Origin of the sequence: Sphingomonas sp. NFX23, assembly GCF_049887795.1 — a bacterium.
Lineage (GTDB): Bacteria > Pseudomonadota > Alphaproteobacteria > Sphingomonadales > Sphingomonadaceae > Sphingomonas.
In genome coordinates, this window is the sequence record NZ_JAGEKH010000002.1 from 507423 (window position 1) to 622765 (window position 115343).

97 protein-coding genes, 1 tRNA gene and 2 pseudogenes (2 of these 100 cut by a window edge) are annotated in these 115343 nt (G+C 65.5%); 46 read left to right on the forward strand and 54 right to left on the reverse strand.

The genetic code is table 11. The features are described from left to right. Positions 1–1314, reverse strand: partial view of a murein transglycosylase A gene (gene mltA, locus J4O76_RS06330; protein ID WP_426280900.1) — the 5' portion only. 48 nt of this gene lie to the left of the window's left edge; only the first 1314 of its 1362 coding nucleotides appear in the window; it begins with the start codon at positions 1312–1314; its stop codon lies beyond the left edge, outside the window. 11 nt (positions 1315–1325) lie between these two features. Then, positions 1326–1970, reverse strand: a complete 645-nt coding sequence (locus J4O76_RS06335; RefSeq protein ID WP_426280902.1) for a Tim44/TimA family putative adaptor protein — start codon at positions 1968–1970, stop codon at positions 1326–1328. A gap of 168 nt (positions 1971–2138) precedes the next feature. On the opposite strand from J4O76_RS06335, the gene secB reads away from it, so the two are divergent. Genes secB through trpS form a run of 3 tightly spaced genes read left to right on the forward strand, consistent with a single transcriptional unit; the run spans position 2139 to position 5260 of the window. Continuing rightward, positions 2139–2651, forward strand: coding sequence for a protein-export chaperone SecB (gene secB, locus J4O76_RS06340; RefSeq protein WP_056062172.1), 513 nt, complete (start codon positions 2139–2141; stop codon positions 2649–2651). Between the two features lie 26 nt (positions 2652–2677). Continuing rightward, on the forward strand, positions 2678–4243 hold the full coding sequence (gene murJ / locus J4O76_RS06345; protein WP_426280903.1) for a murein biosynthesis integral membrane protein MurJ: 1566 nt from the start codon (positions 2678–2680) through the stop codon (positions 4241–4243). A gap of 9 nt (positions 4244–4252) precedes the next feature. Next, on the forward strand, positions 4253–5260 hold the full coding sequence (gene trpS / locus J4O76_RS06350; protein ID WP_426280904.1) for a tryptophan--tRNA ligase: 1008 nt from the start codon (positions 4253–4255) through the stop codon (positions 5258–5260). Positions 5261–5469: 209 nt separating this feature from the next. On the opposite strand, the gene dnaA is transcribed toward trpS, so the two are convergent. The 3 genes from dnaA to mutM form a co-directional block, all read right to left on the reverse strand. Next, positions 5470–6984 (reverse strand): chromosomal replication initiator protein DnaA, encoded by a 1515-nt coding sequence (gene dnaA, locus J4O76_RS06355; RefSeq protein ID WP_426280905.1) that lies wholly within the window; start codon positions 6982–6984, stop codon positions 5470–5472. Between the two features lie 438 nt (positions 6985–7422). Then, on the reverse strand, positions 7423–7686 hold the full coding sequence (gene rpsT / locus J4O76_RS06360) for a 30S ribosomal protein S20 (RefSeq protein ID WP_031394736.1): 264 nt from the start codon (positions 7684–7686) through the stop codon (positions 7423–7425). Between the two features lie 94 nt (positions 7687–7780). Beyond that, positions 7781–8596 carry a bifunctional DNA-formamidopyrimidine glycosylase/DNA-(apurinic or apyrimidinic site) lyase gene (gene mutM, locus J4O76_RS06365; RefSeq protein WP_426280906.1) on the reverse strand — a complete coding sequence of 272 codons (816 nt, stop codon included), beginning with the start codon at positions 8594–8596 and terminating at the stop codon, positions 7781–7783. 56 nt (positions 8597–8652) lie between these two features. Between mutM and J4O76_RS06370 the strand changes: the two genes are divergently transcribed. From J4O76_RS06370 to J4O76_RS06405, 8 genes are all read left to right on the forward strand, one after another. Then, complete coding sequence (locus tag J4O76_RS06370) at positions 8653–9417, forward strand: class I SAM-dependent methyltransferase (protein WP_426280908.1); 765 nt, start codon at positions 8653–8655, stop codon at positions 9415–9417. A 7-nt stretch (positions 9418–9424) separates the two neighbouring features. Then, complete coding sequence (ubiB, locus tag J4O76_RS06375; RefSeq protein ID WP_056062157.1) at positions 9425–10957, forward strand: 2-polyprenylphenol 6-hydroxylase; 1533 nt, start codon at positions 9425–9427, stop codon at positions 10955–10957. A 4-nt stretch (positions 10958–10961) separates the two neighbouring features. Further along, complete coding sequence (locus J4O76_RS06380) at positions 10962–12104, forward strand: hypothetical protein (RefSeq protein WP_426280911.1); 1143 nt, start codon at positions 10962–10964, stop codon at positions 12102–12104. A 10-nt stretch (positions 12105–12114) separates the two neighbouring features. Further along, positions 12115–13302 carry a bifunctional phosphopantothenoylcysteine decarboxylase/phosphopantothenate--cysteine ligase CoaBC gene (coaBC, locus tag J4O76_RS06385; protein ID WP_426280912.1) on the forward strand — a complete coding sequence of 396 codons (1188 nt, stop codon included), beginning with the start codon at positions 12115–12117 and terminating at the stop codon, positions 13300–13302. Beyond that, positions 13299–13736, forward strand: a complete 438-nt coding sequence (gene dut / locus J4O76_RS06390; RefSeq protein ID WP_426280914.1) for a dUTP diphosphatase — start codon at positions 13299–13301, stop codon at positions 13734–13736. Before coaBC ends, dut begins: the two co-directional genes overlap by 4 nt. Further along, positions 13733–14158, forward strand: a complete 426-nt coding sequence (locus tag J4O76_RS06395) for a hypothetical protein (RefSeq protein ID WP_426280915.1) — start codon at positions 13733–13735, stop codon at positions 14156–14158. The genes dut and J4O76_RS06395 overlap by 4 nt, the downstream gene beginning before the upstream one ends. Next, the gene (locus tag J4O76_RS06400; protein ID WP_426280916.1) at positions 14155–14922 is read left to right on the forward strand and encodes a HesA/MoeB/ThiF family protein; all 768 of its coding nucleotides are present in this window, start codon (positions 14155–14157) and stop codon (positions 14920–14922) included. The genes J4O76_RS06395 and J4O76_RS06400 overlap by 4 nt, the downstream gene beginning before the upstream one ends. 148 nt (positions 14923–15070) lie before the next feature. Next, on the forward strand, positions 15071–16477 hold the full coding sequence (locus J4O76_RS06405) for an exopolysaccharide biosynthesis polyprenyl glycosylphosphotransferase (protein WP_426280917.1): 1407 nt from the start codon (positions 15071–15073) through the stop codon (positions 16475–16477). Positions 16478–16501: 24 nt separating this feature from the next. Here J4O76_RS06405 and galU read toward each other — a convergent pair whose 3' ends face one another. Continuing rightward, complete coding sequence (galU, locus tag J4O76_RS06410) at positions 16502–17374, reverse strand: UTP--glucose-1-phosphate uridylyltransferase GalU (protein ID WP_426280919.1); 873 nt, start codon at positions 17372–17374, stop codon at positions 16502–16504. 109 nt (positions 17375–17483) lie between these two features. On the opposite strand from galU, the gene wecB reads away from it, so the two are divergent. Together wecB and wecC are read left to right on the forward strand one after the other, a co-directional pair. After that, complete coding sequence (gene wecB, locus J4O76_RS06415; protein ID WP_426280920.1) at positions 17484–18608, forward strand: non-hydrolyzing UDP-N-acetylglucosamine 2-epimerase; 1125 nt, start codon at positions 17484–17486, stop codon at positions 18606–18608. Then, a complete protein-coding gene (gene wecC, locus J4O76_RS06420; protein WP_426280921.1) occupies positions 18592–19911 on the forward strand; it encodes a UDP-N-acetyl-D-mannosamine dehydrogenase in 1320 nt (439 codons plus the stop codon). The genes wecB and wecC overlap by 17 nt, the downstream gene beginning before the upstream one ends. Here wecC and J4O76_RS06425 read toward each other — a convergent pair. Then, on the reverse strand, positions 19868–20887 hold the full coding sequence (locus tag J4O76_RS06425; RefSeq protein ID WP_426280922.1) for a PDZ domain-containing protein: 1020 nt from the start codon (positions 20885–20887) through the stop codon (positions 19868–19870). The two genes, wecC and J4O76_RS06425, sit on opposite strands and share 44 nt — an antisense overlap. Before the next feature lie 205 nt (positions 20888–21092). Here J4O76_RS06425 and J4O76_RS06430 point away from each other — a divergent pair, with 205 nt between their 5' ends. Beyond that, positions 21093–21887 (forward strand): metallophosphoesterase family protein, encoded by a 795-nt coding sequence (locus J4O76_RS06430; protein WP_426280924.1) that lies wholly within the window; start codon positions 21093–21095, stop codon positions 21885–21887. Positions 21888–22086: 199 nt separating this feature from the next. Continuing rightward, complete coding sequence (locus tag J4O76_RS06435; RefSeq protein ID WP_176501462.1) at positions 22087–22320, forward strand: hypothetical protein; 234 nt, start codon at positions 22087–22089, stop codon at positions 22318–22320. 591 nt (positions 22321–22911) lie between these two features. Here J4O76_RS06435 and J4O76_RS06440 read toward each other — a convergent pair. Further along, a complete protein-coding gene (locus J4O76_RS06440; RefSeq protein WP_426280925.1) occupies positions 22912–23508 on the reverse strand; it encodes an FKBP-type peptidyl-prolyl cis-trans isomerase in 597 nt (198 codons plus the stop codon). Between the two features lie 126 nt (positions 23509–23634). Further along, positions 23635–23841, reverse strand: a complete 207-nt coding sequence (rpsU, locus tag J4O76_RS06445; RefSeq protein ID WP_055878578.1) for a 30S ribosomal protein S21 — start codon at positions 23839–23841, stop codon at positions 23635–23637. A gap of 177 nt (positions 23842–24018) precedes the next feature. Here rpsU and cysS point away from each other — a divergent pair, with 177 nt between their 5' ends. Both cysS and J4O76_RS06455 read left to right on the forward strand, forming a co-directional pair. Further along, on the forward strand, positions 24019–25452 hold the full coding sequence (gene cysS, locus J4O76_RS06450; RefSeq protein WP_426280926.1) for a cysteine--tRNA ligase: 1434 nt from the start codon (positions 24019–24021) through the stop codon (positions 25450–25452). 242 nt (positions 25453–25694) lie between these two features. After that, entirely contained in the window at positions 25695–26633 is a 939-nt protein-coding gene (locus J4O76_RS06455) for a D-2-hydroxyacid dehydrogenase (RefSeq protein ID WP_426280927.1), read from the forward strand. Here J4O76_RS06455 and J4O76_RS06460 read toward each other — a convergent pair. Further along, positions 26627–26791, reverse strand: a complete 165-nt coding sequence (locus J4O76_RS06460; protein WP_162236723.1) for a hypothetical protein — start codon at positions 26789–26791, stop codon at positions 26627–26629. The genes J4O76_RS06455 and J4O76_RS06460 overlap by 7 nt on opposite strands. 204 nt (positions 26792–26995) lie before the next feature. Between J4O76_RS06460 and J4O76_RS06465 the strand changes: the two genes are divergently transcribed. Both J4O76_RS06465 and J4O76_RS06470 read left to right on the forward strand, forming a co-directional pair. After that, positions 26996–28369, forward strand: coding sequence for a class II 3-deoxy-7-phosphoheptulonate synthase (locus J4O76_RS06465; RefSeq protein WP_426280929.1), 1374 nt, complete (start codon positions 26996–26998; stop codon positions 28367–28369). 83 nt (positions 28370–28452) lie between these two features. Then, a tRNA-Glu gene (locus J4O76_RS06470) sits at positions 28453–28527 on the forward strand. Positions 28528–28908: 381 nt separating this feature from the next. On the opposite strand, the gene yghU is transcribed toward J4O76_RS06470, so the two are convergent. Then, positions 28909–29802 (reverse strand): glutathione-dependent disulfide-bond oxidoreductase, encoded by an 894-nt coding sequence (gene yghU / locus J4O76_RS06475; protein WP_426280930.1) that lies wholly within the window; start codon positions 29800–29802, stop codon positions 28909–28911. Positions 29803–29990: 188 nt separating this feature from the next. Then, on the reverse strand, positions 29991–33470 hold the full coding sequence (locus tag J4O76_RS06480) for a TonB-dependent receptor (protein ID WP_426280931.1): 3480 nt from the start codon (positions 33468–33470) through the stop codon (positions 29991–29993). 153 nt (positions 33471–33623) lie between these two features. Here J4O76_RS06480 and J4O76_RS06485 point away from each other — a divergent pair, with 153 nt between their 5' ends. From J4O76_RS06485 to J4O76_RS06500, 4 genes are read left to right on the forward strand one after another with little or no spacing between them, the layout of a single operon-like run. Further along, positions 33624–35126 (forward strand): tryptophan halogenase family protein, encoded by a 1503-nt coding sequence (locus tag J4O76_RS06485; protein WP_426280932.1) that lies wholly within the window; start codon positions 33624–33626, stop codon positions 35124–35126. Next, the gene (locus J4O76_RS06490; RefSeq protein ID WP_426280933.1) at positions 35123–36523 is read left to right on the forward strand and encodes a tryptophan 7-halogenase; all 1401 of its coding nucleotides are present in this window, start codon (positions 35123–35125) and stop codon (positions 36521–36523) included. Before J4O76_RS06485 ends, J4O76_RS06490 begins: the two co-directional genes overlap by 4 nt. Continuing rightward, positions 36520–38037: a tryptophan halogenase family protein gene (locus J4O76_RS06495; RefSeq protein ID WP_426280935.1), complete on the forward strand. Its 1518-nt coding sequence runs from the start codon at positions 36520–36522 to the stop codon at positions 38035–38037. Before J4O76_RS06490 ends, J4O76_RS06495 begins: the two co-directional genes overlap by 4 nt. Continuing rightward, entirely contained in the window at positions 38034–39521 is a 1488-nt protein-coding gene (locus J4O76_RS06500; protein WP_426280936.1) for a tryptophan halogenase family protein, read from the forward strand. The genes J4O76_RS06495 and J4O76_RS06500 overlap by 4 nt, the downstream gene beginning before the upstream one ends. An 88-nt stretch (positions 39522–39609) precedes the next feature. Here J4O76_RS06500 and J4O76_RS06505 read toward each other — a convergent pair whose 3' ends face one another. Next, positions 39610–40650, reverse strand: coding sequence for a cupin-like domain-containing protein (locus J4O76_RS06505; RefSeq protein WP_426280937.1), 1041 nt, complete (start codon positions 40648–40650; stop codon positions 39610–39612). Positions 40651–40880: 230 nt separating this feature from the next. Between J4O76_RS06505 and J4O76_RS06510 the strand changes: the two genes are divergently transcribed. Beyond that, entirely contained in the window at positions 40881–41363 is a 483-nt protein-coding gene (locus J4O76_RS06510; protein WP_426280938.1) for a pyridoxamine 5'-phosphate oxidase family protein, read from the forward strand. Between the two features lie 39 nt (positions 41364–41402). Here the strand turns inward: J4O76_RS06510 and J4O76_RS06515 are convergent, their stop codons facing one another. Further along, positions 41403–42635, reverse strand: coding sequence for a polyhydroxyalkanoate depolymerase (locus tag J4O76_RS06515; protein ID WP_426280939.1), 1233 nt, complete (start codon positions 42633–42635; stop codon positions 41403–41405). Between the two features lie 162 nt (positions 42636–42797). On the opposite strand from J4O76_RS06515, the gene J4O76_RS06520 reads away from it, so the two are divergent. Next, positions 42798–44573 carry an ABC transporter transmembrane domain-containing protein gene (locus J4O76_RS06520; protein ID WP_426280940.1) on the forward strand — a complete coding sequence of 592 codons (1776 nt, stop codon included), beginning with the start codon at positions 42798–42800 and terminating at the stop codon, positions 44571–44573. On the opposite strand, the gene J4O76_RS06525 is transcribed toward J4O76_RS06520, so the two are convergent. Continuing rightward, the gene (locus J4O76_RS06525) at positions 44570–44938 is read right to left on the reverse strand and encodes a TfoX/Sxy family protein (RefSeq protein ID WP_426280941.1); all 369 of its coding nucleotides are present in this window, start codon (positions 44936–44938) and stop codon (positions 44570–44572) included. The genes J4O76_RS06520 and J4O76_RS06525 overlap by 4 nt on opposite strands. A 76-nt stretch (positions 44939–45014) precedes the next feature. Between J4O76_RS06525 and J4O76_RS06530 the strand changes: the two genes are divergently transcribed. Further along, positions 45015–46172, forward strand: a complete 1158-nt coding sequence (locus tag J4O76_RS06530) for a saccharopine dehydrogenase family protein (protein WP_426280942.1) — start codon at positions 45015–45017, stop codon at positions 46170–46172. Here the strand turns inward: J4O76_RS06530 and J4O76_RS06535 are convergent, their stop codons facing one another. The 3 genes from J4O76_RS06535 to rnr are packed head-to-tail and all read right to left on the reverse strand — an operon-like array spanning position 46173 to position 49083. Further along, positions 46173–46514 carry a hypothetical protein gene (locus J4O76_RS06535; protein WP_426280943.1) on the reverse strand — a complete coding sequence of 114 codons (342 nt, stop codon included), beginning with the start codon at positions 46512–46514 and terminating at the stop codon, positions 46173–46175. It abuts the gene before it with no gap. Beyond that, positions 46504–46800 carry a hypothetical protein gene (locus tag J4O76_RS06540; RefSeq protein WP_426280944.1) on the reverse strand — a complete coding sequence of 99 codons (297 nt, stop codon included), beginning with the start codon at positions 46798–46800 and terminating at the stop codon, positions 46504–46506. The genes J4O76_RS06535 and J4O76_RS06540 overlap by 11 nt, the downstream gene beginning before the upstream one ends. Positions 46801–46851: 51 nt before the next feature. After that, positions 46852–49083 (reverse strand): ribonuclease R, encoded by a 2232-nt coding sequence (gene rnr, locus J4O76_RS06545; RefSeq protein ID WP_426280945.1) that lies wholly within the window; start codon positions 49081–49083, stop codon positions 46852–46854. Positions 49084–49135: 52 nt separating this feature from the next. Between rnr and glpD the strand changes: the two genes are divergently transcribed. Further along, the gene (glpD, locus tag J4O76_RS06550) at positions 49136–50611 is read left to right on the forward strand and encodes a glycerol-3-phosphate dehydrogenase (protein ID WP_426280946.1); all 1476 of its coding nucleotides are present in this window, start codon (positions 49136–49138) and stop codon (positions 50609–50611) included. 66 nt (positions 50612–50677) lie between these two features. Further along, the gene (locus tag J4O76_RS06555; protein ID WP_426280947.1) at positions 50678–50947 is read left to right on the forward strand and encodes a hypothetical protein; all 270 of its coding nucleotides are present in this window, start codon (positions 50678–50680) and stop codon (positions 50945–50947) included. 662 nt (positions 50948–51609) lie between these two features. Here J4O76_RS06555 and J4O76_RS06560 read toward each other — a convergent pair. From J4O76_RS06560 to J4O76_RS06575, 4 genes are all read right to left on the reverse strand, one after another. Further along, a complete protein-coding gene (locus J4O76_RS06560) occupies positions 51610–52329 on the reverse strand; it encodes an SPOR domain-containing protein (RefSeq protein ID WP_426280948.1) in 720 nt (239 codons plus the stop codon). Continuing rightward, entirely contained in the window at positions 52329–54053 is a 1725-nt protein-coding gene (gene argS / locus J4O76_RS06565; protein ID WP_426280949.1) for an arginine--tRNA ligase, read from the reverse strand. Before argS ends, J4O76_RS06560 begins: the two co-directional genes overlap by 1 nt. Positions 54054–54289: 236 nt before the next feature. Continuing rightward, on the reverse strand, positions 54290–55444 hold the full coding sequence (locus tag J4O76_RS06570; protein ID WP_426280950.1) for a DUF1501 domain-containing protein: 1155 nt from the start codon (positions 55442–55444) through the stop codon (positions 54290–54292). A 2-nt stretch (positions 55445–55446) separates the two neighbouring features. Beyond that, positions 55447–56988: a DUF1800 domain-containing protein gene (locus J4O76_RS06575; protein WP_426280952.1), complete on the reverse strand. Its 1542-nt coding sequence runs from the start codon at positions 56986–56988 to the stop codon at positions 55447–55449. Between the two features lie 217 nt (positions 56989–57205). On the opposite strand from J4O76_RS06575, the gene J4O76_RS06580 reads away from it, so the two are divergent. Continuing rightward, entirely contained in the window at positions 57206–57499 is a 294-nt protein-coding gene (locus tag J4O76_RS06580) for a hypothetical protein (RefSeq protein WP_056486630.1), read from the forward strand. A gap of 214 nt (positions 57500–57713) precedes the next feature. Here the strand turns inward: J4O76_RS06580 and J4O76_RS06585 are convergent, their stop codons facing one another. The 20 genes and pseudogenes from J4O76_RS06585 to J4O76_RS06680 form a co-directional block, all read right to left on the reverse strand. Next, positions 57714–58880 carry a deoxyguanosinetriphosphate triphosphohydrolase gene (locus J4O76_RS06585; RefSeq protein ID WP_426280953.1) on the reverse strand — a complete coding sequence of 389 codons (1167 nt, stop codon included), beginning with the start codon at positions 58878–58880 and terminating at the stop codon, positions 57714–57716. Next, complete coding sequence (locus tag J4O76_RS06590) at positions 58877–61045, reverse strand: SPOR domain-containing protein (protein ID WP_426280955.1); 2169 nt, start codon at positions 61043–61045, stop codon at positions 58877–58879. The genes J4O76_RS06585 and J4O76_RS06590 overlap by 4 nt, the downstream gene beginning before the upstream one ends. A gap of 234 nt (positions 61046–61279) precedes the next feature. Beyond that, the gene (gene ftsZ / locus J4O76_RS06595; RefSeq protein WP_426280956.1) at positions 61280–62857 is read right to left on the reverse strand and encodes a cell division protein FtsZ; all 1578 of its coding nucleotides are present in this window, start codon (positions 62855–62857) and stop codon (positions 61280–61282) included. A gap of 113 nt (positions 62858–62970) precedes the next feature. After that, positions 62971–64233 carry a cell division protein FtsA gene (gene ftsA, locus J4O76_RS06600; RefSeq protein WP_056051322.1) on the reverse strand — a complete coding sequence of 421 codons (1263 nt, stop codon included), beginning with the start codon at positions 64231–64233 and terminating at the stop codon, positions 62971–62973. 1 nt (position 64234) lies between these two features. Next, positions 64235–65209, reverse strand: a complete 975-nt coding sequence (locus tag J4O76_RS06605) for a cell division protein FtsQ/DivIB (RefSeq protein WP_107961708.1) — start codon at positions 65207–65209, stop codon at positions 64235–64237. Then, the gene (locus tag J4O76_RS06610) at positions 65206–66144 is read right to left on the reverse strand and encodes a D-alanine--D-alanine ligase (RefSeq protein ID WP_426280957.1); all 939 of its coding nucleotides are present in this window, start codon (positions 66142–66144) and stop codon (positions 65206–65208) included. The genes J4O76_RS06605 and J4O76_RS06610 overlap by 4 nt, the downstream gene beginning before the upstream one ends. Then, positions 66141–67046 carry a UDP-N-acetylmuramate dehydrogenase gene (gene murB / locus J4O76_RS06615; RefSeq protein ID WP_426280958.1) on the reverse strand — a complete coding sequence of 302 codons (906 nt, stop codon included), beginning with the start codon at positions 67044–67046 and terminating at the stop codon, positions 66141–66143. The genes J4O76_RS06610 and murB overlap by 4 nt, the downstream gene beginning before the upstream one ends. A gap of 77 nt (positions 67047–67123) precedes the next feature. Beyond that, positions 67124–68542 (reverse strand): UDP-N-acetylmuramate--L-alanine ligase, encoded by a 1419-nt coding sequence (murC, locus tag J4O76_RS06620; RefSeq protein WP_426280959.1) that lies wholly within the window; start codon positions 68540–68542, stop codon positions 67124–67126. Then, positions 68539–69681 carry an undecaprenyldiphospho-muramoylpentapeptide beta-N-acetylglucosaminyltransferase gene (gene murG / locus J4O76_RS06625; protein WP_056486645.1) on the reverse strand — a complete coding sequence of 381 codons (1143 nt, stop codon included), beginning with the start codon at positions 69679–69681 and terminating at the stop codon, positions 68539–68541. Before murG ends, murC begins: the two co-directional genes overlap by 4 nt. Further along, on the reverse strand, positions 69678–70859 hold the full coding sequence (locus J4O76_RS06630) for an FtsW/RodA/SpoVE family cell cycle protein (RefSeq protein ID WP_060526809.1): 1182 nt from the start codon (positions 70857–70859) through the stop codon (positions 69678–69680). The genes murG and J4O76_RS06630 overlap by 4 nt, the downstream gene beginning before the upstream one ends. Before the next feature lie 59 nt (positions 70860–70918). Next, a pseudogene (gene murD, locus J4O76_RS06635) lies at positions 70919–72219 on the reverse strand (UDP-N-acetylmuramoyl-L-alanine--D-glutamate ligase). After that, positions 72216–73286 carry a phospho-N-acetylmuramoyl-pentapeptide-transferase gene (mraY, locus tag J4O76_RS06640; RefSeq protein ID WP_056051331.1) on the reverse strand — a complete coding sequence of 357 codons (1071 nt, stop codon included), beginning with the start codon at positions 73284–73286 and terminating at the stop codon, positions 72216–72218. The pseudogene murD and the gene mraY overlap by 4 nt, the downstream one beginning before the upstream one ends. Then, entirely contained in the window at positions 73287–74678 is a 1392-nt protein-coding gene (locus tag J4O76_RS06645; protein ID WP_426280961.1) for a UDP-N-acetylmuramoyl-tripeptide--D-alanyl-D-alanine ligase, read from the reverse strand. A gap of 127 nt (positions 74679–74805) precedes the next feature. Next, positions 74806–76221 carry a UDP-N-acetylmuramoyl-L-alanyl-D-glutamate--2,6-diaminopimelate ligase gene (locus J4O76_RS06650; protein WP_426280962.1) on the reverse strand — a complete coding sequence of 472 codons (1416 nt, stop codon included), beginning with the start codon at positions 76219–76221 and terminating at the stop codon, positions 74806–74808. Between the two features lie 10 nt (positions 76222–76231). Further along, a complete protein-coding gene (locus J4O76_RS06655) occupies positions 76232–77950 on the reverse strand; it encodes a peptidoglycan D,D-transpeptidase FtsI family protein (protein ID WP_056486659.1) in 1719 nt (572 codons plus the stop codon). Beyond that, complete coding sequence (locus J4O76_RS06660; RefSeq protein WP_277982332.1) at positions 77947–78645, reverse strand: hypothetical protein; 699 nt, start codon at positions 78643–78645, stop codon at positions 77947–77949. Before J4O76_RS06660 ends, J4O76_RS06655 begins: the two co-directional genes overlap by 4 nt. After that, positions 78642–79592, reverse strand: coding sequence for a 16S rRNA (cytosine(1402)-N(4))-methyltransferase RsmH (gene rsmH, locus J4O76_RS06665; RefSeq protein WP_426280965.1), 951 nt, complete (start codon positions 79590–79592; stop codon positions 78642–78644). The genes J4O76_RS06660 and rsmH overlap by 4 nt, the downstream gene beginning before the upstream one ends. Then, positions 79589–80116, reverse strand: coding sequence for a division/cell wall cluster transcriptional repressor MraZ (locus J4O76_RS06670; RefSeq protein ID WP_243643328.1), 528 nt, complete (start codon positions 80114–80116; stop codon positions 79589–79591). The genes rsmH and J4O76_RS06670 overlap by 4 nt, the downstream gene beginning before the upstream one ends. A gap of 422 nt (positions 80117–80538) precedes the next feature. After that, entirely contained in the window at positions 80539–80808 is a 270-nt protein-coding gene (locus J4O76_RS06675) for a hypothetical protein (RefSeq protein WP_244655382.1), read from the reverse strand. Positions 80809–80867: 59 nt separating this feature from the next. Continuing rightward, on the reverse strand, positions 80868–81836 hold the full coding sequence (locus J4O76_RS06680; RefSeq protein WP_426280966.1) for a cysteine synthase A: 969 nt from the start codon (positions 81834–81836) through the stop codon (positions 80868–80870). 126 nt (positions 81837–81962) lie between these two features. Here J4O76_RS06680 and J4O76_RS06685 point away from each other — a divergent pair, with 126 nt between their 5' ends. The 4 genes from J4O76_RS06685 (at position 81963) to aat (ending at position 84227) form a co-directional block, all read left to right on the forward strand. Continuing rightward, the gene (locus J4O76_RS06685; RefSeq protein ID WP_426280967.1) at positions 81963–82175 is read left to right on the forward strand and encodes a hypothetical protein; all 213 of its coding nucleotides are present in this window, start codon (positions 81963–81965) and stop codon (positions 82173–82175) included. Between the two features lie 125 nt (positions 82176–82300). Then, a complete protein-coding gene (locus J4O76_RS06690; RefSeq protein WP_426280968.1) occupies positions 82301–82669 on the forward strand; it encodes a hypothetical protein in 369 nt (122 codons plus the stop codon). A gap of 107 nt (positions 82670–82776) precedes the next feature. Continuing rightward, entirely contained in the window at positions 82777–83499 is a 723-nt protein-coding gene (locus J4O76_RS06695; protein ID WP_426280970.1) for a ParA family protein, read from the forward strand. Continuing rightward, positions 83496–84227: a leucyl/phenylalanyl-tRNA--protein transferase gene (gene aat / locus J4O76_RS06700; RefSeq protein ID WP_426280971.1), complete on the forward strand. Its 732-nt coding sequence runs from the start codon at positions 83496–83498 to the stop codon at positions 84225–84227. The genes J4O76_RS06695 and aat overlap by 4 nt, the downstream gene beginning before the upstream one ends. 35 nt (positions 84228–84262) lie before the next feature. Here the strand turns inward: aat and J4O76_RS06705 are convergent. The 5 genes and pseudogenes from J4O76_RS06705 to J4O76_RS06725 form a co-directional block, all read right to left on the reverse strand. Beyond that, positions 84263–84691: pseudogene (locus J4O76_RS06705) on the reverse strand (DUF2155 domain-containing protein); the annotation flags it as partial. A 2-nt stretch (positions 84692–84693) separates the two neighbouring features. Further along, positions 84694–85086, reverse strand: coding sequence for an NADH:ubiquinone oxidoreductase subunit NDUFA12 (locus tag J4O76_RS06710; RefSeq protein ID WP_056060269.1), 393 nt, complete (start codon positions 85084–85086; stop codon positions 84694–84696). Positions 85087–85449: 363 nt separating this feature from the next. Beyond that, positions 85450–85947: a DUF192 domain-containing protein gene (locus J4O76_RS06715; RefSeq protein ID WP_426281112.1), complete on the reverse strand. Its 498-nt coding sequence runs from the start codon at positions 85945–85947 to the stop codon at positions 85450–85452. Further along, the gene (locus J4O76_RS06720) at positions 85947–86534 is read right to left on the reverse strand and encodes a cold-shock protein (RefSeq protein WP_426280973.1); all 588 of its coding nucleotides are present in this window, start codon (positions 86532–86534) and stop codon (positions 85947–85949) included. The genes J4O76_RS06715 and J4O76_RS06720 overlap by 1 nt, the downstream gene beginning before the upstream one ends. A gap of 93 nt (positions 86535–86627) precedes the next feature. Beyond that, a complete protein-coding gene (locus tag J4O76_RS06725) occupies positions 86628–87323 on the reverse strand; it encodes a regulatory protein RecX (RefSeq protein ID WP_426280975.1) in 696 nt (231 codons plus the stop codon). A gap of 94 nt (positions 87324–87417) precedes the next feature. Here J4O76_RS06725 and J4O76_RS06730 point away from each other — a divergent pair, with 94 nt between their 5' ends. Further along, positions 87418–89181, forward strand: coding sequence for a fatty acyl-AMP ligase (locus J4O76_RS06730; protein ID WP_426280976.1), 1764 nt, complete (start codon positions 87418–87420; stop codon positions 89179–89181). Between the two features lie 201 nt (positions 89182–89382). Then, positions 89383–91710: an EAL domain-containing protein gene (locus J4O76_RS06735; protein ID WP_426280977.1), complete on the forward strand. Its 2328-nt coding sequence runs from the start codon at positions 89383–89385 to the stop codon at positions 91708–91710. Positions 91711–91737: 27 nt separating this feature from the next. Here J4O76_RS06735 and J4O76_RS06740 read toward each other — a convergent pair whose 3' ends face one another. Then, positions 91738–93027, reverse strand: a complete 1290-nt coding sequence (locus J4O76_RS06740; RefSeq protein WP_426280978.1) for a M20/M25/M40 family metallo-hydrolase — start codon at positions 93025–93027, stop codon at positions 91738–91740. Between the two features lie 168 nt (positions 93028–93195). On the opposite strand from J4O76_RS06740, the gene J4O76_RS06745 reads away from it, so the two are divergent. Then, positions 93196–93867 carry a PAS domain-containing protein gene (locus tag J4O76_RS06745; RefSeq protein ID WP_136189454.1) on the forward strand — a complete coding sequence of 224 codons (672 nt, stop codon included), beginning with the start codon at positions 93196–93198 and terminating at the stop codon, positions 93865–93867. Positions 93868–93879: 12 nt separating this feature from the next. On the opposite strand, the gene J4O76_RS06750 is transcribed toward J4O76_RS06745, so the two are convergent. Next, on the reverse strand, positions 93880–94335 hold the full coding sequence (locus J4O76_RS06750) for a universal stress protein (protein ID WP_056060288.1): 456 nt from the start codon (positions 94333–94335) through the stop codon (positions 93880–93882). Positions 94336–94457: 122 nt separating this feature from the next. Here J4O76_RS06750 and J4O76_RS06755 point away from each other — a divergent pair, with 122 nt between their 5' ends. From J4O76_RS06755 to J4O76_RS06775, 5 genes are all read left to right on the forward strand, one after another. Further along, positions 94458–95810 (forward strand): pyruvate dehydrogenase complex dihydrolipoamide acetyltransferase, encoded by a 1353-nt coding sequence (locus tag J4O76_RS06755; RefSeq protein ID WP_426280979.1) that lies wholly within the window; start codon positions 94458–94460, stop codon positions 95808–95810. Positions 95811–95820: 10 nt separating this feature from the next. Continuing rightward, positions 95821–96051, forward strand: coding sequence for a hypothetical protein (locus tag J4O76_RS06760; RefSeq protein WP_426280980.1), 231 nt, complete (start codon positions 95821–95823; stop codon positions 96049–96051). A gap of 44 nt (positions 96052–96095) precedes the next feature. Further along, on the forward strand, positions 96096–96437 hold the full coding sequence (locus J4O76_RS06765) for an acyl-CoA thioesterase (RefSeq protein ID WP_426281113.1): 342 nt from the start codon (positions 96096–96098) through the stop codon (positions 96435–96437). 18 nt (positions 96438–96455) lie between these two features. Then, the gene (gene lpdA, locus J4O76_RS06770; protein WP_426280982.1) at positions 96456–97850 is read left to right on the forward strand and encodes a dihydrolipoyl dehydrogenase; all 1395 of its coding nucleotides are present in this window, start codon (positions 96456–96458) and stop codon (positions 97848–97850) included. A gap of 436 nt (positions 97851–98286) precedes the next feature. After that, positions 98287–99711 (forward strand): hypothetical protein, encoded by a 1425-nt coding sequence (locus tag J4O76_RS06775; protein ID WP_426280983.1) that lies wholly within the window; start codon positions 98287–98289, stop codon positions 99709–99711. Positions 99712–99729: 18 nt separating this feature from the next. On the opposite strand, the gene J4O76_RS06780 is transcribed toward J4O76_RS06775, so the two are convergent. The 4 genes from J4O76_RS06780 to J4O76_RS06795 form a co-directional block, all read right to left on the reverse strand. After that, entirely contained in the window at positions 99730–100860 is a 1131-nt protein-coding gene (locus J4O76_RS06780) for an RcnB family protein (RefSeq protein ID WP_426280985.1), read from the reverse strand. Positions 100861–100986: 126 nt separating this feature from the next. Beyond that, positions 100987–101469 (reverse strand): GAF domain-containing protein, encoded by a 483-nt coding sequence (locus J4O76_RS06785; protein ID WP_426280986.1) that lies wholly within the window; start codon positions 101467–101469, stop codon positions 100987–100989. 273 nt (positions 101470–101742) lie between these two features. Next, the gene (gene arfB / locus J4O76_RS06790) at positions 101743–102168 is read right to left on the reverse strand and encodes an alternative ribosome rescue aminoacyl-tRNA hydrolase ArfB (protein ID WP_093399511.1); all 426 of its coding nucleotides are present in this window, start codon (positions 102166–102168) and stop codon (positions 101743–101745) included. A 21-nt stretch (positions 102169–102189) separates the two neighbouring features. After that, positions 102190–102906: an RluA family pseudouridine synthase gene (locus J4O76_RS06795; protein ID WP_426280987.1), complete on the reverse strand. Its 717-nt coding sequence runs from the start codon at positions 102904–102906 to the stop codon at positions 102190–102192. A gap of 48 nt (positions 102907–102954) precedes the next feature. Here J4O76_RS06795 and J4O76_RS06800 point away from each other — a divergent pair, with 48 nt between their 5' ends. Then, the gene (locus J4O76_RS06800; protein ID WP_426280988.1) at positions 102955–103701 is read left to right on the forward strand and encodes a M15 family metallopeptidase; all 747 of its coding nucleotides are present in this window, start codon (positions 102955–102957) and stop codon (positions 103699–103701) included. Between the two features lie 198 nt (positions 103702–103899). Here the strand turns inward: J4O76_RS06800 and J4O76_RS06805 are convergent, their stop codons facing one another. Further along, positions 103900–104382, reverse strand: a complete 483-nt coding sequence (locus J4O76_RS06805) for a hemerythrin domain-containing protein (protein ID WP_056486723.1) — start codon at positions 104380–104382, stop codon at positions 103900–103902. 364 nt (positions 104383–104746) lie between these two features. On the opposite strand from J4O76_RS06805, the gene rpoB reads away from it, so the two are divergent. The 4 genes from rpoB to J4O76_RS06825 form a co-directional block, all read left to right on the forward strand. Continuing rightward, entirely contained in the window at positions 104747–108901 is a 4155-nt protein-coding gene (gene rpoB / locus J4O76_RS06810) for a DNA-directed RNA polymerase subunit beta (RefSeq protein ID WP_060526672.1), read from the forward strand. Between the two features lie 130 nt (positions 108902–109031). Further along, positions 109032–113318, forward strand: a complete 4287-nt coding sequence (gene rpoC / locus J4O76_RS06815; protein ID WP_056060318.1) for a DNA-directed RNA polymerase subunit beta' — start codon at positions 109032–109034, stop codon at positions 113316–113318. Positions 113319–113876: 558 nt separating this feature from the next. Next, on the forward strand, positions 113877–115160 hold the full coding sequence (locus tag J4O76_RS06820) for a glycosyltransferase (RefSeq protein ID WP_426280989.1): 1284 nt from the start codon (positions 113877–113879) through the stop codon (positions 115158–115160). A 92-nt stretch (positions 115161–115252) separates the two neighbouring features. Further along, a protein-coding gene (locus tag J4O76_RS06825; protein WP_426280990.1) for a hypothetical protein crosses the window boundary here: on the forward strand, positions 115253–115343 show its start. It continues 698 nt past the right edge of the window; the window shows 91 of its 789 coding nt (coding positions 1–91); its start codon is at positions 115253–115255; its stop codon lies off the right edge, out of view.

Consider the following 115343-nt stretch of genomic DNA (forward strand, 5'->3'; position numbering starts at 1 on the left):
GTTCAGGCGCGCCACGGTGCCGATCGGGAGCAGCAGATACGCGGTGCCGCGCCCGGCCATGCCGCCGGCGGTCGCTTCGGCCGCCGCGCCCGCACCCCAGAACGTGTCGAAACGATTGCTGCCCTTAATCGCGCCGCCGGTATCCTGCGCGATCCACAGACCGCTCGCGTCCTGCCGGTCGAGCGACAGGAACACAGGCGCGCCGAGCGGCACGAACTTGACGTCGGCGGCGGCGCTCACCTGCCCGGTGACCGGCAGGCCAAGTGCCCCCAGGGGTGCACCCTCGAGTTCACGGAAGAACACGAAGCTCTTGTTCTCGCGCATGATCGCCTGGCCCTCGGCCGGGTGCGCGTGGAGCCATGCGACGATGCCCTGCATCGAGGTCTGACCCGGCTGGAGCAGCCCCCGCGACTTCATCAGCGCGCCGATACCGGTATAGTCGCGGCCGTTCTGCGTCGCATAGCCGATCCGCAGGATCTCGCCGTCGGGCAACCGCAGCCGCCCCGAACCCTGGATTTGGAGGAAGAACAGCTCGACCGGATCACGCGCCCAAGCGAGGATCGGCGCCTTGCCCGATAGCGCGCCCTGCTCGATCGCAGTACGATCGTAATAGGGCACCAGGTTACTGCGATCGACGCGACCGCGAATCTTCTTGCCCTTGAGGCTGGTCGAGAATGCGCCGAGATCGACGTCGATAAGGTCGTTCGGACGCGCATAGATCGGCGCATAGCCATCACGTCGCTCCAGCGAACCGGCGATCTCTGGCTCGTAATAGCCCGTCGCGAACGCCTTGCCGTCACCGATCTGTGCGGCTTCAAACCACTGCGCGAAGAATGTCCGAGCATTACGGCGATCGGTCGATGCCGCTGCGGTACAGGCCGGCTGCCAATCCGCGCCGCGCGTCAGCCCGGACGTGTCGTTACGACGCAACAGCGAAGGACAGCTCGTGACGAACGCCGCGAAAGCCGCTTGCGCCTGTACATCGTCGATCGGAAGGCTCGCGATCGGTGGACCGGAGATTACGCCCGCAGCGGCGGCATTCACAGGTTCGACCGCCGGGACGACCGGTGATGCTAGCATCGGCACCGCGCCGACGATCCGCGCCGGCGACTGGATACCGCGAATGTTCGGGGATGCACCGGTTTCACGCGACGGATGCACGCGAACGGGTTCGTTTGGTCGAGCATCCGACCGATCATCTGTTCGATCGACCGGTGGCGGACCCGACTGTGGCGGTTCGACACCACCGACGCACGCGCTCAACAGCGTCGCCATCAGCATCGGCAGTCCCAGACCGCCGAGCCTTCCCACCATGCCCCGACCCATCAGGCTTCGTCGGTGTCCGCAAGCTTCCAGTTCGGATCGCTGCTTTTCAGCGTCCGAGCGAATGTCCAGACGTCATGCGTCTCGACCGCATCGGTCAGCGACCCCGCAAGGACATTGCCCTCCGCATCGCGCGTGACGGCCGCGATGTCCGCGTCGAACCGGACCGTGATACGCGCCTCTCGCCCCGTAAGGCTGGCGTCTGCGATCAGCGCGCGCTCGATCGACACGAGACGGTTGTCGAGCACCTCGCCGGCTTCGCGCCGCGCTTCGATCGCCTCGACGAACGCCGCACGGACATCGTCGACGGCGAGATCGGCCAGCGCGTCCTCGTCACCCTTCCAGAAGGCTTCGAGCACCATGCGGTACGCGGCCTGCGCGCCTTCGAGAAAGCGCGCGACATCGAAGCCGGGCTCGCCGGCAACGATCGCCCGCAGACCGGGCTCGGCCTTAGGCTCCAGGTTGCGACTGGCGACCTCGCGCGCATCGGAAACCGCCTCGACGGTTCTCGGCACGGCGGCGAGCGCAGGACGGTCCTCGGCCGCACGCGGCAAGGGCTGCTCATGCCCCGTCCGCTTGCCGAGCACGCTGTAGAGTCGCATCGCCAAGAAGCCTGCAACCATCGCGAGAAGAACTACGTAAAACAACCGTGCCTCCGATCTTCGCTTCAACATAGGGCAAACCCGCAGCTATTCAAACCCGCGCCCGTTGAAACGCCCCTTCGGCACTGCTACTCGCACCACCTCGATCGAACAGAACGCGCAAGCGGTCCGCTTCGGTCCCAATTTTCCGCTTATTCTCTAAGGACACGACGAATGGATGATCAGGACAACGGCTTCACCATGCCCGACCAGGCTCTCGCGAACGGTGAAGACACGGTCCCCGCTGCCGGGCTGATCTCGCAATACGTCAAGGACCTGTCGTTCGAGAACCCGAACGCACCGGCCGTCTACCAGAACCAGACCCCGCCGGCGATCGACGTGCAGTTCAATATCGGCGCGGCGCAGGTCGGCGACGAGGTGCATGAGGTCGTGCTGAAGATCGACGTCCGCGCCGAGAGCGAGGGCCAGGTCGCGTTCATCGTCGATCTTTCGTACGCGGGCCTGTTCGGGCTGCGCAACATCCCGGCCGAGCATGTCCAGCCGTTCCTGCTGGGCGAAGCACCACGCCTGCTGTTCCCGTTCGCCCGCCGCGTGCTGTCGGATGCGGTGCGTGACGGTGGCTTCCCACCGCTGCTGCTCGAGCCGATCGATTTCTCGCAGCTGTATCTCCAGCAGTCCGAGCAGCAGGGTATCCAGCCCAACGTTGGCGATTTCGGGCAGGCCTGATCGAACCGGGGGCGGAGCGCGCTTAGATGAATCTGACCAAGGCGCTGGGATCGGTCGGCGGGCTGACGCTTGCCAGCCGTATCCTGGGTCTCGTGCGCGACTCGCTGTTCGCGCGGTTCGTCGGCGCCGGCTTCGCGTCGGACGCGTTCCTGATCGCGTTCCGCCTCCCGAACATGTTCCGCGCCCTCTTCGCGGAGGGCGCGTTCTCCGCTGCGTTCATCCCGATGTTCAATCGGAAGGTCGGTGACAAAAACGGTCGTGGATTGCCGGACGGGATCGCGTTCGCCGAGGACGCGCTGTCCGTGCTGTTACCGACGCTGATCCTGATGACGGTGCTGTTCGAGCTCGCGGCGTGGCCGATGACGTGGCTGCTGACCTTCGGGTTCAATGGCGCGAGCGCTGAGCGGTTCGACTATGTCGTCCACCTGTCACGGATCATGCTGCCCTATCTGCCCCTGATCAGTCTTGTCTCGCTGCTCGGCGGCATCCTCAATTCGCTGCACAAGTTCTGGATCAACGCGGCCGCGCCGATCCTGCTGAACGCGACTCTGATCGCCGCGCTGCTGCTGTTCCACGAACACCAGCCGCTGCTCACCGCGCGCAACCAGGCGATTGCGGTGACGATATCGGGGGCGTTGCAGCTCGGATGGCTGATTTGGGCGTGCCGGGCGTCGGGCGTGAAGCTCCGGCTCAAGCGTCCGCAGCTCAACCCCGACGTGAAGAAGCTCATGTCGCTGATCTGGCCAGCCGCCGCGGGTGCCGGCGCGGTGCAGATCAACCTCGTTGTTTCGACCGCGCTTGCCGCTGCGCTGCTACCGGCCGGCTCCGTCTCGTACATCTATTTCGCTGATCGGCTGAATCAGCTCCCGCTGGGCCTGATCGGCATCGGCCTCGGCACCGTCCTGCTCCCTACCATTTCGCGTCAGCTCGGTCGCGGCGAGGACGCCGAGGCAATGGCGACGCAGAACCGCGGCATGGAACTCGCGCTGTTCCTGACGCTGCCCGCGACGGTCGCGCTGATCGTCTGCGGCACGCCGATCGTCGGCGCGCTGTTCCAGCACGGCAAGTTCGCGCTGCACGACAGCGTGCTGACCGCGCAGGCGCTCGCCGCCTTCTCGATCGGGCTGCCGTCGTACATCCTTGTGAAGGTTCTCACGCCCGGCTATTACGCGCGCTCCGACACCCGCACGCCGGTGCGGTATGCGACGATGTCGATGGTCGTGAACCTCGTCCTCAACCTCGCCTTCATCAAGCCGCTGGGCCATATGGGCCCGCCGCTCGCCACCGCGATCGCCAGCACGGTGAACGTCGCGATGCTGTACCGAACGCTGGTCCGGCGCGGGCACTTCACCCCCGACGCACGACTGCGGCGGCGGACCTGGCGGCTGCTCGTCGCGGCGCTGATCATGGGCGTCGTGATGTATTTCCTGAACGACCTGTTCCAGCCGTTCGTGACGGGTGCCAGCGTCGAGCGCTGGGGGGCGATGCTCGTGCTGGTCGCGACCGGCGGCGTCGTCTATGCGATCGCGACATTGCTCACCGGCGCGTTCCGGCTGGGCGACATCTCCACGCTTCTGCGTCGTTCCAAGTAAGGTTTTTCCATGCGCGTCGTCTCCGGCATCAAGCCCACCGGTAATCTCCATCTCGGCAATTACCTGGGGGCGGTGAAGCAGTGGGTGACGCTGCAGGACGACGTCGCCGCACAGGGCGGCGAGTCGATGTTCTTCATCGCCGATCTCCACGCGCCGACCGAATGGATCGCGCCGGCGGAGTTGTCGGCGCACACGATCGAGGTCGCAGCCAGTATGATCGCAGCCGGGATCGATCCGGCGAAGTCGATCTTGTTCAACCAGGCGCGCGTGCCCGCGCATAGCGAGATGGCGTGGCTGCTCAACACGGTCGCCCGCGTCGGCTGGTTGAACCGGATGACGCAGTTCAAGGACAAGGCGGGCAAGAACCGCGAGGGCGCGAGCGTCGGGCTGTACGATTACCCGGTGCTGATGGCCGCCGACGTGCTGCTCTACAATGCGACGCACGTACCGGTCGGCGAGGACCAGAAGCAGCACCTCGAACTCGCGCGCGACATCGCCACCAAGTTCAACGGCGACTACGGTGTCGACCTGTTCACGCTCCCCGCGCCGCTGATCAGCAAGGCCGCGCCGCGGATCATGTCTCTGCGCGATGCTAGCGCGAAGATGTCGAAGTCGAACCCGTCCGAGCAGTCGGTGGTCAAGCTGATCGACAGCGACGACACAATCGCGGACAAGTTCCGTAAGGCGAAGACCGACCCGGACGTGTTGCCCGCGACGGTCGAGGAGCTCGGCGACCGGGCCGAAGCGCGCAACCTGCTGACGATCTACGCGGCGCTGGCGGATAGCGACGTGGCGACCGTGCTCGGCGAGTTCGGCGGCAAGGGCTTCGGCGCGTTCAAGCCTGCGCTTGCGGATCTGGCGGTGGCTAAGCTCGGGCCAATCCGCGACGAGATGGTGCGGTTGCTCGACGATCGCAGCGCGGTGACGGCGGTGTTGCAGGCGGGCGCGGAGAAGGCACGTGTGCTGGCGGCTCCGGTGTTGAAGGCGACTCAGGACGCGATGGGGTTGCAGGTTTAATCCCTATTCCGTCATCCTGACGAAAGTCAGGACCCAGAGTTACGGACGCCGCATTTTGTGGCTCTGGATCCTGACTATCGTCAGGATGACGGGGAAATCCGGGCATACGGCTACGTGTCGGAATACCGCATGCAGCTTGTTCCCTCGCGAAGGCGGGGGTCCAGACTGGTCTCCCGCCTTCGCGGGAGACCATGAAAGCGTAGGCTGGCTTAGCCTTCGAGCTCGCGCATAAGCACGCGCACCGCGGCGTCTATATCGCGATCCGAATCCCGCAGTTCCTCGATCTTCCGCACCGCATGGATCACCGTCGAGTGATCGCGTCCGCCGAACTTCCGCCCGATCTCCGGCAGCGACCGCGTCGTCAGCCGCTTCGCCAGGTACATCGCGATCTGCCGCGGCCGCGCCACCGCCCGCGCGCGCCGCGCCGAAATCAGGTCGAGCGGCTTCAGTTCGAAATGCGCCGACACGAGCTTCTGGATTTCATCGATCGTCACGCGCTTCTGCGCGCCGCGGAGAACCTCGCCGAGCGTCGCGACCGCAAAGTCGAGGTCGATCGTGTCGCCGGTCAGCTGCGCATACGCCACGACTCGGTTCAGCGCGCCTTCCAGCTCGCGGATGTTCGCATGAATGCGGGCCGCCAGCAGGTCGAGCACGTCGGTCGGCACGCGCATGTCGGGCAGGTCGACCAGCTTGCGGTCCAGGATCGTCCGGCGCAGCGTCAGGTCGGGCGCCTTGATGTCTGCGACGAGGCCGACCGACATGCGGCTGACGATCCGCGCCTCGACGCCTTCCAGCGCCTGCGGGCAGCGATCGGCGGAAATCACCAACCGCTTGCCCGCCGCCATGATCTCGTTGACCGTATGGAAGAATTCTTCCTGCGTCGCGTCCTTGCCGGCAATGAACTGGAGGTCGTCGATCAGCAGCAGGTCGGCACCGCGCAGCCGCTGCTTGAACGCATGCGTATCGCGCGCGCGCATCGACGCGACGAAGTCGTACATGAACCGCTCGGCGGACATGCACAGCACGATCGCGTGCGGATTATGCTCGAGGAACGCGTGACCGATCGCGTGCATGAGGTGGGTCTTGCCCTGCCCCGTACCGCTGTGGAGGAACAACGGGCTGAATCGAACCGGGCCAGGCTCGGCGAGCACCTTGGCCGCGTTGAACGCGACCTTGTTGGACGGATCGACGACGAATCGCGCGAAGGTGTAGCGCGGGTCGAGCGGCGGACGTTCAGCGGGCACGCCGACCGGGGCCAACGTCACGACGGGCGCCGGCGCCGGCTGCAGCGACGGATCGACGCCGAACTTCATCGTTGCCTGCACAGGGTCGGCGACCGGCTTGGGAGCCGGCTTGGCTTCGACCGGTAGCGGATCGGCAACGGGCTTCGCGGGAATGGCGTCAGCGACCGGTTCGATCGCCAGCACGACGGCTGCGCGACCCGGTGCCCGGGTCTCGATCTGGACGGTACGGATGTTGGGCAGGATCTGCTTGAATTCGAGCACCAGCCGGTCGGCATAGTGATTGCGGACCCAGTTGGTCATGAACGCAGACGGCAGCGCGAGCCGGATCGTGTCGCGATCCTCGCCGGGGATCAGCTCGATCGGCTTCAGCCACTGCTCGAACAGCCGCACGCCGGCCGACTCACGCAAGGACGTACGAACGCGGGCCCAGGCCTTTTCAGCCTCGCTCGCATGCGTCACAGATCCTTGCCACTTCGTCACGCGCGCACTTCTCCGACCCCGCGAGATTGCTCGCGCGGGTGATATAGTCCCGACAGAAAATGGTCCCCCTGACGACCCCAAGGGTCATCCGGCATCTTCGCCCTGTTTGTTGATGCAGCGGTGGAAACCACCGTCGCTGTGAGCCCCGTTATGAAGCGATCGACGATCCTAGCAAGGCCCCGACGCGTCACATTTTCGAAATAAAGCGGGTTGACTTGACCAAGCCGCGGAAATGCGTCGATATTTTTATAAGTCGCTGTCTTTACGCATTTTTTGCAATTTCCGCGATTGCGTGACGTGATTCTCGATCACACGAATCGTGGCGAATCCTAGGGTTATGCGGACTCCCCGCCGGTTCCCTTCGCAGACGCAAAAAACCCGCCGGGAAGGTCCCGACGGGTGATCAGCTTCGCCAATGATCTGGCAATGATCGGTCGCTCAGGCGAGCCCGGTCACGGCCTTGGTCAGACGCGCGAACTTGCGGCTCGCGGTGTTCTTGTGCAGCACGCCCTTGGCGACGCCACGCTGGAGCTCAGGCTGTGCGGCCGCGAGTGCGGTGGTCGCTGCGCCCTTGTCGCCCGATGCCAGTGCGGCCTCGACCTTCTTGATGAAGGTACGGATACGGCCAACGCGGTTGCCGTTCACTTCCGCGCGACGGTCGTTGCGACGGATACGCTTTTTCGCCTGCGGCGTGTTCGCCATGAAGCCCTCTAGATGTTCGAATGAATAAAAAGGGGCGCCGGATTGCTCCTACGCCCTCTCGAAGCCGCGGCCCTACCCACTTTGTTCTAGATCGTCAACCGCGTTGGCACTTCGGACACCAGAACGTCGAGCGCCCGCCTTCGGTGCGGCGCTTGACGGTAGCGCCGCATTCGCACGGCTCGCCCTCGCGCCCATAGACGCGCCATTGCTTGGAGAAATAGCCGAGTTCGCCGTCCGGCCGGACGTAATCACGCAGCGATGAGCCGCCCGCGAGGATCGCGGCCGTCAGCACCGTCCGAATCGCCTCGACGAGTCGCTCGAGTCGAAACAGTGAGATACGCCCCGCCGCGCGTGACGGCGCGATCTTCGCCATGTGCAGCGCCTCGCACACATAGATGTTGCCGAGACCCGCGACGATTCGCTGGTCGAGCAGCATCGCCTTGATCGACGCCCCCCGCCCTTCGAGCGCCTCCAGTAGGTAGGCCGCGGTCAGGTCGGGGCCGAGCGGCTCCGGCCCCATGCTGAGGAACGGCGGATAATTGGCGATGTCATCGGTGGCCCACAGATCGAGAAAGCCGAATCGCCGCGGATCGTTTAGCGCGACCGTCCGCCCCGCCTCGGTGCCGATCAGCAGGTGATCGTGCGCAAGCAGTTCGCTCGGATCAACTCGCCAGCGCCCCGACATGCCGAGATGGAAGACGAGTGTGTCGCCGCGATCGGTATCGATCAGCCCGTATTTGGCGCGGCGGCCCAAGTGCGTCACGGTCGCGCCCGTCATCCGCTGGCGCAGGTCGATCGGGATCGCTTTGCGCAGGTCGGCGCGGCGCGGCTCGACCGAGGTCAGGCGCTGGCCCTTCAGCACGGGCTCCAGCCCGCGCACGGTGGTTTCGACTTCTGGTAATTCTGGCACGGTTTGCAGCTAGGTTGCGTTTGCTCGCGCCACAAGGCGCGGCTAGAGCGCAGGATATGAACGACTTGATCGCGCCCGCGCCCGCACTCACGCCCGATACCGTCTCCTTCGGCTACGAAGACATCCCCGCCACCGAGAAGACCGCCCGCGTCGGCGGCGTCTTCTCGAACGTCGCAGGGAAATACGATTTGATGAACGATGCGATGTCGGGCGGCATGCACCGGCTGTGGAAAGACCGCTTCGTCCGCCGCGTTAAACCGCGCGAAGGCGAGCAGATCCTCGACATGGCCGGCGGCACGGGCGACATCGCGTTCCGCATGGAGCCGTCGGGCGCGTCGATCACGGTCGCCGACATCAACCCGCAGATGCTCGAAGTCGGCATGCAGCGCGCGCACAAGCGCGGCATCGACGGCCTCGTCTGGACCGAAGCCAACGCGGAGACGCTGACCTTCCCGGACAAGTTCTTTGACGCCTACACGATCGCGTTCGGCATCCGGAACGTGACCGACATCCCCAAGGCCCTGCGCGAAGCCCACCGCGTCCTGCGCCGTGGCGGACGCTTCTACTGCCTCGAATTCTCGACCACCGTGTGGCCCGGGTTCGCCGAGGTATATGACGCGTACTCGCACAAGATGGTCCCGAAGCTCGGCCAGCTTCTGGCGCAGGACGCCGACAGCTACCGCTACCTGATCGAATCGATCCGCCGCTTCCCGGACATGCCCAAGTTCAAGGGCATGATCGCGGATGCCGGCTTCGTGCAGACGAAGGTCGAGCCTCTTCTGGGTGGGCTCGTTGCGATCCACAGCGGCTGGAAGATTTGATCCAACTGTGACGGCTTCAACCACGCACGTCTGGCGCCTCCTGAAATGGGGTCGCATTCTCGCACGCCACGGCGCGCTGCGCGGGATCGAGCGCGACCCGAACACGCCCGCGCCTGTCCGCCGCCTCGCACGGATCGCGCGGTTCGGCGCGCGCGTCCCCGCCGTGCCGCGCTATGCGGATGCATTCCAGGCAATCGGGCCTGCGGCGATCAAGCTGGGGCAGACGCTCGCCACGCGGCCGGATCTCGTCGGCGAGGACGCCGCACATGACCTGCTCAGGCTCCAGGACCAGCTCTCCCCCGTCCCCTACGAGACGATCGAGGCGGCGATGCTGGCGAGCTTCGGCAAACCGCTGGAGACGCTGTTCTCGCGGATCGAGCCGATCCCGGTCGGCGCCGCTTCGATCGCCCAGGTCCACCGCGCGGTCACCACCGACGGCCGCCAGGTCGCGGTGAAAGTCCTCCGCCCCGGCGTCGAGGACGATTTCGCGCGCGCGATCGACACCTACAGCTGGGCCGCCGCACAACTCGAGGCGCTCAGCCCCGAGGCGATGCGCCTCCGCCCCCGCCTCACGATCGAGACGTTCAAGCGCTGGACGCTCAGGGAACTGAATTTCCGCCGCGAGGCAGCGTCGGCGTCGGAACTCGCGGAGGGCATGACCGCCGAGCCCGATTTCGTCATCCCCGCGATCGACTGGGCGCGCTCGACCGCGAAGGTCATGACGATCGAGTGGATCGACGGCATCAAGCTGTCGGACCGCCCCGCGCTGGTCGCCGCCGGCTACGACCTCCCCGCGCTCGCCCAGACCCTAGTCCGCGCGTTTCTGCGCCAGGCGATCGCCGACGGGTTCTTTCACGCCGACATGCACCAGGGCAACCTGTTCGCGCTGCCCGGCAACCGCATCGCCGCGATCGACTTCGGCATCATGGGCCGGATAGACCGCCGCGCGCGCGTCTGGCTCGCCGAGATCCTCTACGGCCTGATCACCGGCAATTATAAGCGCGTCGCCGAGATCCACTTCGAGGCGGGCTACGTCCCCGCGCACCACGACGTCGCCGAGTTCGCTACCGCCTTGCGGGCGGTCGGCGAGCCGATGCGGGGGCTGCCGGTCAAGGACATGTCGATCGGCATGATGCTCGACAGCCTGTTCTCAATCACGCGCGATTTCGACATGGTGACGCAGCCTCATCTGCTGCTGCTCCAGAAGACGATGGTGATGGTCGAGGGCGTCGCGACCAGCCTCAACCCCGACATCAACTTGTGGGAAGCCGCCGAGCCGTTCGTCCGCGACTGGATCCGCGGCGAGCTAGGGCCCGAGGCGATGATCGCCGACCGCCTGATCGAGGATTTCCGCACCCTCACGCGACTCCCAGAACTGGTCCGCAGGATCGAGGCGCATTACCCCGCCCCCGGTGGGGCTCCGCCGACGATGCCGTTGCGCGAGATCGAAGTGATTCGGATCGGTGGGGGGTGGCGTTACGGCCTGGTCGCGGTGCTCGCGGCCGCCGCCGGGGTCGTGACGACGCTGCTGTTTGGTTGAGGGCATGAAAACGCGTCGCGGCGCTCCGTTATGGACGACCCGCGCGACCCGGTTCGCGGGCATGCCGTCGGCGCAGGCTCGGATCGGCCTCGTGCTGTTCCTGGTATTCCTGGCGGCCTGCCTCAGCGCGATCGTCTCGCCCGGCCCGCGACCGAGCGTCGACGCGGACGCCTCGGCCTCCATTGCATACGATGCCCCGCCACCCGGACGGACCGACCTGCTGCTCTACGATACGATCGTCGCCGGGGTGCGTGGCGGCTCGCCCTATTACGCCGTCGCCGCCGAAACGCAGCGCATGGGACATTATCCGCTGAAGCCGTTCTTCGCGGTTCGGCTGCCAACCTTGGCGGTCGTTCAAGCAGCGTTGCCCTCGATACTGGTGAACCTGTTGCTGTTGGCGTTGTGCGTCGGAACGATCCTCGCCTGGGTCGCGCGACTTCGTCCGGAAATGACTGGCCTAGTGCCGCTCGGTGTGGCTGGCTTGCTGGTCGTTGCCGGACTTTCGGTGAACCTCGATCCCAGCTTCGTGGTGTTCCACGAGGTTTGGGCGGGGCCGCTTATCGCGCTGTCGCTGGCGCTTCGCCGCCCCGGCCAGTGGCTGCCCGCAGTTGCGTTCGGGCTATCGGCGATGCTGATCCGCGAGACGGCATTGCTGTACGTCGCGATCATGGCGGTGTTCGCGTGGGTCGAGGGCGAGCGGCGCGAGACGCTGGGGTGGCTCGGGGCGATCGGGGTCTTCGCCGTGGTGCTTGCCGCCCATGCGCACGCGGTGTCGCTGGTCAGCAGTCCGCTCGACCGCGTGTCGCAGGGGTGGAGCGGGCTCGAGGGGTTCGGGTTCTACGTCAGGCTTGCGACGATCTCGTCGGGCCTCGACATCCTGCCGCAGTGGCTCGCCTCGCTCGTTCTTGGCACCGCGCTGTTCGGCTGGCTCGCGTGGCGCGATGCGGTCGCGACGCGCGCGCTGGTCGTGTTCGCCGCCTATGCCGCGCTGATCTCGCTGTTCGCACGGAGCGACAATTTCTACTGGGCGCTGATGACCACGCCGGTGCTGCTGGTCGGCCTGGTGTTCGCGGTCGACGGCCTGCGCGACATGATCGCTGCCGCCAGCGATACGCGGCGCATTACGGTTACGCGCGTTATCCGCTAGAGCTGCGAGCATGAAACGCATCCTCCTGATCGTCGGTGGCGGGATCGCCGCCTACAAGGCCGCCGAACTGATCCGCCTACTGAAGACGCGCGGGTACGCGGTGCGGTGCGTGATGACCGAGGCCGCGCATCATTTCGTGACGCCGATGACGCTCGCAGCGCTCAGCGAGGACAAGGTCTATACGACGCTCTGGGACCTCAAGGACGAGGCCGAGATGGGCCATATCCAGCTTAGTCGCGAAGCCGACCTGATCGTCGTCGCGCCCGCCACCGCGGACCTGATGGCGCGGATGACGGCAGGTCTCGCGAACGATCTCGCGACGACGCTGCTGCTGGCGACCGATAAGCCGGTCCTGGTAGCACCCGCGATGAACGTTCGCATGTGGGGCCATGCGGCAACCATCCGCAACGTCGCGCAGCTCCGTACCGATGGCGTGACGGTGATGACGCCGGACGAGGGGATCATGGCGTGCGGTGAATATGGTCCCGGCCGCCTGCCTGAACCGCCGGCGATCGTCGCCGCGATCGAAGCAATGCTCGTCCCTGCCCCGCCGAAGCGGCTGGCAGGACGTCACATCCTCGTCACCGCCGGCCCGACGCACGAGCCGATCGATCCGGTGCGTTACATCGCCAACCGCTCGTCGGGCAAACAGGGCTTCGCGATCGCCGCGGCACTGGCACGGCTCGGCGCGCGCGTGACGCTGGTCGCTGGCCCCGTGACGCTGCCGACCCCGCACGGCGTCGACCGGATCGACGTCGAGACGGCGCGGGAGATGGCCGACGCAGTCGACCGCGCGCTGCCGGCCGACGCCGCCGTCATGGTCGCCGCGGTGGCGGACTGGCACGTCGAGTCCGTCCCGCAAAAGATCAAGAAAGGCGATGCAACGCCGACGCTGACGCTAGCGGAGAACCCCGATATTCTGGCGACCCTGGCGCGCAGCCCGCACCGGCCTCACCTGCTGGTCGGCTTCGCGGCCGAGACCGAGCGGGTCATCGAGCATGCCACCGCCAAGCGTATTCGCAAGACCACGGACTGGATCGTCGCCAACGACGTCTCGGGCGACGTGATGGGCGGCGCGGACAACAGCGTCCACCTTGTCACCGAAGCCGGCGTCGAGCGCTGGGAGCGCCTGCCCAAGGACGCGGTCGCCGCACGACTGGCGGACCGCATCGCCGATGCGCTACAAGCCGTGTCATGATCCGTATCGAACTGAAGCGCCTGCCGCACGGCGAGGGCCTGCCGTTGCCTGCCTACGCGACCGAGGGTGCCGCCGGGATGGACGTCGTCTCCGCCGAAGCACTCACGCTCGCCCCCGGCGCGCGCGCCGCCGTCGCGACCGGCTTTGCGATCGCCATTCCCGCTGGCCATGAGGTCCAGGTCCGACCGCGCTCCGGCCTCGCGCTCAAGCACGGCGTCACCTGCCTCAACACGCCGGGCACGATCGACAGCGACTATCGCGGCGAAGTGAAGGTGATCCTCGCCAACCTCGGCCAGGAACCGTTCGCGATCGCGCGTGGCGACCGGATCGCGCAACTCGTCCCCGCAGTCGTGCTCCGCGCGACGCTCGACGAAGTCGCGACGCTCGACGACACCTCGCGCGGCGCAGGCGGCTTCGGATCGACCGGCCGATGATCGCCGCTCTTCTCCTCCTGCTCCAGACCGCTGCGCCGCCACCCCCGGTTCCCACCGCGCCGACGCCGCCGGTGGCCAGCACGCTGCCGCCACAGGACTGGAGCACGCTTCCGGTACTCCGCATCCGGGGGCAGGCTACCACGCTCGCCAACACCTCAGCCTATGTCCACGGCGAGGTCGTCGCCGGTCGCTGCGCCCACGTCGTACGCACAACGCAGGGTTGGGCGCTGACCGTCGATCTCGCCGTGCTGATCACCCCCGACGGTCGGGTCCGCCGGGTGACGCCCCGCGCGATCGACTGCCCGACGGTCGAGCAATACGCAGCCGGGGTAATTCTGGGCGCGCGCGATTCGATCGATGTCGCCGATGCGGACGCCGACACTTGGTACCGTACCAGCCTGACGTTCGCCTGGGGCGCATGATCCTCTCCGACGACGAACTCACCCGGTATGCGCGGCATATCGTCCTCAAGGAATTCGGCGGCACGGGACAGGCGCGGTTGAAGGCGGCTACCGTCGCGATCGTCGGCGCCGGTGGAATCGGCTCGCCCGCGATCCAGTATCTCGGTGCAGCCGGCGTCGGTCGGATGATCCTGATCGACGACGACAGCGTCGAACCGTCCAATCTTCAGCGCCAGACAATCTTCACGACCGCGGATACCGGTATCGCCAAGGTCGACGCAGCGGCAGCCGCCGTAAACCGGATCAATCCGCACGTTTTGGTCGATACGTACCGCCAACGCATCGATGCCGACAACGTCGCCGCGCTGCTAGCCGGAGCGGACGTGGTGCTCGATGGCTGCGACAATTTCACGACGCGCTTTCGGGTCGCGGATGCCGCGCATGCCATGAAAGTTCCGCTCGTGTCGGCTGCGGTCGGGCAGTTCGAGGGACAGCTCGCAACCTATCGCGGCTGGGAAGCGGACAAGCCGTGCTACCGCTGCTTCGTCGGCGAAGACCCCGAGCGCGCAGAGACCAGTTGCGCGGAGGACGGCGTCCTCGGCCCTGTCACCGGCGTGATCGGCAGCTTGGCTGCACTCGAGGTACTCCGGGCGATCGCGCCGTTCGGCGACGACCCTGCCGGCAAATTGCTGCTGATCGACCTGCTCGAGCTACGTTTTCGTACGATTCGCCTGCCCAAGGATCCGGGGTGTACGGCGTGCGGCAAAAGCGGGGCTTCGCGGTGAGTTAGTAGCAGTTCTGCTTTTCGACGCTGACCAAATTGGAAAAATAACAACTAAAGGTTTGTGCCCGGCGAACAGTAGTTCTTTTGCATTGCGGCATTTCGCGGTATCGCTTTGCGCAGGGGGGACTGCGCGTGCGTCCGACAAGTTCATGAATGTAGAGGGCGGCGTTCTGAGCCGTGCTGTGGCGCCGTCGCGCGGCAAGAAGCCTGCCCGGACTTGGCGCCCGAGCGCGTCCTCGCTACGCGTTCGCCTGATCCTCGGCATGCTGACGGTAGATACCGGCTGCATTATTGCGAGTTATCTGGCGGCGGCTGGTCTGCGCGGGGTATTCGCGAACGACACGGCCTGGATCGTAATCCTGGCGATGTTGATCCCGGTCTTCGTTATTACGACGCTAAATAACGACAGCTATGCAGCCGCAAATCTTCGCGACCCCTTCCGCTCGATAGCTCGAGGATTGCAGGCCTATGCGCTCGCGATCTCCGCAGTCATCTTCATCGCGTTCTGTCTGAAGGCCAGCGATACCTTCCCGCGTCTTGTCGTCGCGATGGGTTCGGCATTTGCCATTGTTTCCTTGGCATTAGGACGGTTCCTGTTCGTCCGGCACATGCCTGCGATCATCGGCGGGAATCCGTTCAGCATCGTCCTGCTGTACGATTCCGGTCAGCCGATTCCGCGCGGGGACTTCTCGGTCGTTATCGCCGCGGACTCCTATTTCGATCCCGATCATCATGATCCCGTGATGTATGACCGCCTCGCGCAATCGCTGTCGGGCGCCGACCGAGTGATCGTCGCGTGCAGCCCGGAGCGTCGGATCGCCTGGGCGCAGGCTTTGAAGGGCGCGAACATCCAGAGCGAGATCTTCATGCCGGAACTGAACGTGCTGGCGCCGCTCGGCATCAGCGCGCACGGCGACACGCCGACCGTAATCATCGCCAATGGTCCGTTAGTCCTGTTCGACCGCTTCGTAAAACGCAGCTTCGACGTGATACTCGCTAGCTGCGCGCTGGTGACGCTGATGCCGATCTGGATCCTGATCGCGCTGTCGGTGAAGGTCGATTCGCGCGGGCCGATCTTCTTCAGCCAGATCCGGATCGGTCGCAGCAACCAGATGTTCCGCCTGATGAAGTTCCGCAGCATGCGCGTCGACCACAGCGACGGCGCAGGTGCGCGCTCGACGTCGCGCGACGACGATCGGATCACGCGCGTCGGCAAGATCATCCGCAGTACCAGCATCGACGAACTACCGCAGTTGCTGAACGTCCTGAAGGGCGACATGAGCATCGTCGGCCCGCGCCCGCACGCACTCGGCTCGCGCGCGGCGGACAAATTATTCTGGGAAGTCGACCAGCGATACTGGCATCGCCATGCCGCCAAGCCCGGCCTGACCGGCCTTGCACAGGTTCGCGGCTATCGCGGTGCGACGTTGTACGAGGACGATCTGCGCAACCGGCTCCAGGCGGATCTCGAGTATCTCGAGCATTGGTCGATCTGGCGCGACATCAAGATCATCCTCCTGACCTTCCGCGTCCTGCTACACCGGAACGCCTTCTGACGTTCCGGTGAGCGGGCTGATCGTTCAGCCTGCCAGCAGACCCTTGGCGAACTCACGAACCACCGGTCCGATGTCGTCGCGGGCCAGTGCGATCGCCAGGTTGGCCTGGATGTAGCCAGCCTTGTCGCCGCAGTCATATCGCTGGCCATCGAAGGTGAAGCCGTGGAACGGCTGGTTTCCAATCAACTGCGCCATCGCGTCGGTCAGCTGGATCTCGTCGCCCGCGCCCTTTTCCTGCGTCTCCAGGATCCGCATCACCTCGGGCTGCAGGATGTAACGCCCCGGGATCATCAGGTTCGACGGTGCGGTGCCCCGCTTGGGTTTTTCGACGAGCGCGGTCACTTCGGTCAGCCGACCATCGATCGCCCCCGGCGAAATGATGCCGTATTTGTCGGTTTCCGAATCGGGCACTTCGAGCGCGCCGATCACATTGCCGCCGACCTGGTTATACGCCTCGACCATTTGTTTCATGAAGCCGGGCTTGCCGACCATCAACTCGTCGGGGAGCAGGACCGCGAACGGCTCGTCGCCGACGATCTCGCGCGCACACCAGACCGCATGGCCCAAGCCGAGCGGCTCCTGTTGGCGGACATAGACCGGCGAACCGGGCTTCATCCGGATATTGCTGATCGCGTCCAGCGACTTGCCGCGCGACCGCATCGTATCCTCGAGCTCGTACGAGATGTCGAAATGATCCTCGAGCGCGCCCTTGCCGCGCCCGGTCACGAAGATGATCTGCTCGATCCCGGCCTCGAGTGCTTCCTCGACCGCATATTGAATCAGCGGCTTGTCGACGACGGTGAGCATTTCCTTCGGCATGGCCTTGGTGGCCGGAAGGAAGCGCGTACCCAGTCCTGCGACCGGAAACACGGCCTTGCGCAGCGGCTTTATGGTCATTCGATGCTCCCTTTGATCTCGCGGGACCGTCTACCGATCGTTACGCCTGCGCGCAAATTGTCGCATTGAATTAGCGCGTCGTTAAAGACGTTGATCTAGGGACTGCATCATGCCCAAAGTTCTCGTCATCTTCGGCACGCGTCCCGAAGCGATCAAACTCTTCCCGGTGATCCGGGCGCTGGCTGCGATCCCCGGCCTGACCGTCCGCACCTGCGTCACCGCGCAGCACCGCGGACTGCTCGATCAGGTCCTCGCGATCGCCGATCTCGCGCCGGATATCGATCTCGACCTGATGGAGCCGGGGCAGACGCTCGATCGCCTCACCGCGCGGCTGCTGGTCGGGCTCGGCGACGTGATGGATGCGGAGCAGCCCGACCTCGTCATCGTGCAGGGCGATACCGCCACCGCGATGACGGGGGCGCTTGCCGCCTATTACCGCAAGGTCCCGGTCGCGCATGTCGAGGCGGGGCTGCGGTCGGGCGACATCTACCATCCTTGGCCCGAAGAGGTGAACCGCCGCATCGTCGCGCCGATCGCCATGCTGCATTTCGCGCCGACCGACACCGCCGCGGAGGCACTGCGGCGCGAGACGATCGCCGAGGACACGATCCACGTCACCGGCAACACCGTGATCGACGCTCTGCACTGGACCGCGGACCGCGTCGCGTCGGACCCGTCGCTGGCGGCCGGGCTCAACGCTATCGCCGCGCGCTTTGCCGGCAAGCGGATCATCCTCGTCACGACGCATCGGCGCGAGAATTTCGGCGACGGCATGACCGCGATCGCGCGGGCGATCGGCCGGATCGCGGAGCGCGACGACGTCGCGGTGCTGTTCCCGGTCCACCCCAACCCGAACGTCGTATCGGTGATGGACGACATCCTCGGTACCCGCGCCAACGTCGCGCGGATCGAGCCGCTCGATTACCCGCACTTCGTCCGCGCGCTCGGCATGGCGGACATCGTCCTGACCGACTCAGGCGGCGTGCAGGAGGAGGCACCCGCGCTCGGCAAGCCGGTCCTGGTGATGCGGGAGACCACCGAGCGTCCGGAAGGCGTCGCGGCCGGCACCGCCAAGCTGATCGGCACTGACGAGGACCGCATCGTTTCCGAAATCTTCACCCTGCTCGACGACACGTCGCGCTACTCCGCGATGGCCCGCGCCCATAACCCGTTCGGGGATGGCCATGCCGCCGCCAAAATCGCAAAGGTCGTTGCGCATGCTGTCGGACTCTAACCTCAATGTCGTCGTCCTCGGGCTCGGCTATATCGGCCTTCCCACCGCGGCGATCATCGCCCGGACGGGGGCGCAGGTGCTTGGCGTCGACGTGACCGAATCGGTCGTGGAGACGGTCAATTCCGGCCGCGTGCACATCGAGGAGGTCGATTTGGACGGCCTCGTCTCGGGAGTGGTCGCGCGCGGCACGTTGCGCGCCTCGACCGCGATCGAGCCCGCTGACGTTTTCGTGATCGCGGTACCAACCCCGTTCGACGCCGATCACGCACCCAATATCCGCTATGTCCTCGACGCCGCGACGACGATCGCGAGCGTGCTGAAGGCGGGCGATACGATCATCCTCGAATCGACCTCGCCGGTGGGCACCACCGAGAAGGTTCGCGACCTGCTGGCAAGCCTGCGCCCCGACCTGCGCGTACCGGGGAAGACCGGCGACCAGGCGGATATCGCGATCGCCTATTGCCCGGAGCGCGTGCTGCCGGGCCGCATCTTGGTCGAGTTGATCGACAACGACCGAGTCATTGGCGGGATCACGCCGCGGTGTGCGCGTAAGGCCCTCACTTTCTACCGTCGCTTCGTCCGCGGCGCCTGCGTGACCACGACCGCGCGCGCGGCGGAGATGACGAAGCTCACCGAGAACGCGTTTCGCGACGTGAACATCGCGTTCGCCAACGAACTGTCGCTGATCGCCGACACGATGGGCGTTGACGTATGGGAAGTGATCCGCCTCGCCAACCGTCACCCGCGCGTCAACATCCTGCAGCCCGGCCCCGGCGTCGGCGGGCATTGCATCGCGGTCGATCCGTGGTTCCTGGTCCACGCCGCCCCGGATCAGACTCCGCTGATCCGGACCGCGCGCGAGGTCAACGACGGCAAGACCGACCACGTCATCGCGCAGGTCGCCGCTCTCGTCGAGGCGTCACCCGACGCTACGGTCGCGTGCCTGGGTCTGGCGTTCAAGGCGAACATCGACGACTTCCGCGAGAGCCCTGCCCTCAAGGTCGCCGAAGCCGTGGCGCGCCAGTTCGGCGACCGGGTGCGGATCGTCGAGCCTTATGCGCAGACGCTGCCGGCCGTGCTGGCGGACACCGGCGCGACGCTGATCGACGTCGATACCGCGATCGAGACGTGTTCGATCATGATCGTGCTGGTCGACCACGACGTGTTCAAATCGATCCCGCTCGAGGAGCGCGCCGACAAAGCGGTGCTCGACACGCGCGGTATCTGGCCGGACCAGCCACGCGCGTCGCTGCCCGCGGTCAGCGCAACGGCACGTTTCGAGTCGCAACGACTGGCGGGATGATCGGTCGCGTCGAGGTCGCCGCGATGTCGCGCGCGGCGGCTTCCAGCGCTTCGGCGCGCGCCTTGGAAGAGGCGTGCGTGCGGCTGCGGAACAGCCCGCCGTCGATTGCGCCGCCCTTGCTTCGCCAGAATTTAGGGGCCGACATCGGATCGTAACCGGCGTTCGCGAGCAGATAAATGCCGAGCAGATCCGCCTGATCCTCGGTCTCGCGGATCAGGCGGCCGTTGCGACCGAGTTCCGCCAGCAGGCCGCGATTGATCTTCGCCGCATCGAGCCGCGCACGATGACGCAGGATGTTGTGCGAGAGCTCGTGCGCGACGACGACGGCGATCTCCTCGTCGGTATAGCCTTCGAAGAACCGCTCACCGAGTTGCACGATCGCCCCGTCCGCGCTGGCATCGAGGCCACTGCCCAGCAGGATCTCGAATCGCGACCGGCATCCGGTCACCGGCGTGATCGTGATCGGCACGCGCTTGCCGTCGCGCAGCACCGTCAGTCGCAACGGCTTTCCGACCGGCGCCTCGGTGATGACCGCTTCCGCAGCATCGCGCACTGCCGCGCTTTCCGGCGTATCGGCGGACGGCAGGCCGGGTTGCGGGCGATCGTCGATCGCGACGATCGAATCGTTGGGACGAACTCCCGCGCGGTCAGCTGGACCGCCAGCGACGACCGCCTCGACACCGATCGTTGATTCGAACCCGAAGGTGGCCGCTGCAGCCTTGCGCGCGCCGGGGCCATATTGCGTCAGCGCATGGATCGGCATGCCGATCTGCGGCTGGAGGCGGTCGCACAATGCGGCGTTCGCGGTGGTCAGCCGATACGCGATCGTCGCCAGCCGGAGATCGGCGGCGCGCAACGTGTCGAAGAACGCAGCCGTTGGTGCCGCATCCGCCACGGGCATCGGTGCGGCAGGCAAAGCCGTGGGCGTGGCGGCCGTGAGCATCAGGAACGGCGCGAGGCGGGAAATCATCGACATGGCGTTCCCATAGCCGTCGTGCGCCCCTGCGTCATGCTGCACGACCGCAAGCCCCGCGCGCCCTGTCGCCGCAATGCGTCACACCCCGTCGCGGCGATGCGTTGCGACGCCCGCCGGAACATCCTATGCGATCGCACGCGCCCGCGCGTTCGAGTGACGCGTTCGATCAGGTGCCGTACATCTTCCTCCCCACATCGATTGCAGCATGATTTCAAAGCTTTTCAAGTCCCGTAGCGTTGCCAAGCCGACTCAACCGCAGGTTCCTTCCGGTCGCCGCGTTTATGCCGTCGGCGACATTCACGGCCGCGCCGACCTGCTCGACGAACTGATCGGGTTGATCGAGGCGGATGAACGCGAACGCGGTGCAGCGGAAACGACCTTGATATTCCTCGGCGACATCGTCGACCGGGGCCCCGCCTCGGCGGCAGTGATCGATCGGTTGCGCGGGCTGGCCCATGCTCGCCCCGACCGCCCCGACGTCCGCTTCCTGCTCGGCAATCACGAGGAAATCTTCCTCGGTGCACTCGACGGCGAACCCAAGGCGCTCCGGTTGTTCTGCCGCATCGGCGGGCGCGAGACCGTGCTGAGCTACGGCATGGAGGCCGCGGAATATGAGCGGCTCGACTATGAAGAGCTGGTGCAACGCCTCGAAACGCTCGTTCCAGACGAACACCGCGAGTTCTTGCGCAAGTTCGAGGACATGATCGTGATCGGCGACTACGCGTTCGTCCATGCTGGCGTACGCCCTGACACGCCGCTCGATCTGCAGCGCACGTCGGACCTGCGGTGGATTCGCGATCCCTTCCTCGATCATCGCTCGACGTTGGAAAAGACGATCGTCCACGGCCACACCATGACCGACGAGATCGAACGACGCGGACACCGAATCGGCATCGACACCGGCGCCTATGCATCGGGCCGGCTGACCGCGCTGGGCATGGAAGGCGCGGAAACTTGGGCGCTCCAGACCGGCACCGCGATCGGACCGAAGACGAACTGACGCGTCTCACCGCGAATATCATGTGGTTTGCACGCGAACGCTTTCTTCGTGGCGCGCCTCCGCTATAGAGAAACAGCGGAAGTGTGTGTTGCACTGCCGCAACAGTGCGATCCTCTTCGCGTTGTTACAAAGGGCCTTAGTTGCGTTGGGTAAGGTTATATGCCATTGCCTGCCGCGACGAGCACAAAGGGAGTTCATCATGCGTCTTGGGAAGTATCTCCTGACCGCAGCAGCAGCCACGATGGCAGTTGCTCCGGCCATGGCAGCACCGGCAAATCTGTCGGTTGCACATTCGGTCCGTTCGGGTTCGGTTTCGGCTGACAAGAACGAGCTCGCTGGCGGCGGCATCATCGTTGCGGTTCTCGCAGCAGCTGCAGTTATCGCCGGTATCGTTATCGTTGCAGACAACGACGACGATTCGGACAGCAACTAAGTCTTACGACTTTAGTTCGAGAAATAGCGGTCTTCGGGCCGCTATTTTTTTGCCTGCCGTTCTGAGGACAGGCGGGCCAACGCGTGCCGAAGCACAATGCGTTGCCGTCTCATGCTTAGAACTCAGCCCCCGATCTGCTCCAGACCGTCGATGGCCAAAGGCGTGCGGTAGGCTCCAGCTACGCTATTCCGTGCAAGGCGGACTAGAACCGCACTTTCTCCGGGCGGCTGAGCATGAGGCCCTAGCGTCGGGCGCCTAAACAATACCTGCAATAGCGTATCGCCGCGCAAGTTATCCGAAGGACGGCTGAACTCACCGACCTTGTAACACGCGACTGCCGGGCTCATCAGCCCGAGGCCCTCTGCGCCCCCTCCCCTGCGGAAGCCTCGCACCCCTAGAGAAGCCGATCCTCTACGGAATCAGGCCAGCCATCTTGTCGGCAGACGGATTGTCCCGCTGGCCGACCGAGTAAGCTAACGCATAATCGGCGCGACGCATCGCCTCAACGCAAAACGCGCCCCACAATTAAGCGAGACGCGTTGCAAATCCGATATTCTATCGCGGTACGGGTTCGCCCATACCCCGCATCGCTTACTGAGACGGCGGCGTCTGCGCGCCACCGGGCATGCCGCCCGGCGCACCGCCTGGCATACCACCAGGAGCGCCGCGACCCATCTGCGCCTGCGCCTGCATCTGCTGGACCACGCTCTGTGGCAAAAAGTCGAGCAACTCGACGTCGAACACCAGCGTCGAATTCGCCGGGATCGGACCGTTCGCCTTGTCGCCATAGCCAAGCGCTGGCTTCATCCAGAAGCGGTACTTTGACCCCTTCGGCATCAGCTTCAGCGCCTCGGAGAAACCGGGGACCACGCCGGTGACGGGCATCGGCGTCGGCTGCTGCGACTTGTCGAAGGTGGTGCCGTTGAGCAGCTTACCCTCGTAATTCACCAGCGCGACGTCGGCGTCGGTAGGCTTGGCCGCACCGGGCTTGCCGGGGGCGACCACCTTGTATTGCAGGCCCGATGCGGTAACGACCACGCCCCGCGCGCGCGCATTGCGCGCCAGGGGATCATCACCCTGACGCGCCAGCGCGACTGCGGCGATCAGCGCGAGCGCGATACCGACCCATAGATAGACGAGGTAGCTGCGCTTGGTTGGCTGCAGCGGCACTGCGGTGACGGTCGACATCGGATCAGGCCCCGGTCATCTGGTCACGCCGGAGCGCCGCGCGTGCCGTTGGAAAGCAATTGGGGTGCCGATCACGACACCCCGAACTATCGACCCACCCGCTCGCCGGGTACGGCCGACAAAATCTTAGCGTGCGCCGTCGCGCTCTGCGCGCTTGCGGTCGAGCTTTCGCGAGCGACGGATCGCTGCTGCACGCTCACGTGCGCGCTTCTCGGACGGCTTTTCGTAATGCCGGCGCAGCTTCATCTCGCGATACACGCCCTCGCGCTGCAGCTTCTTCTTAAGCGCGCGAAGGGCCTGGTCGACGTTGTTGTCGCGTACGATGATCTGCATAAACCCGATAAGCTCCGGACGAATAGATTTTTGCCGTCGCGAACAGGTCCGCGCCGCATGAACTGGGCCCCCTATCAGCGGAGCGCCGTCGTTTCAAGCCAAACCACGTATTCCGGCGGGTCTGCCCGACATGTGAGCGCCTTTGCGGGAGGGCGCATGCAGCGCTAAGAGCAGGCCATGACCCGTATCCCCCTGACACTGTATAACAGCCTCTCGCGCCAGCTCGAGACGTTCCAGCCGATCGATCCGACCGATGTCGGGCTCTACACCTGCGGGCCGACCGTCTATAATTACCAGCATATCGGCAACATGCGCGCGTTCCTGTTCGCTGATACGCTGGGTCGCGTGCTCCGGTGGAAGGGGTGGCCGACGACCCACATCATCAACATCACCGATGTCGGCCACCTGACCTCCGACGCCGATGTCGGTGACGACAAGATGGAGAAGGCCGCCGCCGCGCAAGGGCGCTCGATCTGGGAGATCGCTGCCTATTACACCGACGTGTTCAAGCGCGACGTCGCGCGTCTCAACATCGCACCGCCGGCACGTTGGGCGGTTGCGACGGATCATATCGCCGAGATGATCGCGTTCGCCGAGCAGATCGCACCGAAGCATTGCTACACGCTCGACAGCGGGCTGTATTTCGACGTAGCGACGGTGCCGGACTATGGCCGCCTCGCGCGGGCCGGCAACGATGATATCGAGAGCCGGATCGAGCCGGTCGAGGGCAAGCGCAACCCGCAGGACTTCGCGATCTGGCGTACCTCCGCGCCCGGCGAGAACCGCCAGATGGAATGGGATTCGCCCTGGGGTCGCGGGGCGCCCGGCTGGCATCTCGAATGCTCGGTGATGAGCAAACATTACCTAGGCGCGCATTTCGACATCCACACCGGCGGGATCGACCACCGCGAGATCCACCACCCCAACGAGATCGCGCAGAACCAGGCGCATTGCGATTGCGCGGATACCGGCGCGAGCGTCTGGATGCACAACAACTTCCTGGTCGAGCGCGCGGGCAAGATGTCGAAGTCGACCGGCCAGTTCACGACGATGCAGACGATCGTCGACCGCGGCTTCCACCCCCTCGCCTACCGGCTGATGTGTCTCCAGGCGCATTATCGGAGCGAGCTGGAATTTTCGTGGGAGAACCTCGCCGCGGCGGCGATCCGCCTGAAGCGCATGGTGCAAGCGGTCGAGACGTTGCGCGCTCGCGAGCCCGGCGGCCCGTCGGGTAGCGCGCATGCCTATGCCGACCGACTGGAGGAGGCGGTCTCGGACGATCTCGCCACGCCGCGCGCGCTGCCGATTCTCGACGAACTGCTTGCGGACAAGCGGGTCGCGCCTGCGGACCGTGTCGCTGCGCTGGACGATTTCGACGCGGTACTGGGGCTGGACCTGGCGACGATCAGCCGCGAGGACCTGCGGATCCGGCCGATCACGGCGACGATCGACGAGGATGCGATCGCCGCACGGCTGGAGGATCGCCGCGATGCGCGCGCTGCGAAGGACTTCGGGCGATCGGATGCGATCCGCGACGAACTCGCCGCCGCAGGTGTCGAGGTGATGGATGGCGATTCGCTAGGTTGGGACTGGAAGATCGCGGTGGTGTGAACACTCCGTACAGGTCCAAGAACTAAGGCCGCAGGGAAAATCTGATCGTCATTCCCGCGGAGGCGGGAACCCATACTGGCAAGCCTCACGGTTAAGTCGCGAGCCTTTGAGCATATGGAACCTCGCCTGCGCGGGGATGACGAGACCATTGTGGCACCGTGTTACTGCAGGGAACGCGGAACCGATCCGTCGCTGACCCCGGCACAACTTGACATGCCTCGCGGTACGCCGATGTTCTCCGGATGAAAGCCGTTCTCCCAGCCGCCGCTCGCCCGATCCTCGAACCGCATTTGCCTGGGGACCTAGACGTCGCCTGGTTCGCCAAGCCGAACGAAGCCAACGCGATGATCGCAGACGCGGATATCGCCTGGGTGGACATGCAGCCGACCGAACTCGTCGCCGACGCGATCCGCCACGCCGGGCCGAACCTCAAATGGGTCTCGACGATCTATGCCGGGCTCGACGCGTTCCCGCTCGACACTCTGCGGGAGAACGCCGTTACTTTGACCAATGGTGCCGGCATCAACGCCGTTGCGGTCGCGGAATATGCGGTGATGGCGGTGCTCGTCGCCGCCAAGCGCTTCGATACCGTCGTCCGCGCGCAGGACCGTCATGAGTGGCTGAAGGACGCGCCCGGCAAGATCGAACTCGCCGGAACCAAGGCACTTGTCATTGGCTATGGCACGATCGGCAAGATGATCGGCGATCGCTTGACCGCGTTCGGGGTCGAGGTCACCGGCGTAACGCGCACCGGCCGCGATGGCACGGTCACGCCCGACGCTTGGCGGGATCGGCTCGACGCGTTCGACTGGGTAGTTCTCGCCGCGCCCTCGACCGACGCGACGCACGCGATGATCGGCCGCGAAGAGTTGCACCGGATGAAGCCGTCCGCCTGGCTGATCAACATCGCGCGCGGCGACATGATCGACGACGATGCGCTGATCGCGGCATTGACCGACGGGACGATTGCCGGCGCCGTACTCGATCCGACCAGCCCGGAGCCCCTGCCCGCGGATCATCCGCTTTGGTCGACGCCTAACGCGATCGTCACGATGCACCTGTCGGGCCGTAGCCAGACGACGATGTTCGCTCGCGGGGCGACGCTGTTCCTCGACAACCTCGCGGCATTCATCGCCGGTCGCCCGATGAAGAACGTTGCCGATCTCGACGTGGGTTACTGACCGGTCTGGGTCGTGGCCGGGCGGGGGCTGCGATTGTAGCTCTTGATTCCGCGGCGACGAAGTTTGTCGGCGCGACGACGACGCGAGTACATGATCAGGATCGGTACGCCGACCAAGATGCCCCCGCCGATAATCGAAAGTGCGATGATGATACGCATTGGCATGTCCATGTGGGGACCATGCCGATTGGACAGCGAAGACGCCATATATTTTTTAATCCAGGATGAATGGATTTAGCGCCCACATCCGGTTGAACTGGCCTGCGCAGCATTTCGCCGCTGCCGGCCAAGCTTTACTTCGTTGCGCAAAAAGGCGTTTTCGCGCATTGCCATCGTCACAATTCACCAATCGGACGACATGATATGGCCGCGAACTGGGCCCCCGACAGCTGGACGCGTCACGAGGCACGACAGCTCCCCACCTATCCCGACGCCGCAGCGCTGACCGCCGCGACCGATCAGCTGGCGACCTTCCCGCCGCTGGTCTTCGCCGGTGAAGCCCGCAACCTGACCGCGTCGCTCGCCGAAGTCGCGGCCGGCAGGGCGTTCCTGCTGCAGGGCGGCGACTGCGCCGAGTCCTTTGCCGAGCATAGCGCAAACAACATTCGCGACACCTTCCGCGTCATCCTGCAGATGGCGGTCGTCCTGACCTTCGCGTCGAAGCTCCCGGTCGTGAAGCTCGGTCGCATGGCGGGGCAGTTCGCTAAGCCGCGCTCGACCGATACCGAGACGATCGGCGGCGTAGAGCTGCCCTCGTACCGCGGCGACAACGTCAACGACATCGCCTTCACCGCGGAATCGCGCGCGCCCGATCCGCAGCGGATGATCCGCGCCTATTCGCAGTCGGCCGCCACGCTCAACCTGCTCCGTGCGTTCGCGCAAGGTGGCTATGCGAACCTGCACCAGGTCCATCGCTGGACGCACGACTTCATGGGCCGCAGCCCGTGGTCGAAGAAATACGCCGAGACGGCGGACCGGATCGGCGAGGCGCTCGAGTTCATGGCAGCCTGCGGGATCGACCCCGAGACCGTGCCGCAACTCGCGCAGACGCATTTCTACACCAGCCACGAGGCGCTGCTGCTTCAGTACGAGCAGGCACTGACGCGGCAGGATTCGCTGACCGGCGACTGGTACGACACCAGCGCGCATTTCCTGTGGATCGGCGATCGCACGCGCTTCGAGGGCTCCAGCCATGTCGAATACCTCCGCGGCATCGGTAACCCGATCGGCATCAAGTGCGGCCCGAGCCTCGAACCCGATGCGCTCTTGCGAATGCTGGATACGCTCAACCCCGGCCGTATCCCCGGCCGGATGACGCTGATCACGCGCTATGGCTATGACAAGATCGAGGCGAACCTGCCCCGCCTGGTCCGTGCCGTCACGCGCGAGGGCCACCCGGTGGTCTGGAGCTGCGACCCGATGCACGGCAACGTCGTCAAGGCCGCCAACGGCTACAAGACGCGGCCGTTCGATCGCATCCTCGCCGAAGTCCGCGGCTTCTTCGCGGTCCACCGCGCGGAAGGCACGCACGCCGGCGGTATCCACGCCGAGATGACCGGTCAGAACGTAACGGAGTGCACCGGCGGCGCGGTCGACGTGACCGAGCAATCGCTGGCGGATCGCTACCACACGCACTGCGATCCCCGCCTCAACGCCAGCCAGAGCCTGGAGCTCGCCTTTCTGCTGGCGGAGATGCTCAACGAGGAAATGGCCGAGCGCAAGAAGGTCGCCGCCTGATAAAATGCGTGGGCGTCGCAGGAAAAGTCGGCAGGTGTCTTGACGCCTGCCACCCCATTCCGTAGACGCCCGCTTCTGCTAACGGCCCCTTCGTCTAGCGGTTAGGACGACGCCCTCTCACGGCGTAAGCACGAGTTCGATTCTCGTAGGGGTCACCAGCTTCCGCTTCGTGACGGAAGCGATCAGCGACATTCATTCTCCGCGCGAGCATCAGGGTTTTCCCCTTTCCCGTCGATACTTGTCGACGCGCATTTCCAAACGAAACGTTTTTGTGTCGAGTGGGGAAACCGATCGATCGATGGCCTGCGTCTCACCGCTGCAACAATCCAGACCGGCCGCCTGCGCGCCATCATTGAACGCTACACCGCCGCGGCGATCGAGGGCGACGTCTGACCCGCGCGGCACGTCGTTCAGGGCACGGCAGACGGCTAAGCAAGCCGACCCGAATCGATGCCGGGGGAGGCATCGATTCGGGTCGAGCTGAGTGCGTCTCATAGGCGGTGACCTCGTATCGACCGCTCAGCGCCTCTGTGGAAGCGTTACCTCGCCGCGTTGTCAGCCGCTGCGGCGTCGAGCTTGTCCTGCGTCCGCGCATCGAAATCGCCAGCGTCATGGCGCTCGGGTAGCTGACTGGAAGGATCACCCATTACGCGGTTGACCATCCTCCCACGCGCCACTGCGGGCCGTGCGGCGATCAGGTCGGTCCAGCGGATGACGTTCTTGTAGTCGTTTACCTGAAGGAACTCCGCGGCCTCGTAGACCAGCCCCTTCACCAGAGCACCGTACCAAGGCCACACCGCCATGTCGGCGATCGAATACTCGTCGCCGCCAAGATACTCGCTCTCGCCCAAGCGCCGGTCGAGAACGTCGAGCTGCCGCTTCACCTCCATCGCGAAGCGGTCGATCGCATATTCGATCTTTACCGGCGCGTACGCGTAGAAATGCCCGAACCCGCCGCCGAGCATCGGCCCCGCCCCCATCTGCCAGAACAGCCACGAGAGCACCTCCGCGCGCTTGGCGACATCGGTGGGCAGGAACGCACCGAATTTCTCGGCGAGATAGACGAGGATCGAGCCGGACTCGAAGACCCGGATCAAGCTTTCACCACTGCGATCGACGAGTGCCGGAATTTTCGAGTTCGGGTTGGCCTCGACGAAGCCGCTGCCGAACTGGTCACCGTCCATGATCTTGATGAGCCAGGCGTCATATTCGGCACCCGTATGGCCAGCAGCGAGAAGCTCCTCGAGCATCACCGTCACCTTCACCCCGTTGGGCGTCGCCAGCGAATATAGCTGCAGCGGATGCTTACCCACCGGCAGCTCCTTGTCGTGCGTGGCGCCGGCGATCGGCCGGTTGATGCTGGCGAACCGACCCCCGCTCTCCTTGTTCCAAGTCCAGATCTTCGGCGGCGTGTAATCGGCGGTCTCGGTCATTAGGATTCTCCGCGTGGGGGTTATTCCTTGTCGGCGCCGTGAGCCGTTGCGGAATATGACGCAAGTGCGGAGTACGCCTATCGAGTTGCTTTGCGCTCCGCCGCTGACGCAACAAGGGACGCCCCGTAAGACCGGGGCACCCCAAGGAAGTATATTAGGCCCACCAGATAGTCGGCCGGTTTTTCGCCTTACTTGATCGCGACGCGGATCGAGAAGGTGAAGCGGCGATCGTTGATGAACCAGTTGCGAGGCCGCGTCAGCAGGTCGTCGTTGATCACGTACGAAGTCCGCGTGATCGAGTTCGTCAGGTTCACGCCCTGGAAGCCCATACGTACCGAGGGTGTCACCGAGTAGAAGATCGAGGCATCGACCTGACCATAGGCTTCTGCGAACACCGGTGAGTTCGGCACGATCACGTCACGAATGGTGAGCAAATTCCTCGAACGCCAATTATAGGCGGCGCGTATTTCCAATCCATTGCGCTGATAGAACGGCCCGGCGTTGACTTGGTATTTCGACAGACCTTGCAACGGCAGACCGGCGGTATCGATATTGGAAATTATGCCTGCGGTAACGTTCGGATCATTCGGGTCGAGGGTCTGCTGTGGCACGCCGGACGATTCGATGTACGTAAAGTTTCCGGAGAAGCCGAACCCGGCCAGAAACCCGGGCAGGAAATCGTACGTCTGCTGGTACCCGAGTTCGAGTCCCTTCAAGCGACCGGTATCGGTGGAGTTGAGCGGCGTTGTCACGATACCGTCGAAGCTTACACCGTTGTTTGTGAAGGCCTGACGCTGCAAACTGTTGGTCTGCACGCCAAACAGATTCTTCTTGAACAGCGACAGCGTCAGCTGGCCAACGTTCGAGAAATACCATTCGGCGGTCAGATCATAATTGTCGGCACGCACGGGCTTTAGATACGGATTGCCCACGGTAAAGTTCGCTATCGGCCCGCCGTTGAACAGAATGTTCTGGTCGCTTGTGTTAAGGCCGACGTTGTAGAACGCCCGGGTCTGGTCGAAGTTCGGTGGCGCGACGCTCTTGGTGAAGGCCGCACGGAACTGAAGACCACTGCCGACCGCCAGCTTGACGTTGAAGCTTGGCAGAAAATAGTCATAGCTCAGCTTGGCGGCGATTGGCGACAACGCACCATTCTGGAATGCGGCCGCAGCCGCTTGTGTGGCGCCGGGCAAGGCGCAGAAACGGGATACCGTCGCACCGGTTGCGATCTGCTCCGGCGTCAAGGTCGGACAGCTGAAGGACTGTTGCGGGAACGAGTAGAAGCCAGACGAGATTCGGCGTGTCTTCGTGTAGCGCACGCCGACATTGCCACTCAGGTTCCACCCGTTCGACAGGTCATTGCCGAATCGCACGGAAAGATACGCCGCATTGTTGCGCTCGCTGACCGGGTTGATCTCGCCGGGCAGGAACGGCGTTCCAGCGACTGCGCCAGCCCGCCCAGCCAGCGGGACCCAGCCATTGGCACCCGACAGATTGCTCGTGAAAGTCCGCCATTCCTGGGCAATCTGCGTGATCGCCTGGGTCGCTGCGCCGTAATCCTGGAGGAAACCTCCCGGTACGAACACGCGCCCGCCATTGGACGCATCGTTCGCCTGACCCCGGAAGAAGTTGTCGTAGAGGAACGCTTGCTGCGGGCCGAGTTGGCCCGCGTCGCGGGTCGCCGGATTGCCATCGATCGGCCGATCGAACCAGACCGGGCCGCCCGGACCGACCGATGCCGTCGCGGCAGGATCGGCGGCGGTCGGCGCCGGGACGGTACCGCCGCCCCAGATTTCGCTGAGCACGCCCCAGTTGTACGCCGTCGAACGCGCATCGTTCTGACGGTCGGAGAATCGATAGCCACCCCGGATCGAGGTTAGCCAGCTGTCCTCAGGAAACGAGTAATCCAGGTCGATACGCGCCGAATCCTCATTACCCTTGCTGTCCTCGATGTGATCCATCGCAGCACGGTAGAAGTTGTTATAGGGGTCCGTGTAGCTGGGGTGCGCGGCGTTTTGGTAGTTATTAGGTCCATTGGCGACCGGCACGAAGTTCACATAGGCAGGATCGCTACCATTCAGACGTATGTCCGCGTTCTGATAGCTCGTGCCCCACACAGTCAGGTCGGTTACCTTCACCTGCGACCAGACATGCTGATAGTCTACGTTGACGCCGAGCCGGCTTGTCGCCTGCCATTTGAAGTTGAAGCTCGCGTCGTTGGTGCGGAACCGCGATTCGTTGCCGCGCGCGATATTGTTGCTCTGCAGACCATTCGTCGGCGTACGCATATCGGCAGGCGCGCTCTGGTCGGCGCGGTAGCCGTTGGGGCCAGTGATCAGGCCGCCGGTAAAGACGTTGTCGTCGTCAAAGGTAAAGCTCGTGCCCGGGAAAGGCTGCGTATCGCCCGCCGCCAGCACGTTGTCCGTCGCCACTTCGATTGAATTCTCGGTCCAGGCCTCGCGCGAGTCCGTGCGGAGAAACTGTGCCGTCGCGGTCATCGACCTGTCGGGGCTCCGCCACTGACCGGCGGCCGAATAGCCATAGCGCGTGCGATCGAATTCCTGGCTCCGGATCGCGGCACCCCGCGGGAGATAGGTCGTGCGGGCGAACGGCACCGTCACCGCCGCCGACGTCGCCGTTGCGGGAGTCGCGATGATCGAGTTGGGATTGTTCGGATCTATGTTGCTTGGCTGATAAAAGACGCCGTTCGTACCCTCCGGACGCTCGCCCCAATTCGAGATCTGCACGCTGTCAGCGCGGCTGCGGACCTGCGAGCGGACGAAGCTGCCGAGCAGACCGAAATCGCCTATGCCGGTTTCCCAGCGGTCGCTGGCGAGGACCGAGACGGTCGGCGCCGACTTCTTAACGAAGTCACCGTAGTTGTTCTCCAGCGTGCCACCAATGGCAAACCCGACGGAGTCGAACGGCAGACGCGTCCGCAGATTGACCGTGCCGCCGATACCGCCTTCGATCATGTCGGCCGATGGGCTCTTGAACACATCGACCCCGCCCAGAAGCTCGGACGGCACGTCGGCAAACGACAAGCCGCGACCGTTGTTCGCGCTGAACGAGTCGCGTCCGTTGATCTCCGAGCGCGTATAGCTCAGGCCGCGAACCGTGACGCCCGATCCTTCGGTCGAGAAATGGTCTGGGTCGACGCCGGCCGAGAAGTGGCTGATCGACACGCCCGGAACGCGCTGCAATGCTTCGGTGACCGAACGGTCCGGCAGTGCACCGATATCCTCGGCCGAAATCGAGTCTACGACGACTTCTGAATTCTTCTTGATCGCCTGCGCGCTCTGCAGGCTGCGACGAATGCCGGTGACCACGATGTCCTGGTTGGCGGCCTCGTCCTGCGGGGTCGCAGTCGACTGCTCGGCCTGCGTCGGCACGGCGCCACCCGACGGAACCTGCGCGTTTGCGGAGGGCTGTGCCTGCCCGGACGAGGAGGCGTCGACGCTCGCCGCTGCAGCCCGATCTGAAGGTGCGGTACGGCCAAGCGCCGCCGGGGTCGGCGTGCTCTGCGAAGGAAGTGTATCTGCTTGCTGGGCATGCAGCATCTGCGGCGACGCGGCCAGGCACAGCGCGATCAACGATGCCCCGCCCTTCAGCGCACCAATACGAGTCGACGCAACTAAGATATTCGCAGTGACCATGACGTTCTGCATCCCCTTTATAGATAGCGCTATCATTCTTTGGCGCGCTTTATCTGTCTGGCGAGGTAGCGTCACACGAATGTAACAGCTACATAAAAGGTTAAGAACGCTCGGAAATGAGTGGGTAGTTGCCAAGATGCAACACAGAGAGGATGACGATTGGCCATGGGCGCCCGGATACAAGTCGTGATCGTTGGTGGCGGTACCGCTGGTTGGATGACCGCGGCAACATTGGCCATGAGCTTTGCCGGCCGGCTTGCCGACGTAACCCTGATCGAGTCAGAGGAGATCGGCACAGTCGGCGTCGGCGAAGCGACGGTTCCTCACATCCGATTCTTTAATCAAAGATTGGGTATCGACGAAGCCGACTTTATTCGTCGTACAAATGCGACGTTCAAGCTTGGCATCGAATTTCGCGATTGGGGCCGTATCGGCGACAGCTACATCCATCCCTTTGGCGATTTCGGGCACGACATCGATGGCCTGCCTTTCCACCAGTATTGGGCCCACGCGTCGCGTGGTGGCGCTGACGGCTTACCGACGCTGGAAGACTGCTCGCTGCCGATCGTCGCCGCACGGGACAATCGTTTTACGCCGCCACTCGAGGACCCGCGCTCGATCCGGTCGACCTATTCCTACGCCTATCAGTTCGATGCGACGCTCTACGCGGCCTATCTGCGCGACTATGCCGAAGCGCGCGGCGTCCTCCGGATCGAAGGACGCGTCGATGCGGTCGAGCAAAGCGCGGGTGGTATAGATGCCGTTCGCCTTGCCGATGGTCGGAGGATCGCGGGTGACCTTTTCATCGACTGTTCCGGCTTTCGCGCTCTCCTGATCGATGGCGCACTCAAGGTTAAATATGAGGATTGGTCGCACTGGTTGCCGTGCGATGCCGCATGGGCCGTTCCCACCGCCAATACCGGCGCATTGACACCGTACACCCGGGCAACCGCGCGTGAAGCAGGATGGCAATGGCGCATCCCGCTGCAGCATCGAACGGGGAACGGCCATGTCTTCTCGACACGGTTCACCGACCCGGAAACCGCACGCGCGGTGTTGATGGATAACCTGGAGGCCGAGGCGCTTGCCGAACCGCGCATGCTGCGCTTTCGTACGGGCCGGCGAGATCGGCAATGGGTTGGGAATTGCGTCGCGATCGGCCTGTCCGCGGGGTTTCTCGAACCACTCGAATCGACCAGCATCCACCTGATCCAGCTCGCGATCGGCAAGCTCATCGAACTGTTTCCATCCGGTGGCGTATTCGACCCAGCCGATGAGGCGGAGTTCAACCGCGCGATGGCATTGGAATATGACCGGGTCCGTGACTTCCTGGTGCTGCACTACTGTGCCACGGAACGCGACGATACGCCGTTCTGGCGCTACATGCGAACCATGACCCTGCCCTCGTCGCTGACCGAGAAGATCGCCGAATTCCGCGAGCGGGGCATCGTCGCATCCTATCGAGAGGGCATGTTCCTGCCGGCGAGTTGGCTTGCCGTCTATTACGGCCAGCGCATCATGCCGGACCGCGTGAATCCGCTGATTGCCGGTATTCCGTCAGCGACTTCGCGCGCTCACGTCGCCAGGGTCGCCGCCGCCTGTGCGAGTGCAGCCAAAGTGATGCCCTTGCACGAGGACTATATTGCGCGGATCAAGGCCGCGGCATGAGCCGGGTCGTCGCAATCCTCGGCGCGAACCTGTGCGGCTGGATGGCCGCAGCCGCGCTCGCCCGTCGCCTGCCTCGTGACGCCTATCGTGTCGTCGTGATCGACGATGGCACGAGTGGCGATGGACTGGGGGATTTCGCGCCGGTGATCGCGGTGCCGCCGGCGCTCGGCGGGTTTCATGCCGATCTCGGCATCGAGCCGACGGCGCTTGTCCGCGCAACCGGCGGAGGCCATGCGCTCGGGGTCGCGTTCGGGGGCTGGCGCAACGACGGTGCCGCGGCGTTCCTGTCCTACGGCGGAACGGGCGCGCCGCTTCAGGGTATCGCGTTCCACCAGCTTGCCGGGTGGCTGCGCAAGGACGGGATGCATGTCCGTCTGGCCGACTATGCCTTGTCGGCGGTTGCCGCACAGGCCGGCCGGTTCGCTCTCGAAGCCCCGATTGCGCATGCGTTGCATCTGCCGGTCGAACCCTACACCGCGGTGCTGCGCGCGGCCGCGATGAACTTCGGTGCTTCGTGCGCGAACGCACCGTTGGCCGACGCTCGGATCGACGCAGGCGGCATCGTCGAGATGCTGAAATTGACGGACGGCACCGAAATTGTTCCGCTGCTCGTGCTGGACTGTTCCGGCAGCAGCGCGCGCATCGCGAGCTGGACGGCGCCGGCATTCGAAGATTGGTCGGCATGGCTGCCGTGTGACCGGACGCATACGCAAACGCTGTCAGCAGCGGGCACACCGCCACCCTATACGCAAGTCGACGCGCAGGGTTCGGGTTGGACCGCAACCTGGCCGCTCGGTGGCGCCGACGTGCGCTTGACCTGCGCCGCGGGTGGCGAGGGCACGCCGTTCCGCGCCGGTCGCCGCGTCGAGGCCTGGCGCGGCAACTGCATTGCCCTAGGCGCCGCCGCAGGGCTTATCGAGCCACTGCATCCAACCGCGCTGACCGTACTGCTGCGGTCGCTTGCGCAACTCATCCAGCTTTGGCCCACTGAACGCCGCGCACCCATCGAAGCCAGGGCATTCAATCGATTTACGGCAAACGCCATGACGGGCGCCCGCAACTTCGTCGTCGCGCAGAAGGCCGCAGGCCTTGGCACCGGTGCATTCGGAGACGAGCCCGGCGACACGATGCTTCCCGATGCCGTCAAGGCGAAACGCACCCTGTTTACCGCTCGCGGACGTCTGCCGATGTTCGACGACGAACCGTTCGAAGAGGAGGACTGGGCCGCGATGTTCGACGCGATGGGTCTCGTGCCACGGCGGTACGACGCGCGTGCCGATGCGCTGCCCCTGGCAACGATCCAACAGCATTTCGCCGATCATCGCGCGCGGATCATCGCGCAGGTCCGTGCGCTTCCGCCTTACGCGCACGCCATGGCCGAACTGGCTGCCGCATGACGCTGGGTTCACCTGTCCGTCGCATCGTCATCGTCGGCGGCGGCACCGCGGGCTGGATGGCGGCCGCGGCGCTAGCACGACTGATCCCGACGGGGGCCAGCGTGACGCTGATCGAGTCCGATACGATCGGCACCGTCGGTGTCGGCGAAGCGACTATCCCACCGATCCGGGCCTTCAACGCGATGCTCGGCATCGACGAAGCGGCGTTTCTGGCGGCGACGGCAGGCAGCTTCAAGCTCGGCATCGAGTTTGTCGACTGGGGTGCGATCGGCGAACGCTATCTCCACCCGTTTGGCGGGTTCGGCTTCGATATCGAGGGCGTCCGCTTCCACCAACATTGGCGACGTCGCCGAGCCGCAGGCGTGGTCGAGGACATCGACGCCTACTCGCTGTGCGCGGTCGCCGCGCGGGCCGGGCGGTTCGCCCCCCCCTCGCCCGACCCGGCATCCATATTGTCACAGATGGCGCATGCCTATCATTTCGACGCCGGCCTTTACGCCCGATTCCTGCGAAGTCGTGCAGAACGCGACGGCGTCACGAGGATCGAGGGCGAGATCGGCGATGTCGTTCTCGACGGCGATACCGGGCACGTCCGTCATGTCACGCTCGCCGGCGACCGCCGGATCGAAGGCGACCTGTTCCTCGACTGCTCGGGCTTCCGCGGTTTGCTGATCGAGCAGGCGCTCGGTGCCGGTTACGAAGACTGGACGCGCTGGTTGCCCTGCGACCGCGCCGTTGCGATGCCGACCGCCAATACCGGCACAGCGATCACGCCCTACACCCGCTCGACCGCGCAAGCGAGCGGCTGGCAATGGCGCATCCCGCTGCAACATCGCACCGGTAACGGCTATGTCTACAGCAGCGCGCATTGCTCGGACGACGAGGCCGCCGCGACCTTGCTCGATGGCGTCGATGGACCGCCGCTTGCCGACCCTCGAGTCCTGCGTTTCACAGCAGGGAAACGTCGAAAACAGTGGATAGGCAACGTCGTCGCGCTTGGCCTAGCCTCCGGCTTCACCGAGCCGCTCGAATCGACCAGTATCCATATGGTGCAGACCGGCATCTCGAAGCTGCTGGCGTTGTTCCCCGACCAGGGTTTCTCGCCGGTCGAGATCGATACCTATAATCGTCTTGCCGAGACCCAGTTCGACCAGGTTCGCGACTTCCTGGTGCTTCACTATCACGCAACCCGCCGGACCGACTCCCCCTTCTGGCGCGAAGCGGGTGCGCGGGCGATCCCCGATAGTCTGGCCGAGAAGATCGCCCTGTGGCGACGTCGCGGACGACTGTTCCGATGGGAGGACGATCTGTTCGCCGAAGCAAGCTGGGTCGCAGTGTTGCTTGGGCAAGGCATCGTTCCCGAGGGCTGGGATCGCCTCGCCGATGCGGTCGATCCACGCGACGTAGACGCACGGTTTGATCGTTTGCGCGCGATGTTCGCCGACGCCGCAGCGCGGATGCCGCGCCACGAAGACTATCTCGCCCGCACCAGCCCGACGCGTATGCGCGCATGACCGACGCGCTACGATCTGTAACGATCGTCGGTGGCGGCACCGCGGGTTGGATGGCCGCGGTCGCGTTAGGGCGACTGCTCGGCCCCGCCGGCACGCGCGTGACGCTGATCGAGTCCGACGACATCCCCACGGTCGGCGTGGGCGAAGCAACGATCCCGCCGATTCGTACCTTCCACGCGATGCTCGGGATCGACGAGGTCGCCTTCCTCCGCGCGACCGGCGGTAGCTATAAGCTCGGCATCCGCTTCGAAGGCTGGACGCGTCCAGGCGAGTCCTATGTCCATCCGTTTGGCCAGATCGGTACCGACATCGCCGGCGTGCCGTTCGCCGCGCAATGGCTGCGTGCGCGCCAGGCAGGCGCGGCAGAACCACTGGGCGCCTATTCGCTTGAGGCATGCGCAGCGGAGGCCGGCCGTTTCTCGCGGCCGATCGCGAATGGAAACTCACCCCTGTCGCGGATCGGCTATGCCTATCATTTCGACGCCGGGCGCTACGCCGCGTTCTTGCGCGTGCAGGCCGAGGCATACGGCGTCGTCCGCCATGAAGGGCTGGTCAAACGCGTCGAGCGCGGCCCAGCGGGTATCGCGGCTGTACATCTCGCCGATGGCAGCCGCATCGCCGGCGACCTGTTCCTCGACTGCTCCGGCTTTCGCGCACTTTTGATCGAAGGCGCAATGGAGGCAGGATGGACCGACTGGTCCGAATGGCTGCCCTGCGACCGTGCCGTCGCAGTGGCTTCGGTTGCCGACGCCGCACCGCTGCCGCTCACTCGGGCGATCGCCGAACGCGCCGGCTGGCGCTGGCGTATCCCGCTGCAGCACCGCACCGGCAACGGCCATGTCTTTTCCAGCCGCCACATGAGCGAGGACGAGGCGACCGCAACGTTGCTGGCCGGGGTGGAAGGAGAGACCCTTGCCGAACCTCGCGTGATCCGCTTCGCAACGGGCCACCGCAACTGCTTCTGGGTCGGTAATTGCATCGCTCTTGGTCTGGCGGCGGGGTTCATGGAGCCGCTTGAATCCACCAGCATTCATCTGGTGCAAAGCGGATTGCAGCATCTGCTCAGGATGTTGCCGACGGGCGCCCCTCCCGCCCCGGCAGTGGTCGAGCGCTACAACCGCATCATGACCGCGGAATATACTCGCATCCGAGACTTCCTCGTCGCACATTACCATTTGAATGCGCGCGCAGAACCGTTTTGGCGCGACCGCGCAGCTGCAGCGATCCCTGAAGGCCTGGCCGAAAAGCTCGCATTGTTTCGCGCCGGCGGCCGCATCTTTCGAGAGGCCGACGAACTGTTTAATGAAACTAGCTGGCTTGCTGTGTTGACCGGACAGAACGCCCCCGTCTCAGGCTACGATCCGATCTGCGACGGCATACCGATCGAGACCGCCGCCAATCGGTTGGCTCAGGTCGAACGCGTAGTCGCTACTTCACTGACGCATATGCCATCCCATGCCCATGCAGTCGCCAGATTGGCGTAAACCAGCATCGGCTAATACTCGTGCCGCTCACCGTGGTTGCGGCCGCGGCCCGCCGCCTGCCTGGGCCGCCTTCATCGACGGCACTCGGTCAGCGTCGCTGGAGCGCTTTCAACAGATAGTTGCGGATCCGCTCGGTACGATCTGGCGAGGCTGGGCCGAGCACGCCCCGCGCTGCCATGGGGAGATGATCGCCGGCTGCCGCAGCATCGTCGCCGAACACATAATGCTCGAACCAGGCCCGCCACCCTGCCTTCTCCGCCGGCGGGCGATCGCGCACCGCCATCATGGCATGAACCATCGCGTGAAACGCCGAGACCGTCGGGTCGAACGCCCACCAGTAATTGCACAATACGTTGAGCGTCCCGAACGCCTGGACGTGATGCCACCAGATCGCTGGGATGAACAACGCATCGCCCGGCCCTAGATCGGCGACCAGTGCATGACGCAGCGCCTCGGCATATCGCGGAAACTGGTGCAGGTCCGGCGCCAACGGATCGACCATGCTGGACGGCGGGCCGGCCAGCGTCCGGTCGAGTGGTCCGATATACAGATTGCCGACCTGGTCCGGCGGGAACAGCGTGAAGCGGCGTCGGCCGGCAACTACGCATGCGAGGTTCGTCGAGCCGTCATAATGTGTCGCGGTCTGCGATCCGTTGCCGATCCACAGCCTTGGCGTCGCTCCGCCCAGCGGAAGGTTGATCGGATTGGCTGCCAACCATCCCGGCAAATGCTCAGGCGCGGTTGCCGCGTTGGCGTAGAGGAAATGCCGCTTTTCCTCGGGCACGCCGGACAGCCGCAACAATTCGCTCAGCAAGACCGCCAACGGGGCCTTCTCGCGGTGAAAGTTGAAACCTTCTAGATTATCGCCGCGATAGAAGAAGCGGCCACCGAATTCGGGACCGCCGATCAGCACGTCCATCGGCTTGCCGCCATCACCGAGGCCGGCCAGATACGTTGCGGTCGCGTCGTCGCCACCTTCCGCCGCCCGCACGCTGGCCCAGTGGGCAACCTGCCCTCGCAACACCACCGGGGTAGAGCGTCCCGCTACTTCGGTAGCAAAGGTCTGAGCGTCGACAACGGCGCGCTCTTCGACGCGAACGTCCGTTACGGCGGAATGAATACTCTCCATAGTCCTGCAATAGCAGTAAGATGCGCCTCACCAAATCCTGTTTGAGGCACGGATCGGCAAAACGCATTCACCGTATTTTTCGTGCTGCCGCAGAACCGCAGCGGTCGTCGACATGGCCCGTTGGTCGCGGTTTTATCCAGAAGCAGCGCGTGTGCCTACCAGAGATCCCGCGCAACCAACCCCCGCCCCACCCGTTCTCAGTGGCAATCCAAGCCAATAGGAGAATGACGATGGCCGACAAGGATACCCCGCAGGAAGTCGCAGCGAAGTTCATCGAGAAGCTGAAGGCCAGCCCGTTCGTGATGATCGGCCTCAACGACGGTCAGCATTCCGAGCCTATGACTGCGCAGATCGACGACGATCAGCCCAACACGCTGTTCTTCTTCGCCGGTCGCGACAACCGTATCGCCAAGGGCGGAGCGGCGATGGCGCAGTTCGTCGGCAAGGGCCATGATTTCTTCGCTTGCATGTCGGGCGACGTCTCGACTTCGAACGACCGCATGCAGATCGACAAGCTCTGGAACAACCAGGTCGAGGCATGGTTTCCGGGCGGCAAGGAAGATCCCAACCTGACGCTGCTGCGCTTCGACATCGATAGCGCCGAGCTGTGGGAAACCGATATCTCGGTCGGCGGCCGCCTCAAGATGCTGTTCGGCGGCACGATCCGTTCGGACGAGTCGAGCAGCCATGCGGTGGTAAACTCGATCGCCTGAACCAAATATGGGCGGCCGGTAAAAGGCCGCCCATTTCTCTTACCCGTGCGCGGTGATGAACTCTTCCACCACCGGCGCGATCTTGTCCCGCCAGCGCGACCCGTTGAAAATGCCGTAATGACCGGCCCCTTCCGCCATCAGATAGCGCTTCTTCTCGTCGGGTAGCGCGGTTGCCAACGTCAACGCAGCCTTGGTCTGGCCCAGCCCCGAAATATCGTCGCGCTCACCCTCGACCGCGAGCAGGCCGATGTCGGTGATCGCCGCAGGATCGACCAGCCGACCACGATGCGTCATGATCCCCCGCGGCAGGGCGTGGTTCTGGAATACGACGTCGATCGTCTGGAGATAGAACTCCGCGGTCATGTCGCAGACCGACCGGTATTCCTCGTAGAAATCCTGGCTCTGCGACGCGCTTTCTCCATCGCCCTGGACGAGATGCTTATACATCTCCCAATGCGAGACCATGTGGTTGCCCAGGTTCATTGACATGAACCCGGCGAGTTGCAGGAAGCCGGGATATACCTTCCGCCCCGCACCCGGATAATTCCCCGGGACGGTCGCGATCACGTTCTGCTCGAACCACGCATGCGGCCGCTCGGTCGCTAGCGTGTTCACTGCGGTCGGTGCCTCGCGCGTGTCGACGGGACCACCCATCATCGTCAGCGTCTTCGGACGGCACGGGTTCTTGTCCGCGCTCATCAGCGCGACGGCCGCATAACACGGCACCGAGGGCTGGCAGACGGCCAGCATATGCGTGCCCCCCTGCCCCTCATTCGCGCCGATCGTCTCCAGATATTCGATCAGATAATCGATGTAGTCGTCGAGATCGAACCGCCCTGCCGACAGCGGCACGCTGCGCGCGTCGCGCCAATCGGTGATGTAGACGTCGGCGAACGGCAGCATCCGCTCGACGGTGCCGCGCAGCAGCGTCGCGTAATGGCCGGACATCGGCGCGACGATCAGCAGCTTCGGACCGCCCTCGACGCCCTCGCGCACGAAGCGCTTTAACTGCCCGAAGTCCTTCCGGAGCACGATCTCCTCGCGCACCGCGACCTCGCGACCGTCGATCGTCGTCGTATCGAGGCCGAAGGCAGGCTTTCCCCGCGTTGCATTCGCGTGTGCGAACACTTCGAGTGCCGACGCGACCACCGTGCCGCCGCCCAAATAGGCGAACGGGTTTGCCGGATTGTTGAGCATATCCGCGCCGAAGCTCGCCATCTTGCTGGCGCCGGCCATCATCGAACGCTGGAATTCATAGGCATCGTAGAGCATGCGGTATCCTCTCGCCTCATCGGGCTTTGCACGGTGGTAACGCAATTTTGCCGCAGTGCAACGCGCGATCGACCGCCGCTCCGTCCCGCGCGACCGGATCACCGCTTTCGGCGACGCCCGGTTCTCGTTGAGCGCCACCCCCGCCACTGCTAGGCACCGCGCATGGCCAAGCCGATACCCGAAGAGAAGACGTCCCGCCGGATCGGCGATCTCGCGATGGTGTGGCGTCACGCCTCCCAATACCCCCGCCAGATCGCATTCGCGGGGCTCGCGCTGATGATGACGTCGGCGGCGACGATCGGCATTCCGTACGGGTTCAAGCGCGTCATCGACCGCGGCTTCGGCCCCGGCGCGGGCGGGTCGGTCGCGAACTCGTTCCACTATTTGCTGATGATCGTCGTGGTGCTCGCGCTCGCAACCGCAGTGCGCTTCTACTACGTGTCGTGGCTAGGCGAGCGCGTCGTCGCGGATATTCGCACCAACGTGCAGCGCCACCTCCTCCGGCTGACGCCGCGCTTCTTCGAGGAGAACCGCCCGTCAGAGATCGCCTCGCGTCTCACATCGGATACGGCGCTGATCGAACAGGTCGTCGGCAGCACGGTGTCGATCGCGCTGCGCAACACGTTCACCGGCATCGGCGGGCTGATCTACCTGTTCGCGATCTCGCCGAAGCTAGCGGGCATGCTGATGATCGGCATCCCGCTGATCATCCTGCCGATCGCGCTGCTCGGCAAACGCGTGCGTAATTACTCGCGCACGTCGCAGGACCGCGTCGCCGACGTCGGCTCGATCGCCACCGAGACGCTCGGCGCGATGAAGGTCGTGCAGGCATTCGGGCAGGAAGACCGCGAGGCGATCCGCTTCTCCGACGCGGTCAGCGCGACCTTCGCCGCGGCTCGCGCCCGGATCATGCTCCGCGCGGTGATGACGGCAATCGTCATCGGCCTCGTCTTCGGATCGATCACATTGGTCCTGTGGGAAGGCGCAATCGACGTCGCCGCCGGCCGCATCAGCGGTGGCGCGATCGCTGCGTTCGTGCTGACCGGAGGGATCGTCGCCGGCGCGTTCGGCGCGTTGACCGAAGTTTACGGCGACCTGTTGCGCGGCGCCGGTGCGGCCGGACGCCTGTCCGAGTTGCTCCGCGAAAAGCCCGAGATCGCCGCGCCCGCCAACCCGGTCGCCCTGCCCCAACCGCCACGCGGCGCGCTCGCGTTCGAGGGCGTGCAGTTCCACTACCCGACGCGGCGCGATGTCGCCGCGCTCAACGGCTTCTCGCTCGACGTGAAGCCGGGCGAGACGGTCGCCGTCGTCGGCCCCTCCGGCGCAGGCAAGACGACCCTCTTCCAGCTGGTCCAGCGCTTCTACGATCCCGACGCCGGCCGCGTGACGCTGGACGGCATAGACCTGCGCGACGCCGACCCGGCGGAAGTCCGCGCCCGCATCGCTATGGTCCCGCAGGAGACGATCATCTTCGGGGCCTCGGCGCGCGACAACCTCCGCTACGGCGACTGGACCGCGACCGACGACCAGCTCTGGGCCGCCGCCGAAGCCGCCAACGCCGCCGAATTCCTCCGCAAACTACCCGAGGGCCTCGACACGTTCCTAGGCGAAGGCGGCGCACGGCTGTCGGGCGGCCAGCGCCAGCGCGTGACGATCGCCCGCGCGCTCCTCCGCGATGCGCCGATCCTGCTGCTCGACGAGGCCACCAGTGCGCTCGATGCCGAAAGCGAGCGGCTCGTGCAGGAAGCGCTAGAGCGGCTCATGGCGAACCGTACCACACTGGTCATCGCGCACCGCCTAGCGACCGTACGCGCGGCAGAGCGGATCATCGTGATGAGCGACGGTCAGATCGTCGAGGAAGGCTCGCACGCGTCGCTGATGACCAACAGCGGACTCTACGCGCGGCTCGCCAGCCTGCAGTTCAACGAGGCCGCCTAGACTTTCTTGGGCTTGGGCTTTTTCGGTTTCGGCATTGGCAGTTCCGCGGTCGAGATGCGGACGAGTTCGGCCAACCAGTCGGCATCGTCCCAGCGATCGGCATCGACCAGCAGGCACGGTTTCGCGCCGGGATAGGGCGGCGCTTCGTCGATCGCCCCAACGAACGCGCGGCCGCCCGGTGTCGGTTTGACGAAGAGCTGCTCGTCACAGATCAGCGCGACCATCCTGCCGTCGCAATAGACGCCGTATTCGCCGAACATGGGCTTTGCGGAGACATCCCCAGCCGCGGCGAGCTGTTCGACGATAAACGCGACGGTTTTTGGATCGCATGCCATCGGGCGATACTCGCAGATCGATGCGCGCATGGCGAGCCGCGCAACGGCGTTTCTCTTGCGACGGCGCGCACACACGCGCAGAACTGCCGTCAAACAGGAGATGGATATGCGCGACTTCGACATCATCATCTACGGCGCGACCGGGTTCACCGGCCGGCTTGTGGCGGAGTATCTCGTCCAGACCTACCCGACCGGCGTTCGCTGGGCGATGGCCGGGCGATCGCTCGCCAAACTGCAGGAGGTCCGCGACCTGATCGGTGCCCCCGCCGACACGCCGCTGATCACCGCCGACTCGGACGATCCCGCCAGCCTCCGCGCGATGGCCGAACGCGCCACCGTCGTCATCTCTACGGTCGGACCGTACCAGCTGTACGGCTCCAACCTCGTCGCCGCGTGCGCCGCGACCGGCACCGGGTATGTCGACCTATGCGGCGAGCCAGCCTGGATGCGCCACATGATCGACGCGCATGAGGGCGAAGCGACGCGGACCGGCGCACGGATCGTGTTCTCCTGCGGGTTCGACTCGATCCCTTTCGATCTCGGCGTGCTCACCTTGCAGGAAGCGGCGAAGGCGAAATACGGCATCCCAGCGCCTCGCGTAAAAGGCCGCGTGCGCAAAATGCAAGGCACTTTCTCCGGCGGCACCGCAGCCAGCCTCAAGGCAACGCTTGCTGCCGCCGCGCGCGATCCCGGCATCGTCAAGCTGCTGACCAGTCCGTTCGCACTGACCCCCGGCTTCCAGGGGCCGCATCAGCCGACCGGGTTGCTCCCCGAATACGATACGACCATCTCGGCCTGGGTCGCGCCGTTCGTGATGGCGCCGATCAACACCAAGAACGTCCACCGCACCAATTTTCTGCTCGGCGAGGCCTATGGTGCGGACTTCGTCTATGACGAGATGATGGTCGCGGGACTGGGCGATCTCGGCAAGGTCGCTGCCGAGGCGATCGCCAAGTTCAATCCCTTCTCGGGCGACAAGGGGCCGAAACCGGGCGAAGGCCCGTCGAAGGAAGAGCGCGATGCCGGCCATTACGACCTGCTGTTCGCGGGCATCATGCCCGATGGCGAGCGGATCGACGCGGTCGTCACCGGCGACCGCGATCCGGGCTATGGCTCGACCAGCAAGATGATCGCCGAGGCGGCACTGTGCCTAGTCCAGGACGTGCAGGGCGATGGCGGCATCTGGACGCCGGGTGCGCTGATGGGCACGAAACTGCGCGACCGGTTGGTAGCGAAGGCAGGGCTGACCTTCACGGTCGGGTGATCAACCGCGAAAGAACCGCGTGGCGATCCAGGCGATCAGCACCGACACGATGATGGCGATCGGCACAGCGAGACGTCGGCGTCGCTCGACGGCAGCATAATGCGCGTCGAGATCGAAATAGAAGCGACCTGGCGCGGTTTCGCGGACGATGCCGTTGGTGCGCAGCCGATCGAACGTCGCCTGCTCCGGAGCGTCACGAGGTTGGAATGCGATCGCATCGTCGGGTCCGATTGCGTGTCGTGCCAGAAACAGTGCCGGGATGACTCCGCGAATCCGATGCGGACGCGACGCCATCGGCATGCCGGATGGGCTCGGATTTACCGGCGAGAGCTTATTCGGCAAGCGTGAAGACCGTCGCCGCCGCCGCAACGCTTGCAGCCACGCCCGACACCCCGACGATCGCTGCTGCACGTAGTCGTACCGAAGCGCGAAATGCGCCGAGCTTTCGCGCATCGAGATGATAGCGCCCGGCCCCGTCTTCGACGATCGCGCCAAAGACCCGAAGTTGGCGGAACATCCGCGCGTCCTTCGCTACATAGGCGATCGCACGATCAGCCGACGTGGCCCGTGCCGCGACGAAATCCTTGACGATCCGTCGGCGCGATCGGCCTAGAATAAGTCCCCGCATACTTCTTCCCCCCGCGCCGATCTCGCATAGCGCGAGGGGTTTGCGCAAATTCTAACGCCGCTTGCCCTGATGGCGGATGTTCGTTGGGCGACCGCGTCGCTTGATCTCGCGCACAGGCTTGCGCCCACCACGCGGAGGTTGCGCCGCGCCTTTCCCCTCGGGCATCTCGAAGCGTAGCGCGCCCGACACCGGGTTCGCTTCCGCAAGCCGTAGCTCCAGCGTCTGGCCCTGCGCAAAGACGTCGCCACTATGCTCGCCGGTCAGCGTCCGCGCGCCCTCGTCGAAGCGGAAATATTCGCCGCCCAGATCGCGCACCGGCATCAGGCCGTCTCCACCGATTCCCTCGACTGTCGCGAAGAAGCCGAAGTTGGTGACGCCGGTGATCCGCACGTCCATCACCTGCCCGACGCGCTCCGACAGGAACGCCGCGACATAGCGATCGGTGGTGTCGCGCTCGGCCTCCATCGCACGACGTTCAAGCCGGCTGATGATCTCGCCGACTGACTCCATGTTGGCCGCATCGTCCGCTGGCAACCCGCCCTCGCCAAGCCCATAGGCGGACACCAGCGAGCGGTGGACGAGCAGATCGGCATAGCGCCGGATCGGCGATGTAAAATGCGCATAGCTGCCGAGGCTAAGGCCGAAATGCCCGTGATTGCCGGGCGCGTAATAGGCCTGGGTCTGGGTACGCAGGATCTGCTCCATTACCTGCGGACGGAAATCAGCGTCACCGATCCGCTCGATGATATGGTTGAACGTTGCTGGCCGCACGACCTGCCCGAGCGCGAACGGCACGTCGAACGTCTCGAGATACTCCTTGAGCGCCGCCAGCTTCTCACGGCTGGGCGGTTCGTGAATGCGGTACATCACCGGCGCCTTCTTCGCTTCCAGCGCCTTGGCGGCGGCGACGTTGGCGGCGATCATGTAATCTTCGATCAGCCGGTGCGAGTCGAGGCGCTCACGTGGGGAAACGGACATGATCCGCCCCTGCTCGTCGAGCACCACGCGACGCTCCGGCAAATCGAGATCGAGCGGCGCCCGCGCATCCCGCGCCTTGGCCAGCGCATGCCAGCAAGCCCAGAGCGGCTGCAATACGCTCAGCATATCGCCGCGCTCGTCCTCCATCGGCGATGCGGCGTCGATGATCGCCTGCGCTTCCTCATACGCAAGGTTCGCCGCGATCCGCACCACCGCGCGCGTAAAGCGCCACGACTTGAGCGAGCCATCCTTGCCGATCCGCAAATGGCACGCGAGCGCGGCACGGTCGGCACCCTCCTTCAGCGAACACACCTCCGCCGACAGGATTTCCGGCAGCATCGGCACGACGCGGTCGGGAAAATACACCGAGTTGCCGCGCCGCCGAGCCTCGCGGTCGACCTCGGACTTCGGTCGAACGTAGAAGCTGACGTCCGCGATTGCGACGATCGCCTTCCACCCGCCGGCATTCGCGGGATCGTCGTCCGCTTCCGCCCAGACGGCGTCGTCGTGATCGCGCGCATCTTCTGGGTCTATCGCGACGATCGGCAGGTTGCGCAGATCTTCACGCCCCTCCCCCAACGGCAGCTTCGAGACCCGCTCCGCTTCGTCGAGCGCTTCCTGCGAGAAAACATCGGGAATACCGAGCTTGTGGATTGCGATCAGCGAGAAACTACGTGCTGCGAACGGATCGCCGAGCTTCTGCACGACACGGGCGGCGATCTTGGGCGGCTTGCCCGCAAGTTCCGCCAGCACGAGATCGCCCGGCGCCGCACCGCCCGCATCCGCCACCGCGAACTCACGCCGTTCGCGCTTGTCGACACCCGTCAGCCAGAGGCGTCCGGCCTCTTCGCGCAACACGCCGAGCACCTGCTCGGATGCCGGCGCAAGCACCTTCATCGGATGCGCGATCCAGCCGTTCCCAGCCTCCTCCGTTCGCGCAAGAATTCGCTCACCGACCCCAAGCGCACCACGCTTGCGTTCGCGCACGCGCAACCGCGGCGGTGGCACACCTTCCGCCTCCCAGCGCTCGGGAACCGCCCAGACGTTGCCGCCGTCGTCGACGTCCGCGATCCGCAGCACCGTCACCTTCGGGATGCCGCCCATCTTGTGGAACGCGCGGCCAGGCGCGCTGTCGATCAGCCCCTCATCGGCCATGTCCTTGAGCAAAGCCTTGAGCCCGATCTTGTCCTGCGCGCTGAGCCCGAAGCCCTTGGCGATCTCGCGCTTGCCTGCGGGCACGTCGGAAGTGGCGATGAAGTCGAGGATCTGCTCGCGCGTCGGAAGACCGGCTTTTGGTTTGTACATGGTACAGAGATAGTCGGTAGGCCCGCCATTACCAAACGGCTAAGCTACGGGCATGACGCAAAGTTACGACATCCTCATCGTCGGCGGCGGCATCAACGGCGCCGCGATCGCCCGCGAGGCGGCACTGAACGGCTTGTCGGTCCTGCTCGTCGAGAAGGGCGACCTCGCCGGCGCGACCTCGTCGGCCTCGACCAAGCTGATCCACGGCGGACTGCGCTATCTCGAATATTACGACTTCAAGCTCGTCGCCGAGGCGCTGCGGGAGCGCGAACGCCTGGTGAAGGCCGCGCCGCACATCATCCGCCCGATGCGCTTCGTCCTGCCGCACGAGAATGCGGTACGGCCCTGGTGGATGGTCCGTCTCGGCCTGTACCTCTACGATTGGCTTGGCGGCCGGATGACATTGAAACGCTCTCGCGGCCTGCGCAGGAGCGACGCCGCCTACACCGCACCGCTAAAGAACGGCGCGCGCGGCTTTGTCTATTCCGACGCATTCGTCGATGATTCCCGCCTTACCGTGCTGAACGCGATGGACGCGCACGCCAACGGCGCGGAGATCGCGGTTCGCACCGAACTCGTCACCGCTCGCCGTGACGGCGCACTATGGCGCGCAACCCTATCGGACAGCCGCGACGTCACCGCGCGCGCACTCGTCAACGCTGCCGGCCCGTGGGTCGCCGAATTGCTGGGCCGGCTCGGCATCAATGCCAGCGCCGGCGTCCGGTTGGTCAAGGGCAGCCACATCGTCGTGCCCCGACTGTACGAAGGCGACCACGCCTATATCCTGCAACTCGCCGACCGCCGCATCGTCTTCGCGATCCCGTATCAGGGCCAGACCGAGATCGGCACGACCGACATTCCCGTCGACCGGCCCGAAGACGCGGTAATCGACGCGGGCGAGATCGCGTATCTCTGCGACGCCGCGAACCAGCACTTCACGCGTCAGATCACCCCTGCCGACGTCACCTCGACGTGGTCCGGCGTGCGCCCGCTCTACGACGACGGCGCCAGCGAGGCGAAGGCGGTCACGCGCGACTATGTCCTCGAATTCGACACGCTCGGCGATACGGGCGCGGCGCCTCTGTTGTCCGTGTTCGGCGGCAAGATCACGACTGCGCGCCATCTCGCCGAGGAAGCGCTCGCAAAGATTGCCCCCGCGCTGGGTACGACCGTCCGCCAGATCACTCGCGACCGTGCTTTCCCTGGGGGCGCCATCCCACCTTTTGCCACCTATCTCGCGCAGGTCCGCGCGCGATGGCCGTTTCTCGGCAATGCCCGAAGCGAACGGATGGCGCATGCTTACGGGGCTTTACTCGACGGCATGCTCGCGGGTGTCACCGACGCAGCAGGCCTCGGCGCGGACCTTGGCGGTGGCCTGACCGAGATCGAAGCACGCTGGATGCACGATCGCGAATGGGCGAGGATACCCGAAGATGCATTGATGCGTCGTAGCAAGATCGGACTGACCTTGGATCAGGCGGAGACGGACGCATTCGGGACATGGTGGACCACGACATTCCCCTCGTGAGCGTAGGGACTTGCATGTTTTAGGATTGAGCATATCCTCGCGGCATATCCATCGAGGAAACCTCCAATGGCCACATACCCGGACCTCCAAACCGATCCCGAAGACAAGAACCTGGTGATCCTGCAAAGCCTGATCTGTCTGTTGCGCGAGAAGAATATCCTGTCGCGCGCGGACATCGAGGAGCTTTGCGACACGGTGAAACGCCGCGCGAGCGATCATGCGAGCGATCCGCTTCCCTGCCAGATGAACGGCGCACAAGCAGCCGCTACCGAAGTTGCGCAGATTGGCGATTATATCGGCCGCAAGTACGGCGGAAAGCACCGCCGCTCGATCTGAGTCCATGCGCGAGTTGGACGGCGAAATGGTCGTATTGCGCGGTTTGCGTTGAAGGAAGTGTGGATCTGACGAACCAAGCTGGAACGTTAGCCTCGCAATGCCGAGGGCAGCACGGCTTGGTCTGTAACCCTCGGCGTTGACCTCTGATGGAGAGCGACCCGCGAGATGCAGCGACGCGATAGTCTGCTGTTCTCGATTCTAGTACCCGAAGGGCCGTAGGATGAGAGCGGTTGCTGAAGAACCGTTCGACGCCGTGGTTGTAGGGGTCGCTACGTCACTTCACCAAAAGTGCTGATTGCCGCCGCCGTTACTACCGTTACGCGCGCATTTCCAAGAAGCAGTCGGTGCAGCCACCATCGTCGCTCTCTATCCCGGTGTCGGCCACCGCCGTCCCGGTAAGTCTGCGATAGCTAACTGTCGACGTGATAGGCTCCATGAACTGGCCCCCGTCTCACGCCAAAATTGTGGCCTTACTCCTAGTAGCGCTCCCTCTCTCGAGGGCGCTGTTCGTCGGAGTTAATCGCCCCGCGCCATTCAAGGTCGCGAGGCGCGTAGGCCACCGACCGGTGCACTAACAAACGAAGTATCAACGAGGCGCAAAGCAGGCGAGCAGTCCCTAGCGCGATTGCTGCGTGCCTCGCCCTCGCTCTACCGCTTCGCGATCAGCTCGCGACGAAGCACGTCTCGCCGGCTACGCGCAACCGACCGCAGATATCCGCCGCCTGATTCGCGCTGCCCGCGTTCACGCGGAGACGATACAGGGTACGGCCACCGGCTGCGACCGGCTGGACCGACTTCCCTAGCGCGCCGACATACGCGAACCGCTTCGAGAAGTTCGCCCAGGCGGCGTTGGCGACGGCCTCGCTGGGATAGGCACCAAGCTGAACCAGCGACCCACCGGTAGCCGTGCCAGTACCATTGGGCTTCGATGGCGCCAGGGGTGCCGCAGCAACCAGTCGACCACCCGAGGCCGGAACCTGCGCGACCGCATTGCGACCCGCGGCGTCATCGGGCTTAGCCGCAACCGCACGCTTGCCTGCAACCGGTGCTTCCGGCACGCCGCGCAGGTCGATCGCGCCGTTGCCCGATTTGCCCGCGCTGGTCGCGATCGCCGAGTCGCCCTCGCCCTTGACCTTCAGGCCACCGGCGTCGTCGGGCTTGACCTTGTAGTCGCCCTCCTGCGCGGCGATCATCTGGCCGTCGCCGGTCGGCGCGCGCTGCTGCAGCTTGTAGATACCGAAGATGATCGCGGCGAGCACCGCCAGGCCGAGCACGACCAGCGCGATGACGCGGCCGATGCCGACCGTATCCTGCTCGTCCGGCTCGACGGTTTCGAGCCAGGGGAGCCGGTCTTCCTCACGCAGATCCATGTCTTCGGCCATTACTTCATCTCCGAAACCGCTTCGACACCCATGATGGCGAGGCCATTATGAATAATCTGCCCTATAGCGGACGCCAAGAAAAGCCGTGCCGCGGTGGCCTGCGGATCCTCGACGACCAGGAAGCGACGATCGGGGCGATCGTTGCCGACATTCCACAGCGCATGGAAGGCCGCGGCCAAGTCGTAGAGATAGAACGCAATTCTATGCGGCTCGCGCGCCGTCGACGCGATCTCGACAAGCCGCGGGAACTGCGCCGCGAGCTGTACGAGCGCCAGTTCGTCCGTATCAAGCCGGGACAAATCGGCAGACATCGGCGTAATTCCCGCCTCTGCCGCGCGCCGATGCAGCGATGCGATCCGCGCATGCGCGTACTGGACGTAGAAAACCGGGTTGTCCTTCGACGCCTCGACCACCTTGGCGAAGTCGAAATCCATCTGCGCATCCGACCGCCGCGTCAGCATCGTGAAGCGCACGACATCCTTGCCGACCTCGCGCACGACGTCGGCCAGCGTGACGAAATTGCCCGACCGCTTCGACATCTTGACCGGCTCGCCGTTGCGCAACAGCCGAACCATCTGGACGAGCTTGACGTCGAACCGCGTCTTGCCGCCGGTCAGCGCCGCCACTGCCGCGACGATCCGCTTGACCGTGCCGCCATGATCCGCCCCCCAGATGTCGATCAGCTGGTCGGCGCTCTGGCTCTTCTGGAAATGATAGGCGAGATCGGCGCCGAAATAGGTCCAGGACCCGTTCGACTTCTTGATCGGGCGATCCTGGTCGTCGCCGAACTGCGACGAGCGGAACAGCGGCAGCTCGACCGGCTCCCAATCGTCGGGCGTCTCGCCCTTCGGCGCCTCGAGCACGCCGTCATAGACCAGGTCGCGCGCACGCAGTTCCGCCTCGGCCGCTTCCGGCTTCTTCGCAGCCTGAAGTTCGGCCTCGGATGCGAACACCTCGTGCTCGATCCCAAGCAGCGCAAGGTCGGCGCGGATCATCACCATCATCGCCGCGACCGCCTGCGTCCGGAAGATCGCCAGCCACTCGCTCTCGGGCGCGCCGACATAGCGGTCGCCGAACTCCTTCGCGAGCGACTGGCCGACGGGGACGAGATAGTCGCCCGGATACAGGCCCTCGGGGATCTCGACGGTCTCGCCGAGCGCTTCGCGGTAACGGAGGTGGACGGACCGCGCGAGCACGTCGACCTGCCCGCCGGCATCGTTGACGTAATATTCGCGGATCACCTTGTGACCGGCGAACTCCAGCAGGCTGGCGAGCGCATCGCCGACCACCGCGCCGCGGCAATGGCCCATGTGCATCGGGCCCGTCGGGTTGGCCGACACATACTCGATGTTGACCGTGATCCCGTCGCCCTGCTTCGACCGGCCATAGTCGGCACCAGCCTCGGGGATCGCGGCCAGTTCGGCGCGCCAGGCGTCGTCGGTCAGCTTCATGTTGATGAAGCCAGGGCCCGCCACGCTCGCCGAAGCGACGTCCTCGAGCTTCGACAGTTCGGCGACCAGCGCATCGGCGAGAACGCGCGGATTGGTCTTGGCAGGCTTGGCGAGGACCATCGCGGCGTTGGTTGCGAGATCGCCGTGGCTGGTGTCGCGCGGCGGTTCGACCGTGACGTTCTTGCGATCGAGACCAGCCGGCAGCGTTCCCGCTTCGGTCAGGGTGTCGAGCGCCGCATCAATATGCGCGGCGAAACGGGTGTAGAGCGTCATGGCAGTCCCGGTACGTCAAGGAAACGCGCGCTCTAGACCATCGCGGCGCGGCGCTCAATTTTAATCCCGTCGGAGGGGCGGCCGCCAGCACCGCCCGGCTAGATCCGCCACATCGGAAAGCCATCCCCGTTCCCCCGCGGACGCGGGGCCCCAGCTAAACCACGATCACCGCCCGAGATCCTGTGCCCCCGCGTTCGCGAGGGAACAGAAGTGGCGTCAGGCAGTAGGAAAGGATCTCAGACCCGCACCAACCCCTCGATCGCCGCGGTCTTCGCGCTCGCAGGAAACAGCGCGGCCATCGCCCGCTCCGGCTCGACGCCAAAATGCGACGAGACCGCTCCGCCGATAAACGCATCGAGCTGCATCGTCGGCTTCAAATCGCGTGCCTCGTACAGCGCAGCAGGGGCGAGGCTCGGCCAATCCGACACCACCCTGCCCCCCTTCACGGCGCCGCCAAACAGCATCGCAGACGTGCCCGTCCCGTGATCCGTCCCCCCGGTGCCATTGACCGCGACGGTCCGTCCGAACTCGGTCGCGACCAGCACCATCGTGTCTGCCCATAATGGCCCGAGCCCCGCCTGCAACGACGCGACCATCGCATCGAGGCCCTTCAACTGCGCGGTGAGGCGGCCACGCTGGCCGGTGTGCGTGTCCCAGCCGCCGGTCTCGATCATCGCGATCCGCGCGCCGGTGTCGGGCTTGAGCAACCGCGCGGCGAGCGCACCGGTCGCGGCGGCATTACGCCCGCCGTCCTGCGCGAGATCGCTGGTGAGTTGCCGTGTCGCCATCGCCTCGTTCCACAAGCCGTGGAGTTGCTGGTCGCCCTCGTACAGCATCGCCACGCGTTGCAGCAGGTCGTCGGACGCGTCGGGCAAGCTCGACGGCGCATAAGACGCCACCTCGCGCCGCCCTCGCAACGCCATCGGCACGGTCGCCGCGACCGCAATCGCACGTGCCTCGTCCGCAGGCAGCACGCCAAGCAGCCGGTTCAGCCAGCCGTCGCGGACCTGATACGCACTCGCGCCCCCCGTCTCGAGCACGTTCTGGCCGTCAAAATGCGAGCGATCCCGGTAGGGCGAGGCGATCGCGTGCGCGAACAACGCCTGGCCTTGCGTGTAGAGCCCGGCACTCGCGGTCATCGCCGGATGCAGCGTGAACATGCCGTCGAGCTTGGCGCCCGTCGCAAAGTCCGCCGCGAGATCGCCACGCACGCCTGCAAACGCCGGGTCGCCGACCGCCCCGATCGTCCCGAGACCATCGGCCGCGCCGCGCTGGATGATGAACACGAACCTTTTGTCGGTCGCCGCACGCGCGAAGGCGATGCGCGGTGCAAAGGCCGACGCCAGCACGCCGAGCGTACCGGTCGAGAGGAAGGAACGACGGTCAAGCATGACTATCTCCGCAGCGATTCTGGAGCGACGAGCAACAGCGCGAGCGCCTGTGCCGGGCTTTCCGCGCGCGACAGACCCTGCGCGGTAGTGGGGCTGAGCGAGGCAGGAAACAGCCTCGGCGCCAACGCTCGCGCATCGACCGGTCCGGCGCGCGCCGCGAACCGCTCCGCCGCCTCGACCCGTCGCATGATCGCATCGGGCCCGGCCCAGGCTGCGGCGACGTCGTCATACCCGATCGGCTGCCCCGGCTGCCAGATCGGCTGGCCGAGCTGGTTCATCATCCCCACCGTGACGCCGGGCTGGACCGTCGTCGTGCCGAGCGCGCGCTGGGTCGAGACATACCATTCCCAGGGCGACTTGAACTTCACCGGCCGGGTCACCCAAGCCTCGGGCGACGCAACCAGCGCGCGGTACACCGTCGGCAGGTCACCGCCCGATTTCAGGAACGCCGTCTTTAGCCGTGCGACCATCGCCGGGGGCGGCGCATCGCCGGCAAAATGCCGCGCGAGCTTGGTCGCCATGTGCGTCGCGGTCGCCGGGTGGACGGCCAGGTCGGAGAGCACCGCCTGCGCCTGCGCCTCCCCCGCCGCGGGATAGAGCTTGCCCATCACGGTGCGATCGCCGGGCTGATGAACGTCGTCGAGAAACAGGAACGCGCCCGCGCGCGAGTCGTCCTGCATGCGCGCGCCGGGACCACGACCGATCCCCGCGACCGTCCAGCCGGTCATCGCGCGCGCGAACTCGGTGACGTCGGCCTGACTGTAACCGCTGCGGACGCCGAGCGTGTGCAACTCCATGATCTCGCGCGCGAGATTTTCGTTCAGCCCGGTGCGGCGTCTGGTCTTCCGAACGGCGAACGCACTGTCCGGGCCGATCGACACCGCCTGATCGAGATACAGCAGCATCGCCGGATGGCGCTCGACCGCGTTCAGCATGTCGGCGAACTTGCCGAGCACATGCGGGCGGATCGCCTCGAACTCCATCGGCCCGGCAAGCGCCATCACCTCGAACTTCTCCGTCGAGACCGCGAAATGGTTCGCCCAGAAATGCACGAGACGCTCGACGAACGGTACGTCGCCGGTCAGCGCCGCCATCGTCCGCGCCGCGACCGCCGCGCCATAATCGTTGCGGCTCTGCTTGCCGATGACTTGTCGCGCTTCCTGTCGTGCGGCCGCGCCTGGATCGATCGCCCCCGGCGCCATGGGGGCCTGAGCCATGCTTGAGGGTGCAACGCCCGGCGACACGGGTGCGGGGCTCATCGCGCCGGACATCGTTGGAGCGGCGACCACGGGTTTCCCGTCCATGCCGATCGCGGCTTTCGGCGTGCGCGGACCGAATTGCGCCCTGATCGCCTTTTCCTGCGCATAATAAGCGACGAGACCTGTTGAGATGCCCGCCGTCGTAGGCGCGCTCGAGATGACAGGTGGCCGCGGCTCGAACCGTTCGCACTGCGCTAGCACCCACTTCGCCGGATCGCCGACGATAGCATCACCCGGCCTCGCGCCGAGGCCGAACCGATTGAGCGCGATACTGGAAGCAGACACGACATTTCTCCTTCGCGTTCGAGTGTACGCGGCAATTGTCGTGGAAGTATGTCACCCGCCGCGCTGGTCGCATGCAGGGGGCCGTTCATCGTTGCAGTTGATGCAATCGCGACGGATCGGTTTGCAATTGCAACTCATGCTGCACCGCAATATTTCACTGACTCGAGAGTTGGGTGAAAGACCTGATCCGGCTCGACGCACTTCGGGAGATACGATCATGCGCACGACCATCAAGATCATCGCAGCAGCAGCGGCCGCCCTCACCTCGACGATCGGCATGGCCGCCGACGGCAAGCAGAGCTTCGTCCATGAGGGCAGCACGTACGTCTATACCTCGACGCAGGACCATGGCCGCCAGGTCATCGACGGCCGTCGCTATCCGTCGGGCCAGAAGTTCCACCTGATCGTTCGCGGTGACCGCGTATCGGGTGTCTCGGCCGGCGTCCCGGTCGCGTTCAAGACCAACGAAGCCAACGGCGCGGCTGGCGGGATCGCTTCGGTCACGCGCTGAGCCGACTGGGTTTTAGTGATTGCAGCGGCGGTCGGACTTCGGTCCGGCCGCCGTTTTGCGTTTGGTGCGATTTACTGTTTCGATCCTCCCCCGCCAGGGGGAGGTGGCTGGCACTTGCCGGACGGAGGGGGAGGTAAGCGCCGACATCGGTTGCGCGTCCTCCCCCTCCGTCACCTTCGGCGCCACCTCCCCCTGGCGGGGGAGGATCAGTCGCTCAGAACCCCTCGGGCAAGTCGATCGGGCCGACCAGTTCGCGGTAGCGCGATACCGCATACCGATCCGTCATCCCTGCGATGAAGTCCGCGATATGCCGGCTGCGATGGGGGTCTTCGGTCGGCAGCCGTTCGCGCCATTCCTCGGGGATCGTCGCCGGATCGTCACGGTACACCGCGATCAGCCCCGACACGATCCCATGCGCCGCATCCGCCGCCGCGAGCTGGCGCGGGTGGTGATAGAGGTTGGCGTACATGAACCGCTTCAGGTCGCGCTCCGCCTCGCGCATTTCGGGCGAGAAGCCCACCAGGCACTGCCCCGCATCGCGGACGTCGTCGACGCTGGTGACGCCGCTCGCCGCGATCCGCTGGCGCGTCTCGGCGATCAGGTCGTTGACCATCGTCCCGATCTGCGTGCGGACGAGCTCGCCGACCAGGCGCTTCGGGTCGATATCTGGGAAGCGCCGCCGCACGTCGTCCCAGCCGCGCGTGACCAGCGGTACGGCGAGCATCTGGTCGAGCGTCAGCAGCCCTGCGCGCAGGCCATCGTCGATGTCGTGATTGTCGTAGGCGATATCGTCGGCGATCGCCGCGACCTGCGCTTCGAGGCTCGAGAAACTGGTCAGAGCGAGTGGGTATTCCGCGTCCGCCGTCGCCAGCGCCCAGCCCGGATGCCGCACCGGGCCGTTATGCTTGGCGAGGCCTTCGAGCGTTTCCCATGTCAGGTTCAGCCCGTTCCACAACGGGTAAGGCCGCTCGATCGTCATCAACGTGCGCAGCGTGTGGCCGTTGTGATCGAAGCCGCCTTGGCCGGTCAGCGCCGCCTTCAGCGCATCCTCGCCGGCATGGCCGAACGGCGGATGGCCGATGTCGTGTGCTAGACAGAGCGCCTCGGTCAGGTCCTCGTTCAGCGCCAGCGTCCGCGCGATCGTACGGCCGATCTGCGCGACCTCAAGGCTGTGCGTCAGGCGGACGCGGAAATGATCGCCATCGGGCGCCATGAACACCTGCGTCTTGTGGCGCAGACGACGGAAGCTGATCGAGTGGATGATGCGGTCGCGGTCGCGCTGGAAGGCGTCGCGCGGCCCGCGCGTGGACCCGTTCTGTTCCTCGTGAAGCCGTCCTTTGCTGCGCGCCGGGTCCGATGCCCAGGGCGCGCGGTAGCTCACTTGGCCGGCAGCTTCGTGATGATTTCGCCCGGATCGCTGGTGAAGGTGAACGTCGGGACGCCTTCCTTGGCGAGCTGATTGACGAACGTGCGTGCCTCGGCATCGGTCTTGAACGGGCCGGCGAGCACGCGGTTGGTCGCCTTCCACGGCGCAGTCCAGCCGCCGCGAGCGCCGAACACGGTCGGGGCCTTGGCCTTCGCCTTCTTCCACGCCTTGGGCAGATCGCCCTCGGTCGCGCCGGTCGACACCTGAACCCAGGTCCGCGCAGGATTGGCACGCGCAATCCGCTTTTCCTCGGCCGCAGCCTTGTCGGCGGCAAGCTTCTCGGCGGCGGCGGCCTTCTTCTCGGCAAGCGCCTTCTTGTCGGCGATCGCCTTTTTCGCCGCGGCCTTCTTGTCGAGCGCCGCCTTCTTGTCGGCGGCGAGCTTGTCCGCAGCCAGCGTCTTCGCCGCGATCGCCTTGGCTGCAGCGTCGCGCTCGGTCTTGGCCTTTGCCTCGGCGAGCACACGCTCGGAGTCATCGGAGACCGGGATAGCGGCGGGGGTCACGACCGGCGCGGGATGCATCGGCGCGACGTCGAGCTCGGACGCGGGGATCGACAGGCCCGCGACGATCCGCGCGAGGATCGAGTCCTCGCTCGCGGCGACCGCGTGGGTGCGTGGCGACGATGTGGCGGCTACCGGCGCGGGCGTGGACGAACTGGTGAAACCGGGCGCCGGCGTCTCGGCGCTGGCACTCTGCGTTGGGGCGACCTGCTGAACAGGTGCCTGCTGTATCGGAGTCGGTAGCGGCGAAACCGACGGCGCCGCTGCTGCCGACGCTGCGAGCGCATTCGCCGCGCGGGTCGGATCGAGTTTTGCCTGTCCCAGCGGGATCGCCGCCATCTGCGTGGCTACGCTCTGCGGAAGCGTTCCCGTCGTCGATGGCGCCGGGACGGTACGAGCGACAGACGATGGGCTAGGCTGGATAGTGGCCGAGACTACCGAGTTCGTTTCCGCAGCCGGATTGGTACGAATGCCCTGAGCCACAACGTTCGGTGCTGAATAGCTTGGTTGCGAAGGCTGAACGGTCCGCGCCGGAAGCGGCTGGACCGTCTGCATCGGCGCTGCTGCGAGCTGGACGGGGGCGGCGTCCGGGGTCCGAGCTGGAACCGTGGTGAGCGTACGCGGCGCGGTGATCGTCGGCGGGACCGGTGCCGACGTCGTCACGGGTACTGGTGTTGACGACGGTCGAGTCACCGCTGCCATCTGGACTCGATCGCGGCTCGACCGGCGATCGCGTTTGTCCTTCTTGCCGGTGCTTGCCGTGACCACCGGCTGTGGCGTTACGGCTGCCATCATTACCGGCGCGGTCGGATCTGCGGCTAGAATGCCCAACGGTGGCGCCATCCGTGCATCCGCGAGGCGGGCTGGCGTCGCATGGACCTCACCGAAATGGACCGCGAAGGCGCGGTCGCTTGCCGGTAGGTTGGGCAGGCGTTGAAAGAAGGGTTGCAGGCCTTGCGCGGTGCCCGATGGCATCATCGTGGTCGCGATCTTCTCGGCCCCGGCGACATCCCCGTTCATCGCGAGGATGAAGGCGCGGGATCGCCATGCGCCGCGATCGCTCTTCAGCAGAAGCGGATTGAGCTGCTGGACCGCCAGTTCGGGCTTGCCCGAGATACCGAGCGACAACGCATAGCGCCGCGTCGTCTCGTCGTCGGGGGCATCGCGGAGTGCCACGCGGTAGTCGCGCTGTGCCCGATCCTGCTGGCCGATCAGGTCGTAGGCGAGGCCGCGGTCGGCGGCGAAGTTGCGCGGATCGAGGCCGAGGCCCTCCGCCTGCGCATAATAGCGAAGCGCTTCGCCCGGACGCTCGGACCGGACGAGGATCGACGCCATTCCCGCCTTCGCTCGACCGTCGCGCGGGTTCACTTTTTCGGCGCGCGCGAACAATGCCGCGGCACCGCTGAGATCGCCAAGGCCCATCGACAGATCGCCCGCCTTGATCAGCGCGTCGATGTTGCGCGGGTTGCTCGCGAGCTGGCGCATCACGTCGCCAAGCTTGTCCGCGTCGGTGGTGCCGGGGATCGCCTGCACGACGGCTTGCGCGGACGCGACAGCTGGCACGGCCGCGAGCACGAGGGCCAGCGCAGCGGTCAGGAGATGATGGGAGGACCGGGTCATGAGGATCATCTGTCTAGACGCCAGCCCGACCGAACCGGCAATGTCTTGCACGCATGCGCGCGGCGAACTGGGCTGGAGCGACGACGAATGCAGGGTTTTGCGTACGCAAGCGCGGTAGCCCTGGTTGGCATGCCCTCACCCTTCGCCGCCTCTGGCGTGTCCCCCTCTCCCGATGGGAGAGGGGAGGTCAGGGCTGGATCGTGCAAGATATTGATAAGTCGAGATGTTCCCGACTTACTGGTTGTTCTGACGATGCAGGAAGCGGGGGATGTCGAGCGGGTCCTGGGGAGCCGCTTCGCCGTCTTCCTTCGCAGCACCGCGTGCCGCATTCGACATGCGCTCGAACAACGTACCGCCAAGCTTCACGCGCGGTGCAGCCGGAACCGCCTCGGGGGCAGCCTCAGCGCCTGGAGCTAGCCAGCGGCGACGTGCACCACCTTCGTCCGCAGCCGGCGTCGGCACCGGAACAGCCGGCGCGACCGGCGCGCGAGCCGCCGGTACGGACGATGCCGACGCCGGACGCGCGATCGGACCGCGGCCGTAGGGCTCTTCGCCGTAGGTGCGCGGGGCGGGTGCCGGCTGCGGCGCAGGAGCAACCGGCGCAGGCGCGGCCTGCGGCACGATCGTCTCGGTACCGAGCACGAGTTCGTCATTCGACTTGGACGACGACGGCTCGACTTCCGACGACGCGTTCAGGTCGAGCGGCTCTTCGTCGGCGGACGACGCGGCGGGTGCAGCCGACGACGCGGCAGGCTCGCTCGGACGGAACGAGGTGTTCTCGTCGGTCTTGCGCGATCCGAAGCTGAACGAGCGGGTCGGCTCGGGCGCAACTTCCGGAGGGCGCGCATCGGCGTCGATCCCGGTCGCGACGACCGAGACGCGAATCTTGCCTTCGAGCTCCTGGTTGAACGCCGAACCCCAGATGATGTTGGCATCGGGATCGACCAGGTCGCGGATATGATTCGCGGCTTCGTCGACTTCGAGCAGACGCATGTCGTCGCCGCCGGTGATCGAGATGATGACGCCCTTCGCGCCGCGCATGCTGACGCCTTCAAGCAACGGGTTCGAGATCGCCTTCTGAGCAGCCTCAAGCGCGCGGTTGTCGCCGCTAGCCTCGCCGGTGCCCATCATCGCCTTGCCCATCTCTTGCATCACCGAGCGGACGTCGGCGAAATCGAGGTTGATGAGGCCCGGCATCACCATCAGGTCGGTGATGCTGCGGACGCCCTGCTGGAGCACCTCGTCCGCCATCGTGAACGCTTCCTTGAAGGTCGTGTTCGCGTTGGCGATGAGGAACAGATTCTGGTTCGGGATGACGATCAGCGTGTCGACATACTTCTGCAGCTCGTCGATGCCGCCCTCGGCCGACTTGGCGCGACGGTTGCCCTCGAACGCGAACGGCTTGGTCACCACGCCCACGGTCAGGATGCCCATGTCGCGCGCCGCCTTGGCGATGACCGGTGCCGCGCCCGTACCCGTACCGCCGCCCATGCCGGCGGTGATGAAGCACATGTGCGCGCCTTCGAGCATCTTGGCGAGCTGATCGATCGTCTCTTCGGCGGCTGCGCGACCGATCTCGGGACGCGAGCCGGCGCCGAGACCCTGTGTGATCTTGGTGCCGAGCTGGATCCGCTGCGGTGCGGTCGACTGCTTCAACGCCTGCGCGTCGGTGTTCGCCACAAGGAAGTCGACGCCCTGGACGTCGGCCCGCATCATGTTGGCGATCGCGTTGCCGCCCGCGCCGCCGACGCCGATCACCGCGATGCGGGGGGCCAGATCGTCCACTTCGGGACTAAGGAATTCGATGCTCATCGCCGTTCTCCGCACAACCCGGTAGATACGCTACGGCCGGGCCCCTGATTAATCTGTGTGCACCAACGTCACGGCCTGTTCCAGCCGAAATAACGCCAGCGCCCTCGAAACTCTTAATAATTCGCGCGTGCCGCCTGAATCAACTTGCGCATCATGCCCATACCCTTTGGCCGATGCACCGTCGTCCGCTGCGGCGCGAGCCCGCGAAGGTCGATCGGGTTGGTCGCCGCATAGAAGGCCAACCCCGCTAGCGTCGCGAACGCCGGTCCGCCATGCGCTTCCGGCAGCGCGGTCAGGCCACGCGGTCGACCGATCCGCACCGACCGCCCGAGCGCCTGTTGCGCATAGTCGGCGATGCCCTTCAGCTCGGCACCACCGCCGGTCAGCACGACCTGACGCCCGACCGGCCCCTCGAACTTCAGCTTGGTGAGCGCGTTTCGCACTTCGCCCATCTGATGCTCGAGCCGCTGGCGGATCACGCCGATCAACTGCGCCTTGGTGATCTGAGCCCCCTCGCCCGCGCCGTCCTCGGCGGATATCGGCATGACCGGGATCATGTCGTGATTATCGCGAGGGCTGGCGTTGGCCGATCCGTGGAAGCACTTCATCCGCTCGGCATTCTGCCGCCGTGTGCCGAATGCGCTGGCGATATCGTCGGTAATGTCCTGCGCGCCGATGGGGATCGAGGTCAGCCCGACCAGCATGCCGCCGGCGAACAGCGACACGTTGGTGATCCCCGCCCCCATCTCGACCAGCGCGACGCCAAGCTCGCGCTCCTCGTCGCTGAGACACGCGAGCCCGGTCGCGACCGGCGAGGCGATGATCGACTTCACTTCGAGATGCGCCGATCGCACGCACAGATCGAGGTTGCGCACCGGCGAACCGTCCGCCGCGACGACATGGATATGCACACCAAGCCGATCCGCGTGCAGACCGAGCGGCGTCTTCACCCCCGTCAGCCCGTCGAGCGTATAGAGTGCCGGCTGCGCGTGCAGCACCATGCGGCCCTGCGGATCGATCGAGTTGCGCCCCGCAGCGAGCAACGCATCGATATCCTGCTGTTCGACGCGGTGGCCGCCAAGCTCGAACTCGACCTCGGCGACGTCGGACACGAGCCCGCCGGCCGAGAAACCGACCCAGACATTCTCGATGTTGATCCCCGCGATCCGCTCGGCCTGCTCGACCGCCTCGCGCACTGCCGCTTCGGTCGTCGCCATGTCGGCGATATAGCCGCGCTTGACGCCACGGCTCTCGCGCTGGCCGGTGCCGAGCACGATCAGCTCGCCGCCGTCCCCCTTCTGCGCGATCATCGCCGAAACCTTCGACGACCCGATATCGAGCGCCGTGATCAGCCCTTCCGGTGCCACCTTCGCCATATCATCCCTCCCCGCCCGTTACGTTCGCGCCCGCCGTTTGCGACGGAGTATTCGTAGTCTCGCCCGTTGCCGGCACGCTTGCCCCCGCGCTGGCAGGTGCCGGCACGTCGACGCTGTGCGCCAGGCTCGCACCCGGTTTGCGCGCGACCAGCTTGGTCGGATCGCGCATGTCGAACCGGATCCATCCGCGCCCGAGCAGCGGCCGCGCGCCGTCCAGTTCGGCGAACTTCACCAGCGCGCGCGGCGCACCGTCTTCCGGCAGCGCCAACGTCTCGCCGCTCTCGAACGTCAAATCCCAGCGTCGATTGCCGACCCAGGTCGCTGCCTTCACGCGCGGCTTGAGCGCAGGCGCGGCGGCGAGCAGCGTCTGGTACGACGCCTCCTGCCGATCCGCGCCGGGCCCGATCACCAACGGCAAATTCGGGATCGCGTCGGGCTGGACCGGCTCCAGCAGCACGCCCGAAGAATCGATCAGCGTGAGCTGGCCGTTGTCCTGCCACACCGCGGCGGGGGTCCGCTCGACGATATCGACCAGCATCGTGTTCGGCAGCCGCCGCGACACATGCGCGTCCGCGATCCAGCCATAGCGCAGCAGCTTCTGCCGCACCGCCTCCAGGTCGACCGACAGCATCGACGTCTGGTTCTGCTTGTCCTCCAGCGCGACCGCATAGACCGACATTCGGTCCATCCGCTTGAGGCCGGTGACCTCGATCTGCTCGACCTTGAAGCCCGCGCGCCCGGCGCCCTCGGCCACCGCCGCGCCGATCATGCCGGGAATGCCGACCCACGTCGCCGCCGCGATCGCGACCGCACCACCCGCGCCGAGGATCGACCACGTCGCGATCTTGCGCAGCGTGTCCTCGCTGACCGGGAGCATCCCGACCAGCCGGTCCATCACCGACACCTTCTTGACCGCGACCTTCCGGCGCGGGGCGGGCCGCTTGGGCGGCGGACCTCGCTTGATCGTGCGGCTCATGGGGAGGGGTGATCCGCGATCGCCTCGTCGACGATCGCCTGGACCAGTTCGGCATAGCTCATGCCGATGTGCCGCGCCTGTTCGGGGACTAGGCTCAGCGGGGTCATGCCCGGCTGCGTGTTCACTTCGAGCAGGAACAGCCCGTCGACCCCGCGCTCGTCATCCCAGCGGAAGTCCGACCGCGACGCGCCCTTGCAGCCAAGCAAACGGTGCGCTTCGAGCGCGAGGCTCTTGCAGGCGTCGGTGATCTCGTCGGGAATCTCCGCCGGGCAGACGTGCACCGTCATCCCGTCGGTGTATTTCGCGTCGTAGTCGTACCAGCCGCTCTTGGGCTTCAACTCGGTCACGCCGAGCGCCTTGCCGCCGAGCACCGCGGTCGTCAGTTCGCGCCCACGGATATACGGCTCAGCGAGCAGTTCCTCGAACTCGCCCCACGGCCCAACGCTATCGCGCGCGATCGGATTGCCGTAATTGCCACTGTCGGTGACGATCGCCACCCCGACCGACGAGCCCTCGTTGACCGGCTTCAAAACATAAGGCCGAGCCATCGGATCGCCCTCGAACAGGTCCGCCGACTTGACGATCCGCCCACCTGGCATCGGCACGCCCGCGGGGACCAGCAACAGCTTGGTTAGCACCTTGTCGATCGCGATCACCGACGTCGCGAGCCCCGAATGCGTGTACCGCAGGCCCATCAGGTCGAGCAGACCCTGCACCGAACCGTCCTCGCCGGGAGTGCCGTGGAGCGCGTTGAACACGAGATCGGGCTTTGCCTCGGCGAGCTTGGCGGCAACATCCCGCCCCATATCGATGCGCGTGACCCGGTGGCCGAGCGACTCAAGCGCATCCGCACAGCCATTGCCCGACATCAGCGAAACCTCACGCTCCGCCGACCACCCGCCCATGAGCACCGCGATATGAAGAGCCGCACTCACTTCGCGACCCCTACCCGCTGGATTTCCCATTCCAACGTCACCCCCGAATGCACCTTCACTCTGTTCCGTACCTCTTCACCCAGCGCCTCGATCTCGGCGCTCGACGCGGACCCGAGGTTCAGCAGGAAATTGCAATGCTTCTCGCTGACCTGCGCATCACCGCGAGTCAGCCCCCGACACCCGGCCGCGTCGATCAACGCCCACGCCTTGTGCCCCGCGGGATTCTTGAACGTCGACCCGCCCGTCCGCGAACGGAGAGGCTGCGAAGCCTCACGCTCGGCGGCGATCCGGTCCATCTCCGCACCGATCACGGCTGGTTCGCCGGGCGTGCCGGAGAATACGGCTTCGACCACGACGGCTCCCGCGGGCAGGTCCGAATGACGATAGGTGAACCCGAGTTTCTCAGCGGACCAAGTCTCGACCGAACCGTCGCGCGTGACCACGGTAGCCTCAACCAGGATATCGCTGACATCCCGTCCATAAGCGCCCGCATTCATCCGCACAGCGCCACCAACAGTCCCCGGGATTCCGCGAAGAAACTCAAGCCCGGCAATTCCAGAATCGCGCGCGGCGCTGGCGACGGTGATGCCCATCGCACCAGCCCCAGCCCGAACGCGCCCGTCCTGCAAAGAAACCTTCGCCATCGCCTTGGGAAGACGCACCACGACCCCCGGCACGCCGCCATCGCGCACGATCAGGTTTGAGCCGACCCCGACCGGCAGCACGGGCATGGAGGGATCGAGATCGCGCAAATATGCCGCTAGATCGGCCGCCGTATCGGGTCGCACCAGGGTCTCTGCTGGCCCACCAGTCCGAAACCAAATGAAGGCCGCCAGCGAAGCCCCAGCCTCGACCTTGATTCCCCTCCCGCTTGCGGGAGGGGTTAGGGGAGGGAGTGACATAGCCGAGCCCGGGCCGTCGGAGGAGGCCGAAGCCCCTCCCCCGCCCCCTCCCGCAAGCGGAGCAGAAGCGCGAGCACTCACGCCAGCACCTTCGCACGTTCGGCAGCGATCGCGTCGGCGAGGCCAGCCGCCCACTTCGTGATGTCGCCAGCGCCGAGGCACACGACCATGTCATCCGCCTCGATCGTCGCCGCCAGTTCCACCGCCAGCGCGTCAGCGTCAGCAACCACACCCGCGAACCGGTGCCCGCGCCGCTTCAACCCCTCGACCAGAGCCGCCGCATCGACACCCTCCACAGGCGCCTCGCCCGCCGCGTAGACCGGCGTCACCAGCACCCGATCCGCGTCGTTGAACGCAGTCTGGAAGTCCTCCATCAGATTGCCAAGTCGCGAATACCGATGCGGCTGCACGACCGCGATCACACGACCCTTCACGCCCTCGCGAGCCGCCGCCAGCACGGCGCGAATCTCGACCGGATGATGCCCGTAATCGTCGATGATCGTGACACCAGCCACTTCGCCGACCTTGGTGAACCGCCGCTTCACGCCGCCGAACTTGGCAAACCCCTGCTGGATCGTCGCATCCGCAATTCCCAGTTCCAGAGCCACCCCGATCGCCGCCAGCGCGTTCTGCACGTTATGACGACCCGGCATCGGCATCTCGATTCCCATGATCGTCCGCGTCGCCCCATCACGCTCGCGCACCACGCAATCGAAGCGGTTGCCGCCCGGGACCGGCGTAACCTCGACGCCGCGGACATCCGCCTGCGCCGAGAAACCGTACGTCACCACGCGACGATCGCGCACCCGCGGCAGGATCCCCTGCACCTCCGGATGATCGAGACACAGCAACGCCGCGCCATAGAACGGCACGTTCTCGACGAACTCGACGAACGCATCCTTCACTGCGTCGAACGAGCCGTAATGATCGAGATGCTCCGGATCGATGTTGGTAACGACCGCGATCGTGCCGTCGAGCCGCAGGAAGCTGCCATCGCTCTCGTCCGCCTCGACGACCATCCAGTCGCTCGCGCCCAGCCGCGCGTTCGAGCCGTACGAGTTGATGATCCCGCCATTGATGACCGTCGGATCGACCCCGCCCGCATCGAGCAATGCTGCAACCATGCTGGTCGTCGTCGTCTTGCCATGTGTGCCCGCGACCGCGACGGTCGACTTCAACCGCATCAATTCGGCCAGCATTTCAGCGCGCCGCACCACTGGTACGCGCGCGTTCAATGCCGCCTCGACCTCGGGGTTCGAGCGCACGATCGCGGTCGAGACGACCACCACCGCGGCATCGCCGATGTTAGACGCGGCATGGCCGATCGCCACCGGAATGCCCTTGTCGCGCAACCCCTGCACGACATAGCCCTCGGCCACGTCCGACCCCTGCACGCGGTAGCCGAGGTTCTTCATCACCTCGGCGATGCCCGACATGCCGATCCCACCGATGCCGACGAAGTGGATCGTGCCGATATCCGTTGCGACACCCTTCATGCGAACTGCGCCTTGGGCTTCGAGGGCGCGCCGACCGGAATCCGCGACAACGGTGCATCCAGGCTCTCGACCAGATCGGCCAGATCGCTCGCCGCATTCGGCCGCCCGCAACTCCGCGCGCGGCCCGCCGCATTCTGCAACGCCGCTGGATCGAGCCCGAGTTTCTGCATCTGCTTGGCCAGTTCCACTGCGGTAAAGTCTCCCTGCGCGATCGTCCGCGCGCCGCCCGCCCGCGTGATCTCGCGCGCGTTCACGGTCTGATGATCGTCGGTCGCACCTGGCAGAGGCACCAGGATCGCCGGACGCCCCGCCGCGGTCAGTTCCGAAATCGTCGAAGCGCCTGCACGCGCAATCACTAGATGCGCCCAGGCCAGTTGCTCGGGCATATCGGGTAGATACGTTGCCAGCTCGGCCGGAATATGATGCTCGGCATACTTGGCGCGGACCGCGTCGATATCCTCGATCCGCGCCTGATGCGTCACCTGCAACCGCCGCCGAAACGTCACCGGCAGCATCGCCAGACCGTCGGGCACGACTTGGCTCAGGATGCTCGCACCCTGGCTGCCACCCGTCACGAGCACGCGAAAAATCCCGTCTTCCTCCAGCAACGGATACGGCCGCGAGCGCAGCGCCAGCACTGCCTCGCGCACCGGGTTGCCGACCAGATGCGCCTTGCCCAGCAGCTTCGGCGCGAGGCGCTCGGTCGGCTCGGACGAGGTCGCGATCGCATCGACGCGCCCCGCGACGAAACGGTTCACGCGACCCAGCACCGCGTTCTGCTCATGCACCGCGGTCGGAATCTTGTCCGCGAACGCCGCCAGCAACGCCGGCAACGCAGGATAGCCGCCAAAGCCGATCACCGCGGCGGGCTTGAAGGTCCGGTACAGCTCGCGCGCCATTGCCCGCCCGCGCCACATCTCCCGCGTGGCCCGGGCCCAACCGAGCGGCCCGCCGGTAAAGCGCCCAGCCGGCAGGACATGCGTCTGGATGTCCTCGAACAGCCCCGGAAAGCGCACGCCGCGCGCATCGCTGACCAGCGCGACGCGGTGGCCGCGCTTGGTCAGCTCGGCCGCGAGCGCCGCAGCCGGGACCATGTGTCCGCCGGTGCCACCGGCTGCTAGGACATAATGCTTACTCATTCACCACTCCAGCGGACGACATAGGGGCTCCGCGTGAGAAACGGATTGCGTCGGGTAAACGCCAGCAGCAACCCCATGCCGACCGACAACGCGATCATCGACGACCCGCCATAGCTGATGAACGGTAGCGTCATACCCTTCGAGGGCGCGAGACCGGTGTTCACCGCCATGCTCACCAGCGCCTGCGCACCGAACTGTGTCGCCAACCCGGCGGAGGCGAGCAGCTTGAATTCGTCTTGCTCGTCCAGCAGCTTGACGAACACGCGCACGACGATCGCGAGGAAGATCACGGCGATCACCGAGCACGCGATCAGCCCGAACTCCTCGCCGATCACCGAGAAGATATAGTCGGTATGCGCCTCGGGCAGCCCAAATTTCGCCGCACCCGCGCCGGGGCCTGTGCCGGTCCAGCCGCCCGCGGTCAGCGTATTATGCGCCGCATTCGTCTGAAAATGGTCGCCCGCGCCCTCGCCCTCGACACCCGGAAACAGGAACGCATCGATCCGCGACCGCGCCACGCCGTAGAAGACATAGGCGGCAATCAGCCCCGCCGGCGCCATCGCGACAAGGCCGAGCATAACCTTGGCCGGCGTCCCCGCGATCATCAGCAGCGCCATCCACACCGAGCAGAAGATAATCGTCTGGCCGAAATCGGGTTGCAACATCAACAGCACCGCGACGCCCGCGGTCATCGCGCCGGTGATCAGCACAGTCGGCAGCTCGGCATCCTTCGCGCGCAGCGACAACAGCCACGCGACCGTGACGATGAACAGCGGCTTCAGGAACTCGGAAGGCTGGAACTGCGCGAAACCGACGCCGAGCCAGCGCCGTGCGCCATTCGCCTCGACCCCGATAAACGGCGTCACCATCAGCATCAGCACGAACAGCGCGCACCCGCCGATCGCCATCCGCCGCGCCATCGAGACGGGCATCATCGACACGCCGAACAGCACGGGCAAGGACACGCCGACCCACATCAACTGCCGCCAGAAATAGTAGAGCGGCGCGATCTTGTGATGCTCGCCCGAATAGCGAACCGCGCTCGCCGGCGATGCGGCGGCGACCGCAATCAGGCCGATCGCGATCAGGAACAGCGTCAGCAGCAGGAGCATCCGGTCGATATCCCAGAACCACGTGCCGAGCGGCGACTGATCGCCCCGCCCGCCGCGCCGCTTCATCTTGGCGACGATGCTGGTCTTCGGTGTGCCCATGTCAATGGTTCCAGCGCGGATATCGGTCATGCCAGCGACTCCACCGCGGCGCGGAACGCGGCCCCGCGCGCTTCGTAATCGCGAAACTGGTCGAAGCTAGCACAGGCGGGGGATAACAAAACAGTGTCGCCGGGCTTGGCGTTTGCGGCGGCAGTGCGGACCGCTGCGTCGAGCGTACCGACGTTCTCGACGGGCATGGAATCTTTCAGGATTTCGGCGAACTTCGGGCCAGCCTCGCCGATCGTGTAGGCGTGGACGACGTGGCCGAAGGCGGGCTTGCAGGCGTCGAGGTCGTCGCCCTTCGCGCGCCCACCGACGATCCAGTGAACCCGGTCGAACGCGGCAAGTGCAGGCGCGGTACTCTCGGGATTGGTCGCCTTGCTGTCGTCGACATAGGCAACGCCGTCATATGAGGCGATCTGCTCCATGCGGTGGGGAAGGCCGGTGAAGCTCGTGAGGCCACGGTCGATATCGACTTCGCTTACACCCAGCGCCTTGACCACGGCGATCGCGGCGAGTGCGTTCTGAGCGTTGTGCGGGCCCTGGAGCGTCGGCCAGTTGCCCTGATCCATGCACACGCCCGGGGCGATCTTGGTCAGGTGCTCGCCCTTCGACGACAGCCCACGCGCGATCTCGGCGGACGGCGCATCGGCGATGCCGATGACCGCGTCATGCTCGGCAGACTGCATCGCGAACAGCCTCGCCTTGGAGGCCGCATAACCCTCGAAGCCGTCATAGCGGTCGAGATGGTCCGGCGTGATGTTCAGCAGCACCGCGACGTCGCAATCGAGCGTCTGCGTCAGGTCGATCTGGTAGCTCGACAGTTCGAGCACATAGACGCCGCCCTCCGGGAGCGCTTCCTGTTCGAGGATCGGCAGGCCGATGTTGCCGCCCATCAGCGTGGGGATGCCGGCGGTCTTGAGGATGTGGTGGACGAGCGCGGTGGTGGTCGACTTGCCGTTGGTGCCGGTGATGCCGACGACCTTGTGCGGGGGGAGGTCTGCGCGGGCCTGCGCGAAGAGCTCGATGTCGCCGATTACGGGGACGCCTGCCGCGCGCGCCGCGGCGGCAAGCGGATGCGTGTTCAACGGCACTCCCGGCGACACGACCAAAGCGTCGAATCCCGAAAGATCATCGAGCGGCGCGACTTCTAAGAGCCCTCTCCCCGCAGGGGAGAGGGAGCAAAGACGGCACGCTTCGACTCGTCCGAGTCCCACGCGACGACCTGCGCCCCACCAGCCACCAACGCCCGCACAGTCGCAGCCCCGGACCGCGCCAGCCCCAGCACCGCATAGCGTTTCCCGCGCCAGGCCTGCGCAACAATCACCGCAGCTTCAACGTCGAAAGGCCGACCAGCGCCAGCACCAGCGCGATGATCCAGAAGCGGATCACGACGGTCGCCTCGGCCCAGCCGAGCTGTTCGAAATGATGGTGGATCGGCGCCATCCGGAACACACGCTTGCCGGTGCGCTTGTAGAAGAACACCTGGATGATCACCGACAGCGCCTCGATCACGAACAGGCCGCCGATGATCCCCAGCACGATCTCATGGTGCGCGACGACCGCGATCGTCCCCAGCGCACCTCCCAGAGCCAGCGACCCGGTATCGCCCATGAACACCGCGGCCGGCGGCGCATTGAACCACAGGAACGCCAAGCCAGCCCCAACGATTGCCCCACAGAAGATCGCCAGTTCACCCGCGCGAGGCACATGCGGAATGCCGAGGTAATCGGCGAACTTCACGTTTCCGACGAGGTACACGATCACCATGAACGCGACGCTGGCGATGATCACCGGCATCGTCGCCAGCCCGTCGAGCCCGTCCGTCAGGTTCACCGCATTACCGAACGACACGATCGTGAACGCCGCGAACACCGGGAAGAACCAGCCCAGATCCAGATACATGCGCGAGGTGAACGGCAGATACAGATGCGGACCGTTCTGCGACATGATGATCGTCGCGGCGACACCGGCGATGATGAACTCGAGCAATAGACGCGTGCGCCCGCTAATCCCCGCGGTGCTCGCCTTGCGCACCTTGTCATAGTCGTCGAGGAACCCGATCGTCCCGAAGCCGAGCGTCACGAACAGGCAAGCCCAGACATACGGGTTGCTCAGGTCCATCCACAGGAAGATGGCGAGGCACATCGAGGTCAGGATCATCAGCCCGCCCATCGTCGGCGTGCCGCGCTTCGACAGGTGCGACTGCGGGCCGTCGGCGCGGATCGGCTGGCCCTTGCCCTGCCGCACGCGCAACCAGCCGATGAACTTCGGCCCGATGATCAGGCCGATGATCAACGCGGTCGCGACCGCACCCCCGGTCCGCACCGTCTGATAGCGGATGAGGTTCAGCAGGCCGGGAAACCCCAGATGCTCGGCGAGCCAGTACAACATTCAGTTAATCCCGCCTTTGAGGCCAGCCTGGAGACCCGCTACGACGCGCGCGAGGCCAACCCCGTTCGATCCCTTGACGAGCACGACATCGCCCGGCGCCAGGATCGTCCGTAACGACGCGAGCGCGGCCGCAGCGTCGCCCACATGGACGGTTTCGATCTGTCCCTCAAGCACCTGTGCTAGCGGCGCCATCGCTTCACCGGCGAGCAGCGCCATTTCGACGCGCGCGGCGAGGATCGGCTCGGCCAGAGCCGCGTGATAGTCATCGGAGCTCTCGCCCAGTTCGCGCATCTCGCCGAGCACCGCGATGTGGCGGCCGAGTTCATGCCCGAGGACGCTGAGCGTCGCGCGCATCGAGGCTGGGTTGGCGTTGTAGCTTTCGTCGATCACAAGCGCCTGGCCTTCGCCAACGGTAACCAGCGACCGCGCGCCACGGCCTTGCAGCCCACCGAGTTCGGCAAGTGCCAGCCCGGCCAATCCAAGATCACTGCCGGCCGCCTGCACGCACGCCAGCACGCCGAGCGCGTTCGATACCCAATGCGCGCCGGGCTGCGCGATCGTGAAGCTCAGCTCGTGCTCCGCCCCCTGCCCCATCCGCGCGGTGACGAACGTCCCCCCGGTCGGCAGCCGCATCGCCTCGATCGCGCGGACATCGGCGCCCTTTTCGCTGCCGAACGTCACGATGTGCGCGGCGTGTGGTGCGGCGTGTCCGAGCAGTCGGTCGCGGTGCGGGCTGTCATAGGGCACGATCGCAGTCCCGCCCGGTTCGAGCCCGGCAAAGATCTCCCCCTTGGCATCAGCGATCGCACTTTCGTCTGGGAAGAACGCGGTATGCGCGGGCGCAATCGCGGTGATCATAGCGATGTGTGGCCGGACGAGCTGCGTCAGTTCGGCGAGTTCGCCGGCATGGTTCATCCCCATCTCGAACACGCCGAACTTCGCGTCGCGCGGCATGCGCGCGAGGCTGAGCGGGACGCCGGTGTGGTTGTTGTAGCTTTTGACCGAGCGGTGCACGTCGCCGGGTGCGGCGCGGTCGAGGCAGGCGAACAGCGCTTCCTTGGCGCTGGTCTTGCCGACGGAGCCGGTGACGCCGATGATCTTCGCTCCGCTCCGAGCCCGGCTCGCCCGCCCAAGCGCCTGGAGGGCGACGAAGCTGTCGGCGACTAGAACGTGCGGATGGTCGCAGGGTTCGGACACGATCGCCCCAGCTGCGCCTTGGATAAAGGCTTGGTCGAGGAAGCGGTGGCCATCGCTGGCCTCGCCCTTCATCGCGATGAAGAGGTCGCCCGGGCCAACCTCGCGCGAGTCGAACGCAACGCCGCTGACGGAGAAGTCGCCTGACGCCATGCCACCGGTAGCGGTCGCGATCTCGAGTGAAGTCCAAAGACTCACTGCTCCCCTCCCGCCTGCGGGAGGGGTCGGGGGAGGGGCTGACCAAACAGACCGGACGCCAGTACATACGTGGCGCCCTCCCCTAGCCCCTCCCGCAGGCGGGAGGGGAATGCCGATGTCGTGCCCTTCACGCCGCGCACTCCCGTACCACGGTCACGTCGTCGAACGGCAGGACCATGTCGCCGACGATCTGTCCCTGCTCGTGGCCCTTCCCCGCGATCAGCACGATGTCCTCCGGGCCAGCGTCGCACACCGCAGCGCCAATCGCCGCCCGCCGGTCGCCAATTTCCTCAGCCCCGCGCGCACCCTTCAGCACATCGCACCGGATCGCTCGAGCGTCCTCGGTCCGCGGATTATCGTCGGTCACGATGACACGGTCCGCATGCTGCACCGCGACCTGCCCCATCGTCTCGCGCTTGCCCGTATCCCGGTCGCCACCTGCCCCGAACACCACGATCAGTTTCCCGCCAGCATGCGGCTTGAGCGCAGCGATCGCAGCTTCCAGCGCATCGGGAGTATGCGCGTAATCCACGTACACCGGCGCACCCGACTTCGCGATCACTGCGCGTTCGAGCCGCCCGCGCACGGGCTGCAACCGCGCGAGATTGGCGATCGTCGCGGCCACTTCGCCGCCGGTCGCGATTACCAGCCCAGCTGAGACCAAGGCATTCGCTGCCTGATAGGCTCCGATCAGCGGCAAGGTGACCTTGTACGTCTGACCCTCCGCCTCGATCGTCAGCCCCTGCCCCAGCAAGGTCGGATCGCGCCCGACCAGCCGCAACGTCTCGCCCTGCGTACCGACCGTGACCAGCCGGTTGCCACGCTCGCGTGCTAGGTCGATCACCCGCGCCGACTGCGGATCGTCCGCCCACACCACCGCCGCACCGTCCGTCGAAAGCACTTCGGAGAACAACCGGATCTTGGCCGTAAAATACGCCGCCATGTCGCCGTGATAATCGAGATGATCGCGGCTGAGGTTCGTGAACGCCGCAGCGGCCACCTTCAGCCCCTCGGTCCGATACTGTGTCAGCCCGTGGCTAGATGCCTCGAACGCCAGATGCGTCACGCCCTCACGTGCAAGCCCAGCCACGTTCGACAGGAACGTCACAACATCCGGCGTGGTCAGCCCGGTCGTAACCCGCTCGTCGGCCGTCGTCACGCCAAGCGTGCCGATCGAAGCCGCATGAAAACCGGCCATCCGCCACAACTGCCGCGTCATCTCGACGCACGACGTCTTCCCGTTCGTGCCGGTAATCGCCACCGACGTCTCAGGGAACGGCGCGAAGAACTTCGCGGCCAGTTGCGCGAACCGCTCGCGCGGGTTGTCGTCGGTGATGTAGGTGGCACCCTCGACCGTCAGCCCATGTCGCGCCACCACCGCGATCGCGCCCGAGCGGATCGCGTCGTCGATATAGTCCTCGCCATTCACGCGCGCGCCTTCGAACGCGCCGAACACCGTGCCCGGCGCGACCTTGCGGTGATCGATCGCGAACCCCGTCACCTGCGCCTCTTCCGTCCCGTCGGTCAGCGCTGCGAGTTTCATGCAATAGTCCTCATTGCCCGGTCGGCTGTGTACGCGACGGGTCCTGCCACAAAGTCGGCAGGATGTCAGACACGTCGATGTCGCGGTGCGCGTCGGGCACCACGCCCAGAATTGCCCCGACACGCGAGATCGTGCGGCCGACCACCGGCGCGGTATTCCACGCCGCGGTCTTCCATCCGGCGGTTTCCTTGGTCCCGAGCGGCGAATCGAGCATCGCCAGCACGACATAGCGCGGCGCATCCATCGGGAACGCCGCGGCAAACGTCGCCACGTTGCGCGAATGATCGTAGCCGCCGGACACCGCCGCCTCGGCCGTCCCGGTCTTGCCGCCGACGCGGTAGCCCGGCGCATCGCCCTTGCGACCCGTCCCGCGCTGCACGATCAGCCGCAGCATCTGCCGCATCCGCGCGCTGGTCTGCTCGCTGATGACGCGACGACCCGCAACCGCATGACCCGGCGCGACCTTCAGCAGCGTCGCCGGCCGCCAGATCCCACCGTTGACCAACGCGGCATAGGCGCTTGCCAGATGCAGCGGGGTCACCGCGATGCCGTGGCCGTAGGCGGTGGTCATCGTCGTCGTGCGCGCCCAGTATTTCGGCCACAACGGACGGCCCTTCTCGCGCAGTTCGATATCGGGCTTGGTATCGAAGCCCAATTTCTTGAACATCGCCTGCATCTTCGCGGGCCCGACCTCGTCGGCCACGCGTGCGGTGGCGATGTTGGACGAGTAGATCAGCGTCTCGGCCATGTTCAGCCACCGCTTCGGATCGCCGCGCTCGTCGTGGATCGTGAAGCGGCCGACCTGAAGCGGATGCGTCGCGTCGAACCGCCGCGCGAACGATGTGACGACACCCGTATCCATCGCCGTCGCCATCGTGATCGGCTTGAACGTCGAGCCAAGCTCGAACACGCTCTGCGTCGTGATGTTGCGGAGCTGTTCGCTGCCCGACATGCCGACGCGGTTGGGGTTGAACGTCGGCAGCGAGACCATCGCGATCACTTCGCCGGTCGCGACGTCGAGGACGATGCCGCCAGCGCCGCGGGCGGAAAACGTCGTCATCGCGCGGCCGAGTTCGCTTTCCATCGCCGCCTGGACGCGGTTGTCGAGCGACAGCGCGACGGGCGTACCGTTGAGCGCAGGATTGGTCAGCCGCTCGTCGAGCACGCGCTCCATCCCGCTCATGCCGTGACCCGCGGTCGACAGGAAGCCGAGTGCGTGCGCCGCCATCGTCGACTGTGGGTACAGTCGTTGCGTATCGCGGTCGAACACGATCGCGGGCTCACCGATCGCGTTGACCTGCTCGACCAGCGCCGGCGACGCGCGCCGCTGAAGATAGATGAAGCTCTTCCCCGACGTCAGCAGCGCATAATAATGCGCCTGGTCACCCGCTTCGGGCATCAGCGCGGCGAGCTTGCTGGCGATCTCGGTCGGATCGCCGATCAGCTTCTTCGGGTGGACCGCGATCGTCCACGCATCGATCGTCCGCGCGAGCGGCGCGCCGTTGCGATCGACGATGTCGCCGCGCGCCGCGATCGCCGCCGAGCGCGCCTGCGGATCGGCGAGCGACGCCTGCACCGCCAGCATTCCGAGCCGACCGACCACCACCAGCACCGCTGCTCCGAACAGGAACATCAGCATCATCAGGCGCGTGTGCGCCGTCGCCACCAGTGCATGACGCTGGTTGGCGCTACGTTGCTGCGAGACGGGCCGGGCGACCAAGGCGGTCACCGCCGCTTACGGCTCTCGGAGCGGGCGCCGCTCATGATGTCACCCAGCGTCGTGTCGGACAACAGCTTCCGGTCGAGCATCGCCACTGCCTGCGGACGGACCTTCGCGACGGCGGCGAGGCGTTCGGTCTTGGCGGCACGGACAAGTGCGGCCTCGGCGGAGCGCGGCGTCGATACCGACGCGCGGATCACGACCGGCTTCAGCGCGGTCTTGGACGCAGCCTGGATCGCGACGTTCATCGCACGCGGCGCGGTAACCTGCGCCATCTGGACCGGGGCGACGGGCGCAAGCTTCACGACGGGCGGAGCAGCGGTAACCGGGACGATCGAGGTGGAAACGACGGACCCCGCCCCCGACGGCACCAGCAGCGCGGCGGTCTGGACCCCGTCCGCGCGCAGGCTGTTGACGTCGAGCGCCGCAAGCGCGGCCTCGCTCACGACGAACTGCCCCGCGGTCGGGGCCGACAGCGCCAGCGTGTCACCGTTCCAGCGCTCAAGCTGGGCCAGATTGCCCCGCGTGTCGAACTCGGTTTCCAGCGCGCGGATGTCGCGCTGCGCGGAGCGGATCTGACCATTGACCGCCTCCAGCTTCTTGCGCTCGGCGGCGACCTGCAGCGACACGAGGTAGAAACCGAGCACGACGGCCACGCAGCCCCCGAACCAGCCCACACCCTTCATCCGATACGCCGCCGTCATGTCGTCACCTCTTCCGTCCAGGGTTGCGCGGAGGTCCGCCGCGCCGTCCGTAATGTCGCCGAGCGCGCGCGCGGGTTGCGTGCGATCTCGGCCTCGCCGGCGCGAACACCGCGGCCGACATGAGAAAAACTAGGTTCCGCAACGGCTTTCACCTGCGGAAGATGACGCGAACCTGAAGGAGAGCCCCCGGAACGCGTGCGCAGGAAGCGCTTCACCATCCGGTCCTCGAGGCTGTGGAACGTCACGATGGCCAGGCGTCCGCCGGGCTTCAGCACGCGTTCGGCCGCCAGCAATCCGTCGGCTAGCTCGCCCAGTTCACGGTTCACGTGGATCCGGATCGCCTGGAACGCGCGCGTCGCGGGGTCCTTCTTGTCGTGCGCCTTGTAGCCGAGCGCGCGGCGGACGATGTGCGCCAGCTCGCCGGTCCGCGTCAGCGGGCGCGCCGCGACGATCGCGCGGGCGACACGCCGCGACTTGGGCTCGTCGCCATATTGATACAGCACGTCGGCGATCTCGTTCTCGTCCGCCTCGTTGACGAAGTCCGCCGCCGACATGCCGGCCTGCGCCATCCGCATGTCGAGCGGGCCATCCGACTGGAACGAGAAGCCGCGCTCGGCTTGGTCGAGCTGCATCGACGACACGCCGATATCGAGCGTCACGCCGTCCACCGGCGCGAGGCCGCGCGCTTCGAGTTCGGACGCCATTGCCGAGAAGTCCGCGGCGATCAGCGTCAGGCCTTCTTCGGCCTCTTCCATCGCGCGACCATTGGCGATCGCGTCTGGATCGCGGTCGAACGCGACGATCCGCGCGCCCGACTTGAGCAACGCCAGCGTATAGCCGCCCGCACCGAACGTGCCGTCGACCATCGTCTCGCCGAGCTCAGGGGAAAGCGCGGCAAGGACTTCGTCGAGCAGGACGGGAATATGCGGAGCGTCGGGGGAACTCACAGCTGCACCCCCTTCTCGGCCATGTAGAAGCGCGCCATCTCCTTGACGACGGGGGGCATGCCGTCGGTGGCGATCAGCGTCGCGGGGTCCCAGATCTCGATGTAATCGAGCACGCCATAGAAGAACGCATGGCCCTTGATGCCCGCATAGAAGCGCGGGAACGCGGGCATGATGAAGCGACCGGAGCCGTCGAACGGCACCGCTTCGCCGGACGCGGCGGCGCGCTTGATGTTGTAGTCGTACTCGCCGTTCTCGGACGTGTTCTCGGATTCGCGGCGATCGAGGCGCTCGGCGAGAATGTCGACGTAACCGGGATCGTACGCGACCAGGCAGCGATTCTTCTGATGCGCGCCGATGATGATGGTCCCGCCGTCCTTGCCGTTCGCCTTGGGCGCATTTGCCGAGAGCATCGTGCGGAGTGCCGAGGGGATGGCTACCCGGCCCTTGTCGTCGACAAGGCCGATACCGTCTCCTTGATAGCGACCCCGTACCGACACGCCAAAACCCTTCGAACTGGCGCGCACGCTTCACCGCTTCGAAAAGCAGCCATCGCTACGTTTCGAACGCGTTTTCAGCGAACGATGAAAATGCCCCTGTATTAACCTCCATCTACCATAGCGCTTCGGGGACGCAACGGGATTTTTGGGGATTGGACGGATTTCACCGCAATTGCGATGCTCAGTCTGGGGGAATATGCGGGTAGACCGGATGTGAAAGTGCTGACGACTGTTTTGACTACTGGGGATATCCGGGGATGAAGTGCGGAAGCTCCTCAGATGGTCGAAGCCAACGCACGCCAGACGTTACCAAGGGGTAACGCTCTCCCCTCCCTGGAAGAGAGGGGTCGGGGGTGGGTCGGCCCGATCGAGCCACTCGCGTTCAGGTATGCGGAAACCAACCCACCCCCAGCCCCTCCCTTCCAGGGAGGGGAGCAAGAAGGCAGCAATTACTGCGCGGGCGCCTGCGCGTTGGCGCTCGGCGCCACGCCCATTTCCGCGAGCGGCTCGCCCGCTCCGGCGGCTTCGGTAACGTTCGAAACGCCCATGTTCGCCACCACGTCGGCTTGCGCGGTCCCCGCGGTCGCGACCGGCCGCTCGCGATTCGTCGAACCGATAATCGCGCTCGCGAGACCGATCAGCAGCACGACCGCGGCGAGGCCGATCATGCCGACCTTGATGCGCTGCATGGTCTGGGAAGGTTCGTGGGGTAACTTCATCTTGCCCTACCTCGATACCCGACTACCGCGCTTCTGTCGATTCTCGGGAACCATCCCGCTCAGACCAGACCCTTCGCCTGACGCCATTCAGGGTCGTACAGCGTCGAAAGATAGCGGAATCCGGTGTCGCACAGGATCGTCGCGATCCGCTTGCCGGGTCCCAGGTGCTTCGCCAGCGCCACCGCACCGGCGACGTTAATCCCCGACGACAGCCCGAGGCAGAGCCCTTCCTCGTCGAGTAACCGTCGGACCCACGCATACCCCTCCTGATCGGAAATCCGGAACTGCGTATCGATCGGTGCCCCCTCCAGATTGGCGGTGATGCGCCCCTGCCCGATACCCTCCGCGACCGAAGAGCCCTCTGCCCTCAACTCGCCGTGTGCGTAGTAGTTATATAGCGCAGCGCCATGCGGATCGCTGAGCGCGATGCAGACACTTTCGTCCTTCGCCTTGAGCCCGAGCCCGACCCCGGCGATCGTCCCACCGGTGCCCGCCGCGCAGGTGAAGCCGTCGATCCGCCCGTCCATCTGTGCCCAGATCTCCTCTGCGGTCCCGACAATATGCGCACGGCGATTGGCTGTGTTGTCGAACTGGTTCGCCCAGATCGCGCCCGGCGTCTCGTCGGCGATCCGGCGCGAGGTATGGACGAAATGGCATGGCGACGAAAATGCCGCGGCGGGGACCAATACCAGTTCGGCACCTAGAGCCCGCAACGTGTCCATCTTCTCGCGGCTCTGTGTCTCGGGCATGACGATGATCGTCTTGTAGCCTTTGGCGTTCGCTACCAGCGCGAGGCCGATCCCGGTATTGCCCGCGGTGCCCTCGACGATCGTCCCGCCGGGCTGGAGCAGTCCGCGCTGCTCCGCATCCTCGACGATGAACAGCGCTGCGCGATCTTTCACCGACGCGCCGGGGTTCGTGTATTCGCACTTGCCGAAGATATCGCAGCCGGTGGCCTCGCTGGGACCTCTCAGACGAACAAGCGGCGTGTTGCCAATCAGGGCGAGCGTGTCGGGTGTCGTATGCATGCGCGCTATGTGGCGTGGTGCCCCGCCTAGAGCAAGCGAGCGAAAGTTTGCAGGATTAAACGCCGCCAACGCGAACATCCCAAGCGGATGACATGCTTTTCATGTCGTGTTCATTACAACCAATATATGATCTATGTTAGTAAGTTCGAAACTGGCGGGAGCGGGATGATGGAACAGTATCGGCAAGCTCTGGCCTTGTTGTCGAAAGCGTCAGACCTGATGGAAGCGCTCGGCGACACCTTGATCGCCGCGCATATCGCGACTCCGTTGGCAATGGTCGAAGAACGACTTCAGTCGCAGGATGACGTAGCCAAGCAGGACCGTCCGCTGCACGACTGAGCGCGGACATCTTACCCGTCATACATACTGCCCTATTCGCCGCTATGCGATGGTACCGCAAACCATAGCCCTTGACGCTCCATGCTGCATGCGCGAAGCGAGGTCCCGCTATGAAAATCCTCCCCATGACCGCCGTCGCCGCGCTGCTCGTGCTGGCAGCCTGCAACTCCAAGCCCGCCTCGCCAGAGGTGCTGGACAGCAATCCCGATCCGATGGCGAACACGCTCGCCAACGCCGCGCCGGTCGAACTGCCGCCCGCGATCAAGTCCGAGAAGACGCTGCGCTGCAAGGACAACAGCCTGCTCTACGTGACGTTCTTCCAGGGCGACAAGCAAGCCGTGGTCAAGACTAAGAAGGACGGCCCCGCGACGACGTTGAAGTCGGACGTTGCCGGTTCGCCGAAGACCGCCGAGGGCGGCTGGTCGATGACCGGCGACGAATCGAGCGTCACGCTGACCGCACCGGGCAAGTCGGCGCAGATTTGCCACGCGTAAGTTTCTACGTTTACGAATGACGAAACGGCCGGCGGATCATCCGCCGGCCGTTTTTCTTTGCGCTGCACACCCTTGCCCTCACCGCCTTGGACCGGCACGCTAGTCTGATGGCAACCGTTGCGATCTACAGCCTCAAGGGCGGCGTCGGGAAGACGACGCTTTCGGTGAACCTGGCGTGGTGCGCCGCGACATTGTCGGCGCGCCGGACGCTCCTTTGGGATCTGGATCCGCAGGCGGCGTCGACCTGGGTGCTCGGGGGACCCCATGGAGCCGGGGGTAAAGTCGATCAAGCGCAGGCGATGTTTTCGAAGGACGTCGCGGTCGCCAAGCAGGCGCGGCCGACCGCCTACCCGCATCTCGACCTGATCGCGGCGGACGCATCGCTACGCGGGCTCGACCAGCTATTCCACGTGATGGACAAGAAGAAGCGGCTCGCCAGGCTGCTGGCCGAACTCGCCGGCTATGACCGCGTGATCCTCGACTGTCCGCCGGGGCTGACCGAAACCGCGGACCAGGTGATGCGCGCGGCCGATCTTATCGTCATTCCCGTCATTCCCTCGCCGCTGTCGACCCGCGCATACGACGCGGTGGTCCAGCACCTGGGCGGCCGCACGCCGCTGCTGCCGGTCCACGTGATGGTCGACAAGCGTCGTGCGCTGCATGCGGAGGCGCTGGCCCGCCACCCCGACTGGCCGGTCATCCCGATGGCGAGCAACATCGAGTCGATGGCGGTCAAGCGCGCGCCGGTCGGCGTGTTCGCACCGAAGTCCGCCGCGGCGCAGGCGTTTGCGGACCTCTGGCGCCGGATCGAACACCGGCTCACCGCATGAGCGACGTTTTAGACCCTCAACTCGTGCTTGGGGCCTATTCGGTCGGCGTGTTCCCGATGGCGGACAGCCGCGACGCCGCCAGCGTGTACTGGGTCGAGCCGCGCCGTCGCGCGGTCCTGCCGCTCGACGGGTTCCAGCTCTCGCGCTCGCTGAGAAAGACGATCGCCGCGGACCGGTTCCAGGTCACCGTCGACACCGCGTTCGAACGCGTCGTGCAGCTCTGCGCCGAGAGCGTCGAAGGTCGCCCCGAGACGTGGATCAACGACGGCATAGAGCGGGTCTTCCAGACGCTGCATGCGATGGGGTTCGCGCATTCGGTCGAATGCTGGGACGGCGGCAAGCTGGTCGGTGGGCTCTACGGCCTGTCGCTCGGCCGCGCATTCTTCGGCGAAAGCATGGTCAGCCGCGCCACCGACGCCTCGAAGGTCGCGCTCGCGCACCTCGTCGCGCGGCTGCGGACCGGCGGGTTCACGCTGCTCGACTGCCAGTTCCAGACCTCGCATCTCGCCTCGCTCGGCGCGATCGAGATCGAGCGCGCGGATTACGTCGCGTTGCTAGGCGCGGCACTCGAGGGTGCGCTCAAGCCATCCTCCGGCGCCGGGGCATCCTTCGCAGCCGGCGATTTCCGCGCGCTCGATCGCTTGGCCGGCAAGGCTTCGGCGGGCGGCGCGGTATCGGGGCCGGTCTCCGGGAAGGTCATCGCGCAGCTCTTGGTCCAGACGTCGTAGACCGGATGCTGGACCGCGTTCAGCGCGGGGCGTTCCTTGTACAGCCATCCGGAGAAGGTCCGGCGCCAATGCGCGTCTACGCCGCGCACCAGCACCTGTACGAACGCGCCGGTCAGTTGCTCCTGCTCCCACGGCGCAGTCTGTTCGCACGCACGCAATCGCAGCACGACGTCGCCCATGCGCGTCGCCTGGCCGGGCTTGAGGCGCACTTCGCGGGTTTCGCCATTACGCTTGTTGAGCAGGCCTAGCACCGCGACACGCTGCGCCATCGGTGTGCCGCCATTGGCGATCGCCGCAGCACCGGTATCGATCGTCTCGATCGAGGAATTGCCTTGCTCGTCAGCGCCCGGCAGGTCCTGCTGGACCGCGGTAACTTTCGTCGCGGGCGTGGTGAGGGCGCGATATCCGAACCAGCCGCCGACCGCCAACGCCACGACCAACCCGGCCGCGGCGAGCCAGCGCATGATCACCCTTCGGGCGTCCAGGCTTCGTAATCGCCCGTCGCGGCGGCGCGGTGGCCACCCTTTTCGAGCGCACCGGCAGGACGATAGGCGAGCGCGGTACCGGTCATGTTCGGCACGGCGGGCTTCTGCCAGGCACGGATCGGCGGCAATGCGCGATCGGGTACGTCGTCGACCTGGTGATGCAGCCAGCTGAACCACGCCGGCGGCACGCGGCTCGCGTCGGTCGCGCCCTGGTAGATCACCCAGCGGCGCGGGTTGCCGGCGGTGTCCTTGCCGCCTTCGTAATAGACGTTGCCGAGCGCGTCCTCGCCCTTCTTCGCCATGCTGCGCAAGCCGAATTTGGTGCCGAGGGTGGCGCCGTTCCACCACGTGAAAGTCGATGCGAGAAAGCCCATGACTGGCGCTTACCGCGAGTGGGGGCGGGCTTCAACCTTGATGATGGGGAAGGCGTCGCGCGACCCTTTAAACGATCCTTACCCTGGCGGGGGACGATCGTGGAGTTCGCCGTTTTTACGCTTCTGCCTACAACGGTTCCGCTTCCTTGTTCTCCCGCGAAGGCGGGAGCTCAGTCTGGGTCCCCGCCTTCGCGGGGAAACACGTGGCTGGAATCGTCGCCTAGTCAGATGTCCCACCCCGGCGGAGGCCGGGGCCCAATTGGGTAACGTCGCTAACGAAGCGCTGTCCGACATTACAGCGACCTTCCCAATTGGGCCCCGGCCTTCGCCGGGGTGGTGCCATTGGTCGAACGGTTCGCGCGCCTACTTCGCGCTCTTGTCCCACGTCACCAGATCACCCTCGGCAATCCCCAGTTCCGAAGCGCGGCCGCCCAACAGCTCCAGCACGGCCCCCACCGGCTCCCCTGACGGGATCGGCGCTTCGGAAAACGGCACCGCATTCTCGGCGATCCTCGCGATCGTCCCGTCCGCACGGATGTAGATGATATCCAGTGAGCTCGGCGTGTTCTTCATCCAGAAGTTCGCCACCACCGGCTCGCCACCCTTGGCGGGATACGGCCAGAACAGCATACCGCCGTCGGGCTTCAGGTCGGTGCGGAACATAAGGCCCCGCGCCTGGTCGGCCTCCGTCTTCGCGCTCTCGACCTTGAACGCATGCGTCCCGTTCGCACTCTTGATCGTCAGCGGCAGCATAGCGACCGCGGCCACGTCCGAGTCCGCGCGGCTATTCATGTACGCGACACCCCCGGCGCCGACGCCCAGCGCCAGCACCGCGGCCAACACGGCCTTCGTAACGAACATCATCCCAGATCCTCTTCGACCGCGACGGCAAGCGGCCCCTTACGTCCTTCGACCACGCGCGCGCGGAGCGGCTGGTCGGGCTCGACCGTCTCGATCCCGGCGCGGCGCAGCGTTTCCATGTGGATGAAGATGTCGCTGCCATCGGCACCCCGTACCAGAAAGCCATAGCCCTTCAACCGGTTGAACCACTTCACCGACGCTGCCTCGAACGGCCCCGCCGCGTCGATCATCGCGATCGGATCGATTCGATCGGGCGAAATCGGCGCCCGAACCTGCTCCTCGACCGCGTTGGTCAGATCGATCGAGAGGATCTCACGCGCCTGGAACCCGCGACCGCGTTGGACCGACAGCGTCTCGACGCGCGCACCCTCGGGGAGGCTACGGCGGCCATGCGCCTGCAGGACGGAAAAGTGCACGAGGATATCGCCGACGGTCTCGTCGTCCGCCACCGCGAAGCCAAAACCGCGCGTGACGTCGAACCATTTGATGACGCCGCCGATCGCGCGCGTTTCGGCCGCGCCGACACCCTCGCCGACACCCCCGAGCGTCGTCGTTCCCGCTTCCACTGGCCCCACCTCTACCGGCATGTCAGCACCTGCTGCGTGTCGTTACGCATTGTTACACCCCTGGACGCCTTGCTAGCACGGTTCGTCGCAGTCGCAATGAATCCGTTGCGACGGTCAGTCGAAATCCATCGATTCGGGGCTGTCGGACGGCGGTGCAGCAACAATTTTGCGTGCAAGATCGAACCGGTGCCCCGCCCGCAGCATCGCCGCGAGCTGTTTTTCATGAAGTTTGCGGTCGCCGTCCCCCGTGCCGTAGGGGCCGATTCGCTTGCGTCGTGCGAAGGCAAGTGCCGATTCGACGGCGCGGTCGGCGATCGCGGGCGCGACCGACTCCGCATCGCCCTCATCGATACCGGCCTCGCGGAACGCGCCCGCGACTCGGCGAGCGCCCAGCCCGCGTCGCTGCATCGCAGCAGCGCGTTGCTCGGCAAAGGCCCGGTCATCGACATAGCCGAGATCGGCCATCCGCTGCGCCAGTTCGCCAGGCTCGGCCAGCGCCGCGCTGGTGCCCCCGTCCCAGCCGCGTTCACGGATTTTCCGCATCAGGTAATCGGTCAGGCGGCCCCGCGTGGTCGCGAACCGCTCGACATAGCGGAGGGCCATCTGTTCCAGCGCCGCGGCATCGAGCGGTTTCGGCGCAGGACGCTCGCGCGCCCGCTCCTTGCCGCCGCCCTTCCCGCCGCCTCTGCCCCAGCTCTTGCCGCCGCGCCGCTTCGTGCCGCCGCTATCGTCGAACGCGCCGTTTTCCTGGTCGCCGGCATCCAGCGACGGGGGAAACGCGTTGCTTTCGCTGTGGCTATCATTGGTCACGCCATCATTGTGCCACACTGGCACCCGAAGTTGAACGGCTAGACTGAAGATAGGCGGGGTGTGTTCGAGCGCCGCGACGAACCAAGGAACTGCGATGACGACCGACACGGCTAACAAGGACGGCATGACCGTAGCGTCAATCGTTGCGACGCCGACCCAAGACGCCCTGCCGCGCCGTTTCGCCGATTTCGGTACCTTGGGCGAAGCGCTCGATTACGCAGCCAGCGGTAACCGCGGGCTTAACTTCCACGACGCTCGCGGCACTTTGTCCCAGCCCTACCCCTATTCGCAACTCCGGGACGACGCGCGTGCGATGGCGGACCGCCTGATCGCCGCCGGCGTCGCGCCTGCCGATCGCATCGCGCTGGTCGCGGAGACCGGCCCCGAGTTCGCGGCGCTGTTCTTCGGCGTCGTCTATGCCGGCGCATGGCCCGTGCCGCTACCGCTGCCGACCTCGTTCGGCGGTCGGGATTCGTACATCGAACAGCTCCGCGTCCAGCTTGCGAGCTGCGACCCGAAGATGCTGATCTTCCCGCCCGAGCTCGCGCAGATGGCGGGCGAGGCTGCCCGCCTGTCGGGTACCGTCGGCATCGACTGGTCCGAGTTCGCGACGCGCGAGGCACCGGTCGCGACGCTGCCCGAGGCAAAACCCGACGACATCGCGTATCTGCAATATTCGAGCGGCTCGACGCGCTTCCCGCATGGTGTCGTCATCACGCATGCCGCGCTTCTGAACAACCTCGCAGCGCATAGCCACGGCATGGAAGTCTGCGACACCGATCGCTGCGCTTCCTGGCTGCCCTGGTATCACGACATGGGGCTGGTCGGCTGCTTCCTGTCGCCGATCGCCAACCAGGTCTCGACCGACTACCTCAAGACCGAGGATTTCGCGCGCCGTCCGCTCGCGTGGCTCGATCTCATCAGCCGGAACGAAGGCACGACGCTCAGCTATTCGCCGACCTTCGGCTACGATATCTGCGCTCGCCGCATGTCGAGCCAGACCAAGGCGAGCGATCGGTTTGACCTGTCGCGCTGGCGCGTGGCGGGCAATGGCGCCGACATGATCCGTCCCGACGTGATGCAGTCGTTCGTCGACGCGTTCGCCGATGCCGGCTTCAAGGCGAGTGCGTTCCTGCCGAGCTACGGCTTGGCCGAGGCGACGCTCGCGGTCTCGCTGATGCCGCCGGGCGAAGGCATCCGCGTCGAACTGGTCGAGGAAACGCAGCTTTCGGGTGGCTCGCGCGGCGGTGACCGTCCCCAGCGCTACCGGGCGATCGTCAACTGCGGCAAGCCGGTCCGCGACATGCGAATCGAAATCCGCGAAGAGGACGGCACGCCCCTCCCCGATCGCGCGATCGGCAAGGTCTGGTGCAGCGGCAAGTCGGTGATGGTCGGCTATTTCCGCGACGATGCGGCGACCGAGGCGTGCATGGCCGACGGTTGGCTCGATACCGGCGACATGGGCTATATGTCGGACGGCTACATCTACATCGTCGGCCGCGCCAAGGACATGATCATCGTCAACGGCAAGAACCATTGGCCGCAGGACATCGAGTGGGCGGTGGAGCAGCTCCCCGGCTTCAAGGCCGGCGACATCGCCGCGTTCGCGATCACGACGCCCGGCGGCGAGGAAACCCCCGCCGTGCTGGTCCAGTGCCGGAGCTCGGACGAAGCCGAACGCCTGCGCCTGCGCGACGAGATCCGCGAGCGCGTGCGGTCGGTGACGGGCATGAACTGCCTGATCGAACTGATCCCGCCGCGCACCCTGCCGCGCACCTCGTCGGGCAAGCTCAGCCGGGCCAAGGCGCGCAACCTGTACCTCAGCGGCGATATCAAGCCGTACGACATCGCAGCCTGAGACCGCCCTGCCTGAGACCGGCGGCGGGTCACGCGGCCACCGCTGACACGCGAATGAAACTATGCAAGGACGTCCACGACGGCGTGGATTGATCCAGATCGAACTAAATTACAGTCACGCTGGTCGATAAGAACGATCTGATAACCAAGCGGACCTATGACCGACGCCGTGAGCCCTGCACCGCCTTCTCCGTCACGCCGCGTGGCCGTCGATCTCTTCAGATTGATGGGGCTTCGCGGTGGCGGGGCGGACCATGTCGAATGGAGCCGCATCCGTGCCGCGCAGTTGTTCGCCGGGCGCAAGATGGCACTGGTCCTGCTCTCGACCAATCTGGCGGCGGTACTGGCGACCGGGTTCCTGGTCAGCGCGACCGTCCCTGCGTGGCAGGTCACGACATGGTCCGCGTTGCTCGTCGCGATCGCCGTCGCGGTCGCGTTCCGGCGTCTCGCCGTTCCGCACACTGGTGAAAGCCAGGCGAGCGTCCACGACCTGCGCAAGACCGGGTGGGAGGGCCTGGCGCTTGGCCTCGGCTGGTCGTGCGTACCGATCCTGTTCTGTACGCATGCTCCCTCGGGCACGACCGCCGGGCTTGGCATCACGCTGACGCTATTGATGACGGCCGCGGCATTCGTGATGGCGCCGCTGACGCTCGCGACGCTGATCTTCCTTGGATATCTCGGCGCGTCGATGGTCATCCAGTTGCTGATCGCCGGGACGACGTCGGCAGCGATCGGGATCCTGGGCTTCACGCTGGTGCTGATGGCGGGATGCGTCAGCCGTGCCCGCGCCCTCGTCCTGATCCGCGCCAACGAGATCGCTTTGAACGAACGCGACGAGACCGTGAGTCTGCTCCTTCGCGAGTTCGAGGATACCGGCGCTGACTGGCTGTGGGAGACCGACGCGATGCGGCGAATCGTTCGCGCGTCGTCGCGGTTCGCGGTCGCGTGCGGGCTCGATCCCGGTGAGATCGACGGGATGCCGTTGCTGCAATTGCTGGCCGGCCCGAGCTGGGACAGTGGGGAGTTCGCACCAGAACTGCGGACGCTTGCCGAGAAATTGCGCCGTCGCGACAGCTTTCGCGATGTCCGCCTGCCGGTGACGATCAACGGTGACCTGCGATGGTGGGAAATCGCCGCCTCCCCCCGGTTCGGAGACGATGGCGAATTCTACGGATTTCGCGGCGTCACGTCGGACATCACCGAGCTGCGCGCGTCGGAAGACCGTATCAACCGGATGGCGCGGTTCGACGTACTGACCGGGCTGCCCAACCGGCTGATGATCAACGAGACACTCGTCAGGACGATGGCCGAAGCCGACAGCTGGGGTGGCCGCTACGCGTTCATGATGCTCGATCTCGATCGGTTCAAGGCGGTCAACGATACGCTCGGCCATCCGATCGGCGATCGCCTGCTCGGCTGCGTGTCCGAACGGCTCGAGGGCTTGATGGGGGACGGCAGCCTGTGCGGGCGGCTCGGCGGCGACGAGTTCGCGGTCATCGTGCGGGGCGCGAGCGACGCTGGAGCGATCGACGACCTTGCGCGACAGATCATTGAGACGCTGTCGCGACCCTATGAGATCGACGCGCACACGCTGTATATCGGTGCCAGCGTCGGCATCGCGATCGGCCCGCGCGACGGCCGCACCGCGGAAATGCTCGTCCGCTCCGCCGACCTCGCGCTCTACCGTGCCAAGGACGCCGGCCGCGGGGTGTACCGCACCTACGAGCCGGAGCTGCACGTGAAGGCGGAGGAGCGGCGTGTCCTCGAAATGGCGCTTCGCACCGCGCTCGAGAATGGCGAAATGCACCTCGACTACCAGCCGGTCGTCGATGCTCGCGGCGAGACGCTGGTCGCGTTCGAAGCCCTGCTGCGCTGGACCAGTCCACGCTTCGGTATCATCGCGCCCGAAAAGTTCATTCCGCTTGCCGAGGACGCGCGCCTGATCGCGCCGATCGGGGCGTGGGCGCTGAGGACGGCGTGCGAAGAGGTTGCGAAATGGCCGTCCGACATTCGCGTTGCGGTCAACGTGTCCGCCGACCAGCTCCAGAATCCCAATTTCGTGACGACGGTCACCTCCGCGCTGGCGAACACCGGCCTGTCCGCGGATCGCCTCGAACTCGAGGTTACCGAGAGCGTATTCCTGACCGAGGCGTTGGGCGCGACCAAGGTCCTGGAGCGACTGCTCGACATGGGCGTGCGGCTTAGTCTCGATGATTTTGGCGTCGGCCATTCCTCGCTCGGTTATCTCAGCCGTACGCGGTTCTCGTCTATCAAGATCGACCGAAGCTTCGTCCGCGACGCCGCCGCCGGGACGCGGGAAGCGGTTGCGATCGTCCACGCTGTGATCGCGCTCGCCCGGAGCCTCGACATCGACACGACCGCGGAGGGCGTCGAAACCGAAGCCGAGCACCGCATGGCGCAGGCGTTCGGTTGCACCAACGTCCAGGGTTTCTATTTCGGCCGCCCGATGCCCGTCGAACAGGCGCGCGCGCTGGCACATGGTCGCTGGAAAGCATCGGCCGCCGCCTAGGCAACCGATGTGCGCCTCGACGGGCAGTTACCGGGTCGGTCGGCGGTCGCGTCCGGCGAAGCTGACGAGGCTTTCCGCGCCCGTCGCCGACAAAGCGGACACGCCGACGAAATTGTCGTCCACCGGCACCTGCGTCAGGACCGTGCCAGTCCCGGTAACGTCGCGTGTCTCCGCCCAGCTCTGCGCATCGTTGCGACGCCACCGCACGCGGTAGCCCGCAGCGCCCGGTACCGCAGTCCACTTTACCGTCGTATCGCGGGACAATGCCCCGGCGATCGACACGTCTTCAGGGGCCGCGGGGGCGCTGGCAATCCGCGACAACGTCGCGACGTTGATCGCGGTCACCTTGGCGAGATACGGAAAGTCCATGCCCTCGATCGTGTCGCCGTAGACCACGCCCTTTTCGGTGCGCAGGTCCTGATGCTGGCGATCCCAGTTCTCGGCTGCGACCGAGAACCGCACCGCGGGGTAGCCGAGCTTCAGGAACGGCTCGTGATCGCCGCCACGGCCGAACCGGTCCGGCCGGCGATCGATCATCACGTCGAGGCCGCCGGGAATGTCGCGCGCGATACCGTCGATCGCCTTGGCTAGCGCACGGCTGGGGCCGTCATCCTCGCCGCCCTCGGCGCGGCGGCCCTGCTGGGCGACCAGATCCTCGGATGCGCGAATGCCTTCGGAGAACACCCGGACCTTGTCGGCGACGCGTACGCCGCCCTGCCCGACCGTGTTGCCGACGATATCGTTGTTGAGCATCGCCGAGACCTGCCAGCCGCGCGCCTTGGCGGTATCGGCGAGCAGTTCGGCGCCCCACAGGCCCTGCTCCTCTCCCGAAAACACAGCGTAGACGATCGTCGCGTCGAACTGGCGTTGCGACAACAGCCGTGCGGCCTCCAGCACCAGTGCGACGCCCGACGCATTGTCGTTCGCGCCGGGCGCGTCGGAGGTGACGTTCATCACGTCAGTCACGCGGCTATCGATATGCGCGCCGACGATCACCACTCGGTTCGGATCGCGGCCCTTCTGAATCCCGAGCACATCCTCGACCACCACGCCGGTCGGTGCGCGTGGTCCGGTGAAGCGGCGCGAGATGCGATCGACAGTGATGCAACCGCCACACGTCGCCGCAATTTCCTGGAACCGGCTCGCGGCCCAGTTTCGGGCGGCACCGATACCGCGTTTCGGGTCGGTGGTGATCGACGCAGTGTGACGCGTACCGAAGCCAACCATCGCGGTGACGTCCGCCTTCAGGCGAACCGAAGACGGAGCAGGGTAAGGGGCGGCGGCGGCAAGTAGCAGCGGGACGGCAAAAATAGGCATGAGCCGATCGTGGCCCGATCTCGCGCCACGCTCAAGAGGGTAGCGTCACAATCGTTCCCGGCGGGCAATTTTGTGTGCCGACAAGATGTTATGCAAAATGGACCGATCAAATGTTTGAGACTTTTTAAGCCAACCGCTATTATATGATCAAGAGCGCGAGGACCTAAGATGATCATTGGCCATTCTGTTTCAGACGGCGACGGCGTTATCCTCGCGATAGACGAACCGGTCGCGGCGGTGCTGCAACGCACGCAGAAACAGCTTGTGGGCCTTTCCTACCTTTCGATAACGCACCCCGACGACGTCGCGCGTAACCTGAGCCACGTTGCGGCATTGCAACCCAATGGCAATTCAGCCCGAATCCGGAAACGTTACATCGGCGGCGAAGGCGATATCATCACGCTGGAAGTCCAGGTTTCGCGACTGGGCAACGGCAAGCCGGGTAGACTAATCGGCACCCTGTGCACCGCTCCTACGCTCGCCGACACAATCAGTGGCGATGCCATGCCGCATCATCTTTGGCGCCGGGCCAAGGACTTGCTGGGAATTATCCGTGCGCGCGACGCGGTACTCGGGTCCGATCTTTTCGCCGATCATGCGTGGACGACGCTGCTGATCGTGTACGTCGCAGAAGCCGAGAGCCGAATCGCAAGCGTCGACATGGTTGCCGACCAGCTACGCCTGTCACGGTCGACGCTCGGTCGCTGGATTCGCGTGCTCCAGGCAAAGTCGCTCATTGAACCGCCAGACAGCAATCTCGATGCGTTGCAACTCACGCAGACTGGCATCAACAGCGTGGAGCGCCTGCTGGCCACGCATTCGGCAATGGCTGTCAGTTGAGGTACGCCCCACTCAACTGAGCCGGTCGATTGCCTCGCGCGTGAGCGATCCGGGAATGATCATGACCGGCACCGGCAGCGAACCCGCGTCGGTCCCCGCGAAATGCGCGATCAGTTCGCCTGGAGCACCAGTCGCCGCGGCGCCGAGGACCAGCGCCGCGATATCGGGATTTGCCGCGATCATTTCGCGGATGATCTTGGCGCTTTCCCCCTCGCGCACCGTGATCGACGGACGCAAGCCGGACTCCTCAAGCAACGTACCCGCAGCCCCCGCTACCAACCCCTCGGCATGCAGGCGCGCTTCTTCCTCGATCGTCGCTTGGACGCCGCCGAACGCGATGAACTCCTGCGGCGGGATCACCGTGAGGATCTCGACCCCACCGCCGGTCTTCACCGCACGCCGGGCCGCGAAACGCAACGCGATCCCAGCTTCCGGACTGTCGTCGATAACCACCAGATAAATGCGCATTTTTGCCCCCGTTATCGCCGGTAATTGGGCCGCAGCGGGTCGATACGCAAGTGCGTCGGGGTTGACCCGAGCGGACGAGGGCGCGAGTAGGCATGCCGTTACGTCACGCCCTGGGGAAATCCATGTCGATCGAGATCAAGATGCCTGCGCTGTCCCCGACCATGGAGGAGGGTACCCTCGCCAAATGGTTGATCAAGGAGGGCGACGTCGTGAAATCCGGCGACCTGATGGCCGAGATCGAGACCGACAAGGCGACGATGGAGTTCGAAGCCGTCGACGAAGGCACTGTGGTCAAGATCCTCGTCGCCGAGGGTACCGACAATGTGAAGGTCGGCACGGTCATCGCGATCATCGCCGAAGAGGGCGAGGATGCATCTTCGGTCTCATCTGCGCCGATCAAGAGCGAGACACCCGAGCCTGCCGCGAAGGAATCGGAAGCCAAGCCCGATCCGACGGACCCGAACAAGACCGGCACCGAGGCCAAGCCGGTCGAGCGGACCGAGGCTTCGGCCGAGGATCACGGTCGGCCGGATGACGCCGGTGCAGCCCAGCCTGCCGCCAGCGGCGTCCGCGTGAAGGCGAGCCCGCTCGCGCGCCGTCTCGCCGCCGACAAGGGGATCGATCTCGGCGCCGTATCCGGCTCCGGCCCCAAGGGTCGTATTGTCAAGGCCGACGTCGAGAGCGCAAAGCCGGGTGCCGCACCCGCTGCTGCGAAAACCGAAGCTGCTGCGCCAACTGCCGCTGCGGCTCCAGCGCCCGCCGCAAAGCCTGCGACCGTGCCGGATATCCCGCACGAGGCGACAAAGCTCAGCAACGTGCGGAAAACGATCGCGCGTCGCCTGACAGAGTCGAAGCAGACCGTCCCGCACATCTACCTGACCGTGAACATCCGTCTCGACGCGCTGCTCAAGCTGCGCGGCGAGTTGAACAAGAGCCTCGAATCGCGCAGCGTGAAGCTGTCGGTCAACGATCTGTTGATCAAGGCGCAGGCCGTCGCGCTCATGCAGGTGCCGAGCTGCAACGTGATGTTCACGCCGGACCAGCTGATCACCTTCCAGCGCGCCGACATCTCGGTCGCGGTGAGCACGCCGTCGGGGCTGATCACGCCGATCATCGTCGGTGCGGACACCGCATCGCTGTCGTCGATCTCGACGCAGATGAAGGATCTTGCGGGACGTGCGCGCGACGGCAAGCTGAAGCCCGAGGAATACCAGGGCGGCACCGCCTCGATCAGCAACATGGGCATGTTCGGCATCACGCAGTTCGATGCGGTCATCAATCCGCCGCAGGCGATGATCCTCGCGGTCGGCGCGGGCGAGAAGCGCCCGGTCGTGATCGGTGACGAACTGGCGGTCGCGACGGTCATGTCGGCCACCGGCAGCTTCGATCACCGCGCGATCGACGGGGCCGACGGCGCGCAGTTCATGAAGGCGTTCAAGCACCTCGTCGAGAACCCGCTGGGCATGCTCGCCTGAGATGGGTCTGGTGTCATCGTTCAGGTCGCTTTCGGGCACCACCATCGAGATCCTGCACATCCTCGGCGGGCTCGTGGCGGCGGTGGCGATGACCTGGGCGGCGGCATGGTCCTACCCGCTTGGGCAGGACGTGATCTGGTCTTGCGGGGCCGCGGCGATGCTCGCGACCGTGCTGATGGGCGTGGGCCCGTTGCGGCGCGCCCGCCGGCTCGACCGAACGACCCGCAGGAGTGAAGCGTGACCGACCTGCCCCCCAACAAAGCGCCGACGATCCGCGTCACTGCCATGCCCGCCGATGCCAATCCGTATGGCGACATTTTCGGCGGCTGGCTGATGGGCCAGATGGATTTGGCCGCCGGTTCGGTCGCCTCGCGGCGTAGCGGCGGCCGTGCCGTCACGATTGCGGCGGACGCGATGAAGTTCCACATGCCGGTCGTCGTCGGTGACGAAGTGTCGGTCTATGCCGAGCTGATCGCGGTCGGTCGCACCTCGATGACGATCGAAATCGAGGCTTGGCGCCGTGCGCGTCACAGCAACGACAGCTGCAAGGTGACCCAGGCTCGCTTCATCTTCGTGGCGGTCGGCGACGATCGCAAACCGCGGCCCGTGCCGCCCGAAACCAACTGATTTTCAAAGGACTCTACCGTGGCTGATACCTATGATCTCGTCATCCTCGGCTCGGGCCCCGGCGGCTACGTCGCCGCGATCCGTGCGTCGCAGCTCGGCCTGAAGGTCGCGATCGTCGAGCGCGAGCGCTTGGGCGGCATCTGCCTCAACTGGGGCTGCATCCCGACCAAGGCGCTGCTCCGCACGTCGGAAATCTATCACTACATGCAGAACGCAGAGAGCTACGGGCTCAAGGCGGACAATGTCGGTTTCGATCTCGCCAAGATCGTCGACCGCTCGCGGAAAGTGGCGGGTCAGCTGAACGCGGGCGTGAAGGGCCTGATGAAGAAGAACAAGGTGACCGTGGTCGAGGGCGTCGGCACGGTAACTGCGAAGGGCAAGCTCAGCGTCAAGCAGGGCGACAAGACGGTCGAGCTCGAAGCTAAGAACATCATCGTCGCGACCGGCGCGCGCGCGCGCGACCTGCCGTTCGCCAAGGCCGACGGCGAGCGGATCTGGACCTATCGCCATGCGATGGTGCCGACCGAGATGCCGACCAAGCTGCTCGTCATCGGATCGGGCGCGATCGGCGTCGAGTTCGCCAGCTTCTACAATGACATGGGCGCCGACGTGACGATCGTCGAGATGCTCCCGCGAATCCTCCCCGTCGAGGACGAGGAAGTCTCCGCGTTCATGGACAAGGCGCTGTCGAAGCAGGGCATCAAGCTGCTGACCCAGACCGGTCTCGAAGGGCTCGTCCCCTCGGCGAACGGCGTCACCGCCAAGATCAAGGCGAAGGACGGTAAGGTTTCGGAAGAGACCTTCAGCCACGCGATCACCGCGATCGGCATCGTCCCCAACACCGAGAACATCGGGCTCGAGGCGCTCGGCGTCGAGACCGATCGCGGCCACATCAAGACCGACGGTTACGGCCGCACCAACGTCGACGGCATCTGGGCGATCGGCGACGTCACCGGCGCGCCGTGGCTCGCGCACAAGGCCAGCCATGAGGGCATCATCGCGGTCGAGAAGATCGCCGGCGGTTCGCCGCACCAGATGGACAAGGCCAACATCCCCGGCTGCACCTATTCGCGCCCGCAGGTGGCGAGCGTCGGCATGACCGAGGCGAAGGCGAAGGAAGCGGGCTACGAGCTGAAGGTCGGCAAATTCCCCTTCATCGGCAACGGCAAGGCGATCGCGCTGGGCGAGGCCGAGGGCTTCGTGAAGACGGTGTTCGACGCGAAGACCGGCGAACTGCTCGGCGCGCACATGGTCGGCGCGGAAGTCACCGAGCTGATCCAGGGGTATGTGGTCGCGCGCCAGCTCGAGACGACCGAGGCCGAACTTATGGAGACGGTGTTCGCGCATCCGACGCTGAGCGAGATGATGCACGAGAGCGTGCTGGCGGCCTATGGTCGCGCAATCCACTACTAAAAGTGATCGATCCTCCCCCGCCAGGGGGAGGTGGCGCCGAAGGTGACGGAGGGGGAGGATACGAAGCAGGCGTGGTCGCTTACCTCCCCCTCCGTCTGGCAAGCGCCAGCCACCTCCCCCTGGCGGGGGAGGATTCTGGTTAGGTGTCGCATCCCGCAGTTACCCGTCATCATGACGAAAGTCAGGATCCAGGATACCGCCCGCAGCCCGTTGTGACTCTGGATCCTGACTGTCGTCAGGATGACGAGGTATGATGGCAGGCGTGCTAGCGGCCCTGTACCAGCGATATCCAGCCGACCGACCGATCCGGGCAAACCATCCCGTTTCGGCCCTATCTCTCTTGACCGCCGCGCATAACGCACCGAAAGGTCGCGCCAGCCATCAGGTCCGGCTGGAAGGATCTCGCGGCTAAAACCTCAACGTGCAGGACCCGCGAATGTCGATCGAACCTGCCGCTCGCCCCCAACAGCGCTACATCGCCATAGCCGCCGCGGCGCTGTGCATCGCCTCGCTAGCACTATTCTGGCCGGGTACCGCGATGTACGACACCGTCGCGCAATACCGGCAGGTCCTGTCGGGCGTGTACGACGACTGGCACCCGCCGGCGATGGCGCGCGTCTGGGCGCTGCTCGCGGCGTTCGGCCCCGGTGCGACGCCGATGCTGGTCCTGCAACTCGTCACCTATTGGCTGGGCCTTGGCATGATCGCGGCCGCGTTAGGCCGAGTCGGGCGTTCGCGTAGCGCTGTCGCCATCCTCGCGATCGGCTTGCTGCCGCCCTTCCTCGGTTGGCAGGGCGTCGTTCTCAAGGACGCGCAACTCGCCGGGGCACTCCTCGCTGCGGTCGGGATTATCGGCTGGTGGCAGCTCGCGGGTCGTCCGCTGCCCGGCGCGACGTGGGTTCCTCTCGCGCTGCTGCTCGCCTACGCCGTGCTCGTCCGCGCGAACGCCGTCTTCATCGTCGTCCCCCTGCTCGTGACTCTCGCCCCGCGCCCAATCTACCCTGTAGCAAAGCTTGCAACCGGCCTCATTGCGGTGGTGCTCGTGCTCGGCATCGCGCCTGTCGTGAACCACCGTCTGCTCCGCGCACAACCGAGCGGCGTCGAGGCGACCCAGGCGCTCTACGACCTCGCCGGCATTGCCGCGCGCGTCCCGACCAGCGACACCACCGGCCTCACGCAGTCAGAGGTGGCGACCGTGATCGCCCGGGGTTGTGCGAAACCGTTCTTTTGGGATCCGCTCGGCGACGAGGCGCATTGCGGGACGACGATGGCGCGGCTGCGCGCGTTGCCGACGGCGACGCTGTACGTCACGCTGGCGTCGGCGGCGCTGCATCATCCGATCGCCTATGCCGGACACCGCCTTGCGCACCTGAACTCGACCGACCGCTGGCTGGTCCCGTTCCACTGGCCGAGCGCTGCGCCACCTGCCGCGTCCGAGCCGAACACGCTCGGGCTCGCCAATCCCGGTGCCGGCGCGCGCGCGTGGGAGGCGCTGACCGCGGTCGTCGTCGAGACGCCGCTCGGCTGGCCAATCGCCTGGATCGTCGTCGCGCTCATCGGGCTTGCCATGAGCGTGTCACGAGCGCGCGATTCGGTCCGCGATCTTGCCACTGCGCTGCTCGTGTCCGCGCTGGCGCTCGAGGCGAGCTTCGCGGTGCTGAGCATCGCGTCCGACCTGCGCTATCACCTGTGGCCGATGATCGCGACCGCGGTGGCGGCCGTGCTGCTCGCCGATCGCGCGCCGCCGAGAAAGATACTCGCGGTCGGCCTGAGCGTACTCGTTCTAGTCGTCGCCAGCGGCACTGCCGCACGCGTCATACTGCCCCAGCCGCCGCAGACTTATGCAGGCATGCTCGGCTGAGGCCTCTCAAGCCGCAGGTCAGCGCCGCCGGCGCACCGTGCTGCGCGGACGGGACACGGTGTCGTAATATTCGGTCGTGGTAGTCGTCGTGGTCACCGGCACGGACTGCACGATCACGGTCGTCGAACCGGCAGGATACGCCTGGCCACTGGTCGTCGTCACCGTCGTAACGCCGTCGGGCGATGTCCAGATGCCGCCCGGTGCCACGGTATCGCGACCGGGTTGCCGGTATTCGGGGGCATAGGAAGGCTGTCGCGGTGGGTAGTCGGCCGCATAGGACGGCGGTGCATACTCACGGGCATAGTCGGGGGCATAATCGACCGCATCCGCTGCATAGGCAGGCGGTTGTGCATAGCCGGCGCCATAATCACGGACCGGCGGCGGCGGTGCTCGGCGACCGCGATCCTCAGCCTTGTCGATCGCATAGCCGGTCGCAGCACCGACTCCTGTACCGATCAACGTCCCGCCAAGCCGATTGCCGCGACCACCGATGACGTTGCCGGCGACGCCGCCCGCGACTGCGCCAATGGCGGCGCCACCCACACCGGTATCACGGCGGGGCGCCGGGCGATTTGCGTAGGGCTGGACGTAGCCGCGGTCGCTCGGGCTGGCATAGACGGTGTCGTTGCGCGCATAGGCGCGTGGGTCTGCTGCGACATAGCCGCCACCGCCGGCACGATCCCAGTCGATGTCGCTTGTCGTATCGTAGACCGACCCGCGCGCGTCGATTAGCACCGCATCGTCGTAGTAGCGCGTCCAGTTATAGCCCTGCGGCGGCTGCGCGAGGCCGTAGTTCGACCAGTCGCCGACGTAGAAACGCGGTGCGTTCCAATAGGCGGGCACGGCCCAACCCCGATGCGGGCGGCGATAGCCCGCCCAGCCACCGGGGGCGTTGGCACCTGCCCACCAGCGCCCGCCGATCTTGCTGCCCCAGCGCGAGGACCGCGGCGCAGCGACCGGCCGTGTCGGCGCCTGCACCACGGGCATCTGCGCGGCGATCGGACCGGGGCGTTTTGGACGGGCCATCGGCGCCTGCATCGCAGTGTCAGGGGCGGTCCCAGGCGCGGGATAGCTTGCGCCGGGACGTTGCGCGTCCGCGACACCGCTTGCCAACACCAGCCCCGCGCTCGCGATCAAAAGCCTCCGCATGTCCGTCTCCCTGGTTTGCCACCCGATCCAGCGCAAACGCCGGATTTCTTAACGCGTTGCTTACCAAGTGTGCGGGGGAGTCGCCAGAAGGCGTGCTGTCCCGAAACGGGGCGCGTCGGGCGCGTGCTAGCCTAGCCGATCGGCGAGCAATGCCGCCAGCGCCTCGCACCCTGCCGCGTCCTCGGCATCGAACCGCGCGGGTTCGGGGCTGTCGAGGTCGAGCACGGCGATCAGCATGCCGTCCTTGGTCACCGGCACCACCAGTTCGGAGCGGCTGGCGGCATCGCACGCGATGTGGCCGGGGAAGGCGTGGACGTCATCGACCAGTTGCGTCTTCAGCGTCGCGGCGGCGGCTCCGCAGACGCCCTTGCCGACCGGGATGCGGATGCAGGCGACCTTGCCCTGGAACGGGCCGAGCACGAGTTCGCCTTCCACCAGCCGGTAGAACCCCGCCCAGTTCAGGTCAGGGAGATATTCCCACACGAGCGCCGCCGCATTCGCCATGTTGGCGATCGGATCGGTCTCGTCCTTCGTCAGAGCATCAAGCGCGGCAAGCAGGTCGCGGTAGAGATCGGCCTTGGTGCCGGCGGAGATATCGAACTTGTACATGGTGTCTTCCTTGATTGAGAGGCAGCTAACGCTCCCCCAAATCCGTCACCCAGCAAAAGCTGGGGTGACGCTGCGGCAATGTAGCGATCCTCCCCCGCCAGGGGGAGGTGGCGCCGCAGGCGACGGAGGGGGAGGACACGGAACATCCGACATCGCGGGCCTCCCCCTCCGTCTGGCTAGCGCCAGCCACCTCCCCCTGGCGGGGGAGGATTGCGAGGTCGTGCGCTTGGCTGGCCGACGGACGTTAGCGAGATGCCCATAGGCATGGCCCGCTCAATCGTCGCGAACCTTGCCGCGGCCCGCCTTGACGCCGCTCCGCACCTTCTTCGTGTCGACCCGCCGCGCCTTCGCCGCCTTGGACGGCTTGGTCGCGCGGCGTGCTTTCGGGACGATCGTCGCTTCCTTGATCAGTGCGACTAGGCGTTCGCGGACTTCCTGGCGGTTGAGCAGTTGCGACCGCGAGCCCTCGCTGCGTAGTACCAGCACGCCGTCGCGCGTGAGGCGCGATCCGGCGAGCACGGCGATGCGGTTCTTCACCGCCAGTGGCAGCCCGGGCGAGAGGCCGACGTCGAAGCGCAGGATGACCGCGCTGTCGGTGGTGTTGACATGCTGACCGCCGGGGCCGCCCGAGCGCGTCGTGCTTTCGATCAGCTCGCTGTCGTCGATCGAGATCGATCGGGTGATCGGGATCGCGACCATAAGCCCCTGCCCTCAGCCCGCTCAGTCGTCGGTGGAGTCGGGCGTCGTAACTTCGGCAACCGGTGTGGCATTGGCAACCGGAGCCGCCTCATCGGCGAACCCAGCCTTGGCGAACCGCTCGGGCAGCGGCGCTTCGGCGAGCACGTCGGGCTTGCCCGGGCGCGGCACGATCAGCCGTTGCGCATGGAGCATCATGCCAAGCCCATCCGCCTTGCCGTAGACGCCGTCGCCGACCACCGGCGCACCGAGGCCGCTCGCGGCGTGGACGCGGATCTGGTGCGTGCGGCCGGTCTCGGGCAGGAACTCGACGAGCGAACGCCCGTCCTTGATCTCCAGTACGCGCCAGTTGGTCCGCGACTTCTTGCCGTCGGGATCCTCGACCATCCGCCAGCCGGTTTCGGCGGTGCTGACCTTGCCGAGCGCCATCTCGATCAGCCCCGACGTGCCCTCGACAACGCCGTCGAGCAGCGCGACGTAGCGTTTCGAGACGAGGCCCTGCTCGAACGCCTGCTGCAACCGGGCATGCGCCTTCGGGTTGCGCGACAACAAGAGGCAGCCGCTCGTGTCGCGGTCAAGCCGGTGCACCGCCTTCGGCCAGCGCTGGAAGCCGAACTTCAGGCTTTCGAGATGATTTTCGAGGCTCAGCGAGCCATCGCGGGGCGGATCGACCGGCAGCCCTGCGGGCTTGTCGATCACCAGGGCCTCGCCGTCGAGGAAGAGTACGCGTTCACCATGCATGGCGCCGCCCTTGCCATCATTAGCGCCTGCGTGCCAGAGCCCGCGTCGATGTTGCACCGCACGCTGGCCCTCGCGCTCCTGTTCGCCCCGACCGTCGCGGAAGCACAATTGTGCGAGGGGCAGAGCGCGGTGATCGCGCCCGACGGTCGCGCGTTCGGGCATTTGCCGTATGGCGATGCGCCCGAGAGCGAGCTGGTGACGCTGCCGTCGGCGTATTCGGTCGGCAATCCGTGCGTGGTGCGCGCCGACATATTGCCCGACCTGTTGCGGCTGTTCGCGGCGGCGCAGGGCGATCCTTCGGTGATGGGTCAGCTCCGCGCGCTGTCGTGCCAGCGGTCGATCGCTCGGCAACGCAACGTCTTCTGTCGCGGCGAGACGAGCAGTCCGGCGGATCGCGCGATTTCGGTCGCGCCGCCGGGGTATAGCGAGCATTCGACCGGCTATGCGCTGGACTTCGCGGTGCGTCCGGCGAACGGGTGTCCCGATGCGGAGGCTTGCATGGCCGCTACGCCTGCGGCGCGCTGGCTGCGGATGAACGCGCCGCGGTTCGGGTTCGAGCAGAGCTTTCCCGGTGGGAACAAGCAGCATGTGAAGTGGGAGCCGTGGCACTGGCGCTGGGTCGGCGCGAGCGAGAGTGCGCCTGGGGCAGCAAAGGCCCGGTTCGTATTTGCGCGGGCTCGGCGGGAGTATCCGGCGGATCCGGGGGTGTTGCCGCTGGTAGTGAAGGTTACGGTGCAACCGCCGGTGCCGGTGGCGCCGGTGGTGGTCGTGCCTTCGAAGAAGAAGCGGCGGTAGTTAGCGCCAACGCCTTTTAAGCAATTTACTTTCCCAGCGACGGCACCACCCCGGCGAAGGCCGGGGCCCAATTGGGGGACCCCGGTGATGTAGCGCGGCGCTTCGTTTCCACCACCTCACCAATTGGGCCCCGGCCTTCGCCGGGGTGGTGCTATCTGGTAGACTTGCCCTGCTAAGCAGTGCCGGTCCCATGATCAATTAGTGCAGCACCAGCCCACCCGGGCGTACCACACCATCACGCAACGCGTGATCGTACAGCAACTCAGTCTCCAGCTTCACCTGATGCGACAACCGATCGAGCATCGACTCCGCCTGCACCCCGAACGCGGCCCAGTCCTTCGGCGAGATCGTCGGCAGCCAACGGCCGATGAACGCCTTCCAATCCGAACGGAGGATGTCGAGGTCCTCCTCCATCATCGCGATCGTATCGGCCGAGCAATGCGCCTCCATCGCCACGACGGTGCGATCGATGACCTCGTCCTCGACGCCGAGATGATCGGCGACCGTGACGGCAAGTTCGATCAGCTTGCGCGAGGCGAGCGCGCTCTGGGTGCTAGGCTGCCGCGCGAGCAGGACGAGGTCGGCGCACTGCCCGGCGATCTTCTCGTGATCGTCGATCAGCCGTGTCCAGTTCGCGCGATCCTGGTCGGATACTGTCCGCACTGCGATCCTGTCGTTCATGACGCCGCCTACTCCTTGCGAGGGCCACCCGGTGATACTGGAAATACGCATTACATCGTGTCAGGGATGCAGATAGCGTCGCCCAGCACCTGGTATCTATAGTATTTCCGGCAGTGCGACCGTGTCGAAACGACCGTTTGATGCGGGCCCCTTTGACATCACGCCGTGCCACGCCTATATCCGCCTCTCACCACAGCATCCGGGAAATGACATGCCGTCGCGCAGCGTGTCGATCGTATTGGATACCGAGGTTTCATACGCTGAGAGCCGCCGCACCTGATGCGCGCGGCCTTTTTGCGTGAACGTGCGTCTCGCTCGGGGGTTCCCGAGCACGAATTTTCGGCTGACGAGGCAAAATAAACCTATGGCATCCAAGGCGATCGAACACGGCACTGCAAAGCGCCGTATCCGCAAGGTTTTCGGCAACATCCACGAAGTCGTGCAGATGCCGAACCTGATCGAAGTCCAGCGCGAGAGCTACGAGCAGTTCCTCCGCTCCGACAAGTCGATCGGCCACGTCTCGGGTCTCGAGAAGACGCTGCGCAGCGTGTTCCCGATCCAGGATTTCGCCGGCACCGCCTATCTCGATTTCGACGACTACGTCCTTGAGCCGCCGAAGTTCGACGTCGAGGAATGCCGCCAGCGCGGGATCACTTACGCCGCGCCGATGCGCGTCACCCTCCGTTTGACCGCATTCGAGGTCGATCCCGATACCGAGGCCAAGTCGGTTATCGATATCAAGGAGCAGGACGTGTACATGGGCGACATGCCGCTCATGACCGAGAACGGCACGTTCTTCATCAACGGCACCGAGCGCGTCATCGTCAGCCAGATGCACCGTTCGCCGGGTGTCCTGTTCGATCATGATCGCGGCAAGACGCACGCATCGGGCAAGTACCTCTTCGCAGCGCGCGTGATCCCGTATCGCGGTTCGTGGCTCGATTTCGAGTTCGACGCGAAGGACATCGTCAACGTCCGCATCGATCGCAAGCGCAAGCTGCCCGTCACGGCGCTGCTCTACGCGCTCGGCATGACGTCGGAAGAGATCCTCAACTATTTCTACAACCGCGTGACGTTCGTCCGCGGCCAGGGTGGCTGGATCGTTCCGTTCCAGGTCGAGAACTGGCGTGGCCAGAAGCCGATGTTCGACATCGTCGATGCGAAGACCGGCGAAGTCGTGTTCCCGAACGGCCAGAAGATCAGCCCGCGCGCTGCCAATAAGGCGTTCAAAGACGGCCTGACCGACCTGCTGATTCCGACCGAGGAAATCTTCGGCCGCTATTCGGCATACGATCTGATCGACGAGTCGACGGGCCGTATCTACATCGAAGCCGGTGACGAAGTTACGTCCGAGAACCTCGAACTGCTCGACCAGGCAGGCATCGAGCGTCTCGACCTGCTCGACATCGATCACGTCGCGACCGGTCCGTGGATCCGCAACACGCTCAAGGTCGACAAGGCCGAGGAGCGTGAGCAGGCACTGTCCGACATCTACCGCGTGATGCGCCCTGGCGAGCCGCCGACGCTGGAGACCGCCGAGGCATTGTTCTCGGGTCTGTTCTTCGATCCGGATCGCTACGACCTGTCGGCCGTCGGCCGCGTCAAGCTCAACATGCGTCTCGACCTCGACGTCGAGGACACCGTGACGACGCTGCGCACCGAGGACATTCTCGAGGTCATCAAGACGCTCGTGAACCTCAAGGACGGCAAGGGCGAAATCGACGATATCGACAACCTCGGCAACCGTCGTGTCCGTTCGGTCGGCGAGCTGCTCGAGAACCAGTACCGCGTCGGCCTGCTCCGCATGGAGCGCGCCGTGAAGGAGCGCATGTCGTCGGTCGACGTCTCGACCGTCATGCCGAACGACCTGATCAACGCGAAGCCTGCGGTTGCCGCGGTCCGCGAATTCTTCGGCTCGTCGCAGCTGTCGCAGTTCATGGATCAGACCAACCCGCTGTCGGAAGTCACCCACAAGCGCCGCGTGTCGGCACTTGGACCAGGTGGTCTGACGCGTGAGCGCGCTGGCTTCGAAGTCCGCGACGTTCATCCGACGCATTACGGCCGCATCTGCCCGATCGAGACGCCGGAAGGCCCGAACATCGGTCTGATCAACTCGCTCGCCAGCTTCTCGCGAGTGAACAAGTACGGCTTCATCGAGACTCCGTACCGCAAGGTCGTTGACCACAAGGTCACCGACGACGTCGTCTACCTGTCGGCAATGGAAGAGGCCAAGCACACGATCGCGCAGGCCAACGCCGAGCTCGATTCGTCGAACGGCTTCGTCGAGGAGCTGGTGTCGTCGCGTCAGGCTGGCGAATTCCTGATGGCGCTGCCCGACAACATCACGTTGATGGACGTCAGCCCCAAGCAGCTCGTCTCGGTCGCCGCATCGCTCATTCCGTTCCTGGAAAACGATGACGCCAACCGCGCGCTGATGGGCTCGAACATGCAGCGTCAGGCTGTGCCGCTCGTCCAGGCCGAGGCGCCGTTCGTCGGCACCGGCATGGAAGAGACGGTTGCACGTGACTCCGGCGCCGCGATCTCGGCAAAGCGTGCGGGCATCGTCGACCAGGTCGACGCGGCGCGTATCGTGATCCGGGCGACCGGCGAGATCGATGCCGGCAAGTCGGGCGTCGACATCTACACGCTGATGAAGTTCCAACGTTCGAACCAGTCGACCTGCATCAACCAGCGTCCGCTGGTGAAGGTGGGCGATGCGGTTCGTGCAGGCGACGTGCTCGCCGACGGCCCGTCGACCGAGTTCGGCGAGCTGGCGCTGGGTCGCAACAGCCTCGTCGCGTTCATGCCGTGGAACGGCTACAACTACGAGGATTCGATCCTGATCTCCGAGCGGATCGTGAAGGACGACGTGTTCACGTCGATCCATATCGACGAGTTCGAGGTGATGGCTCGCGATACCAAGCTCGGGCCTGAGGACATCACGCGCGACATCCCGAACGTCGGCGAGGAAGCGCTTCGCAACCTCGACGAGGCGGGCATCGTCTACATCGGTGCAGAGGTCGAGCCGGGCGATATTCTCGCCGGCAAGATTACGCCGAAGGGTGAATCGCCGATGACGCCGGAGGAGAAGCTTCTCCGTGCGATCTTCGGCGAGAAGGCCAGCGACGTGCGCGATACGTCGCTTCGCCTGCCGCCAGGCGTGTCGGGTACGGTCGTCGACGTTCGCGTCTTCAACCGCCACGGCATCGACAAGGACGAGCGCGCGATGGCGATCGAGCGCGAGGAGATCGAGCGCCTGAAGAAGGATTCGGACGACGAGCGTTCGATCCTGAACCGTGCGACCTGGTCGCGTCTTCGCGAGATGCTGCTCGACCAGACCGCCACCTCGGCGCCGAAGGGCGTCAAGAAGGGCGTCGTGATCGACATGGATCTGCTCGACAGCGTCGACCGCCACGAGTGGTGGAAGTTCGCGGTCGCCGACGACAAGGTCCAGAGCGATCTGGAAGCGGTCAAGATCCAGTATGACGACGCAGCCAAGCTGATCACGGACAAGTTCCACGATCGTCGCGAGAAGCTGGAGCGTGGTGACGAGCTGTCGCCGGGCGTGCTGAAGATGGTCAAGGTGTTCGTCGCGGTGAAGCGCAAGCTGCAGCCGGGCGACAAGATGGCCGGCCGTCACGGCAACAAGGGCGTTATCAGCCGCATCCTGCCGGCGGAGGACATGCCGTTCCTCGCCGACGGTACGCCGGTCGATATCGTGCTCAACCCACTGGGCGTGCCGTCGCGCATGAACGTCGGGCAGATCTTCGAGACGCATCTGGGCTGGGCCGCACGTGGCCTGGGTCAGTCGATCACCGCGGCTCTCGAGACGTGGCGTGAAGAGAATCCGGACGCCAAGCCGGGTGCGATGCCGGAGGCGGTCCGCGATCGCCTTAAGACGGTGTACGGCGAGCAGTATCACGCCGAGATCGACGCCCGCACGGGTGACGAGATCGTCGAGCTCGCCAAGAACCTGAAGGGCGGCGTGCCGATGGCGACGCCGGTGTTCGATGGTGCCCGCGAAGCCGATGTCTCGGCGATGCTGGCGCTGGCGGGCCTCGACACGTCGGGTCAGTCGGACCTGTTCGACGGCCGCACCGGCGATCAGTTCGATCGCAAGGTGACGGTGGGCTACATCTACATGCTGAAGCTCCACCATCTGGTCGACGACAAGATCCACGCACGGTCGATCGGGCCGTACTCGCTGGTCACGCAGCAGCCGCTGGGTGGTAAGGCGCAGTTCGGTGGGCAGCGCTTCGGCGAGATGGAGGTCTGGGCACTCCAGGCCTACGGCGCGGCGTACACCCTGCAGGAAATGCTGACGGTGAAGTCGGACGACGTTGTCGGCCGCACCAAGGTCTACGAGGCGATCGTCAAGGGCGACGACACGTTCGAGGCCGGCATCCCGGAGAGCTTCAACGTGCTCGTCAAGGAAATGCGCTCGCTCGGCCTGAATGTGGACCTGAAGCAGTCGGAGCCCGGCTTCGACAGCGACGGCATCCAGATCGCGGCGGAGTAAGCCTCGCTCCTCCCCTCCCGCTTGCGGGAGGGGTCGGGGGAGGGCCTGTCCCCACAGGCACCACCCCGAGAGGCTACGACATCCCCTCCCCTAGCCCCTCCCGCCATGCGGGAGGGGAATGGAGAATAAAATGAACGAGATGACCCCCTTCGCCAATCCGGTCGCCAAGACCGAGACGTTCGACCAGATCCAGATCGGCATCGCGTCCCCGGACAAGATCCGTTCGTGGTCGTTCGGCGAGATCAAGAAGCCCGAGACCATCAACTACCGCACGTTTAAGCCCGAGCGTGACGGCCTGTTCTGCGCGCGCATCTTCGGTCCGATCAAGGACTACGAGTGCCTGTGCGGCAAGTACAAGCGCATGAAGTACAAGGGCATCGTCTGCGAGAAGTGCGGCGTCGAGGTTACCGTCTCGAAGGTCCGCCGCGAGCGGATGGGCCATATCGAGCTCGCCGCGCCGGTCGCGCACATCTGGTTCCTGAAGTCGCTGCCGTCGCGCATCGGCCTGCTGCTCGACATGCAGCTGAAGCAGCTCGAGCGCGTGCTGTACTTCGAGGCGTACATCGTGATCGAGCCGGGCCTGACCCCGCTCGAGAAGTATCAGCTGATGACCGAGGACGAGCTCCTCGACGCCCAAGACCAGTATGGCGAGGACGCGTTCTCGGCCGGTATCGGTGCCGAAGCGGTCCGCATCATGCTCGAATCGCTCGACCTCGTCGGTGAGCGTACCGCGCTGCTCGAAGAGCTCGCGGTCACCAAGTCCGAGCTGAAGCCCAAGAAGATCATCAAGCGCCTGAAGGTCGTCGAGAGCTTCATCGATTCGGGCAACCGCCCCGAGTGGATGATCCTCGAGGTCGTTCCGGTCATCCCGCCCGAGCTGCGCCCGCTGGTGCCGCTGGACGGTGGTCGTTTCGCGACGTCGGATCTGAACGATCTGTATCGCCGCGTGATCAACCGCAACAATCGTCTCAAGCGCCTGATGGAGCTTCGCGCGCCGGACATCATCGTCCGCAACGAGAAGCGCATGCTCCAGGAGGCCGTCGACGCATTGTTCGACAATGGTCGCCGCGGTCGCACGATCACGGGCGCCAACAAGCGTCCGCTGAAGTCGCTGTCCGACATGCTCAAGGGCAAGCAGGGCCGCTTCCGTCAGAACCTTCTCGGCAAGCGCGTCGACTATTCGGGTCGTTCGGTCATCGTCACCGGGCCTGAGCTGAAGCTGCACCAGTGCGGCCTGCCGAAGAAGATGGCGCTAGAGCTGTTCAAGCCGTTCATCTACGCGCGTCTCGATGCGAAGGGTCTGTCGATGACCCTGAAGCAGGCGAAGAAGTGGGTCGAGAAGGAGCGCAAGGAAGTCTGGGATATCCTGGACGAGGTGATCCGCGAGCATCCGGTCATGCTGAACCGTGCGCCGACGCTTCACCGTCTTGGCATCCAGGCGTTCGAGCCGGTTCTGATCGAGGGCAAGGCGATCCAGCTTCACCCGCTGGTCTGCTCCGCGTTCAACGCCGATTTCGACGGCGATCAGATGGCTGTGCACGTCCCGCTGAGCCTCGAGGCCCAGCTCGAAGCGCGCGTCCTGATGATGTCGACGAACAACATCCTGTCGCCGGCCAACGGCAAGCCGATCATCGTTCCGTCGCAGGACATGGTCCTTGGTCTCTATTATCTGTCGATGATGAAGGAGAACGAGCCGGGCCAGGGGATGCTGCTCGGTGACATGGCCGAAGTGCACCAGGCGCTGAACGCTCAGGCGGTCACGCTGCACACCAAGGTCATCAGCCGCGTTCCGCAGACCGACGAGAAGGGCAAGCAGTACCTCAAGCGGTACGAGACTACCCCGGGCCGCATGCTGCTGGGCGAGTGCCTGCCGCACAGCCACAAGGTGCCGTTCGATACCGTCAACCGCCTCCTCACCAAGAAGGACGTGGGCGACGTGATCGACGAGGTCTATCGTCACACCGGCCAGAAGGAGACCGTGCTGTTCGCCGACGCGATCATGTCGCTCGGCTTCCGCCACGCATTCCGTGCCGGCATCTCGTTCGGCAAGGACGACATGATCATCCCGGACGCCAAGGTTGGTCTCGTCGACGACACCAAGGCGCTCGTGAAGGACTTCGAGCAGCAGTATCAGGACGGCCTGATCACGCAGCAGGAGAAGTACAACAAGGTGATCGACGCCTGGAGCCGTTGCGGCGACCAGGTCGCGAACGCCATGATGGACGAGATCCGTGCGGTGAAGGTCGACGAGGAGACCGGCCGTGAAAAGCCGATCAACTCGATCTACATGATGGCCCACTCGGGTGCGCGTGGTTCGCAGGCGCAGATCAAGCAGCTTGCCGGCATGCGCGGCCTGATGGCCAAGCCGTCGGGCGAGATCATCGAAACGCCGATCATCTCGAACTTCAAGGAAGGCCTGACCGTCCTCGAATACTTCAACTCGACCCACGGCGCTCGCAAGGGCCTCGCGGATACGGCGTTGAAGACCGCGAACTCGGGCTACCTGACGCGTCGTCTGGTCGACGTCTCACAGGATTGCGTCATCATCGAACCGGATTGCGGTACGACCCGCGCGCTGGAGATGAAGGCCATTCTTCAGGGTGGTTCGACCATCGCATCGCTCGGCGAGCGCATCCTCGGTCGTACGACCGCGGAGGATATCGTCGATCCGAAGACCGGCAAGGTCGTCATCCCGTCGGGCACGCTGCTCGACGAGCCGATGATCACGACGATCGAAGGCCTCGGCACGCAGTCGTGCAAGATCCGCAGCCCACTGGTCTGCGAATCGAAGATCGGCGTCTGCGGCAAGTGCTACGGGCGCGATCTCGCCCGCGGTACGCCGGTCAACATCGGTGAAGCTGTCGGCGTCATTGCCGCGCAGTCGATCGGTGAGCCGGGCACGCAGCTGACGATGCGTACGTTCCACATCGGTGGTGCGGCGCAGCTCAACGAAACGTCGAACCTCGAGGCGCATGCCGACGGTACGGTGCAGTTCCGCGATCTGCGTATCATCGTCGACCAGCGTGGCCGTCGCGTGGTGCTCAGCCGCTCGGGTGAAATCGCGATCGTCGACATGGACGGCCGCGAGCTCTCGGTCGATCGCATCCCCTACGGTGCATACGTGCTGTTCGACGATGGTCACATCGTGTCGCGCGGCGACCGGATGGCCGAGTGGGATCCGTTCACCATGCCGGTGATCACGGAGAACCCGGGCACGATCAAGTATGTCGACCTGATCGAGGGCAAGACGCTCACCGAGCAGACCGACGAAGCCACGGGCATCGCCCAGCGCGTCGTGATCGAATATCGTGCGGCAACCAAGTCGAAGGAGGATCTGCGTCCGCGCATGACCCTGCTCGACGAGACGTCGGGCGAGACCGGTCGTTACATGCTGGCGATCGGCGCGACCCTGTCGGTCGAGGATGGCGCACAGGTGTTCGGCGGCGACGTCGTGGCCCGTGTCAGCCGCGAGAGCGCCAAGACGCGCGACATCACCGGTGGTCTGCCGCGTGTTGCCGAGCTGTTCGAGGCGCGTATCCCCAAGGACTCGGCGATCATCGCCAAGATCTCGGGCCGCGTCGTGTTCGGCAAGGACTATAAGGCGAAGCGCAAGATCGGCATCCAGCCCGAGGATGGCGGCGACGTCGTCGAGTATCTGGTGCCGAAGTCGAAGGTCATCGACGTCCAGGAAGGCGATTACGTCAAGCGCGGCGATAACCTGATCGGCGGTTCGCCCGATCCGCACGACATCCTCGAGACGATGGGCATCGAACCCCTCGCCGAGTATCTCGTATCGGAAATCCAGGAGGTCTATCGTCTCCAGGGCGTGAAGATCAACGACAAGCACATCGAGACGATCGTTCGTCAGATGCTGCAGAAGGTCGAGATCACCGACGGCGGCGACACCACGCTGCTGAAGGGCGAGCAGGTCGATCGCGAGGAAATGGACGCGACCAACGAGAAGCTTGAGAAGAAGCAGACCCGCGCACAGGGTAAGCCCATCCTGCTCGGGATCACCAAGGCGTCGCTGCAGACCCGCAGCTTCATCTCGGCGGCATCGTTCCAGGAGACCACCCGCGTCCTCACCGAGGCAGCGGTCCAGGGTAAGCAGGACATGCTGATGGGCCTGAAGGAGAACGTGATCGTCGGCCGGCTCATCCCGGCAGGCACCGGTGCAGGCCTCAACCGCCTGCGTGTCGTGGCCAACAGCCGCGACGCCGCGATGCGCGTCCAGCAGCGCAAGATGGCGGAGGTGTCGATCGTGGCACCGATGTCGGCTGCCGACGAGCATGCCGCCGAGCTGGCACGTTCGCCGCGTGATGCAGGCGGCACGGGTGAGGATCCGCTCGCAGCGGTCGTCACCTCGGGCACCGGCACCGACGCGGATGCCGGCGAGTATCTGAACGAGACCGAATAATTGGTTTCGTCAGACGCCTTCCGCGCTGACTAAAAGAATGGCCGCCGTCCGGGACACCGGGCGGCGGCCTTTTTCGTTTTCAGGCGCAGATGCAGAGAAGGACTGATCGACCTTCAAAACTTTGGAAGAGCTTCAGTCCAAATCTTCCCGGCCGGTTTGATGGGTTCGATGGGTGCAGCTGTCAGGCAAGCTGTTTCCCCGCGAAGGCGGGGATCCAGACTGAGCTCCCGCCTTCGCGGGAGAACAAGAGTGTGCCGCCGTCGAATTGCGAGCCGGCTCTTACTCAAGAGGGATACCGACGCGGTCCGGCGTTCACCTCCGCAAGACAAAGTCTTTTGGTTTTGCGCCACCGTGGGTGCCGGAACTTGTTCGGCATGACGGGAAAATATGATCTTGCGGTTCGAACTGACCGTAGATCGGCCCTACCCCCAGCGCATCTGGCTTCATGCCCCGCGCCACGGCACCGGCAATTCCCCGCAACAAAGGAGTCGCATTCCCGCTGTACGGCTTCGGCGGGTGCCGTGGAAATTCGCGACCGGGAAGGACAACACAGAGCCGATGCGAAAGATCGTCCTCGCCACGATCGGCTCGCTCGGCGACCTGCATCCCTTCATTGCGATCGGCCTCGCTCTTAAGGCTCGTGGGTTCACGGTCGTGCTGGCGGTACCGGCTGACCACGTCGCCAAGGTCGAAGCCGCAGGCCTCACCGGCGTGGCCATCGTCGGCGGGTTCGACGCGCTGACCGAGACGTTGGGCATGCCGCCCGACCAGGTCGCAAAGCGGATCATGTCGGATCAGACGTATCTGATGAACCGGATCCTGATGCCGTGGCTGGCCGACAGCACGACGGCTCTCGACGACGCGATGGAGGGGGCAGTCGCGCTGGTCGCCTCGCTGTTCGTGTTCGCCGCGCCGATCGTCGCGGAGACGCGCGGCGTGCCGCTGGTCAACGTCCTGCTCCAGCCGATGGCTACCTTCTCCGCCTATGCGCCCCCCCGCACGCCCGACTTCGCGATGATGGCCCACGCACCGACCGGGCCGATCGGTCGTGCCTGGAACCGGTCGGTGTACCGGGTCATGCGCGGCGTGCTGCGACATCGATATGGACGCCCCGTCGACGCGGTTCGCAAGACACGCGGCCTGCCGCCGTCACGCCAGGCGTTGCTGCTCGAGACGCCCGCGAGCGCCGACCTGACCTTGTGCTGCTATTCGCCGGCCATCGCGCCGCGCCAGCCCGATCTTCCCGACATCGCGCGCGTCACCGGCTTTGCGATCTTCGACAGCGACTCCGGAGCGCCCGAAACGCTTGAGCCAGCGCTAGAGGCGTTTCTTGCTGCCGGCCCATCACCGCTGATCTTCACGCTGGGATCCTTCGCGACGTTTGCGCCGGGCAACTTCTACGCCGCTGCAGCCTCGACCGCGCGAACGCTCGGGCTGCGCGCGGTACTGCTGACCGGTAGCGACGATCAGGCAGCAGCGAGCGAACACGTGCATGTCTGCCGCTATGCGCGGCACTCACTGCTGTTCCCGCGGGCCTGCGCGATCGTCCATCACGGCGGCGCGGGCTCCACCGGCCAGGCGCTACGGGCAGGCAAGCCGCAACTTGTCGTCCCGCACATGGGCGATCAGTACGACAACGGGCACCGCATCCAATCGATCGGCGTCGGCAAGACGCTGTCGTCGAGGCACTTCACGATCGCGCATGATGGTGCCGCGATCACCGCCATCCTGACCGACCGGATACGCGAGAAGGCCGCGCATGTCGGCGCGCAGGTTGCACTGGAGAACGGTGCAGAGGCCGCCGCGGACGCGATCGCGGCGCTCGTCGATGAGCGCGGCTGACTTCGTCGACAGTTTTCAGTGACCATGGTGACAAAAAGATCATCGACGCCGGGCGTTGCCGTCGCGCCTTGGCGGGGCTAGGCGGACTGCCGATGCGGTCGGCGTACCATCCTTCGTCGATCGAGACACGCGGTTCGACCCGACGGCGCAGCGGCGCGTTCGTGCTGACCGTCATCGCGCACG

Coding starts and splice junctions, on each gene's coding strand:
- glpD (WP_426280946.1), top strand. CDS start 49,136: ATGACGCAAAGTTACGACATCCTCATCGTCGGCGGCGGCATCAACGGC.
- J4O76_RS06540 (WP_426280944.1), bottom strand. CDS start 46,800: ATGCGGGGACTTATTCTAGGCCGATCGCGCCGACGGATCGTCAAGGAT.
- dut (WP_426280914.1), top strand. CDS start 13,299: ATGATCCGTATCGAACTGAAGCGCCTGCCGCACGGCGAGGGCCTGCCG.
- J4O76_RS06795 (WP_426280987.1), bottom strand. CDS start 102,906: ATGCATGGTGAACGCGTACTCTTCCTCGACGGCGAGGCCCTGGTGATC.
- J4O76_RS06395 (WP_426280915.1), top strand. CDS start 13,733: ATGATCGCCGCTCTTCTCCTCCTGCTCCAGACCGCTGCGCCGCCACCC.
- murB (WP_426280958.1), bottom strand. CDS start 67,046: ATGTCACTCCCTCCCCTAACCCCTCCCGCAAGCGGGAGGGGAATCAAG.
- J4O76_RS06435 (WP_176501462.1), top strand. CDS start 22,087: ATGCGTCTTGGGAAGTATCTCCTGACCGCAGCAGCAGCCACGATGGCA.
- J4O76_RS06490 (WP_426280933.1), top strand. CDS start 35,123: ATGAGCCGGGTCGTCGCAATCCTCGGCGCGAACCTGTGCGGCTGGATG.
- J4O76_RS06455 (WP_426280927.1), top strand. CDS start 25,695: ATGAAAGCCGTTCTCCCAGCCGCCGCTCGCCCGATCCTCGAACCGCAT.
- arfB (WP_093399511.1), bottom strand. CDS start 102,168: ATGGTCGCGATCCCGATCACCCGATCGATCTCGATCGACGACAGCGAG.
- rpoC (WP_056060318.1), top strand. CDS start 109,032: ATGAACGAGATGACCCCCTTCGCCAATCCGGTCGCCAAGACCGAGACG.
- J4O76_RS06650 (WP_426280962.1), bottom strand. CDS start 76,221: ATGAAACTCGCAGCGCTGACCGACGGGACGGAAGAGGCGCAGGTGACG.
- aat (WP_426280971.1), top strand. CDS start 83,496: ATGAGCGACGTTTTAGACCCTCAACTCGTGCTTGGGGCCTATTCGGTC.
- mraY (WP_056051331.1), bottom strand. CDS start 73,286: ATGTTGTACTGGCTCGCCGAGCATCTGGGGTTTCCCGGCCTGCTGAAC.
- J4O76_RS06690 (WP_426280968.1), top strand. CDS start 82,301: ATGACCGCCGTCGCCGCGCTGCTCGTGCTGGCAGCCTGCAACTCCAAG.
- J4O76_RS06715 (WP_426281112.1), bottom strand. CDS start 85,947: ATGTTCGTTACGAAGGCCGTGTTGGCCGCGGTGCTGGCGCTGGGCGTC.
- J4O76_RS06525 (WP_426280941.1), bottom strand. CDS start 44,938: ATGCGCGCATCGATCTGCGAGTATCGCCCGATGGCATGCGATCCAAAA.
- argS (WP_426280949.1), bottom strand. CDS start 54,053: ATGACGCTCTACACCCGTTTCGCCGCGCATATTGATGCGGCGCTCGAC.
- J4O76_RS06555 (WP_426280947.1), top strand. CDS start 50,678: ATGGCCACATACCCGGACCTCCAAACCGATCCCGAAGACAAGAACCTG.
- ftsA (WP_056051322.1), bottom strand. CDS start 64,233: ATGGCGAAGGTGGCACCGGAAGGGCTGATCACGGCGCTCGATATCGGG.
- J4O76_RS06750 (WP_056060288.1), bottom strand. CDS start 94,335: ATGCGCATTTATCTGGTGGTTATCGACGACAGTCCGGAAGCTGGGATC.
- J4O76_RS06755 (WP_426280979.1), top strand. CDS start 94,458: ATGTCGATCGAGATCAAGATGCCTGCGCTGTCCCCGACCATGGAGGAG.
- trpS (WP_426280904.1), top strand. CDS start 4,253: ATGCGCGTCGTCTCCGGCATCAAGCCCACCGGTAATCTCCATCTCGGC.
- J4O76_RS06805 (WP_056486723.1), bottom strand. CDS start 104,382: ATGAACGACAGGATCGCAGTGCGGACAGTATCCGACCAGGATCGCGCG.
- J4O76_RS06605 (WP_107961708.1), bottom strand. CDS start 65,209: ATGAGCCGCACGATCAAGCGAGGTCCGCCGCCCAAGCGGCCCGCCCCG.
- J4O76_RS06720 (WP_426280973.1), bottom strand. CDS start 86,534: ATGCCGGTAGAGGTGGGGCCAGTGGAAGCGGGAACGACGACGCTCGGG.
- J4O76_RS06480 (WP_426280931.1), bottom strand. CDS start 33,470: ATGCAGAACGTCATGGTCACTGCGAATATCTTAGTTGCGTCGACTCGT.
- J4O76_RS06515 (WP_426280939.1), bottom strand. CDS start 42,635: ATGCTCTACGATGCCTATGAATTCCAGCGTTCGATGATGGCCGGCGCC.
- J4O76_RS06780 (WP_426280985.1), bottom strand. CDS start 100,860: ATGCGGAGGCTTTTGATCGCGAGCGCGGGGCTGGTGTTGGCAAGCGGT.
- J4O76_RS06800 (WP_426280988.1), top strand. CDS start 102,955: ATGTTGCACCGCACGCTGGCCCTCGCGCTCCTGTTCGCCCCGACCGTC.
- J4O76_RS06710 (WP_056060269.1), bottom strand. CDS start 85,086: ATGGGCTTTCTCGCATCGACTTTCACGTGGTGGAACGGCGCCACCCTC.
- J4O76_RS06530 (WP_426280942.1), top strand. CDS start 45,015: ATGCGCGACTTCGACATCATCATCTACGGCGCGACCGGGTTCACCGGC.
- J4O76_RS06425 (WP_426280922.1), bottom strand. CDS start 20,887: ATGTCGATGATTTCCCGCCTCGCGCCGTTCCTGATGCTCACGGCCGCC.
- J4O76_RS06570 (WP_426280950.1), bottom strand. CDS start 55,444: ATGCTTGACCGTCGTTCCTTCCTCTCGACCGGTACGCTCGGCGTGCTG.
- J4O76_RS06560 (WP_426280948.1), bottom strand. CDS start 52,329: ATGGCCGAAGACATGGATCTGCGTGAGGAAGACCGGCTCCCCTGGCTC.
- murG (WP_056486645.1), bottom strand. CDS start 69,681: ATGAGTAAGCATTATGTCCTAGCAGCCGGTGGCACCGGCGGACACATG.
- yghU (WP_426280930.1), bottom strand. CDS start 29,802: ATGACCGAGACCGCCGATTACACGCCGCCGAAGATCTGGACTTGGAAC.
- J4O76_RS06500 (WP_426280936.1), top strand. CDS start 38,034: ATGACCGACGCGCTACGATCTGTAACGATCGTCGGTGGCGGCACCGCG.
- J4O76_RS06590 (WP_426280955.1), bottom strand. CDS start 61,045: ATGACCCGGTCCTCCCATCATCTCCTGACCGCTGCGCTGGCCCTCGTG.
- J4O76_RS06485 (WP_426280932.1), top strand. CDS start 33,624: ATGGGCGCCCGGATACAAGTCGTGATCGTTGGTGGCGGTACCGCTGGT.
- J4O76_RS06510 (WP_426280938.1), top strand. CDS start 40,881: ATGGCCGACAAGGATACCCCGCAGGAAGTCGCAGCGAAGTTCATCGAG.
- J4O76_RS06460 (WP_162236723.1), bottom strand. CDS start 26,791: ATGCGTATCATCATCGCACTTTCGATTATCGGCGGGGGCATCTTGGTC.
- J4O76_RS06685 (WP_426280967.1), top strand. CDS start 81,963: ATGATCTATGTTAGTAAGTTCGAAACTGGCGGGAGCGGGATGATGGAA.
- secB (WP_056062172.1), top strand. CDS start 2,139: ATGGATGATCAGGACAACGGCTTCACCATGCCCGACCAGGCTCTCGCG.
- J4O76_RS06660 (WP_277982332.1), bottom strand. CDS start 78,645: ATGACGGCGGCGTATCGGATGAAGGGTGTGGGCTGGTTCGGGGGCTGC.
- J4O76_RS06505 (WP_426280937.1), bottom strand. CDS start 40,650: ATGGAGAGTATTCATTCCGCCGTAACGGACGTTCGCGTCGAAGAGCGC.
- J4O76_RS06400 (WP_426280916.1), top strand. CDS start 14,155: ATGATCCTCTCCGACGACGAACTCACCCGGTATGCGCGGCATATCGTC.
- J4O76_RS06785 (WP_426280986.1), bottom strand. CDS start 101,469: ATGTACAAGTTCGATATCTCCGCCGGCACCAAGGCCGATCTCTACCGC.
- J4O76_RS06580 (WP_056486630.1), top strand. CDS start 57,206: ATGCGCACGACCATCAAGATCATCGCAGCAGCAGCGGCCGCCCTCACC.
- J4O76_RS06495 (WP_426280935.1), top strand. CDS start 36,520: ATGACGCTGGGTTCACCTGTCCGTCGCATCGTCATCGTCGGCGGCGGC.
- J4O76_RS06440 (WP_426280925.1), bottom strand. CDS start 23,508: ATGTCGACCGTCACCGCAGTGCCGCTGCAGCCAACCAAGCGCAGCTAC.
- rpsT (WP_031394736.1), bottom strand. CDS start 7,686: ATGGCGAACACGCCGCAGGCGAAAAAGCGTATCCGTCGCAACGACCGT.
- murJ (WP_426280903.1), top strand. CDS start 2,678: ATGAATCTGACCAAGGCGCTGGGATCGGTCGGCGGGCTGACGCTTGCC.
- J4O76_RS06380 (WP_426280911.1), top strand. CDS start 10,962: ATGAAAACGCGTCGCGGCGCTCCGTTATGGACGACCCGCGCGACCCGG.
- rpsU (WP_055878578.1), bottom strand. CDS start 23,841: ATGCAGATCATCGTACGCGACAACAACGTCGACCAGGCCCTTCGCGCG.
- wecC (WP_426280921.1), top strand. CDS start 18,592: ATGCTGTCGGACTCTAACCTCAATGTCGTCGTCCTCGGGCTCGGCTAT.
- rpoB (WP_060526672.1), top strand. CDS start 104,747: ATGGCATCCAAGGCGATCGAACACGGCACTGCAAAGCGCCGTATCCGC.
- J4O76_RS06675 (WP_244655382.1), bottom strand. CDS start 80,808: ATGAAGTTACCCCACGAACCTTCCCAGACCATGCAGCGCATCAAGGTC.
- murC (WP_426280959.1), bottom strand. CDS start 68,542: ATGAAGGGTGTCGCAACGGATATCGGCACGATCCACTTCGTCGGCATC.
- J4O76_RS06430 (WP_426280924.1), top strand. CDS start 21,093: ATGATTTCAAAGCTTTTCAAGTCCCGTAGCGTTGCCAAGCCGACTCAA.
- J4O76_RS06370 (WP_426280908.1), top strand. CDS start 8,653: ATGAACGACTTGATCGCGCCCGCGCCCGCACTCACGCCCGATACCGTC.
- J4O76_RS06680 (WP_426280966.1), bottom strand. CDS start 81,836: ATGCATACGACACCCGACACGCTCGCCCTGATTGGCAACACGCCGCTT.
- rnr (WP_426280945.1), bottom strand. CDS start 49,083: ATGTACAAACCAAAAGCCGGTCTTCCGACGCGCGAGCAGATCCTCGAC.
- J4O76_RS06630 (WP_060526809.1), bottom strand. CDS start 70,859: ATGAAGCGGCGCGGCGGGCGGGGCGATCAGTCGCCGCTCGGCACGTGG.
- J4O76_RS06740 (WP_426280978.1), bottom strand. CDS start 93,027: ATGCCTATTTTTGCCGTCCCGCTGCTACTTGCCGCCGCCGCCCCTTAC.
- J4O76_RS06405 (WP_426280917.1), top strand. CDS start 15,071: ATGAATGTAGAGGGCGGCGTTCTGAGCCGTGCTGTGGCGCCGTCGCGC.
- J4O76_RS06730 (WP_426280976.1), top strand. CDS start 87,418: ATGACGACCGACACGGCTAACAAGGACGGCATGACCGTAGCGTCAATC.
- J4O76_RS06745 (WP_136189454.1), top strand. CDS start 93,196: ATGATCATTGGCCATTCTGTTTCAGACGGCGACGGCGTTATCCTCGCG.
- wecB (WP_426280920.1), top strand. CDS start 17,484: ATGCCCAAAGTTCTCGTCATCTTCGGCACGCGTCCCGAAGCGATCAAA.
- ftsZ (WP_426280956.1), bottom strand. CDS start 62,857: ATGAGCATCGAATTCCTTAGTCCCGAAGTGGACGATCTGGCCCCCCGC.
- J4O76_RS06820 (WP_426280989.1), top strand. CDS start 113,877: ATGCGAAAGATCGTCCTCGCCACGATCGGCTCGCTCGGCGACCTGCAT.
- coaBC (WP_426280912.1), top strand. CDS start 12,115: ATGAAACGCATCCTCCTGATCGTCGGTGGCGGGATCGCCGCCTACAAG.
- J4O76_RS06465 (WP_426280929.1), top strand. CDS start 26,996: ATGGCCGCGAACTGGGCCCCCGACAGCTGGACGCGTCACGAGGCACGA.
- galU (WP_426280919.1), bottom strand. CDS start 17,374: ATGACCATAAAGCCGCTGCGCAAGGCCGTGTTTCCGGTCGCAGGACTG.
- cysS (WP_426280926.1), top strand. CDS start 24,019: ATGACCCGTATCCCCCTGACACTGTATAACAGCCTCTCGCGCCAGCTC.
- J4O76_RS06520 (WP_426280940.1), top strand. CDS start 42,798: ATGGCCAAGCCGATACCCGAAGAGAAGACGTCCCGCCGGATCGGCGAT.
- J4O76_RS06775 (WP_426280983.1), top strand. CDS start 98,287: ATGTCGATCGAACCTGCCGCTCGCCCCCAACAGCGCTACATCGCCATA.
- J4O76_RS06765 (WP_426281113.1), top strand. CDS start 96,096: ATGCCCGCCGATGCCAATCCGTATGGCGACATTTTCGGCGGCTGGCTG.
- J4O76_RS06695 (WP_426280970.1), top strand. CDS start 82,777: ATGGCAACCGTTGCGATCTACAGCCTCAAGGGCGGCGTCGGGAAGACG.